This window comes from Frigidibacter sp. MR17.24, assembly GCF_037095655.1.
Classification (GTDB): Bacteria; Pseudomonadota; Alphaproteobacteria; order Rhodobacterales; family Rhodobacteraceae; genus Frigidibacter.
Map to the genome: position 1 here is coordinate 371347 of NZ_JBAWKE010000002.1, position 105336 is coordinate 476682.

The 105336-nt window shown below is 70.3% G+C and carries 126 protein-coding genes and 1 tRNA gene (1 of these 127 only partly in view); 68 read left to right on the forward strand and 59 right to left on the reverse strand.

The features are described 5' to 3' along the window. Positions 1–69 precede the first annotated feature (69 nt). The 5 genes from acpS to V8J39_RS08995 all read left to right on the forward strand — a co-directional run bounded on the left by acpS (position 70) and on the right by V8J39_RS08995 (position 3333). Positions 70–501, forward strand: coding sequence for a holo-ACP synthase (acpS, locus tag V8J39_RS08975; RefSeq protein WP_336460548.1), 432 nt, complete (start codon positions 70–72; stop codon positions 499–501). A 76-nt stretch (positions 502–577) separates the two neighbouring features. Beyond that, positions 578–1369: a signal peptidase I gene (gene lepB / locus V8J39_RS08980; RefSeq protein ID WP_336460549.1), complete on the forward strand. Its 792-nt coding sequence runs from the start codon at positions 578–580 to the stop codon at positions 1367–1369. Further along, positions 1366–2049: a ribonuclease III gene (gene rnc, locus V8J39_RS08985; protein WP_336460550.1), complete on the forward strand. Its 684-nt coding sequence runs from the start codon at positions 1366–1368 to the stop codon at positions 2047–2049. The genes lepB and rnc overlap by 4 nt, the downstream gene beginning before the upstream one ends. Continuing rightward, positions 2049–3002 carry a GTPase Era gene (era, locus tag V8J39_RS08990; protein WP_336460551.1) on the forward strand — a complete coding sequence of 318 codons (954 nt, stop codon included), beginning with the start codon at positions 2049–2051 and terminating at the stop codon, positions 3000–3002. The genes rnc and era overlap by 1 nt, the downstream gene beginning before the upstream one ends. Continuing rightward, on the forward strand, positions 2992–3333 hold the full coding sequence (locus V8J39_RS08995; RefSeq protein WP_336460552.1) for a DUF1491 family protein: 342 nt from the start codon (positions 2992–2994) through the stop codon (positions 3331–3333). The genes era and V8J39_RS08995 overlap by 11 nt, the downstream gene beginning before the upstream one ends. Here V8J39_RS08995 and V8J39_RS09000 read toward each other — a convergent pair. Further along, on the reverse strand, positions 3291–4007 hold the full coding sequence (locus V8J39_RS09000; protein WP_336460553.1) for a Pr6Pr family membrane protein: 717 nt from the start codon (positions 4005–4007) through the stop codon (positions 3291–3293). The two genes, V8J39_RS08995 and V8J39_RS09000, sit on opposite strands and share 43 nt — an antisense overlap. Before the next feature lie 103 nt (positions 4008–4110). On the opposite strand from V8J39_RS09000, the gene recO reads away from it, so the two are divergent. Next, positions 4111–4827 carry a DNA repair protein RecO gene (recO, locus tag V8J39_RS09005; protein WP_336460554.1) on the forward strand — a complete coding sequence of 239 codons (717 nt, stop codon included), beginning with the start codon at positions 4111–4113 and terminating at the stop codon, positions 4825–4827. 266 nt (positions 4828–5093) lie between these two features. Continuing rightward, positions 5094–6314: an MFS transporter gene (locus tag V8J39_RS09010; protein ID WP_336460555.1), complete on the forward strand. Its 1221-nt coding sequence runs from the start codon at positions 5094–5096 to the stop codon at positions 6312–6314. 4 nt (positions 6315–6318) lie between these two features. On the opposite strand, the gene V8J39_RS09015 is transcribed toward V8J39_RS09010, so the two are convergent. Continuing rightward, positions 6319–7983, reverse strand: coding sequence for an acyl-CoA dehydrogenase family protein (locus V8J39_RS09015; RefSeq protein WP_336460556.1), 1665 nt, complete (start codon positions 7981–7983; stop codon positions 6319–6321). 177 nt (positions 7984–8160) lie between these two features. On the opposite strand from V8J39_RS09015, the gene V8J39_RS09020 reads away from it, so the two are divergent. Further along, positions 8161–8928 (forward strand): sulfite exporter TauE/SafE family protein, encoded by a 768-nt coding sequence (locus V8J39_RS09020; protein ID WP_336460557.1) that lies wholly within the window; start codon positions 8161–8163, stop codon positions 8926–8928. A gap of 64 nt (positions 8929–8992) precedes the next feature. Here V8J39_RS09020 and V8J39_RS09025 read toward each other — a convergent pair whose 3' ends face one another. Then, the gene (locus V8J39_RS09025; RefSeq protein WP_336460558.1) at positions 8993–10591 is read right to left on the reverse strand and encodes a phosphoenolpyruvate carboxykinase; all 1599 of its coding nucleotides are present in this window, start codon (positions 10589–10591) and stop codon (positions 8993–8995) included. Positions 10592–10946: 355 nt separating this feature from the next. Here V8J39_RS09025 and V8J39_RS09030 point away from each other — a divergent pair, with 355 nt between their 5' ends. From V8J39_RS09030 to rnhA, 7 genes are all read left to right on the forward strand, one after another. Then, positions 10947–11651 carry a response regulator transcription factor gene (locus V8J39_RS09030; RefSeq protein WP_336460559.1) on the forward strand — a complete coding sequence of 235 codons (705 nt, stop codon included), beginning with the start codon at positions 10947–10949 and terminating at the stop codon, positions 11649–11651. 36 nt (positions 11652–11687) lie between these two features. Then, positions 11688–13406, forward strand: coding sequence for a sensor histidine kinase (locus tag V8J39_RS09035; RefSeq protein ID WP_336460560.1), 1719 nt, complete (start codon positions 11688–11690; stop codon positions 13404–13406). Beyond that, on the forward strand, positions 13403–13837 hold the full coding sequence (locus tag V8J39_RS09040) for an HPr kinase/phosphorylase (protein ID WP_336460561.1): 435 nt from the start codon (positions 13403–13405) through the stop codon (positions 13835–13837). The genes V8J39_RS09035 and V8J39_RS09040 overlap by 4 nt, the downstream gene beginning before the upstream one ends. A 51-nt stretch (positions 13838–13888) precedes the next feature. Next, positions 13889–14791 (forward strand): RNase adapter RapZ, encoded by a 903-nt coding sequence (gene rapZ / locus V8J39_RS09045; protein WP_336460562.1) that lies wholly within the window; start codon positions 13889–13891, stop codon positions 14789–14791. 13 nt (positions 14792–14804) lie between these two features. Continuing rightward, positions 14805–15212, forward strand: coding sequence for a PTS sugar transporter subunit IIA (locus V8J39_RS09050; RefSeq protein ID WP_336460563.1), 408 nt, complete (start codon positions 14805–14807; stop codon positions 15210–15212). 50 nt (positions 15213–15262) lie between these two features. Next, positions 15263–15529: an HPr family phosphocarrier protein gene (locus V8J39_RS09055; protein WP_336460564.1), complete on the forward strand. Its 267-nt coding sequence runs from the start codon at positions 15263–15265 to the stop codon at positions 15527–15529. A 75-nt stretch (positions 15530–15604) separates the two neighbouring features. After that, the gene (gene rnhA, locus V8J39_RS09060) at positions 15605–16069 is read left to right on the forward strand and encodes a ribonuclease HI (RefSeq protein ID WP_336460565.1); all 465 of its coding nucleotides are present in this window, start codon (positions 15605–15607) and stop codon (positions 16067–16069) included. Between the two features lie 29 nt (positions 16070–16098). Here rnhA and V8J39_RS09065 read toward each other — a convergent pair whose 3' ends face one another. From V8J39_RS09065 to def (V8J39_RS09085), 5 genes are all read right to left on the reverse strand, one after another. Continuing rightward, entirely contained in the window at positions 16099–16404 is a 306-nt protein-coding gene (locus V8J39_RS09065; protein ID WP_336460566.1) for a hypothetical protein, read from the reverse strand. A 77-nt stretch (positions 16405–16481) separates the two neighbouring features. Next, positions 16482–17402 (reverse strand): methionyl-tRNA formyltransferase, encoded by a 921-nt coding sequence (gene fmt / locus V8J39_RS09070; protein WP_336460567.1) that lies wholly within the window; start codon positions 17400–17402, stop codon positions 16482–16484. After that, positions 17402–17899 (reverse strand): peptide deformylase, encoded by a 498-nt coding sequence (gene def / locus V8J39_RS09075; RefSeq protein ID WP_336460568.1) that lies wholly within the window; start codon positions 17897–17899, stop codon positions 17402–17404. Before def (V8J39_RS09075) ends, fmt begins: the two co-directional genes overlap by 1 nt. Next, positions 17896–18411 (reverse strand): peptide deformylase, encoded by a 516-nt coding sequence (gene def / locus V8J39_RS09080; RefSeq protein ID WP_336460569.1) that lies wholly within the window; start codon positions 18409–18411, stop codon positions 17896–17898. Before def (V8J39_RS09080) ends, def (V8J39_RS09075) begins: the two co-directional genes overlap by 4 nt. Before the next feature lie 13 nt (positions 18412–18424). Then, entirely contained in the window at positions 18425–18946 is a 522-nt protein-coding gene (def, locus tag V8J39_RS09085) for a peptide deformylase (RefSeq protein ID WP_336461185.1), read from the reverse strand. Positions 18947–19048: 102 nt separating this feature from the next. On the opposite strand from def (V8J39_RS09085), the gene V8J39_RS09090 reads away from it, so the two are divergent. Next, positions 19049–20233, forward strand: coding sequence for a MalY/PatB family protein (locus V8J39_RS09090; protein WP_336460570.1), 1185 nt, complete (start codon positions 19049–19051; stop codon positions 20231–20233). Here the strand turns inward: V8J39_RS09090 and V8J39_RS09095 are convergent. Continuing rightward, positions 20227–20577, reverse strand: coding sequence for a hypothetical protein (locus tag V8J39_RS09095; protein WP_336460571.1), 351 nt, complete (start codon positions 20575–20577; stop codon positions 20227–20229). The genes V8J39_RS09090 and V8J39_RS09095 overlap by 7 nt on opposite strands. Before the next feature lie 220 nt (positions 20578–20797). On the opposite strand from V8J39_RS09095, the gene V8J39_RS09100 reads away from it, so the two are divergent. The 3 genes from V8J39_RS09100 to V8J39_RS09110 all read left to right on the forward strand — a co-directional run bounded on the left by V8J39_RS09100 (position 20798) and on the right by V8J39_RS09110 (position 23629). Continuing rightward, on the forward strand, positions 20798–21781 hold the full coding sequence (locus tag V8J39_RS09100) for a glutathione S-transferase family protein (RefSeq protein WP_336460572.1): 984 nt from the start codon (positions 20798–20800) through the stop codon (positions 21779–21781). Positions 21782–21854: 73 nt separating this feature from the next. Beyond that, positions 21855–23054 (forward strand): lytic murein transglycosylase, encoded by a 1200-nt coding sequence (locus V8J39_RS09105; protein WP_336460573.1) that lies wholly within the window; start codon positions 21855–21857, stop codon positions 23052–23054. Further along, positions 23051–23629 (forward strand): hypothetical protein, encoded by a 579-nt coding sequence (locus V8J39_RS09110; RefSeq protein ID WP_336460574.1) that lies wholly within the window; start codon positions 23051–23053, stop codon positions 23627–23629. Before V8J39_RS09105 ends, V8J39_RS09110 begins: the two co-directional genes overlap by 4 nt. Positions 23630–23682: 53 nt before the next feature. Here V8J39_RS09110 and V8J39_RS09115 read toward each other — a convergent pair whose 3' ends face one another. The 6 genes from V8J39_RS09115 to V8J39_RS09140 form a co-directional block, all read right to left on the reverse strand. Further along, complete coding sequence (locus V8J39_RS09115) at positions 23683–24399, reverse strand: LrgB family protein (protein ID WP_336460575.1); 717 nt, start codon at positions 24397–24399, stop codon at positions 23683–23685. Then, positions 24396–24779, reverse strand: coding sequence for a CidA/LrgA family protein (locus tag V8J39_RS09120; protein WP_336460576.1), 384 nt, complete (start codon positions 24777–24779; stop codon positions 24396–24398). The genes V8J39_RS09115 and V8J39_RS09120 overlap by 4 nt, the downstream gene beginning before the upstream one ends. Before the next feature lie 61 nt (positions 24780–24840). Continuing rightward, positions 24841–25452, reverse strand: a complete 612-nt coding sequence (plsY, locus tag V8J39_RS09125; protein ID WP_336460577.1) for a glycerol-3-phosphate 1-O-acyltransferase PlsY — start codon at positions 25450–25452, stop codon at positions 24841–24843. Further along, on the reverse strand, positions 25452–26741 hold the full coding sequence (pyrC, locus tag V8J39_RS09130) for a dihydroorotase (protein ID WP_336460578.1): 1290 nt from the start codon (positions 26739–26741) through the stop codon (positions 25452–25454). Before pyrC ends, plsY begins: the two co-directional genes overlap by 1 nt. A gap of 8 nt (positions 26742–26749) precedes the next feature. Next, the gene (gene rmuC / locus V8J39_RS09135; protein ID WP_336460579.1) at positions 26750–28288 is read right to left on the reverse strand and encodes a DNA recombination protein RmuC; all 1539 of its coding nucleotides are present in this window, start codon (positions 28286–28288) and stop codon (positions 26750–26752) included. Beyond that, the gene (locus tag V8J39_RS09140; protein WP_336460580.1) at positions 28288–29250 is read right to left on the reverse strand and encodes an aspartate carbamoyltransferase catalytic subunit; all 963 of its coding nucleotides are present in this window, start codon (positions 29248–29250) and stop codon (positions 28288–28290) included. The genes rmuC and V8J39_RS09140 overlap by 1 nt, the downstream gene beginning before the upstream one ends. A gap of 316 nt (positions 29251–29566) precedes the next feature. Here V8J39_RS09140 and ffh point away from each other — a divergent pair, with 316 nt between their 5' ends. The 12 genes from ffh (at position 29567) to V8J39_RS09200 (ending at position 37496) form a co-directional block, all read left to right on the forward strand. Further along, a complete protein-coding gene (gene ffh / locus V8J39_RS09145; protein ID WP_336460581.1) occupies positions 29567–31114 on the forward strand; it encodes a signal recognition particle protein in 1548 nt (515 codons plus the stop codon). Then, the gene (locus tag V8J39_RS09150; protein ID WP_336460582.1) at positions 31111–31653 is read left to right on the forward strand and encodes a GNAT family N-acetyltransferase; all 543 of its coding nucleotides are present in this window, start codon (positions 31111–31113) and stop codon (positions 31651–31653) included. Before ffh ends, V8J39_RS09150 begins: the two co-directional genes overlap by 4 nt. Then, positions 31646–31942, forward strand: a complete 297-nt coding sequence (locus V8J39_RS09155) for a chorismate mutase (protein ID WP_336460583.1) — start codon at positions 31646–31648, stop codon at positions 31940–31942. The genes V8J39_RS09150 and V8J39_RS09155 overlap by 8 nt, the downstream gene beginning before the upstream one ends. A 40-nt stretch (positions 31943–31982) precedes the next feature. Continuing rightward, positions 31983–32336 (forward strand): 30S ribosomal protein S16, encoded by a 354-nt coding sequence (rpsP, locus tag V8J39_RS09160; RefSeq protein WP_336460584.1) that lies wholly within the window; start codon positions 31983–31985, stop codon positions 32334–32336. A gap of 19 nt (positions 32337–32355) precedes the next feature. Next, on the forward strand, positions 32356–32994 hold the full coding sequence (gene bluB / locus V8J39_RS09165; RefSeq protein WP_442902568.1) for a 5,6-dimethylbenzimidazole synthase: 639 nt from the start codon (positions 32356–32358) through the stop codon (positions 32992–32994). Between the two features lie 22 nt (positions 32995–33016). Beyond that, a complete protein-coding gene (rimM, locus tag V8J39_RS09170) occupies positions 33017–33523 on the forward strand; it encodes a ribosome maturation factor RimM (RefSeq protein WP_336460585.1) in 507 nt (168 codons plus the stop codon). Then, positions 33523–34398 carry a tRNA (guanosine(37)-N1)-methyltransferase TrmD gene (gene trmD / locus V8J39_RS09175; protein ID WP_442902569.1) on the forward strand — a complete coding sequence of 292 codons (876 nt, stop codon included), beginning with the start codon at positions 33523–33525 and terminating at the stop codon, positions 34396–34398. The genes rimM and trmD overlap by 1 nt, the downstream gene beginning before the upstream one ends. A gap of 50 nt (positions 34399–34448) precedes the next feature. After that, positions 34449–34823 carry a 50S ribosomal protein L19 gene (gene rplS / locus V8J39_RS09180; RefSeq protein ID WP_336460586.1) on the forward strand — a complete coding sequence of 125 codons (375 nt, stop codon included), beginning with the start codon at positions 34449–34451 and terminating at the stop codon, positions 34821–34823. 11 nt (positions 34824–34834) lie between these two features. After that, entirely contained in the window at positions 34835–35056 is a 222-nt protein-coding gene (rpmE, locus tag V8J39_RS09185; RefSeq protein WP_336460587.1) for a 50S ribosomal protein L31, read from the forward strand. Between the two features lie 120 nt (positions 35057–35176). After that, positions 35177–36247 (forward strand): cation diffusion facilitator family transporter, encoded by a 1071-nt coding sequence (locus V8J39_RS09190; protein ID WP_336460588.1) that lies wholly within the window; start codon positions 35177–35179, stop codon positions 36245–36247. Then, positions 36244–36582: an ArsR/SmtB family transcription factor gene (locus V8J39_RS09195; protein WP_336460589.1), complete on the forward strand. Its 339-nt coding sequence runs from the start codon at positions 36244–36246 to the stop codon at positions 36580–36582. The genes V8J39_RS09190 and V8J39_RS09195 overlap by 4 nt, the downstream gene beginning before the upstream one ends. Positions 36583–36686: 104 nt before the next feature. Beyond that, positions 36687–37496 carry a division plane positioning ATPase MipZ gene (locus tag V8J39_RS09200; protein ID WP_336460590.1) on the forward strand — a complete coding sequence of 270 codons (810 nt, stop codon included), beginning with the start codon at positions 36687–36689 and terminating at the stop codon, positions 37494–37496. Here the strand turns inward: V8J39_RS09200 and V8J39_RS09205 are convergent. The 7 genes from V8J39_RS09205 to V8J39_RS09235 all read right to left on the reverse strand — a co-directional run bounded on the left by V8J39_RS09205 (position 37480) and on the right by V8J39_RS09235 (position 42066). Then, positions 37480–37644 (reverse strand): hypothetical protein, encoded by a 165-nt coding sequence (locus V8J39_RS09205; RefSeq protein ID WP_336460591.1) that lies wholly within the window; start codon positions 37642–37644, stop codon positions 37480–37482. The genes V8J39_RS09200 and V8J39_RS09205 overlap by 17 nt on opposite strands. A gap of 108 nt (positions 37645–37752) precedes the next feature. Continuing rightward, positions 37753–38472 (reverse strand): sulfate/molybdate ABC transporter ATP-binding protein, encoded by a 720-nt coding sequence (locus tag V8J39_RS09210; RefSeq protein WP_336460592.1) that lies wholly within the window; start codon positions 38470–38472, stop codon positions 37753–37755. Positions 38473–38481: 9 nt separating this feature from the next. After that, positions 38482–39345, reverse strand: coding sequence for a sulfate ABC transporter permease subunit CysW (gene cysW, locus V8J39_RS09215; RefSeq protein ID WP_336460593.1), 864 nt, complete (start codon positions 39343–39345; stop codon positions 38482–38484). Next, a complete protein-coding gene (cysT, locus tag V8J39_RS09220; protein WP_336460594.1) occupies positions 39338–40177 on the reverse strand; it encodes a sulfate ABC transporter permease subunit CysT in 840 nt (279 codons plus the stop codon). The genes cysW and cysT overlap by 8 nt, the downstream gene beginning before the upstream one ends. Before the next feature lies 1 nt (position 40178). Then, positions 40179–41171, reverse strand: coding sequence for a sulfate ABC transporter substrate-binding protein (locus V8J39_RS09225; RefSeq protein ID WP_336460595.1), 993 nt, complete (start codon positions 41169–41171; stop codon positions 40179–40181). Positions 41172–41181: 10 nt separating this feature from the next. Further along, positions 41182–41400 (reverse strand): hypothetical protein, encoded by a 219-nt coding sequence (locus tag V8J39_RS09230; RefSeq protein ID WP_336460596.1) that lies wholly within the window; start codon positions 41398–41400, stop codon positions 41182–41184. Positions 41401–41604: 204 nt separating this feature from the next. Continuing rightward, a complete protein-coding gene (locus V8J39_RS09235; RefSeq protein WP_336460597.1) occupies positions 41605–42066 on the reverse strand; it encodes an RrF2 family transcriptional regulator in 462 nt (153 codons plus the stop codon). Positions 42067–42208: 142 nt separating this feature from the next. Between V8J39_RS09235 and V8J39_RS09240 the strand changes: the two genes are divergently transcribed. Continuing rightward, positions 42209–42682 (forward strand): Lrp/AsnC family transcriptional regulator, encoded by a 474-nt coding sequence (locus tag V8J39_RS09240; RefSeq protein ID WP_336460598.1) that lies wholly within the window; start codon positions 42209–42211, stop codon positions 42680–42682. Between the two features lie 17 nt (positions 42683–42699). On the opposite strand, the gene V8J39_RS09245 is transcribed toward V8J39_RS09240, so the two are convergent. The 5 genes from V8J39_RS09245 to V8J39_RS09265 all read right to left on the reverse strand — a co-directional run bounded on the left by V8J39_RS09245 (position 42700) and on the right by V8J39_RS09265 (position 48791). Beyond that, entirely contained in the window at positions 42700–43107 is a 408-nt protein-coding gene (locus tag V8J39_RS09245) for a GFA family protein (RefSeq protein WP_336460599.1), read from the reverse strand. A 64-nt stretch (positions 43108–43171) separates the two neighbouring features. Beyond that, the gene (pheT, locus tag V8J39_RS09250) at positions 43172–45580 is read right to left on the reverse strand and encodes a phenylalanine--tRNA ligase subunit beta (protein ID WP_336460600.1); all 2409 of its coding nucleotides are present in this window, start codon (positions 45578–45580) and stop codon (positions 43172–43174) included. Beyond that, positions 45577–46026: a hypothetical protein gene (locus V8J39_RS09255; RefSeq protein ID WP_336460601.1), complete on the reverse strand. Its 450-nt coding sequence runs from the start codon at positions 46024–46026 to the stop codon at positions 45577–45579. The genes pheT and V8J39_RS09255 overlap by 4 nt, the downstream gene beginning before the upstream one ends. Positions 46027–46220: 194 nt before the next feature. Beyond that, positions 46221–47300 carry a phenylalanine--tRNA ligase subunit alpha gene (pheS, locus tag V8J39_RS09260; RefSeq protein ID WP_336460602.1) on the reverse strand — a complete coding sequence of 360 codons (1080 nt, stop codon included), beginning with the start codon at positions 47298–47300 and terminating at the stop codon, positions 46221–46223. Positions 47301–47378: 78 nt separating this feature from the next. Next, the gene (locus V8J39_RS09265) at positions 47379–48791 is read right to left on the reverse strand and encodes an alanine/glycine:cation symporter family protein (RefSeq protein ID WP_336460603.1); all 1413 of its coding nucleotides are present in this window, start codon (positions 48789–48791) and stop codon (positions 47379–47381) included. Between the two features lie 154 nt (positions 48792–48945). On the opposite strand from V8J39_RS09265, the gene V8J39_RS09270 reads away from it, so the two are divergent. Next, on the forward strand, positions 48946–49401 hold the full coding sequence (locus V8J39_RS09270) for a MarR family winged helix-turn-helix transcriptional regulator (RefSeq protein ID WP_336460604.1): 456 nt from the start codon (positions 48946–48948) through the stop codon (positions 49399–49401). A 3-nt stretch (positions 49402–49404) separates the two neighbouring features. Then, positions 49405–50619: a Bcr/CflA family efflux MFS transporter gene (locus V8J39_RS09275; protein ID WP_336460605.1), complete on the forward strand. Its 1215-nt coding sequence runs from the start codon at positions 49405–49407 to the stop codon at positions 50617–50619. A gap of 103 nt (positions 50620–50722) precedes the next feature. Here the strand turns inward: V8J39_RS09275 and rplT are convergent, their stop codons facing one another. The 4 genes from rplT to pyk form a co-directional block, all read right to left on the reverse strand. Next, on the reverse strand, positions 50723–51094 hold the full coding sequence (rplT, locus tag V8J39_RS09280) for a 50S ribosomal protein L20 (protein WP_336460606.1): 372 nt from the start codon (positions 51092–51094) through the stop codon (positions 50723–50725). A 16-nt stretch (positions 51095–51110) separates the two neighbouring features. Further along, positions 51111–51311: a 50S ribosomal protein L35 gene (rpmI, locus tag V8J39_RS09285; protein WP_336460607.1), complete on the reverse strand. Its 201-nt coding sequence runs from the start codon at positions 51309–51311 to the stop codon at positions 51111–51113. A gap of 168 nt (positions 51312–51479) precedes the next feature. Further along, positions 51480–51704, reverse strand: a complete 225-nt coding sequence (locus V8J39_RS09290; protein ID WP_336460608.1) for a hypothetical protein — start codon at positions 51702–51704, stop codon at positions 51480–51482. A 48-nt stretch (positions 51705–51752) separates the two neighbouring features. After that, positions 51753–53201 carry a pyruvate kinase gene (gene pyk / locus V8J39_RS09295; protein ID WP_336460609.1) on the reverse strand — a complete coding sequence of 483 codons (1449 nt, stop codon included), beginning with the start codon at positions 53199–53201 and terminating at the stop codon, positions 51753–51755. A 131-nt stretch (positions 53202–53332) separates the two neighbouring features. On the opposite strand from pyk, the gene V8J39_RS09300 reads away from it, so the two are divergent. The 3 genes from V8J39_RS09300 (at position 53333) to V8J39_RS09310 (ending at position 55300) form a co-directional block, all read left to right on the forward strand. After that, positions 53333–54118: an N-formylglutamate amidohydrolase gene (locus tag V8J39_RS09300; RefSeq protein WP_336460610.1), complete on the forward strand. Its 786-nt coding sequence runs from the start codon at positions 53333–53335 to the stop codon at positions 54116–54118. A 127-nt stretch (positions 54119–54245) separates the two neighbouring features. After that, a complete protein-coding gene (locus V8J39_RS09305) occupies positions 54246–54566 on the forward strand; it encodes a DUF1244 domain-containing protein (protein WP_336461188.1) in 321 nt (106 codons plus the stop codon). Positions 54567–54748: 182 nt separating this feature from the next. Then, entirely contained in the window at positions 54749–55300 is a 552-nt protein-coding gene (locus V8J39_RS09310) for a hypothetical protein (RefSeq protein ID WP_336460611.1), read from the forward strand. A gap of 55 nt (positions 55301–55355) precedes the next feature. Here V8J39_RS09310 and V8J39_RS09315 read toward each other — a convergent pair whose 3' ends face one another. The 4 genes from V8J39_RS09315 to V8J39_RS09330 all read right to left on the reverse strand — a co-directional run bounded on the left by V8J39_RS09315 (position 55356) and on the right by V8J39_RS09330 (position 58511). Next, on the reverse strand, positions 55356–56216 hold the full coding sequence (locus V8J39_RS09315) for a D-amino-acid transaminase (RefSeq protein ID WP_336460612.1): 861 nt from the start codon (positions 56214–56216) through the stop codon (positions 55356–55358). A gap of 23 nt (positions 56217–56239) precedes the next feature. After that, the gene (gene dgcA / locus V8J39_RS09320; protein ID WP_336460613.1) at positions 56240–57202 is read right to left on the reverse strand and encodes an N-acetyl-D-Glu racemase DgcA; all 963 of its coding nucleotides are present in this window, start codon (positions 57200–57202) and stop codon (positions 56240–56242) included. Positions 57203–57275: 73 nt separating this feature from the next. Beyond that, positions 57276–58331 carry an N-acetyltransferase DgcN gene (gene dgcN / locus V8J39_RS09325; RefSeq protein WP_336461189.1) on the reverse strand — a complete coding sequence of 352 codons (1056 nt, stop codon included), beginning with the start codon at positions 58329–58331 and terminating at the stop codon, positions 57276–57278. A gap of 24 nt (positions 58332–58355) precedes the next feature. Then, the gene (locus tag V8J39_RS09330) at positions 58356–58511 is read right to left on the reverse strand and encodes a hypothetical protein (protein ID WP_336460614.1); all 156 of its coding nucleotides are present in this window, start codon (positions 58509–58511) and stop codon (positions 58356–58358) included. Between the two features lie 60 nt (positions 58512–58571). On the opposite strand from V8J39_RS09330, the gene V8J39_RS09335 reads away from it, so the two are divergent. From V8J39_RS09335 to sugE, 3 genes are all read left to right on the forward strand, one after another. After that, positions 58572–59528, forward strand: coding sequence for an L-malyl-CoA/beta-methylmalyl-CoA lyase (locus V8J39_RS09335; RefSeq protein WP_336460615.1), 957 nt, complete (start codon positions 58572–58574; stop codon positions 59526–59528). Positions 59529–59783: 255 nt separating this feature from the next. After that, a complete protein-coding gene (locus V8J39_RS09340; protein WP_336460616.1) occupies positions 59784–60743 on the forward strand; it encodes an acetyl-CoA carboxylase carboxyltransferase subunit alpha in 960 nt (319 codons plus the stop codon). A 16-nt stretch (positions 60744–60759) separates the two neighbouring features. Then, the gene (gene sugE, locus V8J39_RS09345) at positions 60760–61077 is read left to right on the forward strand and encodes a quaternary ammonium compound efflux SMR transporter SugE (protein WP_336460617.1); all 318 of its coding nucleotides are present in this window, start codon (positions 60760–60762) and stop codon (positions 61075–61077) included. A gap of 38 nt (positions 61078–61115) precedes the next feature. On the opposite strand, the gene V8J39_RS09350 is transcribed toward sugE, so the two are convergent. The 5 genes from V8J39_RS09350 to V8J39_RS09370 all read right to left on the reverse strand — a co-directional run bounded on the left by V8J39_RS09350 (position 61116) and on the right by V8J39_RS09370 (position 64604). After that, positions 61116–61487 (reverse strand): DUF4112 domain-containing protein, encoded by a 372-nt coding sequence (locus tag V8J39_RS09350; protein ID WP_336460618.1) that lies wholly within the window; start codon positions 61485–61487, stop codon positions 61116–61118. Between the two features lie 101 nt (positions 61488–61588). Then, positions 61589–62212: a pyridoxamine 5'-phosphate oxidase family protein gene (locus V8J39_RS09355; RefSeq protein ID WP_336460619.1), complete on the reverse strand. Its 624-nt coding sequence runs from the start codon at positions 62210–62212 to the stop codon at positions 61589–61591. Positions 62213–62312: 100 nt separating this feature from the next. After that, on the reverse strand, positions 62313–63083 hold the full coding sequence (locus tag V8J39_RS09360; protein ID WP_336460620.1) for a lysophospholipid acyltransferase family protein: 771 nt from the start codon (positions 63081–63083) through the stop codon (positions 62313–62315). A gap of 1 nt (position 63084) precedes the next feature. Continuing rightward, positions 63085–63975: a cell division protein FtsX gene (locus tag V8J39_RS09365; RefSeq protein ID WP_336461190.1), complete on the reverse strand. Its 891-nt coding sequence runs from the start codon at positions 63973–63975 to the stop codon at positions 63085–63087. Positions 63976–63989: 14 nt separating this feature from the next. Further along, positions 63990–64604 (reverse strand): cell division ATP-binding protein FtsE, encoded by a 615-nt coding sequence (locus tag V8J39_RS09370; protein WP_442902590.1) that lies wholly within the window; start codon positions 64602–64604, stop codon positions 63990–63992. Between the two features lie 187 nt (positions 64605–64791). Between V8J39_RS09370 and V8J39_RS09375 the strand changes: the two genes are divergently transcribed. Next, positions 64792–66177: a zinc-ribbon domain-containing protein gene (locus V8J39_RS09375; RefSeq protein ID WP_336460622.1), complete on the forward strand. Its 1386-nt coding sequence runs from the start codon at positions 64792–64794 to the stop codon at positions 66175–66177. Between the two features lie 40 nt (positions 66178–66217). Here the strand turns inward: V8J39_RS09375 and V8J39_RS09380 are convergent, their stop codons facing one another. Together V8J39_RS09380 and lysA are read right to left on the reverse strand one after the other, a co-directional pair. Continuing rightward, positions 66218–68869 (reverse strand): TIGR02302 family protein, encoded by a 2652-nt coding sequence (locus V8J39_RS09380; protein ID WP_336460623.1) that lies wholly within the window; start codon positions 68867–68869, stop codon positions 66218–66220. A gap of 149 nt (positions 68870–69018) precedes the next feature. Further along, entirely contained in the window at positions 69019–70284 is a 1266-nt protein-coding gene (gene lysA, locus V8J39_RS09385) for a diaminopimelate decarboxylase (protein WP_336460624.1), read from the reverse strand. Between the two features lie 243 nt (positions 70285–70527). Here lysA and V8J39_RS09390 point away from each other — a divergent pair, with 243 nt between their 5' ends. Continuing rightward, positions 70528–71085 carry a hypothetical protein gene (locus V8J39_RS09390; protein WP_336460625.1) on the forward strand — a complete coding sequence of 186 codons (558 nt, stop codon included), beginning with the start codon at positions 70528–70530 and terminating at the stop codon, positions 71083–71085. A 29-nt stretch (positions 71086–71114) separates the two neighbouring features. Here V8J39_RS09390 and V8J39_RS09395 read toward each other — a convergent pair whose 3' ends face one another. From V8J39_RS09395 to argH, 4 genes are read right to left on the reverse strand one after another with little or no spacing between them, the layout of a single operon-like run. Continuing rightward, positions 71115–71366: a DUF2834 domain-containing protein gene (locus V8J39_RS09395; protein WP_336460626.1), complete on the reverse strand. Its 252-nt coding sequence runs from the start codon at positions 71364–71366 to the stop codon at positions 71115–71117. Positions 71367–71372: 6 nt separating this feature from the next. Further along, the gene (locus V8J39_RS09400; protein WP_336460627.1) at positions 71373–71540 is read right to left on the reverse strand and encodes a hypothetical protein; all 168 of its coding nucleotides are present in this window, start codon (positions 71538–71540) and stop codon (positions 71373–71375) included. Between the two features lie 29 nt (positions 71541–71569). After that, positions 71570–71734 carry a hypothetical protein gene (locus V8J39_RS09405; protein ID WP_336460628.1) on the reverse strand — a complete coding sequence of 55 codons (165 nt, stop codon included), beginning with the start codon at positions 71732–71734 and terminating at the stop codon, positions 71570–71572. After that, on the reverse strand, positions 71731–73122 hold the full coding sequence (argH, locus tag V8J39_RS09410; protein ID WP_336460629.1) for an argininosuccinate lyase: 1392 nt from the start codon (positions 73120–73122) through the stop codon (positions 71731–71733). The genes V8J39_RS09405 and argH overlap by 4 nt, the downstream gene beginning before the upstream one ends. A gap of 23 nt (positions 73123–73145) precedes the next feature. Here argH and V8J39_RS09415 point away from each other — a divergent pair, with 23 nt between their 5' ends. The 13 genes from V8J39_RS09415 (at position 73146) to V8J39_RS09475 (ending at position 82813) form a co-directional block, all read left to right on the forward strand. Further along, entirely contained in the window at positions 73146–73718 is a 573-nt protein-coding gene (locus tag V8J39_RS09415) for a TlpA disulfide reductase family protein (RefSeq protein ID WP_336460630.1), read from the forward strand. Positions 73719–73972: 254 nt separating this feature from the next. Further along, on the forward strand, positions 73973–75265 hold the full coding sequence (locus V8J39_RS09420) for a tyrosine-type recombinase/integrase (protein WP_336460631.1): 1293 nt from the start codon (positions 73973–73975) through the stop codon (positions 75263–75265). Continuing rightward, a complete protein-coding gene (locus V8J39_RS09425) occupies positions 75265–75945 on the forward strand; it encodes a hypothetical protein (RefSeq protein WP_336460632.1) in 681 nt (226 codons plus the stop codon). Before V8J39_RS09420 ends, V8J39_RS09425 begins: the two co-directional genes overlap by 1 nt. 116 nt (positions 75946–76061) lie before the next feature. Beyond that, complete coding sequence (locus tag V8J39_RS09430; protein WP_336460633.1) at positions 76062–76247, forward strand: helix-turn-helix transcriptional regulator; 186 nt, start codon at positions 76062–76064, stop codon at positions 76245–76247. Positions 76248–76355: 108 nt separating this feature from the next. Continuing rightward, positions 76356–76643: a hypothetical protein gene (locus V8J39_RS09435; RefSeq protein ID WP_336460634.1), complete on the forward strand. Its 288-nt coding sequence runs from the start codon at positions 76356–76358 to the stop codon at positions 76641–76643. Positions 76644–76737: 94 nt separating this feature from the next. After that, positions 76738–77340 (forward strand): DUF3102 domain-containing protein, encoded by a 603-nt coding sequence (locus V8J39_RS09440; protein ID WP_336460635.1) that lies wholly within the window; start codon positions 76738–76740, stop codon positions 77338–77340. Beyond that, positions 77337–78224, forward strand: coding sequence for a DUF7146 domain-containing protein (locus V8J39_RS09445; protein WP_336460636.1), 888 nt, complete (start codon positions 77337–77339; stop codon positions 78222–78224). The genes V8J39_RS09440 and V8J39_RS09445 overlap by 4 nt, the downstream gene beginning before the upstream one ends. Then, entirely contained in the window at positions 78221–79720 is a 1500-nt protein-coding gene (locus tag V8J39_RS09450) for a YfjI family protein (RefSeq protein WP_336460637.1), read from the forward strand. The genes V8J39_RS09445 and V8J39_RS09450 overlap by 4 nt, the downstream gene beginning before the upstream one ends. 471 nt (positions 79721–80191) lie before the next feature. Then, positions 80192–80623: a hypothetical protein gene (locus V8J39_RS09455; RefSeq protein ID WP_336460638.1), complete on the forward strand. Its 432-nt coding sequence runs from the start codon at positions 80192–80194 to the stop codon at positions 80621–80623. Next, positions 80620–81546 carry a helix-turn-helix domain-containing protein gene (locus V8J39_RS09460; RefSeq protein WP_336460639.1) on the forward strand — a complete coding sequence of 309 codons (927 nt, stop codon included), beginning with the start codon at positions 80620–80622 and terminating at the stop codon, positions 81544–81546. Before V8J39_RS09455 ends, V8J39_RS09460 begins: the two co-directional genes overlap by 4 nt. Positions 81547–81624: 78 nt before the next feature. Next, positions 81625–81876 (forward strand): hypothetical protein, encoded by a 252-nt coding sequence (locus tag V8J39_RS09465; protein WP_336460640.1) that lies wholly within the window; start codon positions 81625–81627, stop codon positions 81874–81876. Then, entirely contained in the window at positions 81873–82397 is a 525-nt protein-coding gene (locus V8J39_RS09470; RefSeq protein ID WP_336460641.1) for a helix-turn-helix transcriptional regulator, read from the forward strand. Before V8J39_RS09465 ends, V8J39_RS09470 begins: the two co-directional genes overlap by 4 nt. 257 nt (positions 82398–82654) lie before the next feature. Then, positions 82655–82813, forward strand: a complete 159-nt coding sequence (locus V8J39_RS09475) for a hypothetical protein (protein ID WP_336460642.1) — start codon at positions 82655–82657, stop codon at positions 82811–82813. 622 nt (positions 82814–83435) lie between these two features. Here V8J39_RS09475 and V8J39_RS09480 read toward each other — a convergent pair. Then, on the reverse strand, positions 83436–83756 hold the full coding sequence (locus tag V8J39_RS09480; RefSeq protein WP_336460643.1) for a YnfA family protein: 321 nt from the start codon (positions 83754–83756) through the stop codon (positions 83436–83438). Then, positions 83753–83986 carry a hypothetical protein gene (locus tag V8J39_RS09485; RefSeq protein ID WP_336460644.1) on the reverse strand — a complete coding sequence of 78 codons (234 nt, stop codon included), beginning with the start codon at positions 83984–83986 and terminating at the stop codon, positions 83753–83755. The genes V8J39_RS09480 and V8J39_RS09485 overlap by 4 nt, the downstream gene beginning before the upstream one ends. A gap of 102 nt (positions 83987–84088) precedes the next feature. On the opposite strand from V8J39_RS09485, the gene V8J39_RS09490 reads away from it, so the two are divergent. The 3 genes from V8J39_RS09490 to V8J39_RS09500 are packed head-to-tail and all read left to right on the forward strand — an operon-like array spanning position 84089 to position 85036. Then, positions 84089–84403 carry a hypothetical protein gene (locus V8J39_RS09490; protein ID WP_336460645.1) on the forward strand — a complete coding sequence of 105 codons (315 nt, stop codon included), beginning with the start codon at positions 84089–84091 and terminating at the stop codon, positions 84401–84403. A gap of 37 nt (positions 84404–84440) precedes the next feature. Then, positions 84441–84683 (forward strand): hypothetical protein, encoded by a 243-nt coding sequence (locus V8J39_RS09495; RefSeq protein WP_336460646.1) that lies wholly within the window; start codon positions 84441–84443, stop codon positions 84681–84683. After that, positions 84680–85036, forward strand: coding sequence for a hypothetical protein (locus V8J39_RS09500; protein ID WP_336460647.1), 357 nt, complete (start codon positions 84680–84682; stop codon positions 85034–85036). The genes V8J39_RS09495 and V8J39_RS09500 overlap by 4 nt, the downstream gene beginning before the upstream one ends. A gap of 697 nt (positions 85037–85733) precedes the next feature. Here the strand turns inward: V8J39_RS09500 and V8J39_RS09505 are convergent. The 3 genes from V8J39_RS09505 to V8J39_RS09515 all read right to left on the reverse strand — a co-directional run bounded on the left by V8J39_RS09505 (position 85734) and on the right by V8J39_RS09515 (position 87315). Next, positions 85734–85823 (reverse strand) — tRNA-Ser (locus V8J39_RS09505). Between the two features lie 272 nt (positions 85824–86095). Continuing rightward, a complete protein-coding gene (locus V8J39_RS09510; protein ID WP_336460648.1) occupies positions 86096–86818 on the reverse strand; it encodes a Bax inhibitor-1/YccA family protein in 723 nt (240 codons plus the stop codon). A 170-nt stretch (positions 86819–86988) separates the two neighbouring features. Further along, positions 86989–87315 carry a DUF1127 domain-containing protein gene (locus V8J39_RS09515; protein WP_336460649.1) on the reverse strand — a complete coding sequence of 109 codons (327 nt, stop codon included), beginning with the start codon at positions 87313–87315 and terminating at the stop codon, positions 86989–86991. Positions 87316–87329: 14 nt separating this feature from the next. On the opposite strand from V8J39_RS09515, the gene V8J39_RS09520 reads away from it, so the two are divergent. Continuing rightward, positions 87330–88226, forward strand: a complete 897-nt coding sequence (locus tag V8J39_RS09520; protein ID WP_336460650.1) for a LysR family transcriptional regulator — start codon at positions 87330–87332, stop codon at positions 88224–88226. 72 nt (positions 88227–88298) lie between these two features. Here V8J39_RS09520 and V8J39_RS09525 read toward each other — a convergent pair whose 3' ends face one another. Next, positions 88299–89261: an NADPH:quinone oxidoreductase family protein gene (locus tag V8J39_RS09525; protein ID WP_336460651.1), complete on the reverse strand. Its 963-nt coding sequence runs from the start codon at positions 89259–89261 to the stop codon at positions 88299–88301. Positions 89262–89601: 340 nt separating this feature from the next. Here V8J39_RS09525 and V8J39_RS09530 point away from each other — a divergent pair, with 340 nt between their 5' ends. Both V8J39_RS09530 and hisN read left to right on the forward strand, forming a co-directional pair. Further along, positions 89602–89964, forward strand: coding sequence for a helix-turn-helix domain-containing protein (locus V8J39_RS09530; RefSeq protein ID WP_336460652.1), 363 nt, complete (start codon positions 89602–89604; stop codon positions 89962–89964). 196 nt (positions 89965–90160) lie between these two features. Continuing rightward, the gene (gene hisN, locus V8J39_RS09535; RefSeq protein WP_336461191.1) at positions 90161–90979 is read left to right on the forward strand and encodes a histidinol-phosphatase; all 819 of its coding nucleotides are present in this window, start codon (positions 90161–90163) and stop codon (positions 90977–90979) included. A gap of 6 nt (positions 90980–90985) precedes the next feature. On the opposite strand, the gene V8J39_RS09540 is transcribed toward hisN, so the two are convergent. The 4 genes from V8J39_RS09540 to V8J39_RS09555 form a co-directional block, all read right to left on the reverse strand. Then, positions 90986–92707, reverse strand: a complete 1722-nt coding sequence (locus tag V8J39_RS09540; protein ID WP_336460653.1) for a glycosyltransferase family 61 protein — start codon at positions 92705–92707, stop codon at positions 90986–90988. 66 nt (positions 92708–92773) lie between these two features. Continuing rightward, positions 92774–93121 carry a winged helix-turn-helix domain-containing protein gene (locus tag V8J39_RS09545; RefSeq protein ID WP_336460654.1) on the reverse strand — a complete coding sequence of 116 codons (348 nt, stop codon included), beginning with the start codon at positions 93119–93121 and terminating at the stop codon, positions 92774–92776. A 4-nt stretch (positions 93122–93125) separates the two neighbouring features. Next, a complete protein-coding gene (locus tag V8J39_RS09550; RefSeq protein ID WP_336460655.1) occupies positions 93126–94562 on the reverse strand; it encodes an NAD-dependent succinate-semialdehyde dehydrogenase in 1437 nt (478 codons plus the stop codon). 142 nt (positions 94563–94704) lie between these two features. Further along, positions 94705–95217 (reverse strand): DUF2478 domain-containing protein, encoded by a 513-nt coding sequence (locus V8J39_RS09555; RefSeq protein WP_336460656.1) that lies wholly within the window; start codon positions 95215–95217, stop codon positions 94705–94707. Between the two features lie 146 nt (positions 95218–95363). On the opposite strand from V8J39_RS09555, the gene V8J39_RS09560 reads away from it, so the two are divergent. The 5 genes from V8J39_RS09560 to ptsP all read left to right on the forward strand — a co-directional run bounded on the left by V8J39_RS09560 (position 95364) and on the right by ptsP (position 101541). After that, entirely contained in the window at positions 95364–96638 is a 1275-nt protein-coding gene (locus tag V8J39_RS09560) for a 3-deoxy-D-manno-octulosonic acid transferase (protein WP_336460657.1), read from the forward strand. Positions 96639–96794: 156 nt separating this feature from the next. After that, entirely contained in the window at positions 96795–97349 is a 555-nt protein-coding gene (locus V8J39_RS09565) for an NUDIX hydrolase (RefSeq protein ID WP_336460658.1), read from the forward strand. Positions 97350–97404: 55 nt separating this feature from the next. Next, on the forward strand, positions 97405–97830 hold the full coding sequence (locus V8J39_RS09570; RefSeq protein ID WP_336460659.1) for a DUF1178 family protein: 426 nt from the start codon (positions 97405–97407) through the stop codon (positions 97828–97830). Between the two features lie 154 nt (positions 97831–97984). Then, entirely contained in the window at positions 97985–99247 is a 1263-nt protein-coding gene (locus tag V8J39_RS09575; RefSeq protein ID WP_336460660.1) for an aspartate kinase, read from the forward strand. Between the two features lie 14 nt (positions 99248–99261). Continuing rightward, entirely contained in the window at positions 99262–101541 is a 2280-nt protein-coding gene (gene ptsP / locus V8J39_RS09580) for a phosphoenolpyruvate--protein phosphotransferase (RefSeq protein ID WP_442902570.1), read from the forward strand. On the opposite strand, the gene V8J39_RS09585 is transcribed toward ptsP, so the two are convergent. Both V8J39_RS09585 and V8J39_RS09590 read right to left on the reverse strand, forming a co-directional pair. Next, complete coding sequence (locus V8J39_RS09585; RefSeq protein ID WP_336460661.1) at positions 101538–102317, reverse strand: EcsC family protein; 780 nt, start codon at positions 102315–102317, stop codon at positions 101538–101540. The genes ptsP and V8J39_RS09585 overlap by 4 nt on opposite strands. 147 nt (positions 102318–102464) lie before the next feature. Continuing rightward, on the reverse strand, positions 102465–102977 hold the full coding sequence (locus tag V8J39_RS09590; RefSeq protein WP_336460662.1) for a GNAT family N-acetyltransferase: 513 nt from the start codon (positions 102975–102977) through the stop codon (positions 102465–102467). Between the two features lie 145 nt (positions 102978–103122). On the opposite strand from V8J39_RS09590, the gene V8J39_RS09595 reads away from it, so the two are divergent. Beyond that, the gene (locus tag V8J39_RS09595; RefSeq protein ID WP_336460663.1) at positions 103123–103707 is read left to right on the forward strand and encodes a flavin reductase family protein; all 585 of its coding nucleotides are present in this window, start codon (positions 103123–103125) and stop codon (positions 103705–103707) included. A 41-nt stretch (positions 103708–103748) separates the two neighbouring features. Here V8J39_RS09595 and V8J39_RS09600 read toward each other — a convergent pair whose 3' ends face one another. Then, positions 103749–104651 carry a DMT family transporter gene (locus V8J39_RS09600; protein WP_336460664.1) on the reverse strand — a complete coding sequence of 301 codons (903 nt, stop codon included), beginning with the start codon at positions 104649–104651 and terminating at the stop codon, positions 103749–103751. A gap of 124 nt (positions 104652–104775) precedes the next feature. On the opposite strand from V8J39_RS09600, the gene V8J39_RS09605 reads away from it, so the two are divergent. Then, a protein-coding gene (locus V8J39_RS09605; protein ID WP_336460665.1) for an S-methyl-5'-thioadenosine phosphorylase crosses the window boundary here: on the forward strand, positions 104776–105336 show its 5' portion. The gene runs 321 nt beyond the window's last position; only the first 561 of its 882 coding nucleotides appear in the window; the start codon lies at positions 104776–104778; the stop codon falls past the right edge of the window.

The following is a 105336-nucleotide window of genomic DNA, read 5'->3' on the forward strand; positions in this document are numbered from 1 at the left end:
GCTGCCCCCCGGGCCCGTGCCGGGCCTCCCCCCGGGATATTTCCACAAAGTCGAGAGGGGCGCCGCGCCATGATCCTCGGGATCGGGACAGACCTGGCCAATATCGAACGGATCGAGGCGGTGCTGGCGCGGTTCGGCGACCGGTTCCGCAACCGCGTCTTCACCGCGACCGAGCAGGCCAAGGCCGAGGCGCGCGCCGATGTCGCGGGTACCTATGCCAAGCGCTGGGCGGCGAAGGAAGCCTGTTCCAAGGCGCTTGGCACCGGGCTGCGCATGGGCATCTCGTGGCGCGACATGGCCGTGAGCAACCTGCCCACCGGCCAGCCGGTGATGGCGCTGACCGGCTGGGCCGCCGCGCGGCTGGCCGAGATGACGCCGCCCGGCCACGAGGCGATCGTGCATGTCACGCTGACCGACGATCACCCCTGGGCGCAGGCCTTCGTGGTGATCGAGGCGCGCCCGCTGCCGGGCCGGCCGGGGGACCCGATCTCTGCGGCGTGAACGGCTTCGGGGTGGGGAAACTTGACTCGCGCCCCCCCGGGACGCATGAAGCGCCGGTATTCACGCAGAGGCGAGCATGGCGAGCAGGACCAAGGAAAAGCGCGGCGAGGGCATCCTCGAGACGGTGAAGACCGTGGTCTACGCGCTGCTGATCGCGGGCGTCTTCCGCACGCTGCTGTTCCAGCCGTTCTGGATTCCCTCGGGCTCGATGAAGGACACGCTGCTGATCGGCGACTTCCTGTTCGTCAACAAGATGGCCTATGGCTATTCCAGATATTCCTGCCCGTTCTCGATGTGCCCGATCTCGGGGCGGATCCTTGGCCACGACCCCGAGCGCGGCGACGTCGTCGTGTTCCGCCACCCCGCCAACGGCTCGGACTTCATCAAGCGGCTGATCGGCCTGCCCGGCGATACCGTGCAGATGCGCGACGGGCTTCTCTACATCAACGGCCAGCCGGTGAAGGTCGAGGATGCCGGGAACTTCGAGGAGATCAAGGAGCCGCAGGGGCCGCAGGGCATCCGCCCGCGCTGCGCCAACGACCCGGTCGGCGACGGCGCCACCTGCCTCAAGGAGCGCGCGGTCGAGACGCTGCCCAACGGCGTCAGCCACGACATCCTCAACATCGGCACCGGCTGGGCCGACAACACCCCCGTCTTCACCGTGCCCGAGGGCGAATACTTCTTCATGGGCGACAACCGCGACAACAGCCAGGACAGCCGCTTCGCGCAGTCCACCGGCGGCGTCGGCACCGTCCCCGCCGAATACCTGATCGGCCGCGCCGACCGCATCATCTTCTCCTCGGCCGGGCGCAGCCTGTTCTACTTCTGGACCTGGCGCGCCGACCGCTTCTTCAAGGCGATCGAGTGAAGCGCGCCGCCGATCTCTCCGGCTTCGAGCAGAGGCTGGGTCACAGCTTCTCGCGGCCCGAACTTCTGGTTCGGGCCGTCACGCATTCGTCGATCTCCTCGGGCACCCGTCCCTCGAACGAGCGGCTGGAATTCCTGGGCGACCGCGTGCTGGGCCTGACCATCGCCGAGGCGCTGTTCCGTGCCGACCGCGGCGCGGCCGAGGGCCAGCTGGCGCCGCGGTTCAACATGCTGGTGCGCCAGGAAAGCTGCGCCGATGTCGCGCGCGAGATCGGCCTGGGCGACGTGCTGCGGCTCGGGCGGTCCGAGATGATGTCGGGCGGGCGGCGCAAGGAGGCCCTGCTGGGCGACGCGATGGAGGCGGTGATCGCCGCGGTCTATCTCGATGCCGGCTTCGAGGCCGCGCGGGCGCTGGTGCTGCGGCTTTGGGGCGCGCGGATCGAGCATGTGCCGGACGAGGCGCGCGACGCGAAGTCGGCGCTGCAGGAATGGGCGCAGGCCCGCGGCCTCGCGCTGCCGGTCTACAAGGTGACCGGCCGCGCGGGCGCCGACCATGCGCCCGTGTTCACCATCGAGGCCCGCCTCGCCACCGGCGAGACCGCCACGGCCGAGGCCGGATCGAAACGCGCGGGCGAACAGGCCGCGGCTGCCGCGCTCTTGGCGCAACTGGAGACCGAGTGATGTCCGACGACACCCCGCAGCTGCCCGAGGCGACCCCGGCCGATGACGGCCCGACCTTCGCGGGATTCGTCGCGCTGATCGGCGAGCCGAATGCCGGCAAGTCGACGCTGCTGAACCGGATGGTCGGCGCCAAGGTCTCGATCGTCACCCACAAGGTGCAGACCACCCGCGCCCGGATCCGCGGCATCGCGATGCAGGATCGCGCCCAGATCGTCTTCATCGACACGCCCGGCGTGTTCCGGCCGCGCCGCCGGCTTGACCGCGCGATGGTCGCCGCCGCCTGGGGCGGGGCCGCCGACGCCGACGCGATCGTGCTGCTGATCGAGGCGCACCGCGGCCTGACCGACGGCGCGCGCGAGGTGATCGAGGCGCTGAAGGCCCGGCTCGGCACCCGGCCGGCCGCGCTGGCGATCAACAAGATCGACAAGGTGAAGGCCGAGAGCCTGCTGAAGCTGGCCGAGGCCGCCAACGAGCTGATGCCCTTCGACAAGACCTTCATGATCTCGGCCGAGAAGGGCTATGGCGTGCAGGACCTGAAGGAATGGCTGGCGGGCCAGATCCCGCGCGGTCCCTGGTTCTATCCCGAGGACCAGCTGGCCGACCTGCCGCTGCGGATGATCGCGGCCGAGGTCACGCGCGAGAAGCTGACCCTGCGCCTGCACGAGGAGATCCCCTATCAGCTCACCGTCGAGACCGAGAAATGGGAAGAGCGGCAGGACGGCTCGGCCCGGATCGACCAGGTGATCTACGTGATGCGCGACGGCCACAAGGGCATCGTGCTGGGCAAGGGCGGCGAGACGATCAAGGCCGTCGGCGCGCAGGCGCGGGCCGACCTGACCGAGTTCATGGGCCGGCCGGTGCACCTGTTCCTGCAGGTCAAGGTGCGGCCCGACTGGCTCGAGGAGAGCGAGCGCTATTCCGAGATGGGGCTCGATTTCAAGGATGGCAACTGACGCGCGGCTCGCGACCCATGTCTGGGTCGGCGCCTGGCTGACCCGGGCCCGGCTGATGGGCCTGCCGGTCTATGTCGCGGCACATGGCCATGACGAGGCCGGCGCCGTGATCGTGAAATGCGCGACGCTCGACGGCCGCGCCCGCGCCTGGGCCCGCAGCTGGGACCTGATGACCGGCGCCCGGGCCTGGGTGGTCTTCGCCGAGGGCGAGGAACGCGAGGTCGATGCCGCGATGGCGCGCGAGCGGGCCCGCGATCCCGACCTGTGGCTGCTGGAGATCGAGGACCGTCAGGGCCGCTCGCTGCTCGACGAGCCGGGCCTGTCGGACTGAACGAGGCTCGCGGACTGAGCAAGCCTGTCGGACTGGGCGAGCCTGCGCGCGACGGCGACCAGCCCGGCCGCCAGCACGAGGTACAGCGCCGTGATCGCGATCACCGCCAGCGCGACCTCGACCGCGCCGCGCTCGGACAGGTTCAGGAACGGATAGGGCGCACGCTCGCCCGCGCGCTGGCGCAGCACCGACATCGCCAGGTAGGCGACGGGAAAGCCCGCCCACGCGGGGAACATCCGCAGGCTCAGCCCGGCCTTCGGCGCGGCGAGCGCCCACCACAGCAGCACCGCCGCGGGCGTCGCGCCATGCATCGCCTGCGCCACCCACCAGCGCATCCCCTCGGGCGTCCACATCGGCGCCAGCACCAGGTAGTAGACCAGCGCCATGACCACGCAGGCCAGCACCAACCCGGCGGCAGTGCGCGCCGGCACCCGCCACCCCAGCGCGACCGCCAGCAGCAGCGCGAAGGCGAAGGCCACCGTCAGGTTGGTGAAGAACCGCGTCATCCCCCACAGCGCCAGCACCGCGTCGCCCTCGCGCCGCGCGAGGTTGATGTCGTACTGCCCCGCCAGCGCCACCAGCGCGACCAGCGCCCCTAGCGCGGCCAGCCCGCGTCCCCGCAGGTCGGGAGGGGAAAGGGCCGGGGTTTCGGGAACATGCGAGGGAGAGCTCATGCGCCGCATCCTGCCACGCCCCCTCGCGCCCGGCGAGGGGCCGCGACTGGACAGCCCCCCGCCCTCACCCGATAGTGACGGCCCCTGAAGGACGGGTGAACGGATGGACTGGCGCGAAGAGGGCCTGCTGATCGCGGTGCGGCCGCAGGGCGAGACCTCGGTGATCATCGAGGTGTTCACGCGGTCGCGCGGCCGCCACGCGGGCCTCGTGCGCGGCGGCGTCTCGCGCCGGATCGCGCCGCATCTCCAGCCCGGCGGCCAGCTCGATCTCAGCTGGCGCGCGCGGCTCGAGGATCAGCTCGGCACCTTCACGGTCGAGCCGGTGATGTCGCGCGCGGGCCTGCTCGGGGACCGCCTGGGCCTGATGGGCCTCAACGCGGTCTGCGCCATGCTGCGCTTCGCGCTGGCCGACCGCGACCCGCATCCCTGGCTCTACGACCGCACGATCCGGCTGATGGACCGGCTCGCCGCCGCCGAGGACTGGCCGCCCGACTACCTGCTGTGGGAGATGGCGCTGCTCGACGAGCTTGGCCACGGCCTCGACCTCGCGCGCTGCGCGGTCACCGGCGCGCGCGATGACCTCGCCTATGTCAGCCCCCGCACCGGCCGCGCCGTCAGCCGCGGCGCCGCCGGCGACTGGGCCGCGCGCCTGCTGCCGCTGCCCGCCGCGATGATGGGCCAGTCCGGCGCCACCCCGGCCGAGATCGCCGGGGGCCTGCGCACGACCGGCCATTTCCTCGACACCCGCCTCGCCGCCGACCGCGGCCGCCCCCTGCCCGAGGCCCGCAACCGCCTCGTCGACGCGCTCTCGCGCCGCTGATCCGCCCCCCCGCCCCGGCCACCCCGCACCAGCCGCCAGCCGCGGCACAGCGCGCCGTGCAGGTCGCCACGCCCCCCTTTCGCATTGGCTCAAATATCCCGGGGGGCCGCGGCACGCGGCGGGGGCAGCGCCCCCTCCAACTCCGGTATCTGGCGCCGGCATCGGACGCCGGCATCGGACGCCGGGATCGGAAAACCGACGTCCCGAGGTCGCCGCCGGATCAGCATTCCCCGCCGCCGCGGCGCATTGCTGCCGGCGAGGAGACCATGGCCCACAAGCACCTTCCCACCCTGCTGCGTCACGTGCCCCTGCCCGGGGTGCGTGCCTTCGCGACGCTCTACGCGCTCGACAGCGCGGTGCGGGCGATGCTGGTCTCGGTCTGGCCGATCGCGATGTACCGCGCGATCGGCTCGGCGCAGGGCATGAGCCTTGCGTATTTCCTGATCGGCTGCCTGTCGCTGGGCGTCGGGCTGATGGTGCCCTGGGCGGCACGCTTCGTGCCGCGCCGCTGGCTCTATTCGGCGGGCTGCGGGCTCTATCTGCTCGGCCCCGGCCTCGCGGTGGCCGGCCCGGACTGGGCGACGCCGCTGGCGCTGATGCTGACGACGGCGGCCACGGTGACGGCCTTCGTCTGCCTCAACGCCTATGTGATGGACTACATCGCCCGCGCCGACCTGACCCGGGGCGAGAACCTCAAGGTGTTCTATTCCGCCCTGCCCTGGACGCTGGGGCCGATGGCGGGGATCTGGCTGCACGGGATCTGGGCGCCGCTGCCGTTCCTGGTGGCGATGTGCCTGTCGCTGGCGCTGTTTTCGGTCTTCTGGACGCTGCGGCTGGGCAATGGCAGGCAGATCGCCCGCGCACGCGGCCCCGCGCCGAACCCGCTTGCCTACCTTGGCCGGTTCATGCGCCAGCCGCGGCTGGTCGCGGGCTGGCTGTTCGCGGTGATCCGCAGCTGCGGCTGGTGGGTCTATGTCGTCTACCTGCCGGTGTTCTGCATCGAGACGGGCCTGGGCGAGCAGACCGGCGGCATCGCGCTGTCGCTCACCAACCTGATGATGTTCGCGGCGCCGCTGATGCTGCGCTGGGTCAATGCCCGCGGCGTGCGCATCGCCGTGCGCTCGGGCTTTGCCGCCGCGGGCGCGCTGTTCCTGCTTGCCACCTTCGGCGCGGTGGCACCGCCGGTGGCGCTGGTGGCGCTGTTCGCGGCCACCTTCTTCCTGATCTTCCTCGACTGCTGCGGCGGGCTGCCGTTCCTGATGGCGGTGAAGCCCTCGGAGCGGTCCGAGATGGCGGCGGTCTATTCCAGCTTCCGCGACGTCTCGGGCATCCTCACCCCCGGCCTCAGCTGGGCGGTGCTGGCGGTGACGCCGCTCTCGGGGGTGTTCGCCGCCTGCGGGCTTGCCCTGTTCGGCGCCTTCGCCATCGCGGGCCGGCTGCACCCGCGGCTGGGCCGGCCGCGGCGGGGCGCCCCCGCCACGGCCTGAGCCGTCAGTTCGACCCGTCCAGCAGCCGGCGCGCGATCACCTGCGCCTGGATCTCGGCCGCGCCCTCGAAGATGTTGAGGATGCGGGCGTCGCACAGGATCCGGCTGATCGTGTATTCCAGCGCGAAACCGTTGCCGCCATGGATCTGCAGCGCGTTGTCCGCCGCCGCCCAGGCGACCCGTGCGCCCAGAAGCTTGGCCATCCCGGCCTCGAGGTCGCAGCGGCGGTCGTGGTCCTTTTCCCAGGCCGAGTGATAGGTCAGCTGCCGCGCGATCATGATCTCGACCGCCATCATCGCAAGCTTGCCCGAGACGCGCGGGAACTCGATCAGCGCCTTCCCGAACTGCTTGCGGTCTTCGGCATATTTCATGCCGACCTCGAGCGCGGCCTGCGCCACCCCGATCGCCCGCGCGGCGGTCTGGATGCGGGCGCTTTCGAACGTCTGCATCAGCTGCTTGAAGCCCTGCCCCGGCACGCCGCCCAGCAGGTTCTCGGCCTTGACCTTGAAGCCGTCGAAGCCAAGCTCGTATTCCTTCATGCCGCGGTAGCCCAGCACCTCGATCTCGCCGCCGGTCATGCCGGGGGTCGGGAACGGGTCCGCATCGGTGCCGGGGGTCTTCTCGGCCAGGAACATCGACAGGCCGCGCCAGTCGGTGGTGTCGGGCTCGGTGCGCGCCAGCAGCGTCATCACATGGGTGCGCGCGGCATGGGTGATCCAGGTCTTGTTGCCCGTCACCTCCCATCCCTCGTCGGTCTTCACCGCCCGGGTGCGCAAGGACCCGAGATCCGAGCCGGTGTTGGGTTCGGTGAAGACCGCCGTCGGCAGGATCTCCCCGCTCGCCAGCTTCGGCAGCCACTGCGCCTTCTGCTCGGGCGTGCCGCCGCACAGGATCAGCTCGGCCGCGATCTCGGACCGGGTGCCGAGCGAGCCCACGCCGATATAGCCGCGAGACAGCTCCTCGGACACCACGACCATCGAGGCCTTGGTCAGCCCGAGCCCGCCGAACTCCTCGGGGATCGTCAGGCCGAACACGCCCAGCTCGGCCAGTTCGGTGATGATCTCCATCGGGATCAGCTCGTCCTTCAGGTGCCACTCATGGGCATTGGGGACGACGCGATCGTCGGCATAGCGGCGGAACTGGTCGCGGATCATCTCCAGATCCTCGTCCAGCCCGGTGACCCCGAAGGTCGCGCGCCCGTGGTTCTCGCGCATCAGCGCGACCAGCGCCGTGCGCGCGGCCGCGGTGTTGCCGCCGGCGATCAGCGCCGACGCCGCGTATCCGGGCGCCCAGTCGAGCCCGAGGTCGGCCAGCCGCGCGGTCTCGCCCTGGCTCATCGGGATGCCGCCCGCGACCTGCGCGAGGTACTCGCCATAGCCGATCTGCAGGATCAGCCGCTCCATCGCGCCAAGCGTGCCCGCGCCGGCCAGCCGGTCGGCCCAGGCCAGAAGCTGGCGCAGCGCCTCGGTATAGGTCGCCAGCCACGACAGGGCATGGGCCTCGAACTGCCGCGCCTCGAGCCGCGCGCCCGACACCCGCCCCCCGGCCGAGACCTCGGCCGCAAGCGCGACGCGGGCGCGGTCGAACAGTGCCTCGACCTCGGGCAGCGCCGCCCGCGCCAGTTCGAGGGCGTCGATCTCGGCCGTCGGCCGTGCTCCGTCGTGGGCCATGTCATCCTCCCCGGAATCGTGTGCTGCACCTGCATCATGCCATAGGCGGGGCGCTTTCGGCGCGCAAGTAGATTTCGTATGACGCGTCGTTCGTGACGTTTTGTTGCGCCATCAATTCGACATTGGTCGCGGTCGCCGGGCCTGCTAGGCAGGCCGGGCCCTGCACCGGAGCCTGCGATGGACCTTGTGACCGGCGGCCTCTCCCCCGCCGCCTTCTGCCTTGCCCTTGTGATCACGCTGTTTGGCGGGGTGATGAAGGGCCTTGTCGGCTTCGCGCTGCCGCTGATCATGGTGGCGGGTTTCGCGGGCTTCATGCCGCACAAACTGGTGGTGGTGGCGGTGCTGCTGCCGATCCTGGTGACCAACGCGCAGCAGGCGCTGCGCGACGGGCCGGGGCCGTTCCGGGCCGCGGTGACGCAGACCCGCCGGCTGCTGGCGGGCATGGTGCTGCTGCTGCTCGTCTCGACGCAGCTGGTGCAGCTGGTGCCCGAGCGCGCGGCGCTGCTGATCCTCGGGTTGCCGATCGCCGCCTACGCGGGCCTGCAGCTGGCGGGGGTGCCGATGGCGATGCGGCTGGAACACCGCAACCGGGCGCAGTGGATCTCGGGGTCGGTGGCGGGGCTCTACGGCGGGATCGCCGGGGTCTGGGGGCCGCCGATCGTGGTCTACCTGCTGTCGGCCGGGGTCGAGAAGCGCGAGGCGCTGCGCACGCAGGGCATGCTGTTCCTGCTGGGCGGCGCCGTGGCGCTGGCCGGGCACTGGATGGCGGGCGCGGTCACGCCCGCGGCCCTGCTGTTCTCGGCGGTGCTGGTGGTGCCGGCGGTGCTGGGCACGGTGATCGGCGACCGGCTGCTGTCGCGGGTCGACCAGGCGATGTTCCGGCGCTTCAGCCAGCTGCTGCTGGTGGTGGTGGGGCTGAACCTGATCCGCCAGGCGCTGAGCTGACCCGCCCCCGCACGCAAAAGGGGCGCGCCGGCGGCACGCCCCTTCCAGATCCCGTGCGCGCGGCTCAGCCGATGGCGGCGGCGCGGACGTCGTCGTCGATGTGGTCGACGTACTGGGCGAAGTTCTTCGAGAACATCTCGACCAGCTTGGCGGCCTGCGCGTCATAGGCGGCCTTGTCGGCCCAGGTCGAACGCGGGTCCAGCAGGCCCTTGTCGACGCCGGGGACATCCACCGGAACCTCGAAGCCGAAGTTCGGGTCCTTGCGGAACTGCACGCCGTTCAGCGTGCCGTCGAGCGCGGCGGTCAGCAGCGCGCGGGTGGCCTTGATCGGCATCCGCTTGCCGGTGCCGAAGGCGCCGCCGGTCCAGCCGGTGTTGACCAGCCAGCACGAGGCGCCGGTCTCGTTGATCTTGGCCTGCAGCAGCTTGCCGTAGACTTCCGGCCGGCGCGGCATGAACGGCGCGCCGAAGCAGGTCGAGAAGGTCGGGATCGGCTCGACGACGCCGATTTCCGTGCCCGGGGTCTTCGAGGTGAAGCCCGACAGGAAGTGGTACATCGCCTGCGCCGGCGTCAGCCGCGCGATCGGCGGCAGCACGCCGTAGGCGTCGCAGGTCAGCATGATCACGTTCTTCGGCGCGCCGCCGAGGCCGGTTTCCGACGCGTTCGAGATGTAGTCGAGCGGATAGGCGCAGCGCATGTTCTGCGTGATGCTCGCGTCCTCGAAGTCCAGCTCCAGCGTCTCGGGATCGTAGACCATGTTCTCGATCACGGTGCCGAACTTCTTCGTGGTCGCGTAGATCTCGGGCTCGGCCTCGGCCGAGAGCGAGATCGTCTTGGCGTAGCAGCCGCCCTCGAAGTTGAAGGTGCCGGTGCCGGTCCAGCCGTGCTCGTCGTCACCGATCAGCGTGCGCGACGGGTCCGCCGACAGGGTGGTCTTGCCGGTGCCCGACAGGCCGAAGAACACGGCCGAATCCTCGGGCTTGCCGATCGCGTGGTTGGCCGAGCAGTGCATCGGCATCACGCCCTGTTCCGGGAGCAGGTAGTTCAGCAGCGTGAAGACCGATTTCTTGTTTTCGCCGGCATATTGCGTGCCGCCGATCAGGATCACCTTCTTGTCGAGGTTGATCGCGATCACCGTGGCCGAACGGCAGCCGTGCTTGGCCGGGTCGGCCGAGAAGCTGGGGCAGTTGATGATGGTGAACTCGGGCTCGAACCCGTCCAGCTCCGCGCGCTCGGGACGGCGCAGCAGGTGCCGGATGAACAGGTTGTGCCAGGCGAGTTCCGTCACCAGGCGCACGTCGAGCCGGTAGGCCGGGTCGGCGCCGCCGTACAGGTCCTGGACGAAGTAGTCCTTGCCCTTCATGTGGGCCAGCATGTCGGCATAGAGCGCGTCGAAAGCCTCGGGCTGCATCGGCGCGTTGTTTTCCCACCAGATCTTGTCCTCGACCGCCGGGGTGCGGACGACGAACTTGTCCTTGGGCGAGCGGCCGGTATGGGCGCCGGTCGACACGAGGAACGTGCCGCCAAGGCCCAGCTTGCCTTCCTCGCGCTGCACGGCGATCTCGATCAGGGCGGGCTCGAGCAGGTTGTAGTAGACGTTGCCCAGGCCGGTGATGCCCTGATCTTCAAGTCGTTGCGCCGGATTCACGCGTCCGATTGTCATGTGCAAGCTCCCGAAGCCGCGATGCGGCTCTCCAAAATCATCAAGGCGACGCGCGGGCCAGGCACGCCGGACCCCCTCGGAAGAGGGGCGACCTCCCTGCTATATCATGTCGGAACCATGAAGAAACCCGCCGTTTTCAAGGGTTAGCGCAACCAAGCGCGGTTTAGCGCAATCATTCCAGACAGTCAGAGGCGATTGTGCTAACCCGGTGGTGAGACAAATTAGTCGATGCTGGGGAAAATCGTGTGCTGCGCGAACCACGGCCGGCCTGCGATTCGCAGTTAGCCGTTGATTCCCCCGTGTGGACAAGGGACAATGTGTCAAAAAACAGGCAAAGCAGCATCGGGGAATGCCCATGTCACGTATCGCGCTGGTCGATGACGACCGTAACATCCTGACCTCCGTGTCGATGACGCTCGAGGCCGAGGGGTTCGAGGTCGAGACATACAACGACGGCCAGGCGGCGCTCGATGCCTTCAGCAAGCGTTTGCCGGACATGGCCGTGTTCGACATCAAGATGCCGCGGATGGACGGGATGGACCTGCTGCAGCGCGTGCGGCAGAAAACCAACATGCCAGTGATCTTCCTGACCTCGAAGGACGACGAGATCGACGAGGTGCTGGGCCTGCGCATGGGCGCGGACGACTACGTCAAGAAGCCCTTCTCGCAGCGCCTGCTGGTCGAGCGGATCCGCGCGCTGCTGCGCCGGCAGGAGGCCCAGACCGGCGGCGTCGACATCCCGGTGACCGAAGAGAACAAGGTGATGGTCCGCGGCCAGCTGACCATGGACCCGCTGCGCCACTCGGTCAGCTGGAAGGGCCGCGACGTCTCGCTGACGGTGACCGAGTTCCTGCTGCTGCAGGCGCTGGCGCAGCGCCCCGGCTTCGTCAAAAGCCGCGATCAGCTGATGGACGTCGCCTATGACGACCAGGTCTATGTCGACGACCGCACCATCGACAGCCACATCAAGCGGCTGCGCAAGAAGATGCGCACCGTCGACGACGATTTCTCGGCGATCGAGACGCTCTACGGCATCGGCTACCGCTACAACGAGGAATGACGCCCGGAATGACGGCTCAGGATTGACGGCGCGGCCATGACCATCGCCCATCGCCCGAAGGACGCCAGCGCCAAGGCCGGCCGCGACAGCGGTCTGGTTCTGGGCGAGGATTGGGTCGCGCCGGGGCTCGAGACCGAGAGCGAGCTGCGCGAGGGCCGCGCCAAGCGCGGCGTGCTGTCGCTCAACCGCTCGCCGCTCGCGCGCAAGATCATCACCTTCAACCTGATGGCGATGATCGTCATGGTCGCGGGGGTGCTGTTCCTCAACCCGTTCCGCGACAGCCTCGTGGCGCAGCGCGAACGCGACATGATCGGCGAGGCGCGGCTGATCGGCAACGTGTTCGAGGCCCGCCACGGCACCGACACCGCCCCTTGGAGCGCCGAGGCGCTGACCGACACGCTGAGCAACATCGCGCTGCCGCAGGGGGCGACGCTGTTCCTGTTCGACGCGCAGGGCAACCCGCTGATCTCGAGCCGCGAGATCGCCACCCGCCCGCTCGACCCCGTGCCCGGCCTGACCGAGCGCCACCGCTCGACCGCGATCACCGATTTCCTCAGCTCGGTCTGGAACGGCCTGGCCGAGCTTCTGGGCCCGCGCGTCGACACCGAGCGCCGCTTCGACATCGGGCAGCTGTCGGGCGAGCTTGCCAGCCAGGCCCTGACCGGCACCACCCAGGTCCGCAACATCCGCGAGGGTACCGAGGGCACGGTCTTCATCGTGGCCGAGCCGGTGGTGCGCGACGGCCGCATCCTGGGCGCGATCGCCGTCTCCTCGGGCGCCGGCGCGATCGACGCGCTGGTCCGGGCCGAGCGCGAGCAGGTGCTCGAGATGTTCCTGATCGCGATCGCGATCTCGATCGCGCTGTCGCTGGTGCTGGCCTCGACCATCGCCAACCCGCTCGCCGATCTGGCGATCGCCGCCGAGCTTGGCCGCGACCGCAACGCGCGCAAGATGAACCCGGGCCGGGTGCGCATCCCCGACCTGACCGGCCGCCCCGACGAGATCGGGCGCCTGTCGGGCGCGATGCGCGGCATGGTCACCGCGCTTTACGACCGGATCGATGCCAACGAGCAGTTCGCGGCCGACGTCTCGCACGAGATCAAGAACCCGCTGGCCAGCCTGCGCTCGGCCGTGGGCACGATGCGCGTGGCCAAGCGCGACGACCAGCGCGAGAAGCTGCTGGAGGTGATCGAGCATGACGTGCGCCGGCTCGACCGGCTGGTCAGCGACATCTCGAACGCCTCGCGGCTCGACAGCGAGCTGGTGCGCGACGAGGAGGAGGAATTCGACCTTCTGCGCACCATCGGCAACATCAACGAATACCTGTCGCAGCAGGCGGCCGAGCGTGGCGTCGACTACATCACCGACCTGCCCGCCGGCCCGATCACCATCACCGGGCTCGAGGCGCGGCTGGCGCAGGTCTTCGTCAACCTGATCACCAACGCCATCTCGTTCTGCGAGGAAGGCGACGCGGTCCGCGTCTGGGTGCGCCGGCGCGACAACCGCGTGCTGGTCGTGGTCGAGGACACCGGCCCGGGCATCCCCGAGACCGCGCTGACCAAGATCTTCAAGCGCTTCTACTCGGAACGCCCGGTCGGCCAGTTCGGCGAGCATTCGGGCCTTGGCCTCGCGATCTCGAAGCAGATCGTCGAGGCGCATGCCGGCGTGATCTGGGCCGAGAACATCCGCCCGACCGAGGCCGACATCACCTCGGAACCGCTCGGGGCGCGATTCGTGGTCGGCCTGCCGGTGTGACCGGCGCCACGCCCCCCGCCGCCCTGCTGCATGCCACCACCGTCGCGATCGAGGGCAAGGGCCTGCTGATCCTCGGGCCGTCGGGCAGCGGCAAGTCCGCGCTGGGGCTGTGGATGCTGGCGCATGGCGCGCGGCTGGTGGCCGACGACCGCACCGAGATCACCGCGACCGCCGCCGCGCTCGTCGCCCGCTGCCCGCCCGCGATCCTCGGCCGGATCGAGGCGCGCGGCGTCGGCATCCTGCAGGCCCGCACCGCCGGCGCCACCCCGGTCGTGCTGGCCGTCGACCTCGGCCGCCCCGAGCCCGAGCGGCTGCCGCCGCGCCGGATCCTGTCGCTTCTCGGCCATGATATCGCCCTTGTGCACGGGCAGGATGCCCCGCATCTTGGCCCCGCCCTGCTGCAATGGCTGCGTGGCGGCCGCTCCGACTGAGGTCCGGGCGCGACGCCCCCGGCCCCTCCCCGACCCAGGCCCGAAGATCCGATGACCGACCAGCCAGACCCGCAGGAACAGCCCGGCCAGCGCATGGTGCTCGTCACCGGCGCGTCAGGTGCCGGCCGTTCCACCGCCATCCACGTGCTCGAGGATCTCGGCTACGAGCCGATCGACAACCTGCCGCTCAGCCTGGTGCCGCGGCTGCTTGACGGCCCGCCGCTGTCGCGCCCGATCGCGCTCGGGATCGACGTGCGCAACCGCGACTTCTCGGCCGGCGCGCTGATCGAGGCGATCGACCGCATGACCCGCGAGCCGGGGATCGAGCTCGAGGTGCTGTATCTCGACTGCGAGCCCGGCGCGCTGGTGCGCCGCTACAACGAGACCCGCCGCCGCCACCCGCTCTCGCCCGACCCAGGCGAGGGAATCGCCCGCGAGATCGACCTGCTCGCCCCGATCCGGGCCCGCGCCGACATCGTCATCGACACCACCGAGCTGACGGTGCACGAGCTGAAGGCCGAGGTGCAGCGCTGGTTCGACCAGCTGGGCCCGGCACGGATCGGCGTCTCTGTCCAGAGCTTCAGCTACAAGCGCGGCGTGCCGCGCGGGCTCGACATCATGTTCGACTGCCGATTCCTGCGCAATCCGCACTGGGAGCCGGCGCTGCGCCCGCTGGACGGCCGCGATGCCGCCGTTGCCGATTATGTGACGGATGATCCACGGTTTGGTGACTTCTTCACGAAGGTATTGGATCTTGTGGAGCTGGTCCTGCCGGCCCATCTTGAGGAAGGAAAGGCGCATCTGACGATCGGTCTGGGGTGTACCGGAGGGCAACACCGCTCCGTCACACTGACCGAAAAGCTCGCTGCTGCGCTTGCACAGAGCGGATGGCAGGTGTCTAAAAGACACAGGGAACTGGAGCGCCGGGCATCCGCCGGCGCGGGAAACCGTTGAAGGTAGGCAAGGCGTGATCGGTATCGTGATCGTCGCCCATGGTGGTCTGGCACGGGAATATCTCTCGGCCGTGGAACATGTGGTGGGCAAGCAGTCCGGCATTCGTGCGATCTCCATCGAGGAGGATCACGACCGGGCAGGCAAGCAGGCCGAGATCTGCGCCGCGGCGGATGCCGTCGACGAGGGATCGGGCGTGGTCGTCGTGACCGACATGTTCGGGGGGTCGCCCTCGAACCTGAGCCTGATGGCCTGCGCGCCGCGCAACCGCCAGATCGTCTACGGCGCCAACCTGCCGATGCTGATCAAGCTGGCCAAGTCGCGCAACCTGACCGTGGGCGATGCCGTCACCTCGGCGCTGGATGCCGGGCGCAAGTACATCAACTGCTACCAGGCCGGCGAATTCGGCCGGACCGGGACCTGATCGGGCACCTGATCCCCTTCCCTGCCACGCACGACCACCCGGGAGGACAGGTGCGCAAGACCCTCAAGATCGTCAACGAGAAGGGCCTTCACGCCCGCGCCTCGGCCAAGTTCGTCGAGGTGGTCGAACGCCACGACGCCCGCGCCACCGTCAGCCATCAGGGCATGGACGTGTCGGGCGATTCCATCATGGGGCTGCTGATGCTCGCCGCGTCCAAGGGCTGCTCGATCGAGGTCGAGACCTCGGGGTCCGAGGCCGAGAAGCTGGCCGGCGAGCTCGAGGCGCTGGTCGCCGACCGCTTCGGCGAGCCGTTCTGACCCCCGCCGCCCCGGCGCGTTGACCTGACCGGCCCGAGCGCCTAGACCCTCCGGACCATCATCCCCGGAGGCTCCATGGTCCAGCTTTTCGCCTATACCGACGGCGCCTGTTCCGGCAATCCCGGCCCCGGGGGCTGGGGCGCGCTGCTGCTCGCGCGCGAGGACGGCAAGGTGGTGCGCGAGCGCACCCTGTCGGGGGGCGAGCCGGACACCACCAACAACCGCATGGAGCTTCTGGCGGCGATCTCGGCGCTCGAGGCGCTGGCGCGGCCGACCACGATCACCGTGGTGACGGATTCGGCCTATGTGAAGAACGGCGTCACCGGCTGGATCCACGGCTGGAAGCGCAAGGGCTGGCGCACCGCCGACGGCAAGCCGGTGAAGAACGTCGACCTGTGGCAGCGGCTCGACGGCGCGGCGGCCCGCCACAACGTCACCTGGGAATGGATCAAGGGCCATGCCGGCCACCCCGAGAACGAACGCGCCGACGAGCTGGCGCGCGGGGGCATGGCGCCGTTCAAGCCGCAGAAGGCGAAGTAGGGCCGGGCAGGCCATCCCGGCCGGCGCGGTCAGGGGCGCATAGGGGCCGGCTGCATCGCGCGGTCGGGCAAGGTGCGGGCGGGCAACGTGCGGGCGGGCAGGACCTTGGCGGGCCGGACCGGGTCGGCCACGGCCGGCGCGGCGACCTCGGCCAGCACGGGCGCCTCGGGCCCCGGGTCCATCGCCTTGACCGCGACGAGGATGCCCAGCACGACGACGGCCCAGCCGCCGGGGCGCAACAGCAGCCAGACGCCGATCCGGGCGAACTTCATCGCGAAGAACAGCGAGCCGGCGCCGCCGAGGCTCCACAGAAGCTGAGTCAGTCCGAATTGCATGCCGGGCCCATCGAACCCCGGCCGAGTCGGGGCCCGGGCATCATTGCCACGGCCCGCCGCGCCCGCAAGGGTTGCGCTCAGGACAGCCGTTCGGGCAGCGCCAATCCGCGCAGCACCTCTGCCGCCGGCATCGGCCGCTTGCCCTCGCGCTGCGCCTCCAGAACCTCGATCGCGCCCGCGCCGCAGGCAACGACGAAGCCCGGCCCCGTCGCGCCGGGCGCACTCGATCCCGCCGCGCCGGGCGCGCCCGATCCGCCGGCCAGCCGCGAGCGCAGGATCTTCACCCGCTCGCCCGCGATCTCGCACCAGGCGCCGGGGAACGGCGACAGCCCGCGGATCAGCCGGTCGACCTCGGCCGCGGGCCGGGTCCAGTCGATCCGCGCCTCGGCCTTGTCGATCTTGGCGGCATAGGTCACGCCTGCCTCTGGCTGCACCGCGGGCACCAGCCCGGGCAGGCCCGCGAGCGCCTCGAGGATCATCCGCGCGCCAAGCGCCGACAGCCGGTCGTGCAGCCCGCCCGTCGTCTCCTCGGCGCCGATCGCCACCGCCTCGCGCAGCAGCACCGGCCCGGTGTCCAGCCCCGCCTCCATCTGCATGATGCAGATCCCGGTCTCGGCATCGCCCGCCATGATCGCGCGGTGGATCGGCGCGGCGCCGCGCCAGCGCGGCAGCAGCGAGGCGTGGATGTTCACGCAGCCAAGGCGCGGCGCGTCCAGCACCGCCTGCGGCAGGATCAGCCCGTAGGCCACCACCACCGCGATGTCGGCCCCGAGCGCCGCGAACTCGGCCTGCGCCTCGGCCGCCTTCAGCGAGACCGGATGGCGCACGGGCAGGCCCAGCGCCTCGGCCCGCGCCTGCACCGGCGAGGGGCGGTCCTTCTTGCCCCGCCCCGCCGGGCGCGGCGGCTGGCAGTAGACCGCGACGACCTCGTGCGCGGCCGCCAGCGCCTCGAGCACCGGGACCGAGAAGTCCGGCGTGCCCATGAACACGACGCGCATCAGCGGGTCATCTTCTGGCTTTTCGCCACCAGCATCTTGCGACGCAGCGGCGACAGGTGGTCGACATAGACCTTGCCGTTCAGGTGGTCGATCTGGTGCTGGACGCTCGTGGCCCAGAGGCCGACGAAGTCGCGGTCCTCGATCTCGCCCGCCTCGTTGAGGAACCGCACCGTCACCGCCCGCGGCCGCTCGATGATCGCCGAGACGCCGGGCAGGTTCGGGCTCGCCTCCTCGTACTTGCGGAACTGGACCGAGGCGTGCAGCACCTCGGGATTGGCCATCCGCACCGCCTGGCCGCGCTTGTCCGAGGCGTCGACGACGGCGAGCCGCATCATGATCCCGATCTGCGGCGCGGCAAGGCCGACGCCCGGCATCGCGTCCATGGTCTCGACCATGTCGTCCCAGATCATGCGCACGGTCTCGGTGATCGCGGGGACCGGATCGGCGGCGGTGCGCAGGCGCTTGTCGGGATAGGGCACGAAGGCGCGGACGGTCATGCGCTGGCCTCCAGCCGTGCGGGGCCGTCCAGCTGCGCCAGCGCCGCCGCGCGGTCGGCGGGCGCGGCCCGGTCAAGGTGCAGGATGCCGTCGAGATGGTCGCGCTCGTGCTGGATGCAGGTCGCGGCGAAACCGTCGAAGACCTCCTCGCGCCAGTCGCCCGACAGCTCCTGCCAGCGCAGCGTCAGGCGGTCGGGCCGCGTCACCGGCACGGCGAGGCCCGGCACCGACAGGCAGCCCTCGTCGCGGGTGGCCGCGCCGCTCGCGCACAGGATCACCGGGTTCACCATCACCCGCGGATCGGGGGCGCCGTCCTTCCAGCCGCAGTCCATCACGAAGATCCGCACCATCTCGCCGACCTGCGGCCCGGCAAGGCCGCGCCCGGGGGCCGCGTACATCGTGTCGAGCATGTCGCGCGCAAGACCGGCGAGCATCGAGTCGAACTCGGTCACCTCGGCCGCGCGCCGCGCCAGCCGCGGATCGGGCCACATCACCAGGGGCATCACCGCCATGCGAAGGCCCCCCTCACGTCCGCGCCATCTCGCGCTTCAGCTTTTCCATCTTGCGCGTGATCATCTGCCGCTTCAGCGCCCCGAGATAGTCGATGAACAGCTTGCCGTTCAGGTGGTCGATCTCGTGCTGCACGCAGGTCGCCCAAAGCCCTTCGAACCGCTCGGAATGGCGCTTGCCGTCCAGCCCCAGCCAGGCGATCTCGACCTCGGCCGGGCGGGTGACGCTGGCATACTGGTCGGGGATCGACAGGCAGCCTTCCTCGTAGCTGTTCAGCCCCTCCGAGGACCAGGTGATCTCGGGGTTGATCAGCACCATCGGCCGCGGCGTCTCGGCGGCGTCCTTGACGCAGTCCATCACCAGCATCCGCTTGGTCACGCCCACCTGGGGCGCGGCAAGCCCGATCCCGGGCGCGTCGTACATCGTCTCCAGCATGTCGTCGGCCAGCGCCCGCACCGCGTCGTCGACGGCGGTCACGGGATCGCAGACCTTCTTGAGGCGCGGATCGGGGTGGATAAGGATGGCGCGGCGTGTCATGTCCCGGATGTAGGCCAAGCCCGGCCGCTCCGCAACGGCCCAGATCGGGCCGGTCCGGCGGCAGGCGCCTCCCATGCACGACCCCCGGAAAGGACCTCCCGCATGAGCCTAGATGTCACCTTCGACGAGATCATCGACCGCAAGGGCACCCACTGTTCGAAGTGGGACATGATGGAGAAGACCTATGGCGTCTCGCCCGAGGAGGGCATCGCCATGTGGGTGGCCGACATGGACTTCCGCCCCCCGGCGGCGGTGCAGGCGGCGGTCGAGAAGATGGCCGCGCACGGCGTCTACGGCTATTTCGGCGACGACAGCGCCTATCGCGCCGCGATCGCCTGGTGGATGCAGGCCCGCCACGGCTGGTCGATCCAGACCGACTGGATCTTCACCACCCATGGCCTGGTGAACGGCACCGCGATGGCGGTCGACGCCTTCACCGCGCCGGGCGACGCGGTGGTGCTGATGACCCCGGTCTACCACGCCTTCGCCCGCGTCATCAAAGCCGCCGGCCGCACCGTCACCGAATGCCCGCTGTCGCTGGCGGACGGCCGCTACGAGATGGATTTCGACGCCTGGGAGGCGCGCCTGACCGGCCGCGAGAAGATGCTCGTGCTCTGCTCGCCGCACAATCCGGGCGGCCGGGTCTGGTCCGGGGACGAGCTGCGCGCGGTCGCGGCCTTCTGCGCCGCCCATGACATGATCCTCGTGTCGGACGAGATCCACGCCGACCTGGTGATGCCCGGCAGCACCCACACGCCGATGCCGGTGGCCGCGCCCGACTGCCTCGGCCGGCTGGTGATGCTGACCGCCGCCACCAAGACCTTCAACATCGCCGGCGCCCACATCGGCAATGTCATCATCCCCGACCCCGCCCTGCGCGAGACCTTCGCGGGCCGGGTCAACGCGCTTGGCATCTCGCCCAACAGCTTCGGGATGCACATGGTCACCGCCGCCTATTCGCCCGAAGGCGCGGCCTGGGTCGACGCGCTGACCGTCTATCTCGACAACAACCGCCGGATCTTCGACGCGGGCGTGAACGCGATCCCCGGCCTGCGCTCGATGCCGCTCGAGGCGACCTACCTCGCCTGGGTCGACTTCTCGGGCACCGGCATGGCGCCCGAGGACTTCCGCGCGCGCGTCGAGAAGGACGCCAAGATCGCCGTCAACCACGGCGAGACCTTCGGGCTGGGCGGCGAAAGCTTCCTGCGCTTCAACCTCGCCACCCCGCGCCCGGTGATCGAGGACGCGGTGGCGCGGCTGAAGGCGGCCTTCGCCGACCTTCAGTAACGCGGCAGCAGCGCGGCCGGCCCGCCCTCGGGCCGGACGAAATCGACCGGCGGCCGGTCCCCTGCCGGCGTCGCCGACTTGACCGAGCAGATCAGCTCGTCGCCCTCGACGCCCGAGGCGAAGATCAGGCACTGCATCACGTGGCGCGGCCCGTCGTAGAGATCGACGAGGCCGCGCAGATGCGACACCCGCCGGGCATCGAGCGCAAAGCCGTCCTCCCAGCGCCGCAGCACCGGCCAGCTTTCGCGCCCGGTCTCGACCCGCAGCCGCGAGCGGCGCGACTGCGCCTTGCGTTCGGCGGCCAGCAGCTGCTTGCGCAGGTCCTCGGGGAACACTTCGAACATCGCGGGGGCCCTCCTCTTCACGAAGCCGATAGTGGCGTCGGCGTCGGCGAAATCAAGCGCAGCGCTGAAAGAAACGCGTGACCGCCACGCCCGGCGCCCGGCGCCCCGGGCCGGCCGATCCGCCGGGGCTGTGCGTCACCGCGCGGCGGCTGCGCTTCCCCGCAGGTTTTCCGCCGACGCCGCCCGCCCTAGCTCCCAGCGCCAAGGCAAGGAGGCTCCCATGGGTCAGCTCATCGACGGTCGTTGGTCTTCGGAATGGTACGACACAAAGGCGACCGGCGGCGCGTTCGAGCGCAGCACCGCCAAGTTCCGCAACTGGGTCACCGCCGACGGCGCCCCCGGCCCCTCGGGCAAGGGCGGCTTCGCGGCCGAGGCCGGGCGCTATCACCTCTATGTCTCGCTCGCCTGTCCCTGGGCGCACCGCACGCTGATCTTCCGCGCGCTGAAGGGTCTCGAGGGGCTGATCGACGTCTCGGTCGTGCATCCCGAGATGCTCGACGACGGCTGGACCTTCGCCACCGACTTCCCCGGCGCCACCGGTGACCGCCAGTTCGGCCTGCCCTTCCTGCGCGACATCTACACGCGGGCCGAGCCCGGCATCTCGGGGCGCGTCACCGTGCCGATCCTGTGGGACCGCGCGCAGGGCACCATCGTGTCGAACGAAAGCGCCGAGATCATCCGGATGTTCAATTCGGCCTTCGACGGGCTGACCGGCAACACCGCCGACCTCTGGCCCGAGGCGCTGCGCCCCGAGATCGAGACGGTGAACGCGCGCATCTACGACACCGTCAACAACGGCGTCTACAAGGCGGGCTTCGCCACCCGTCAGGCCCCCTACGATGCGGCGGTGCACGCGCTGTTCGACAGCCTCGACTGGCTGGAGGACCGGCTGTCGGGCCGGCGCTGGCTGGTCGGCGGGCAGATGACCGAGGCCGACATCCGGCTGTTCACCACCCTCGTGCGGTTCGATCCGGTCTATCACCTGCACTTCAAGTGCAACCGGCGCCGGATCATCGACTACCCCGCGCTCTGGGCCTATACCCGCGACATCTTCCAGACCCCGGGCGTGGCGGCCACGGTCGATCTGGCCCATATCGTGCGCCACTACCACTACAGCCACGACACGATCAATCCGAACCGGATCATCCCGATCAACCCGGTGCTGGACTTCGACGCGCCCCACGACCGCGCCGCGCTGGGCTGAGCGCCGCATTTCGGCGCCGGGGCGGCGATCGGCGATTGTCCGCGCGCGGACCCGGCGCTAGCGTCGCGCCATCATGCGCCGCACCGCCCTCGCCCTCGCCCCCTTGCTGGCCTGCCTGCTCTCGCCCCCGCCCGCGGCGGCGGCGCCCTGCGGCGGGCCCTGGGGTGCCTTCGTCCAGGGGCTGCAGGACGAGGCCGCGGCCGAGGGCGCGACGCCCGCGCAGCTGGGCGCCTTCTTCCGCGGCAGCCGCGACGACGCGCGGGTGCTGCGCGCCGACCGCGCGCAGGGCGTGTTCCAGAAAAGCTTCATCGATTTCGCCCGGGCCGTGATCAGCCGCGACCGCGTCACCCGCGGCACCCGGATGTCCGAGACGCATGCCGCGCTGTTCGACCGGATCGAGCGCGAGACCGGCGTGCCGCGCGGGGTCCTGCTGGCGTTCTGGGCGCTCGAGACCGACTACGGCCAGGTGCAGGGCGATTTCAACACCCGCGACGCGCTGATGACGCTGGCGCATGACTGCCGCCGCCCGGCGCTGTTCCGGCCGCAGGTGCTGGCGGCGATCGCGCTGTACCGCCGCGGCGATTTCGATCCCCAGGCCACCACCGGCGCCTGGGCGGGCGAGATCGGGCAGGTGCAGATGCTGCCCGCCGACATCCTCGCTCATGGCCGCGACGGCGACGGCGACGGGCATGTCCGGCTCAAGACCTCGTCGGCCGATGCGCTGGTCTCGGCGGCGGCCAAGCTGGCCGACATCGGCTGGCGGCCGGGCGAACCCTGGCTGCAGGAGGTCGTGCTGCCCGACGACCCGGAGTTCGACTGGTCGCAGACCGGGCTCGACACCGCGCTGCCGGTCGAGGAGTGGCGCGACCGCGGCGTCACCCTGCGCGCCGCCGCATCGACCGCCGCGCACGAGCTGCCGGCCTCGCTGCTGCTGCCGATGGGCCGCGACGGGCCGGCCTTCCTCGCCTATCCGAACTTCCGCGTGCTGTTCCACTGGAACCAGAGCTTCGTCTACGTCACCACCGCCGCCTATTTCGCGACCCGTCTCGAAGGCGCCGGGGTCTTCGACGCGCGCCGCCCCGCCCCCGGGCTCGACGCCGCCGCGATGCGCCGCCTGCAGGAACGGCTGGCCGCGCGCGGCCATGACGTCGGCGAGATCGACGGCATCCTCGGCGCCCGCACCCGCGCCGCCGTCCAGGCCGAGCAGCTGCGCCTTGGCCTGCCCGCCGATGCCTGGCCCACCCCTGCCCTTCTCTCGGAACTCAGCCCATGACCGATCCCGCGACCGATCCCGTGACGCGCGAGGCGCTTGACGCCGCGCTGCCCCATGTCCTTGCCGCGCCGAAGGACGCCGCCCGGATCGAGCGGATCTGCTTCCGCCCCGCCTACAACCAGCGCCGGTTCCCCGACAGCCTGCGCCTGACGCCGGAGCGCGGCGTGCTCTCGCCCGAGGGCGAGACCGAACGCTGGCTGGCCGCGCCCTGGATGACGCTTGCCGACGGCAGCCCCGACCCGCGGATCCAGGTCTCGATCCTGCCGCGGCGGGTGATGGACCTGGTCTGGCGCGACCGCGAGGGCACGCCGCATCCCGGCGACACCTTCATCGCCGATCTCGACATGTCCGAGGCCAACCTGCCCGAGGGCACGCTGCTGCAGGCCGGCAGCGCGGTGCTGAGGGTGTCGTCGGTGTTCAACGACGGCTGCGTGAAGTGGAAGGTGCGCTATGGCCAGGCCGCCAAGGACTGGATCGTCGCGCCCGGCCATCCCGCGCTGCGGCTGCGCGGCGTGCTGTGCGAGATCGTGACCGAGGGCGAGATCCGCAACGGCGACCCGCTGCGCAAGCTGTGACCGATCGGTTGCGGTGATCGGAAGGGCCGAACCGATCGGCCCCTTCGATCGATCTACTGGAACAGGTGCAGCACCAGCGGCGCGAGGATGCCGGTCAGCACCGCGTTCAGGGCCATGCCGATGCCGGCGAAGGCGCCCGCCGTCTCGTTGACCTGCAGCGCGCGGGCGGTGCCGACGCCATGGGCCGCGACCCCGGTCGCGAAGCCGCGCGCGCGCCAGTCGGTCAGGCCCAGCGCGTTCAGCATCGGCGTCACCGCGATCGCGCCGATGATCCCGGTCAGCAGCACCAGCGCCGCCGTCAGCGTGGGCTCGCCCCCCAGCTGCTGCGAGATCCCGATCGCGACCGGCGCGGTGGCGGACTTCGGGGCAAGCGAGGCCAGCACCCCGCCGCGCACTCCCATCGCCCAGGCGATCGCCAGCGCCGAGACCACCGCCGTGGCCGACCCCGCGAGCAGCGCGGCGATCATCGGCAGCGCCGCGCGGCGCACGTGCCCGAGGTTGAGGTAGAGCGGCAGCGCGAGGCAGACGGTGGCCGGCCCCAGCAGGAAATGGACGAACTGCGCGCCCTCGAAATAGGTCGTGTAGGGCGTGCCGGTTCCCAGCAGCAGCGCGCCGATGATCAGGATGGCCAGCATCACCGGGTTCGCCCAGGGCGCACGCCCGGTGCGGCGGAAGCACCAGTCGCCGGCGACGAAGGCCAGGATCGTCGCCGTCAGCCAGATCAGCGAGCCTTGGGTCAGGTAGGACCAGATCAGGGCGGCATCGATCATTTGCGCCGCTCCGCGCCCTCGGGGGGCGGGTTGCCGGTGGCCCGGGCCACCAGTTCGAACACCACCGCGCCGACGGCGATGGCCAGAAGCGTCGAGACGACCAGCGCGAGGATCAGCGCCACGCCCTGCTGGCGGATCACGTCGATCTGGCTGACGATGCCGACGCCTGCCGGCACGAACAGCAGCGACAGGTGCCCCAGCAGCGTCTGCGCCACCGGACGCACCAGCGCCAGCAGCCGCGGGCTGAGCACGAAGCCCGCGGCCATCGCGACCATGCCGATCACGGGCCCCGGGATCGGCAGGTGGGCAAAGCGCGTCAGCACTTCGCCGCCGAGCTGGAAGAGGAAGATGGTGAGGATCGCGGCCAGCAACGGCGGCATGTGCGCACTCCGGTCAGATGCCCGACCCGGGCGCCCCTCCCCCGGCGCCGCGGTCGGACGGTCAGGGTTTCTTCTTGCCGATCCGCGGCTCCGTCCCCGCGAGCAGGCGCTTGATGTTGGGCAGGTGGCGGATCCAGACCAGCGCGGCCAGCGCGAGGATCAGCACCACCATCTCGCCCCGTCCGAGCGCCGCCGCGACCGGCGCGGCCAGCACCGAGGCGATCAGCGCCGAGAGCGAGGAGATGCGGAACGCGAGCGCCGCCGCCAGCCACAGCGCGCAGGCCGCGAGCCCGACGGGCCAGCCAAGCGCCAGCATCGTGCCGAGGAAGGTCGCGACGCCCTTGCCGCCCTTGAACCGCAGCCAGACCGGGAAGCAATGCCCGAGGAAGGCCGCGAAGCCGGCAAGCTGGGCCGCGTCCTCGCCCACCAGCGCGCGCGCCACCAGCACCGCGATCGCGCCCTTGCCGCTGTCGAGCAGCAGCGTCAGCAGCGCCGCGGGCTTGTTGCCGGTGCGCAGCACGTTGGTCGCGCCGATGTTGCCCGAGCCGATGGCGCGCAGGTCGCCCAGCCCGAAGGCGCGGGTGATCACGAGGCCGAAGGCGACCGATCCCAGCGCATAGGCGAGGATCGCGGTCAGGATCAGCGACAGGGGGTCCGAGGTGATCACGGGCATCAGGCGGCCTCTTGCGCGAAGGCGCCCGCGCCGAAGACCTGCCGGCCGGCGACGAAGGTCGCAAGCACCTTCCCCTCCATCCGCTCGCCGTCGAAGGGGGTGTTCTTGGATTTCGAGCGCAGCGTGAAGCGGTCGAGCACGAAGGGCGCGTCGAGGTCGAACAGCACCAGATCGGCGGGCGCGCCGGCGGCGAGCCGCCCCTGCGGCAGGCCCAGCCGGCGCGCCGGGTTCAGCGCCATCGCCCGGAACAGCCGCGGCAGGTCGATCAGACCGGCGTGGCACAGGCGCATCGCCGCGGGCAGGAAGGTCTCCAGCGCCACGGCGCCGCTCGCGGCCTCTTCATAGGGCAGGCGCTTCGATTCCTCGTCCTGCGGCGTGTGCATCGAGCTGATGATGTCGATCAGCCCGGTGGCCACCGCCTCGACCACCGCGATCCGGTCGTCCTCGCCGCGCAGGGGCGGCTTGACCTTGAAGAAGGTGCGGTAGTCGCCGACGTCGAGTTCGTTCAGCGTCAGGTGGTGGATCGACACGCCCGCGGTGACGTCGAGCCCGTTCTTCTTCGCCCGCTCGAGCGCCGGCAGCGTGCGCGCGCAGGTGATCTGGTCGGCGTGGTAGCGCACGCCCGTCATCTCGACCAGCGCCATGTCGCGGTCGAAGGCCATGCGCTCGGCCATCGGCGAGACGCCCGGCAGACCGCGCAGCGACGCGAACTTGCCGCTGGTCACCGCCGCGCCGGCCGACAGGCCCGGGTCCTGCGGATGGGCCATCACCAGCGCGCCCAGCGACCTGGCATAGGTGAAGGCGCGGCTGAGCACCTTGGTGTTCTCGACCACGTGGTCGCAGTCGGTGAAGGCCACCGCGCCCGCGTCGAGCAGGAAGCCGATCTCGGTCATCTCGCGGCCTTCGCGGCCCTTGGTCAGCGCCGCCATGTGGCGGATGCGCACCGGTGAGGCCTCGGCCGCGCGGCGGGTGACGAATTCCAGCATCTCGGGGCTGTCGAGCGCGGGCGTGGTGTCGGGGCGCACGATCATCGTGGTCACCCCCCCCGCCGCGGCCGAGAGGCCGGCCGAGCGGAAGCTTTCCTTGTGGCGCTCGCCCGGCTCGCCGATCTTGACGCCCAGATCGACGATCCCGGGCGCGAGGCATTTGCCGCGGGCGTCGATCACCTGCGCGTCCGCGGGCGCGGGGGCGTCGATCGCGACGATCAGGCCGTCTTGCAGCGTCACCGAGCCGTCGCGGATGCTCAGGGCCTCGGGGTCGATCAGGCGGGCGTTTTCGATGTGGATCATCCGGGGCCTCACTCGGCGGGGCGGTCGTTGGCGGCAGGCAGGCTGTCGAGCCCCGGCGGGGTCTCGTCGGTCAGCACGGCATCGTCTTCGGGTTCGAACTCGGTCTTCAGCTGCTTCGAGGCGCGGGCCCCGAGACGCTTGAGCATGTCGACCTGCGCCAGCACGTTGCCGTTGCCGCGGCTGAGCCGGTCAAGCGCGGTGCCATAGGCGGACTGGGCGCTGGTCAGCGCGCCGCCGACCTTCTCCATCGCCTCGGTGAAGCCCGCGACCTTGTCGTAAAGCAGGCCCGCGCGCTTGGCGATCTCTTCGGCGTTGCGGTTGCGCCGGTCGATGGTCCAGAAGCTGGCGACGGTGCGCAGCGCCATCATCAGCGTCGTCGGCGTGGCGATGGTGACGTTGCGGTCCATCGCGTACTGGGTCAGGTCGCCCGCCTCGCGCAGGGCTTCCGACAGCGCGCCCTCGATCGGGACGAACATCACCACGTAGTCGACGGTGACGCCGGCGTAGTGCTGGTAGTTCTTCGACCCCAGCGTGTCGATGTGGCGGCGCAGCGCGACGACGTGGCGGCGGCGGGCGGCCAGCGCGTCCTCGTCGGTCTCGGCATTCACCGCGGCCTCGTAGTCGATCAGCGAGACCTTGCTGTCCACGACCAGCGCCGAGCCGTTGGGCATGTTGACGATCACGTCCGAGCGCAGGCGGCCGCCGTCCTCGGTGCCGTGGCTGGTCTGGGTGACGTATTCCTCGCCGTTGCGCAGGCCCGAGCGTTCGAGCAGCGTCTCGAGGATCATCTCGCCCCAGGCGCCCTGGCGCTGCTTGTCGCCCTTGAGCGCGCGGGTGAGCGCGGTCGCTTCCTTCGAGACCTCTTCCGAGCGCTTCGTCAGCGCCTCGATCTCGGATTTCAGCGCCTGGCGGTCGCGCAGGGCCCCCTCGTGCACGGCGCGGAGTTCCGTCTGGAACAGGGTCACGTGTTCCTTGAGCGGGTTCAGCGCCTGCTCCAGCCGCTCGCGGCTGGCCTTGGTCAGCTCCTCGTTCGTGGCCTTGAGCGAGGCGTCGGCCAGCTCCTTGAAGCTGCGGGCCATGTCGTCGCGCATCCGGCTGACCAGCGCGATCTTCTCCTCGGCGGCGCGGCGTTCCTCGCCGGTCTGGGCGATCAGCGCGGCCAGCTTGCGTTCCGAGCCGGCATAGCGGTCGGCGGCGTCGTTCAGCCGCTTCTCCTGCTCGCGCCGCAGCGTGTCGGTCAGCTGGCGCGCCTCGGCCAACGCGGCCTCGCCGGCGGCGATGCGGCGGCGCGCCTCGTCGAGATCGGCGTCGCGACGGGCATCGAGGCCCGCACGCTCCACCGCCTCGGCCTGGGCGCGGGCGTCGCGCTCGGACAGCAGCACGGCCAGGCGCCGCGCCTCGGTCGTGGCCGCGGCGAGCGCGGCGCCGCGGCGCCAGAGCAGGAGAGCGAGCGCCACCAGCGCGAGCGCGCCAAGCGCGACCCAGGGCGCCCAGAGCGGGGCGCCCGCGTCGAGCGGCGCGAAGGTGGCGGCAAGCCAGTCGGCCATCAGACCATGACCCCGGCCGCGGCGCGGCCGCGCTCGGTGCGCAGATTGCGCGCAAGCAGGTCCATGCAGGCCATGCGCACCGCGACGCCCATCTCGACCTGTTCCTGGATCACCGAGCGGTTGATGTCGTCGGCGATGGTGCCGTCGATCTCGACCCCGCGGTTCATCGGGCCGGGGTGCATGACGATCGCATCTTCCTTCGCATACGAAAGCTTTTCGGCATCGAGCCCGTAGCGGTGGAAATACTCGCGCTCGGACGGGATGAAGCCGCCGTCCATCCGCTCTTTCTGCAGGCGCAGCATCATCACCACGTCGGCGCCCTTCAGCCCCTCGGTCATGTCGTCATAGACCTCGCAGCCGAACTCGGCCACGCCCGCGGGCATGAGCGTCGGCGGACCGACGAGACGCACGCGGTTCTCCATCTTGCCCAGCAGAAGCAGGTTCGAGCGCGCGACCCGGGAATGCGAGATGTCGCCGCAGATCGCGACGGTCAGGCGCTGGATCCGGCCCTTGGCGCGGCGGATCGTCAGCGCGTCGAGCAGCGCCTGGGTCGGGTGTTCGTGCTTGCCGTCGCCCGCGTTCAGCACCGCGCAGTTGACCTTGGACGCCAGCAGGTTGACCGCGCCCGACGAGCCGTGGCGCACCACCAGCAGGTCGGGATGCATCGCGTTCAGCGTCAGCGCCGTGTCGATCAGCGTCTCGCCCTTCTTCACCGACGACGAGGCCATCGACATGTTCATGACATCTGCGCCCAGCCGCTTGCCCGCCAGCTCGAAGCTGGACTGGGTGCGGGTCGAATTCTCGAAGAACATGTTGATCTGGGTCATGCCGGCCAGCACGTCGGTGCGCTTGACCGTGCGGCGGTTCAGCTCGACATACTGGTCCGCAAGGTCGAGGACCGTGACGATCTCGTCTGGGGCCAGGTGCTCGATGCCAAGAAGGTGGCGCGCGCGAAAGGACATGGGCTCTCCCCTGACGTCTGTCCGCCGGACGGCGGTTGCCGCGCTTATCGCAAAGCTGTCCCGCAGGAGCAAGGCTGGGGGAGGCCGGCGCAAGACTTGACTCCCCTCCCCGCCCCGGCTATGCCCCGCGCCAATTCCCCGGAAGTGTCACGCTTCCGGTCCCATCCCGTATCCGGGGGGATCGCCGTCCGTCAGCGCGTTGCGCCCACGGGCGCCGCTTCGCTTTGATCGTTTCCGCAAGGAAGGGCTGGGGATTTCCTCACCGTCGCCTTACATCGGCGGCACGTCGCAACGCATCGGGCCAAGGAGCGCCGCCATGTTCGAGAACCTTTCCGACCGGCTCTCCGGTGTCTTCGACCGGCTGACCAAGCAGGGTGCGCTGTCGGCCGAAGACGTCGAGGTCGCGCTGCGCGAGGTGCGCGTCGCGCTGCTGGAAGCCGACGTGTCGCTGCCGGTCGCGCGGTCCTTCGTCAAGGCCGTGACCGCCAAGGCGACCGGCGCCGCCGTCACCAAGTCGATCACCCCCGGCCAGCAGGTCGTGAAGATCGTCCATGACGAGCTGATCCGCGTGCTGAAGGGCGATGCCGACCCGGGCGTGCTGAAGATCGACAACCCGCCCGCGCCGATCCTGATGGTCGGCCTGCAGGGCTCGGGCAAGACCACCACCACCGCCAAGATCGCGCTGCGGCTGAAGAACCGCGACAAGAAGCGGGTGCTGATGGCGTCGCTGGACACCAACCGCCCGGCGGCGATGGAGCAGCTGGCGATCCTGGGCACCCAGATCGGCGTCGACACCCTGCCGATCGTCAAGGGCGAGAACGCCGTCCAGATCGCCAAGCGCGCCAAGCAGCAGGCGACGCTTGGCGGCTACGACGTCTACATGCTGGATACCGCCGGCCGGCTGCACATCGACGAAGTGCTGATGGACGAGGTCCAGGCGGTCCGCGACGTCGCCGCGCCGCGCGAGACGCTGCTGGTCGTCGACGGCCTCACGGGGCAGGACGCGGTGAACGTCGCGACCGAATTCGACGGCAAGGTCGGGATCTCGGGCGTGGTGCTGACCCGGATGGACGGCGACGGCCGCGGTGGTGCGGCACTGTCGATGCGCGCGATCACCGGCAAGCCGATCCGCTTCGTCGGCCTCGGCGAGAAGATGGACGCGCTCGAGACCTTCGAGGCCGAGCGGGTCGCGGGCCGGATCCTGGGCATGGGCGACATCGTCGCCCTCGTGGAAAAGGCGCAGGCGACCTTCGAGGCCGAGCAGGCCGAGCGGATGATGAAGCGGTTCCAGAAGGGCCTCTTCAACATGAACGACCTCAAGGGCCAGCTCGAGCAGATGCTCAAGATGGGCGGCATGCAGGGCGTCATGGGCATGATGCCGGGCATGGGCAAGATGGCCAAGCAGGCCGAGGCCGCCGGCATGAACGACAAGGCGATCCACCGCCAGATCGCGCTGATCAACTCGATGACCAAGAAGGAGCGGGCGAACCCCGACCTTCTGCAGGCCAGCCGCAAGAAGCGCATCGCCGCCGGCGCGGGCCTTGACGTGGCCGAGCTGAACCGGCTGCTGAAGCAGCAAAAGCAGATGGCCGACGCGATGAAGAAGCTTGGCAAGATGGGCAAGGGCGGGATGCTCAAGCAGGCCATGCAGATGTTCGGCGGCAAGATGCCGGGCGGCCTGCCCAAGGACCTGTCGAAGATGAACCCGGCCGAGATGGAAGAGGCCGCCAAGGCGCTGCAGGGCCAGATGGGCGAGCGGATGGCCGGCGGCGGCCCCGACCTGTCGAAGGCGCCGCTGCCGCCGGGCCTGTCGGGCCTGGGCGGCGGGCTGTCGGGCTTCGGGGGCTTCGGCAAGAAGAAATGACCGTCGCGCTGTCCCCCACCCCGGTCCTCGAGACCGAGCGCCTCGTGCTGCGGGCGCCGCAGGGCGGCGACTGGCCGTTCTGGGCCGAGTTCGTCACCACCGAGCGCGCGCGCTTCATCGGCGGGCCGCAGGACCGGGCACAGGCGTTCCGCGCCTTCGGCCATGTCATCGGCATGTGGGCGATGCGCGGCTTCGGCAGCTTCGTCTTCACCGAGAAGGGGTCGGACCGGCCGCTCGGCATGGCCGGCGCCTGGTATCCCGAGGGCTGGCCCGAGCGCGAGCTGGGCTGGAACCTGTGGTCGCCCGCCGCCGAGGGCCGCGGCTTTGCCGCCGAGGCCGCCCGCGCCGCGCGCGACCACGCCTTCGGCGCGCTCGGCTGGGACACGGCCGTGAGCTACATCGATCCGGCCAACGACCGCTCGATCGCCCTTGCCCGCCGGCTTGGCGCGGTCGAGGACCCGAACGCCGCCCACCCGGGCGACAAGCCCTGCCTGGTGTTCAGACATCCGGCCCCTGCCCCGGAGACCCGCCATGACTGACGCCGTCGCCCGCGCCGCCCAGCTGCTGCAAGGCCACCGCGAGTCGATCGACCGGCTGGACGCGATCCTCGTCTACACGCTGGCCGAACGCTTCAAGCACACCCAGGGCGTGGGCCGGCTGAAGGCCGAGCACGACCTGCCGCCCTCGGACCCCTCGCGCGAGGCGGTGCAGATCGCCCGGCTGGAGAAGCTGTCGGAAGAGGCCGACCTCGACCCCGAGTTCGCCAAGAAATTCCTGAACTTCATCATTTCCGAAGTCATCAGGCATCACGAGAAACTGCAGAAATAACGGGCCTGTCGCCCGCCAACCCGATCAAAGGAGAAACCCCATGTCCATGAAGATCCGTCTCGCCCGCGGTGGTTCCAAGAAGCGCCCGCACTACGCCATCGTCGCCACCGACTCGCGCATGCCGCGCGACGGCCGCTTCCTCGAGAAGCTCGGCACCTACAACCCGCTGCTGGCCAAGGACGACGAGCGCCGCGTGCAGATGAACATGGAGCGCGTGCAGTACTGGCTGTCGCAGGGCGCCCAGCCGACCGACCGCATCGCGCGCTTCCTCGAGGTTGCCGGCGTGCGCGAGAAGGCCACCCGCAACAACCCCAAGGCCGCCGTCCCCGGCAAGAAGGCCACCGCCCGCGCCGCCGAGAAGGCGAAGAAGGCCGAGGCCGCCGCGGCCGAGTGATCGGCTTCGGAGCAGGGACTTGAGCGGTCCCGCCCCCTTCGCGCCCGCCTTCGTGGAAGAGCTGCACCGGCTTTTCCACTGGCGGCGCGACGTGCGGCGGTTCCGCCCCGACCCGGTCCCCGAGGCGGCGCTTGCGCAGGGCCTGCGGGCCTTTGCCGGCGCGCCCTCGGTCGGGCTGTCGGAGCCCTGGCGGATCATCCGCGTGGACAGCGCCGGGGCGAAAGCCGCGGCGCTTGCCAATTTCGAGCAGGCCAATGCCGCGGCGCTGGCCCGGCAGGCGCCCGATGCCGCCGACCTTTACGCCCGGCTGAAGCTGGCGGGGCTGCGCGAGGCGCCGGTGCAGCTGGCGGTCTGGTGCGACGAGGGCACGGCCAAGGGCCGCGGGCTTGGCGCCGGGACGATGCCCGAGACCCGGGCCTATTCGGTCGTCTGCGCGATCACCTGCCTGTGGCTCGCGCTCAGGGCCGAGGGGCTGGGGCTGGGCTGGGTGTCGATCCTCGACCCCGCGCGGCTGGCGGCCGACCTGAAAGTGCCTGACGGCTGGCGCTTCATCGGCTATCTCTGCATCGGCTTCCCCGAGGCCGAGGACGACCGCCCCGAGCTGGAGAAGCTCGGCTGGGAAACCCGCCGGGGACTGCCGGCGATCGAGACGCGCTGAACCAAGGCGGGCGAGGAACGACATGGCGAAACAGGACCGGGTCTGCGTGGGGGCCATCGCCGGCGCCTTCGGCGTCAACGGCGAGGTGCGGCTGAAAAGCTTCTGCGCCGACCCCGAGGCGATCATCGACTACGCGCCGCTCTATTCCGAGGATGGCGGCAAGGTCTTTTCGGTCAAGCTCACGCGGCCGGTGACCGGCGGTCTGGGCGCCCGGCTGGGCGGCGTCGCGACCAAGGAGCAGGCCGACGCGCTGAAGGGCGTGACGCTCTGGGCCGACCGCGAGAAGCTGCCCTCGCTGCCCGATGATGAATTCTACCATGCCGACCTGATCGGCCTGCCGGTGCTGGACGTCGGCGGCGTGGCCCTGGGGACGGTGCGGGCGGTGCACAACCACGGCGCGGGCGATTTCCTCGAGGTCTTCGGCCCCGGCCGGCGCCAGCCGCTGCTGATCCCGTTCACGCGCGAGGCGGTGCCGACGGTCGACCTGACCGCCGGCCGGATCATCGCCGATCTTCCCGAAGAGATCTGATGACCGACGACATCCCCACCCCGCCGGCCCCGCCCACCCCGCCCGCGCCCAAGGCGCTGCGCTCGCATGGCCGGGTCTCGATCACGGCCTCGGCGCAGCCGCGCTCGCTCATGGACGGGCCGCCGCGGGTCAAGGACAGCTGGACCGCGAAGGTGATCACGCTGGTGCCGGGCGCCTTCCCGGGCATCCTGGGCGAATCCCTGACCGGCAAGGCGCTGGAGATGGGGCTGTGGCGGCTTGAGACCATCGACCTGCGCCCCTACGGCGAGGGCCGGCACCGCAATGTCGACGACACGCCCGCGGGCGGTGGCGCCGGCATGGTGCTGCGCGCCGACGTGGTGGGCCGGGCGCTGGCGGACGCGCAGGAGGGCACGCCGCGCGACCGCACCGACTGGCCGGTGATCTACCTGTCGCCGCGCGGCCGCAGGCTGGACCAGGCCACGGCGCAGCGGCTGTCGCGCGCCGAGGGCGTCACGCTGCTGTGCGGCCGGTTCGAAGGCGTGGACGAGCGCGTGCTGGAGGCCTTCGGGGTCGAGGAGATCAGCCTTGGCGACTTCGTCCTGACCGGGGGCGAGATCGCGGCACAGGCCTTGATCGACGCGACGGTCCGGCTTATACCGCGCGTGCTTGGGAATCAGGCGTCGACCGAGGAGGAATCCTTTTCGGACGGCCTGCTCGAACATCCCCAGTACACAAGACCCACCGTCTGGAATGGCCGCGCGATCCCGGAAGTTCTTCAATCCGGTCACCATGCGCGAATTGCCGACTGGCGGCGGGACATGGCCAAACGGCTGACGAAAGAACGCCGTCCTGATCTCTGGCGGGCGTGGTGTGCACGGCACGGCACGGACCCGGATGAAGACCGAGAGCTCTGAGGACGCCTCACCTTCGCGGACAACACCGCGAGCAAACAAGGAGACTGGCGATGAACCTTATCGCCCAGATCGAGGCCGAGCAGATCGCCGCCCTCGGCAAGACCATCCCGGATTTCAAGGCCGGCGACACGATCCGCGTCGGCTACAAGGTGACCGAAGGCACCCGCTCGCGCGTGCAGGCCTACGAGGGCGTGTGCATCGCCCGCAAGGGCGGCGCGACGATCTCGGCCTCGTTCACCGTGCGCAAGATCTCGTTCGGCGAAGGCGTCGAGCGCGTGTTCCCGCTGTACTCGACCAACATCGACTCGATCGAAGTGGTCCGTCGCGGCCGCGTGCGTCGTGCCAAGCTGTACTACCTGCGGTCGCGCCGCGGCAAGTCGGCCCGTATCGCCGAAGACACCAACTACAAGCCCAAGGCCGAGTGAGGAGCTGACCCATGCGTGACGGCATCCACCCCGACTATCACTTCATCAACGTGAAGATGACCGACGGCAGCGTCTATCAGGTCCGCTCGACCTGGGGCAAAGAGAACGACACCATGTCGCTCGACATCGACCCGCTGGCCCACCCCGCCTGGACCGGCGGCTCGGCACGCCTGATGGACACCGGCGGCCGCGTGTCGAAGTTCAAGAACAAGTACGCCGGCCTCGGCTTCTGAGCCGCCGCCGCAGCGAACAGGAAAGGCGCGCCCCCGGGCGCGCCTTTTTCGTTCTCCCCCCTCTCCCACATCGGGGCGCGCCGGCGGTTGCACATCGGCGCAATGCATGAACAGATGTTCATGCATCAACCCCGCAGCGAGACCATGCCCCACGACCACGCGCCACGGCACCGCGCCCATGCCCATGACGACGGCCACCGCCACGACCACCGGTGCGGCCACGGGCAGGCCGACCATGACCATGACCATGACCATGACCATGGCGGCCACGATCACGGGCACCACCATGGCCCGGGCCACAGCCATGCCCCGACGCTGACCGACAGCAACGAGCGCGTGGTGCTGGCGGCCGCGCTGGTCACCGCGGGCTTCATGCTGGCCGAGGTGGTCGGCGGGCTGATGTCGGGCTCGCTCGCGCTGATCGCCGATGCCGGGCACATGCTGACCGACGCCGCCGCGCTGGCGCTGGCCTGGGCCGCGTTCCGCTTCGGCCGACGCGGACGGACCAGCCGCAAGACCTATGGCTATCACCGGCTCGAGGTGCTGGCGGGCTTCGTCAACGCGCTGGTGCTGATCGCCCTGACCGCCTGGATCGCCTGGGAGGCGGTGAACCGGATGCTGGTGCCGCAGCCGGTGCTGTCGGGGCCGATGTTCTGGGTCGCGGTGGCCGGGCTCGGGGTGAACGTCGGGGTGTTCTGGATCCTGTCGCGCGGGCAGCGCGACCACGTCAACATCCGCGGCGCGATGGTCCATGTGATGGGCGACCTGCTGGGGTCGGTCGCGGCGATCGCGGCGGCGATCGGGATCTGGCTGACGGGCTGGACGGTGCTGGACCCGGTGCTGTCGCTGGTGCTGTCGGTGCTGGTGCTGCGGTCGGGCTGGGCGCTTCTGGGCGCCTCGATGAACATCCTGATGGAGGGGACGCCCGAAGGCGTCGACACCGAGGCGATGCGCGGCCACCTTGCCGCCCTTGGCGGCGTCGCCTTCGTCGAGCACGTGCATGTCTGGTCGATCACCTCGGGCAAGTCGGCGGCGACGCTGCATCTGGGCGTGGCCGAGGGGGCCGATCCCTTCACCGTCAAGGCGAGCGTGCGCGAGGCGTTGCAGGCGCGGTTCGACATCGGCCACAGCACGATCGAGATCGACGAGCAGCCCGGCGTCGCCTGCCGGATCGGAAAGCGCGCCTCGTGACCGGCGCGGCGGCAGAGGACGAGATCCCGCTCATGGCCGAGATGTTCCGGCTGCTGGGCGACCCGACGCGGCTGCGGATCCTGATCGCCTGCCTCGACGGGCCGATCCCCGTCGGCGCCATCGCCGCGGCGACCGGGGCAAGCCAGACGCTGGTCAGCCACCACCTGCGCCTGCTGCGCGCGGCGCGGCTGGTGCGCGGGGAAAAGCGGGCGCGCCACGTGCTTTATGCGCTGACCGACGCCCATGTGAGCCAGATGCTGCGCGACATGATCGACCACGCGCGCGAAGATCCGCGCAGCGGCTGGGGCGCGGCACGGATGTCGCAGGCCGGATGAAACCCCGACTTGCCCACAGGCTTCGGCTTTCCTTTCAAGAAGCCCCCACATATAGTCTGCCCCCAGGGTGAGGGACACACGGGACAGATATCGGGGGATTCGGTTTGGCGCATATCATCGTCACCGGAAACGAAAAGGGCGGCTCGGGTAAATCCACCACCAGCATGCATGTGGCCACCGCGCTGGCGCGGATGGGCTGGAGCGTGGGGGCACTGGATCTGGACGTCCGGCAGAAAAGTTTCGGGCGCTATCTCGAGAACCGCCGCGCCTTCATGGCGCGCGAGGGGCTGGAGCTGCCGACGCCGGACTATCGCGACCTGCCCGAGATCGACCCGGCCACGGTCGGCCCGAACGAGAACATCTTCGACCTGCGGCTGTCGGCGGCGGTGGCGGGGCTGGACGAGACCTGCGACTTCATCCTGATCGACTGCCCCGGCTCGCACACGCGGCTGAGCCAGGTGGCGCATTCGCTGGCCGACACGCTGATCACGCCGCTGAACGACAGCTTCATCGACTTCGACCTGCTGGCGCGCACCGATCCCGACTCGGGCAAGGTGCTGGGCCCGTCGATCTATTCCGAGATGGTTTGGAACGCCCGACAGCTGCGGGCCCGGGCCGGGCTGAAGCCGATCGACTGGATCGTCCTGCGCAACCGTCTGGGCGCGCAGCACATGCACAACAAGAAGAAGGTGGGCGAGGCGCTCGCCTCGCTGTCGCGGCGCATCGGCTTCCGCGTCGCCCCCGGCTTCTCGGAGCGGGTGATCTTCCGCGAGCTGTTCCCGCGCGGGCTGACGCTGCTGGACCTCAAGGACATCGGCGTCGAGAACCTGAACATCTCGAACGTCGCCGCACGGCAGGAACTTCGCGACCTGATGAAGGAGCTGAAGCTTCCCGAGGTCACGCCGGACTTCTGAACGGGCTTGGCCAGCGCCGGGCGCGCATCGCCTGCCGCCGCGGATGCTGGCCCGTCACCAGCCGGCTGAGCCGGTCCCCGAAGGCATCGTCCTGCGGCGCCGGGTGGTGGCGGTGAAGGACGGCGAGAAGACGGGCGAACAGGGACACGGGAAATCCTCCTTGACGTGTGATGCCGACCCTCGGAAACCGTGGTGGCGGGATTGTGGCGCCGCCCCGGCGGAAACGGGCCGGCTGCGCGAATGTCGCGCGACCCGCTCAGGCTGACAGGAATTCCCGAACGAAGTCTGTCGCCGGGCGGGCGCGCAGGTCCTGCGGCCGGCCGACCTGTTCGATCCGGCCCATCGACATCACCACCACGACATCCGCAAGCGCCATCGCCTCGTCCTGGTCGTGGGTGACGAAGACGGTGGTCAGGCCGGTCTCGTCATGGATCCTGCGCAGGCCCGCGCGCAGCTCCTTGCGCACCCGGGCGTCGAGGGCGCCGAAGGGTTCGTCCAGCAGGAGCATCCGCGGCTCGATCGCCAGCGCGCGGGCCAGCGCGACGCGCTGCCGCTGGCCCCCCGACAGCTGCGACGGGTAGCGCCCGCCGATGTCGGGCAGCTGGATCAGGTCGAGAAGCCGCCCGACCCGGCGCGCGATCTCGGCCGGGGCCGGCCGGTCGCGGCGCGGGCGCGCGCGCAGGCCATAGGCGATGTTGTCGAAGACCGTCATGTGCCGGAACAGCGCGTAGGACTGGAAGACGAAGCCCGCGCGCCGGTCCTGCACCGCAAGGCCGGTCGCGTCGCGGCCATCGAACAGCACCCGCCCCGCATCGGGAAAGTCGAGCCCGGCCAGCAGCCGCAGAAGCGTGGTCTTGCCCGAGCCCGAGGGCCCGAGCAGCGCCACCAGCGCCCCCGAGGGGATCGCGAGGCGGACGGGGTGCAGCGCGACGGCGGCGCCGTAGCTGCGGGTGATGTCGTCGATCTCGATATGCATGGGGCGGCCTCAGCGGCGGAGGGTTGCGGCAAGCTGGTCGGCGAAGCGCCATTCCAGCAGGGTCTTCACGGCCAGCGTCACCAGCGCGAGCAGCGCCAGCACCGCGGCCAGCGCGAAGGCGGCGGTCGAGAGGTATTCGTTGTAGAGCATCTCGATCGCGATCGGCAGCGTCGCGGTCTCGCCCCGGATCCGGCCCGAGACGACGGCGACGGCGCCGAATTCGCCCATCGCGCGGGCGTTGCACAGCAGCACGCCATAGAGCAGCGCCCAGCGGATGTTGGGCAGCGTCACGGTGCGCAACACCCGCCAGCCGCCGGCGCCCAGCGTCAGCGCGGCCTCTTCCTCGGCCCGGCCCTGCTCGGTCATCACCGGGATCAGTTCGCGCGCGACGAAGGGGAAGGTCACGAAGAGCGTCGCCAGCACGATCCCCGGCAGCGCGAAGACGATCGGCACGCCCTGCGCGACCGCCCAGTGCCCGAGCGCGCCATGGCTGCCGTACAGCAGCACGAGGCAGAGCCCCGCCACCACCGGCGAGACCGAGAACGGCAGGTCGATCAGCGTGATCAGCACCGCCTTGCCGCGAAAGTCGAACTTGGTGATCGCCCAGGCGGCGGCAAGCCCGAAGACCGCGTTCAGCGGCAGGCTGATCGCCGCGACCCAGAGCGTCAGCCGGATCGCCGCCCGGGCGTCTGGCTCGGCCAGGGCGGCGCGAAGCCCGGACAGCCCCTCGGCAAGGGCGCCGGCGAAGACGGTGGCGAGCGGCGCGAACAGCAGGAGCGCGAGCAGCCCGACGGTCAGGATGATCAGCGTAAGGCGCGCCGGCCGCGGCTCGTCGGTGGCGCTGTGGCGGCGGGTGGGGGCGGTGTCATGCATGTCCGATCCTCCGGCGGCTCCAGACCTGGGTGGCGTTGATCGCCAGCAGCAGGGCGAAGGCGATCACCAGCATCGCGATCCCGATCGCGGCGGCGGCGCCATAGTCGAATTCCTCGAGCCGGATCACGATCAGCAGCGGCGCGATCTCGGTCCGCATCGGGATGTTGCCGGCGATGAAGATGACCGAGCCGTATTCCCCGACGCCGCGCGCCAGCGCCAGCGCGAAGCCGGTGAGCGCGGCCGGGGCGATCGCGGGCAGCACGACGTGGCGCAGCGTGTGCAGCCGCCCGGCGCCAAGCGTGGCCGAGGCCTCTTCGACCTCGCGGTCGAGATCCTCGATCACCGGCTGGACGGTGCGGGTGACGAAGGGCAGGCCCACGAAGACGAGCGCGAGGAAGATCCCGCCCTGGGTATAGGCGATGCGCAGGCCCAGGTCGGCGGCCAGCGCCCCGAAGGCGCCGTTCGGGGCATAAAGCGCGGTGAGCGCGATGCCGGCGACGGCGGTCGGCAGAGCGAAGGGCAGGTCGACGGCGGCGTCGATCAGCCGCCGGCCGGGGAAGCGATAGCGTACCAGCACCCAGGCCAGCGCGACGCCGAACACCAGGTTGAACCCGGCCGCGAGCAGCGCCAGCCGGAACGACAGCGCCAGCGCCGCGGCGACGCGCTCGGTCGCGACCGCGGCCCAGAGCTGCGCCGGGCCCATCGCGAACCCGCGCGCGACCAGCGCCGCGATCGGCAGCAGCACCACCAGCGACAGCGCCGTCAGCGTGATCCCGGCCGACAGCCCGAGCCCGGGCATCGGCGAGCGGGCGACAAGGCGAACGCCCTGCATGTCATTTCCCCGCATAGATCTGGTCGAAGATGCCGCCGTCGCCGAAATGCTCGGGCTGCAGCTTGGCCCAGCCGCCGAGGTCGTCGATGCTGACCAGGTCCAGCGCCGGGAAGCGGGCGACATCCGCCGGTTCGGCCTGCGAGCTGTCCCAGGCGCGGAAGAAGTTGCGAAAGGCCAGCGCCTGCGCCTCGGGCGAATAGAGATAGGCGAGGTAATCCTCGGCCAGCGCGCGCTGGTCGTCCGAGGCGATGTTGCCCTCGACCAGCGCCACCGGCGGCTCTGCCCGGATCGAGACCGAGGGCACGACGATGTCGAACTTGTCCTCGCCCAGTTCCTGCAGCGCGAGGAAGGCCTCGTTCTCCCAGGCCAGCAGCACGTCGCCGAGGCCGCGCTGGGCGAAAGTCGTCGTCGCGCCGCGCGCCCCGGTGTCCAGCACCGGCACATGGGCGAACAGGTCGTGCAGGTAGGCCTTGGGATCGCGGCCGTCCCGTTCTGCCCAGGCCCAGGCGGCAAGGTAGTTCCAGCGCGCCCCGCCCGAGGTCTTGGGATTGGGCGTGATCACCTCGACCCCGTCCTGCACCAGATCGCCCCAGTCGCGGATGCCCTTGGGATTGCCCTCGCGCACGAGGAAGACGATGGTCGAGGTGTAGGGCGCGGAATTGTGCGGCAGCCGGCCCTGCCAGTCGGCGGGCAGCTTGCCGGCGGCGGCGATGCGGTCGATGTCCGAGGCCAGCGCCAGCGTCACCACCTGCGCGTCGAGCCCGTCGATCACCGCCCGCGCCTGCGCGCCCGATCCGCCGTGCGAGGCGCGGACCTGCGCCGCCGCGTGGCCCTCGGCGGCCCAGTGGTCCGCGAACAGGGCGTTGTAGGCGCGGTAGAACTCACGCGTCGGGTCGTAGCTGACGTTGAGCAGCTGCTGGGCCTGTGCCGGCAGCGAGAGCGTCGGCAGCGAGAGCGTGACCAGCGCGAGCGCGGTCAGGGAAAATCGTTTCATCGGGATCTCCTCAGCGGATGCGGGTCTGCAGCGGCTCGACCCGCGGCTGCCAGTGCCGGCGGTCGCGGCCCTCGAGCAGCTCGGCCACCGCGAGCGCCGGGTCGCGGCTGAACAGCGTGAGGGCGCGACCGTTCACCCGGTGCGTGCGCCCCGTGCGCCGGTCGACAAGCTGGATCGCGTAGATCGGCGCGGCGGCGCCCGTCGCGTGCCCTGTGGTCTGGATCGTCATCGCCTTGCCTCCATGCTGGTCCGGCAGGGTGCCGGGCATGGGGTAATTACGACCGATCAGATCGTGTTTCTCAAGCGAATATACACGTCAAAGTTTGTCGTGATTGCAGGGGGAAATTTCTCCCGGCGTGGTCCGCAGGGGAATATCCTGCCCTCGCGCGCGGGCCGGTACGTGTCAAATCATTGATATAGCGTATTTTTCCGCCTATTCGGCGGCGGGCGCCTGCAGGACGGTCTCGGCGACGCCCGGCTGGGCGACCAGATCGGCCAGCGTCAGCGACTCGATCAGAACGAGGTAGGACCAGAACACCTCGGCGAACAGGCGCCGGATCCGGCAGCTGTTTTCGTCTGAGCAATCCTCGCAGCGCTGGTAGGCGCGGCGCGACAGGCAGGGCAGCGGCGCGATCGGCCCGTCGATCAGGCGCAGCATCTCGGACAGCTGTACGCTGGCGGCGGGCTTGATCAGCTCGTACCCCCCTGCCCGGCCCCGGGTCGAGGCGATGATCCCGGCATTGCGGATCTCGAGCAGGATGTGTTCGAGAAACCGCTTCGGCGCCCCCGACCGCTTGGCGATCTCTTCGATGCGCAACGCGGACCCGTCGCCTGCCTTCTCGTCGGCAAGCACCATCAGCGCCTTGAGCGCATATTTGGCCTTCTGGGTGATCATCTATCACCCGTAGCCCGGATGCGGTGCGGAATCAACGTGCTCGGCGGCGGACCGCCGCGCCCGGCACAAATCACTACCAACTCAGTCGACATTTAAAAAATTTCTGGCATGCTCCCGACTCGTGCCCTGCCGGAGGAGCGTGATGACCGACCTGGACCTGATCGACCGCAAGATCCTGTCAGAGCTGATGGCCGATGCGACGCTGCCGATCGCGCAGATCGCCGACCGGGTCGGGCTGTCGCAGACCCCGTGCTGGAAGCGGATCCAGAAGCTGGAGGCCGCGGGGGTGATCACGCGGCGCGTCGCAGTGGTCGACCCGGCCCGGATCGGGCTGGGCCTGACCGTCTTCGTCGGCATCGAGGCCGCCGATCACACGCCCGACTGGCGCGACGCCTTCGGTCGCGCCATCGCCCGGCTGCCGGAGGTGATGCAGGCCTGGCGGCTGGCGGGAGAGATGGACTATCTGCTGCGGGTCACCGTGGCGGGGATGGCCGAGTACGACCGGTTCTACAAGGCGCTGACCGACGCGGTGCCGGTCAAGAACCTGACCTCGCATTTCGCGATGGAGGGCCTGAAGTCGAGCACGGTCTACCCGCTCGACACCGTCAACCGCTGAGGGGGCGGCCGGGCCTTTCACGCGCCGGGCGGGCCGGCCGGCGGGCGGGTGTCTTCGGGCCGGTCGCGGTCGAACCTGCGGCAACCCGGCAGGTCGGGCAGCCAGCTTTCGCGGCGACGGCACCACAGCTCGTAGCTTGGGGCGAAGAGGTCGGGCGCGTCGAGCGTGCCAAGCGTCACCTCGACCTCGTCGCCCGTGCGGCCGAAGACCGAGCCGCCGCAGGTCGGGCAGAAATGCCGCCCCTGCCAGTCGCGGGTCTCGCCGGTGACGGTCACGGCTGAGACCGGAAACACCGCCCCCGCGTAGAAGGGCGCGCCCGAGTGCTTGCGGCAGTCGAGGCAATGGCACAGGCCGACCCGGTCGGGCCGGCCCCGCGCCTCGATCCGTACCGCGCCGCAGAGGCAGCCGCCCGTCACCCTGTCCATCCGCCCTCTCCCGCATGACCTGCGGGAGAGGCTAGGCCGGTCGGACCGGCGGGCAAGCCCGCCGTCAGCCGCGCAGGGTGCCGCCGGTGGCCTTGGTCACCTTCTCGACGATCTTGGCGGAGACGGCCGCGATGTCGTCCTCGGTCAGGGTCTTGCCGGCGGGCTGCAGCCGCACGGTCAGCGCAAGGCTCTTCTTGCCCGCGCCCATCTGCGCCTCGGCCGAGGCGCCGGTGAACTGGTCGAAGACGCGCACGCTTTCGATCAGGGCCTTGTCGGCGCCGGTGGCGGCATTGACCGCCGTCAGCGCCTCGACATGGGCATCGAGCACGAAGGCGAAGTCGCGCTCCACCGCCTGAAGATCCGACAGCTTCAGCGCCGGGCGGGTGGCCGACTTCACCTTCGGGAACGGCACCGCCTCGGGCAGGACGGTGAAGGCCACCGCCGGGCCCTTGACGCCCATCTCGCGCAGCACCTTCGGATGCACCTCGCCGAAGACCGCAATCGCGTTCGGCCCCAGCGCGATCACGCCCGAGCGGCCCGGGTGGAACCAGCCCGGCACCTTGCGGGTGACCTGCACGCGGGCAGGCGCGCCGATGGCCGACAGAACAGCCTCGGCATCGGCCTTGGCGTCATAGAGGTCGACGGGACGGCGCGAACCGAAGGTGTCGCGCTGGGCCGAGGCGCCGACCAGCAGGCCCGCGGCCGCCAGCTTCTGCTCGCCCGGCTCGCCGCCCGAGAAGACCGGGCCGATCTCGAACAGCGCGAGGTCCGCGAAGCCGCGCGCCTGGTTGCGGGCCGCCGCCGCCAGCAGCCCCGGCAGCAGGTCGGGGCGCAGGTGCGTCATCTCCGAGGAAATCGGGTTCTCGATCCGCACGGCCTCGGAGCCACCACCGAAGAGCGCCGCGGAAGCCCCGTCGATGAAGCTGTAGGTGACGCACTCGTTGTAGCCCAGCGCCGCCAGCGCCCGCCGCGCGGCCTTCTCGCGCATCTGCATCGGCGTCAGGATCGGCTGCGGCACGCCGGCGGTTTCCCGCGCCATCGGCTTGCCTTCCAGCCTGGTCAGGGACGCGATGCGCGCGACCTCTTCGACCAGGTCGGCCTCGCCCAGCACGTCGGGGCGCCACGAGGGCGGCGTCGCCATATCGCCGTCAAGCGTGAAGCCCAAGGCTTCCAGCGTCTTGCGCTGCGTCTCGGGCGCGATCTCCATCCCCACGAGGCTGATCACCCGCGCGGTGTCCAGGCGGTAGGCCCGCGTCGTGTCGGGCGCGGCACCGGCGGTCACGACCTCGGAGGCCTCGCCGCCGCAGAGATCGAGGATCATCCGCGTCGCCAGTTCGATGCCCTCGGCGGTGAACTGCGGATCGATCCCGCGCTCGAAGCGATAGCGCGCGTCCGAATTGATCCGCAGCGCGCGGCCCGTTGTGGCGGTGCGGATCGGGTCGAAATAGGCGGCCTCGAGGAAGACCTCGGTGGTCTCGTCCGAACAGCCGGTCTCTTCGCCGCCCATCACCGCGCCGAGGCTTTCGACCTTGTCGCCCACCGCGATCACCGTCATGCCGGGCTTCAGCGCATAGGTCTTGCCGTCGAGCGCCAAGAGGCTCTCGCCCTCGCGCGCCGAGCGCACGGTGAGCCCGCCCGCGACCTTGCCGGCGTCGAAGACGTGCAGCGGGCGGTTCAGGTCGAAGGTGAAGAGGTTCGTGATGTCGACGAGCGTCGAGATCGGGCGCAGGCCGATCGCGGTGAGGCGCTGTTGCAGCGAGGCCGGCGAGGGCCCGTTCTTCACGCCGCGGATCACCCGGCCGAGGAAATGCGGACAGGCCTTTTCGGCGACCTCGGGGGCCAGCGTCACCGGCACCGGGCACGGGAACGCGCCCGCGACCGGCTCGACCGTCAGAGGCTTCAGCGTGCCAAGGCCCCGCGCCGCGAGGTCGCGCGCGACGCCGCGCACGCCCAGCGCATCGGGGCGGTTCGGGGTGATCTTGATGTAGATCATCGGATCGACCGCGGCGGGGCGGTTCGCGGCCAGCCAGTCGACGAACTTCTGGCCGACCTCGCCCGAGGGCAGCTCGATGATGCCGTTGTGCTCGTCGCTGAGTTCAAGCTCGCGTTCCGAGGCCATCATGCCGTGGCTCTCGACGCCGCGGATCTTTCCGACGCCGAGCGTGGTGTCGATGCCGGGGACGTAGTCGCCGGGCTTGCACAGCACGACGGTGATGCCAGCGCGGGCGTTCGGGGCGCCGCAGACGATCTGCTTTTCACCCTCGTCGGTCATCACGCGGCAGACCCGCAGCCGGTCGGCATCGGGGTGCTGCTCGGCATGAACGACCTTCGCCAGCGTGAAGGTGTCCAGCTTGGCGGCGGGGTTCGTGACCTCCTCGACCTCGAGCCCGAGGTCGGTCAGCGCATAGAGGATCTCGTCGAGGCTCGCCTCGGTCTCGAGATGGTCCTTCAGCCAGGAGAGGGTGAATTTCATTGCAAGCGCACCTTGAGGTTAAGCCCGTCCCGCAGGTCTGAAACGTATTCCGCAAGCAGATCATTGGGGCTTTGATTTACGTCTAGAGATAGTGCCATCGATTGAATGCCGGCCAGCATCTCATCGACGCGGTCGTAGACCCTCTCCGGCGACGTCTTGAGAGACCTGAGCATTGCACAGTCAGAGACCAGCAAAGAGATCAGGCCATCGAGCTGTTCTGCCACTGCAGATATGTAGACAATGCCTTTCGGAGCGCCATCGATGGCCGCCAATATCCGCGCCTGAGCATCCATAGCAATCAGTTGGTTCTTCAGATTACGAGCTACTGAAAGTTTGTCTTCCAGCGCAGGGATGACCACGCCATAAGGGTCGCCGGCGAGCGCCTCGATAACCCTGTATGAGTCTAGCGATCTAAAGTCCGCAATATGTCGAATGTCTCTGCTCATACTTAGAACGGCAGCAAGCTGCTCTGCGCACTTCTCTCGCACATAAATGAGCCCCTGCTGACGCCTCCAGTCCGTGAACTGACGATAAGCAACGACGACACCAACTAGGGCAAGACCTAGCCCGGCCCAATCGGCGACTGCGCTAAAGACCGCGGCCACGTCGGAAGTGGTTACGTCTGAGCCTACGCCAGAACTCACCCACCAACCCCACCAAACACCGTCGGCACATCAAGCGGCGTGAAGCCGTAGTGCTTCAACCACCGCAAATCACTCTCGAAGAAGGCGCGCAGGTCGGGGATGCCGTATTTCAGCATCGCCATCCGGTCGATGCCCATGCCGAAGGCAAAGCCCTGCCACTCGGCCAGGTCGACATTCGCCGCCGCCAGCACCTTCGGGTGCACCATGCCCGAGCCCAGAACCTCCATCCAGCCGTCGCCCTCGCCGATGCGCAGCTGGCCGTCGACCCAGGAACACTGGATGTCGACCTCGGCCGAGGGCTCGGTGAAGGGGAAGTGCGAGGCGCGGAAGCGGGTCTTCACCTTCACGCCGAAATAGGCGGTGAAGAATTCCTCGAGCACCCATTTCAGGTTCGCCATCGAGATGTCGCGGCCGATCGCAAGGCCCTCGATCTGGTGGAACATCGGCGTGTGGGTCTGGTCCATGTCCATGCGGTAGACGCGGCCCGGGGCGATGACGCGGATCGGCGCGCCCTGTTCGGTCATCGCGCGGATCTGTACCGGCGAGGTATGGGTGCGCAGCACGTGCGGCGGGCGGTTGTCGCCCTCGGCCCGCGCCATGAAGAAGGTGTCATGCTCCTGCCGGGCGGGATGCTCGGGCGGGATGTTGAGCGCGTCGAAGTTGTACCAGTCGCTTTCGACCTGCGGGCCTTCGGCGACGGCAAACCCCATGTCGGCGAAGATGGCGGTGACCTCGTCCATCACCCGGCTGACGGGGTGGATGGTGCCCATGCGGCGGGGGCGGCCCGGCAGCGTCACGTCGAGCCACTCGGCCTTCAGCCGTTCATCCAGCGCGGCATCGGCCAGCGCCGCCTTCTTGGCGCGCAGCGCCGCGTCGATCTCGTCCTTCAGGCGGTTCAGCGCGGCACCGGTGGTCTGGCGCTCTTCGGGGCTCATCCTGCCCAGCTCGCGCATCTTCAGGCTGATCTCGCCCTTCTTGCCCAGCGCCGCCAGCCGCAGCTCCTCGAGCGCCGCCTCGTCACCCGCGCCCGAGACGCCTTCCAGATATTTGGCCTTCAGCGCGTCGAGCCCGTCCATGATCCGCGTCCTCAAAGAATTGCGCGCCCCTGCTAGCAAGCGGGGCGCGCGAAGTCAAAGCGGGCCGTGGCCGCGGCGTCACTTCCAGATCGTCGGGTCCACGCCCTTCATCAGCCCGGGGTGGTCCGACAGGTGGAAGCGCGGCTGCTTGCCGATCAGGCGCTGGTTCAGATAGCTCTTGGTCACCGCCGCCACCGTGCCCGAGAGGGCGACGATGGCGATCAGGTTGATCGTGGCCATCAGCCCCATCGAGGCGTCGGCGAAGTTGAAGACGGTCGCGACCGCCTGCACCGCGCCCCAGACCACCATGGCCAGCGCGGCGATGCGCAGCACCAGCAGCCCGCCGCGGTTGCCAAAGCCCAGGAACTCCATCGCGTTCTCGGCATAGGCGTAGTTGCCGATGATCGAGGTGAAGGCGAAGAAGAAGATCGCCACCGCGACGAAGACGGCGCCGAAGCTGCCGAAGTGATGCTCGAGCGCGAGCTGGGTCAGCGCGGTGCCGGTGACGCCCGAGCCCGGCTCGACCACGCCGGCGAGCAGGATCATCACGGCGGTGGCGGTGCAGACCAGGATCGTGTCGATGAAGACGCCCAGCGCCTGCACGAAGCCCTGGCTCGAGGGGTGGTGCGGGTCGGGGGTGGCGACGGCGGCGATGTTGGGGGCCGAGCCCATGCCGGCCTCGTTCGAGAACAGGCCGCGCTTGATCCCGTTCAGCGCCGCGGCGGCGATCCCGCCCGCGATGCCGCCCGCGGCCTGGCCGACGCCGAAGGCGCCGCCGACGATCTGGCCGATCGCGCCCGGCACCGCGGTGATGTTCATCGCCAGCACGATGATCGCGAGCAGCAGGTAGATCCCGGCCATGAACGGCACCACGATCTCGGCCACCTTGGCGATCTGCGGGATGCCGCCGAAGATGATGATCGCGGTCAGCACGGCGATCACCAGGCCGACGGCGATCTTGGGCACGCCGAAGGCGCCCTCGAAGGCCTCGGCGATCGAATTGGCCTGGACGGCGTTGAACACGAGGCCGAAGGCGATGATCAGGCAGATCGAGAACACCGCGCCCAGCCAGGGCATACCGAGGCCGCGGGCAATGTAGAAGGCCGGGCCACCGCGGTACATGCCGCCGGTGCCATGGGTCTTGTAAAGCTGGGCGAGCGTGCTTTCGCTATAGGCCGTGGCCATGCCCACCAGCGCCACCATCCACATCCAGAACACGGCGCCCGGGCCCCCGAGGTAGATCGCGACCGCGACGCCGGCGATGTTGCCCGTCCCCACGCGCGAGGCGAGGCTGACGGTCAGCGCCTGCAGGGGCGAGATGCCGCTCTTGTCGCTCTCGTCCGAGCCCATGACGCAGCGGATCATCTCGGGGAAGTGGCGGAACTGGATGAAGCCAAGCCGGATCGTGAAGAACAGCCCGACCGCGAGCAGGCCGTAGATCAGCACGTATCCCCAGAAGATCGTGTTCAGGAAATCGATGATCGCGTCCATTCCGGCCCCTCTTGGCATTGTTGCAGTCTCAGCAACCGTGACGAATGTTGTGTAAAATTCAAACATATTCCGACAGAGCCGATTTTCGCCACGCCCGTTGCGCTGCAGAAAGGTAAAGCCTAATATTGTTGCACTACAAACCAACGGGAGCCCGATGCCGACTCCGCAAGAACGACTGGGCCGCCGGCTCCAGCATTCCGCCCGCGCCTGGCGGCGCGCCGTCAACGCGCGCCTCGCGCCGCTCGACCTGACCGAGGCCACCTGGCTTCCGCTTCTGTACCTGCACCGCGCCGACCGGCCGGTCCGGCAGGTCGACCTGGCGGAATTCCTGTCGCTCGACCGCTCGTCGGTGGTGCGGCTGGTGGACACGCTGGAACAGGCGGGGCTGGTGAAACGCTCCGAGGATCCGGGGGACCGTCGCGCCAAGCGCCTGACGCTGCTGCCCGCGGCCGAGCCGATCGTCGGCATGGCCGAGAACGCCGCGAACGAGGTGCGCAGCCAGGTCCTAGAAGGGATCACCGCCGAGGACATCGAGGTGGTGAACCGGGTGCTCGAGCGCATTCTCGACCGGCTTCCGGGCATCACCGACGACCCGATGGACAGGATCTGACGGATGGCGACGCGGACCGCTGACAGCGCTGATGCGATGACCAGCCCGCCGCGTCGCCTGCCGCTCTGGACGCTTGTCCTGATCAGCTTCTCGGGCACGCTCGGGATGCATGTCTTCGTGCCGGCCCTGCCCCAGGCGGGGGCCGAGCTGGGCGCGGGCCCGGGCGCGATGCAGCTGACGATCTCGCTCTACATCATGGGGCTGGCGGTGGGGCAACTGCTCTATGGCCCGCTGTCGGACCGCTATGGCCGCCGCCCGCCGCTGCTGGCGGGGCTGGCGCTTTACGCCGCGGCCGGGATCGTCGCGGCCTCGGCCCAGGGCGTGGCCGCGCTGGTCGCGGCGCGGCTGCTGCAGGCGCTTGGCGGTTGCGCGGGGCTGGTGCTGGCGCGGGCCATGGTGCGCGACATCTCGCCCCCGCGCGAGGCGGCGGGGCAGCTTGCGACGCTGAACATGATCGTCACCATCGGCCCTGCGGTGGCACCGCTGGCGGGCGGGTTCCTTGCCGCCTGGCTGGGATGGCGGTCGATCTTCGGCGGACTCGCGACGCTCGGGGTCTGCTGCCTTGCCGTCGCGCTCTGGGTGATCCCCGAGACGCATCGCGGCGGGCGCGCCGCCTCGGGCGCGATCAACAGCCAGGCGGTGCTGCTGCGCGACCCGGCCTTCCGGCTTTTGGTGCTGGGCGGCTCCTGCGCGACGACCTCGCTTTATTCCATCGTCACCACCGCGCCCTATGTTCTGACGCACCAGATGGGCCTTGCGCCCGAGATGCTGGGGCTGGGGCTCGGCATCATCATCCTGGGTGTGGTCGCCGGCAATTTCGCGGCGCGCAACCTGCTGCGGGTGATGCCGATCGCGCGGGTGGTGATCCTGGCCTCGAGCCTGGCCTGCGCCGCCGCCGCCACGGCGCTGACGGTCGCGCTGTTCACCGAGATGACGATGGTCACCTACCTGGCGCCGCTCTTCACCTTCACCTTCTGCTCGGGGATGGCCGGCCCACTCGCCGCCGCGGCGGCGATGAGCGTCCGGCCGCAATATGCCGGGGCGGCCTCGGGGCTGTACGGCTTCGCGCAGATGACCTTCGGCGCGGTGGTCACCATGCTGGCCGGCCTCGGCCCGGCGCCCGCGGTTTCGGCGGCGGTGCTGCTGTGCGTCTCGGCGCTGACGGCGCGGCTGGCCTTCGCCCGGGCGATCCGCACAGGCCACGTGCCCGAGACCTGAGCCGCCCCCGCCCCACGCCCTGCAAGGCGAAGGGGACCCGCAAAGCGAAAGGGCCCCGCGCCTGCGCGCGGGGCCCTTCGGATGTCTCGGTCGCGTGTCGCGATCAGGCGGCGGCCGGAACGGCGGCGCGGGCCTTCTCGACGATGCCGGCGAAGACCGCGGGCTCATGCACCGCGAGATCGGCCAGCACCTTGCGGTCCACCTCGATCCCCGCGACGGCGAGGGCGTTGATGAAGCGCGAATAGGTCATCGACGCATCGACCTCGCGGACGGCGGCGTTGATCCGCTGGATCCACAGGGCGCGGAAGTTGCGCTTGCGGGCCTTGCGGTCGCGGGTCGCGTACTGCTGGGCCTTGTCGACCGCCTGCGTGGCGGTACGGAAGTTGCGGCTGCGAGCGCTGTAATAGCCCTTCGCTGCCTTGATCACCTTGCGGTGACGGGCGTGGGTCACCTTGCCGGACTTGACGCGTGCCATGGTTCAGCTCTCCCGTTCAGCGGTTGTAGGGCATGTATTTCTTGACGATCTTCGCGTCCGACTCGGACAGGATCATCGTCCCCGTCACGTCGCGGATGAATTTCGTCGAGCGCTTGATCATGCCGTGCCGCTTGCCGGCCGGGCCCGCCTTGACCTTGCCGGTCGCGGTGAACGAGAACCGCTTCTTCGCAGCGGACTTCGTCTTCATCTTGGGCATTTCCATCTCCTCTTGCGAGTTGTCAGACGCGCGACTCGGCAATGCCACATCGGCCGGCCGCGCGGGGTGTTCGAGCCGCGGGCTATAGACGCCCTCGGCGGGCGGCGCAAGCCCCCGGGCCCAACGATTTCAGGGAAACGGGATTCCAGGGAGAATCGTGCATCCGCGTCAGTGCAGCATGCCGCCGATCGTGCCGTAGAACACATGCGGCAGCTCGGACAGGCGGTAGCCGTCGGGCGAGGTGTACCAGGCCAGGCCGATCAGCCCCGCCCCGGTCAGGAAGGCCAGGCCCGCCACCCAGGGGTGGCGCTCGTCGGTCCAGGCGCTGACCAGCGCGGGGATGCCCATCACGAAGATCACCGCGCCGAACACGAGGAGGCGGTCAGGATCCATGCGTCCCTCCCGCCCCCGCCGGCCCGGCCATGGTCGCACGACCCGCGATCACTCGGGATCGGTGCGGTAGATCAGCCGCTCGTCGCAGGGCGCGACGCGCAGGATGTTGGTGGTGCCCTGCACGTTGAAGGGCACGCCCGCGATCAGCACGATCGACTCGTCCTCGGTGGCGAAGCCCTCGGCCACGGCGGTGCGCACCGCGCCCACGACCGCGCCCTTGAACCGGTCGGCCGCCTCGCAATAGGCGACGTGCACGCCCCAGGTCAGGCACAGCTTGCGCAGCACCGGCGTGAACGGCGTCAGCGCCAGGATCGGCACCCGCGGCCGCTCGCGCGAGACGAGGTTCACGGTCTTGCCGGTCTCGGTATAGCAGCAGATCGCCCGGATCTGGCCCGTGGTCTCGGCCAGCTCGCGCGCGGCACCGACGATGCCCTCGGCCACCGTGCGCCGCTCGAACTGGCGGCTGGCCTCGATCACCTGGCGGTAGGTCGCGTCCTCCTCGACCGAGCGCGCGACGCTGTCCATCGTGCGCACGGCCTCGATCGGATAGCGGCCGGCGGCGCTTTCGGCAGACAGCATGACGGCGTCCGCGCCCTCGTACATCGCGCCCGCGACGTCCGACACCTCGGCCCGGGTGGGCATCGGGCTCTCGATCATCGATTCGAGCATCTGGGTCGCGACGATCACCGGCTTGCCGACGGCCCGGCACTTGCGCACCAGCCGCTTCTGGATCGGCGGCACCGAATAGACCGGCATCTCGACCCCGAGATCGCCCCGCGCGACCATGATCCCGTCCGAAACCTCGAGGATCCGGTCGAAGGTGTTCAGCGCGGCCGGCTTCTCGATCTTGGCAAGGATCGCGGCCCGGCCCTTGGCCAGTTCGCGCGCCTCGAGCACGTCCTCGGGGCGCTGCACGAAGCTCAGCGCCAGCCAGTCGACGCCCAGCTCGCAGGCGAATTCCAGGTCCGAGCGGTCCTTTTCGGACAGCGCCGCCAGCGGCAGCACCACGTCGGGCACGTTCACGCCCTTGCGGTTCGAGATCGTGCCCGGGATCGTGACCACGCAATCGGCGAAGTCGGGGCCGCAGGCCTCGACCCGCATGCGGATCTTGCCGTCGTTGATCAGCAGGGTCGAGCCGGGCTTGAGCGCCTCGAAGATCTCGGGATGCGGCAGGCAGCAGCGCGTCGCGTCGCCCGGCTTCTGGTCGAGATCGAAGCGGAAGGCCTGCCCCTCCTCGAGGTCCTCGGACCCGTGGGTGAAGGTGCCGGTGCGCAGTTTCGGCCCCTGAAGGTCGGCCAGCACCGCGATCGGGCGCCCGGTCTCCTTCTCGGCGCGGCGGATGTTGTCGAACCGCGCGCGCTGTTCGGCCTGGGTGCCATGGCTCATGTTCAGCCGGAACACGTCGGCCCCGGCCCGGAACAGGGCCAGGATCATTTCATAGTCGCTGGAAGCCGGACCCAGTGTGGCCACGATCTTCACATTCCGAAGGCGTCTCATCCCTGCCTCGCTCGTTCTTACGTGTCGTCGTTCTCGGTGGGCCACGGACTTGATGGACGAATTTCCGCACACCCGCAACTGGCCCCCGGCCATGGAACGCCCTAAACAGTTGGTGAGACGGAAATGCGACGATGACCCAGCCCGAAACCACGCCCCCCGGCCCCGAGAGCCTGCCCCAGGACGGCCCCGCCTTCGAGATCCTCGGGGCCGACCGTCCCTCGCGCTGGCTGATGACCTGCGACCACGCCACCAACATCGTGCCACCCTCGGTCGGTCACGGCTCGCTCGGGATCGCGCCCGAGGACATGGCCCGCCACATCGCCTTCGACCCGGGCGCGGCGGGGGTGACGCGGGCGCTGGCCGACCTGCTGGACGCGCCCGCGATCCTGTCGCGCTTCTCGCGCCTCGTGATCGACCCGAACCGGGGCGAGGACGACCCGACACTGGTGATGAAGCTGTACGACGGCACGATCATCCCGGCGAACCGCGCCGTGGGCCCGGCCGAGACCGAGCGCCGGCTTGCCGCCTTCCACCGCCCCTATCACGCCGCCTACGCGGCCCTTGCCGCGCGCCACCCCGCCCGGGCGATCTGCGCGCTGCACAGCTTCACCCCCCGCCTCAAGGGCCGGCCCGACCGCCCTTGGCAGATCGGCATCCTGCATTCGCACCGCGACAGCCGGCTGGCGCTGCCGCTGATCGCGGCCCTGGCCGACACCGGGCTTTGCGTCGGCGACAACGAGCCCTATTCCGGGCATCTCGACGGCGACGCGATCGACCGCCACGCGCTGTCGCAGGGCCGCCCGAACGTCCTGATCGAGATCCGCAACGACCTGATCGCGACCGAGGCCGACCAGCAGGCCTGGGCCGCGCGCCTCGCCCCCGTGCTGCAGGCGGTCCTTGCCGCGAGCGGCCTCTGACGCGGGCGGCCCCGGCCCGGATGTCCCGGGCACGCGGGCCGCAGCCCCCTCCCCCTCCGGCGCGCCGCGCCCCATATTGGCCGAGAGACACAAGCAAAGGCCCGATCCGATGACCCAGACCCCGCCCCTGGACGACGCCACCCGCACCGAGCTTGAGGCCGCGGCCTTCCGTGCGCTGCGCGACCACCTGATGGTCCAGCGCCCCGACGTGCAGAACATCGACCTGATGACCCTCGCGGGTTTCTGCCGCAATTGCCTGTCGCGCTGGTACCAGGAAGCCGCGGCCGACCGTGGCATCGACATGGACAAGGACACCGCGCGCGAGATCTTCTACGGCATGCCCTACGACGACTGGCGGGCGCGGAACCAGACCGAGGCGGATGCGGCCAAGCAGGCGGCCTTCGCGCAGGCGTTTCGCGAAAATGTCGGGGAAGAGCCTCCGCGCTGACACCCGGCCGGCGACGTTTCGCCGAATTCGCGTCAACGATCCGGGTTTTGCGCCCCGCATTGTCGCGCAACCCTGAATTGCGCTGCGGTGACTTCGTCTTTTTGCCCAGATCCTGCCACGATTGCACCCGAAGCTTGCCGAAGTCGGGCCCGGAGAATCCGGGGCAGTCGTGGAGACAGGCCATGAAGCGCGCGTTCACCCAAGCCACCCCTTCGCGGGGGCGGACCGAACTTGAACAGGACCTCGGCCAGGACCTCGGACCTTTCGTGCCGGTCCTGCGCGGAACCGAACCGATCGAGCTGGCCGAGGCGGGCCCCGAGCCGGCGCTGCCGCCGCTTGCGCCGATCAGCGAGCGGGACGAGGACCATGCCTGGCACGAGGCCCTGCGCCGTGCGGCCGAGGAGGCCGCCCTGGACGCGGACTGGCGCGCCGCGGGCGTGGCCGAGACCCTGCGCCTCGAGGCCGAGGCCGCGATCGCCGCGGCGGCGCGCCTGCCGAACCACGGCTACGACTCCGCGGTGACGGTGATCAGCAGCTATGTCCCCGGCCGCGCCCCGGTCGAGATCACCATCTTCGCGCCGATTCCCGATGCCGAGGTCGATGTCGACCTGCAACCGGCCAGCCGCGGCCTGGGGACCGAGGTGCTGATCGGCGGCCGGTTGCGCGCGGTGCTGACCGGCGTGCTGCCCTACGACGTCGACCCGACCGACCTGATGATCGAATTCGCCGGCTGAACGCGAACGGGCGCCCCGTGGGGCGCCCGTCGCAGCGGTCCGGCCGGGCCTGCGATCAGATCGCGGACTTGCGCATCTCGTCGATGTAGATCTCGCGCAGGCGCGTGGCCACCGGGCCGGGGGTACCGGCGCCGATCGTGGCCGCGTCGATCTTCACGATCGGCATCACGAAGGACGAGGCCGAGGTGCAGAACGCCTCGTCGGCGCCATAGGCCTCCTCGGGGGTGAAGCTGCGCTCGACCACCTCCATCTGCGCCTCGCGGGCGAAGCGCAGGACGGCGGCGCGGGTGATGCCGTGCAGGATGTCGTTCGACAGCGCGCGGGTGATGATCTGGCCGTTCTTCACGATGTAGGCGTTGTTGGAATAGCCCTCGGTCACGAGGCCGTCCTCGACGAACCAGGCGTCCGAGACGCCGGCCTTCTTCGCCATCATCTTCGCCATCGACGGGTACAGCAGCTGCACCGTCTTGATGTCGCGCCGGCCCCAGCGGATGTCGGGCACGGTGATGACCTCGATCCCGGTCTTGGACAGCGGGCTGTCGGCGAAGCCGGGCTTGGCGGTGGTGAACATCACCAGCGTCGGCTTCACCGGCGGCTCGGGCCAGGCGAAGTCGCGGTCGCCCGGGTTGCCGCGGGTCACCTGCAGGTAGACGGTGCCGTCGGTGATCGCGTTCTTCTCGATCAGCGCGCGGTGGATCGCCAGCAGCTCGTCCATGGTGCAGGGCGCATCCATCTCGAGCTCCTTGAGGCTGCGCTCGAGCCGCTTGGCGTGACCGTCGAAATCGACGAGCTTGCCGCCCAGCACGGTGGTCACCTCGTAGACGCCATCGGCCATCAGGAAGCCGCGGTCGAAGATCGAGATCCTGGCCTCTTCCTCGGGCAGGTAGTCGCCGTTCACATAGACGGTGCGGCTCATCGGTCGGGTCCTTTCAGTGATGCTCAGCCCCACAGGGCCGCGGCCGGGGGATGCACCCCTTCGGCGTCATAGGTCAGCGGATTGGCGCGGTCTTCGGCCAGAAGCAGGGGGCCGTCAAGATCGGTGAAGCCCGCGCCCTGCGCCAGCAGCACCGCCGGCGCCATCGCGAGGCTCGAGCCGACCATGCAGCCGACCATGATGCCGTAACCCTCGGCCTTCGCCGCGTCGCGCAGCGCCAGCCCCTCGGTCAGCCCGCCGGTCTTGTCGAGCTTGATGTTGACGTAGTCGTACTTGCCCGCGATCTCCGCGAGCGAGTGGCGGTCGTGGCAGCTTTCGTCGGCGCAGACCGGCAGCGGGCGCGCGATCTCGGCCAGCATCTCGTCGGCACCGGCGGGCAGCGGCTGCTCGACCAGCTTCACGCCCATGCGGATCAGGTGCGGGGCAAGATCGGTGTAGATCTCGGGCGTCCATCCCTCGTTCGCATCGACGATGATCGGCGTGTCGGGGGCGCCGGCGCGCACCGCGGCCAGCCGCGCCATGTCGTTGGGGGTGCCGAGCTTGATCTTCAGCAGCGGGCGGTGCGCATTCTTCGCCGCCTGCGCGCGCATCTTCTCGGGCTCGTCGAGCGAGAGTGTGTAGGCGGTGATCATCGGCCCCGGCTTCGGCAGCCCGGCGAGATCCCAGGCGCGCTTGCCCGCGGCCTTCGCCTCGAGATCCCACAGAGCGCAGTCGACGGCGTTGCGCGCGGCGCCCGAGGGCAGCGCGGATTGCAGCGCCGCGCGGGTGATGTCGGCGGGCAGGCCCGCGATCTGGTCCGCGACACTGTCGAGGCTTTCGCCGTAGCGGGCATAGGGCACGCATTCGCCCTGCCCCTCGATGCCGTCGCGCACGATGCGCACGCGGATCACGTGCGCCTCGGTCCGGCTGCCGCGAGAGATGGTGAAGACCTGCGCGAGGCGGAAGGTGTCGCGGTGGATCTCGATCATGGGCGGCGCTCCTTTGGCATGCGGCCCCGGCGCCGCGCGGGCGCCGGGGATCAGCGGTGGTTGAGAGGGGAGATCAGGCGTCGGGCTCGATGCCCGGCGCGGCCGGGGCGCTGTCGCCCTCCCAGCCCTCGATGCCTTCCAGCGCATCCACCAGCACGCCGGCGCCGAAGCGGAACGGGTCGGTCGCGGGCACGCCCATGCGCGCCTCGACCTCGGCCAGATAGGCCCGGGCCTCGGCTTCCGCCATGTGCTGGGTGTTGACCGACACGCCGGTCACGACGCAGGCCGGGTTGCCGACGCGGGCGAGCGTCAGCGCGGTGTCGCGCACCTGCTCGAGGCTCGGCAGCTTGTAGCCCGGCAGGCCGCGCATGTGCGGCCGCGTGGGTTCGTGGCAGATCACCAGCGCGTCGGGCTGGCCGCCATGCACCAGCGCCAGCGTCACGCCCGAATAGCTGACGTGATAGAGCGAGCCCTGCCCCTCGATCAGGTCCCAGTGGTCGGCCTCGGCGTCGGGGGTCAGGTACTCGATCGAGCCCGCCATGAAGTCGGCGATCACTGCGTCCAGCGGCACGCCGTCGCCGGTGATCAGGATCCCGGTCTGGCCGGTGGCGCGGAAGTCGGCCTTGATGCCGCGGGCGCGCATCTCCTTTTCCACGCAGAGCGCGGTGTACATCTTGCCGACCGAGCAGTCGGTGCCGACGGCAAGCATGCGCTTGCCGCGGCGCTTCTTGCCGTTGGCGATCGGGTAGGCGACGGTCGGGATGCGCACGTCATGCAGCTGGCGGCCGTTCTTCTCGGCCGCCGCGACCAGCGCCGGTTCGTCGCGCAGCAGGTTGTGCAGCCCCGAGGCCAGGTCGAAGCCCAGCTCCAGCGCCTCGACCAGCACCTTCTTCCAGGCGTCCGAGATGATGCCGCCGCGGTTCGCGACCCCCACCACCAGCGTCTTCGCCCCGGCGGCCTTCGCCTCGGCCAGCGACATGTCGGTCAGGCCGAGGTCGGCCTTGCAGCCGTCCATGCGGAACTGGCCGACGGCGAATTCGGGACGCCAGTCCTTGATCCCCTGCGCGACCTTCGCGGCCAGCGCGTCCGGCGCATCGCCGAGGAACAGAAGATAGGGGGTCTCGATCATCGCCATGGCGGGCTCCTTCAGTTGTCACGCGAACAATACGCGGCACATCAGAAAAGTCTTGGTCGTTTCGCCGCCCTGCAGCAGGATTTGCGCAAGGCCGTCGCGCAAGGTGCGGGGATCGTGCAAGATTCGTGCGGCCAGATGTGACGCCGCGTTGCGACGAAAACACTTGAAATTCATCGCGCAACTTTATATCCCGCCAGGCGACAATTTGGAAACATCCTTACCGACAGGTCTTGCATGAGCTTCCGTATCCAGCCCAGCCCGCCCGCCCGCCCCAACCGTTGCCAGCTGTTCGGCCCCGGCTCGCGCCCGGCGATCTTCGAGAAGATGGCAGGCTCGGCCGCCGATGTCATCAACCTCGACCTCGAGGATTCGGTGGCGCCCGACGACAAGGCCCAGGCGCGGCGCAACATCATCGAGGCGATCAACGACATCGACTGGGGCCGCAAGCACCTGAGCGTGCGGATCAACGGGCTCGATACGCCCTACTGGTACCGCGACGTGGTCGAGGTGCTGGAAGAGGCGGGACCGCGCATCGACCAGATCATGATCCCCAAGGTCGGCTGCGCGGCCGATGTCTACGCGGTCGACGCGCTGGTCACCGCGGTCGAGCGGGCGAAGGGGCGCAGCAAGCCCATCGCGCTTGAGGTGATCATCGAGACCGCCGCCGGCATCGCCCATGTCGAGGAGATCGCCGCCGCCTCGCCGCGGCTGCAGGCGATGAGCCTCGGCGCCGCCGATTTCGCGGCCTCGATGGGGATGGCGACCACCGGCATCGGCGGCACCCAGGAAAACTACTACATGATCCGCGAGGGGCAGAAGTACTGGGCCGACCCCTGGCACTGGGCACAGACCGCGATCGTGGCGGCCTGCCGCACCCACGGCATCCTGCCGGTCGACGGGCCCTTCGGCGACTTCTCGGACGACGAGGGCTTCCGCGCGCAGGCGCTGCGCTCGGCCACGCTGGGCATGGTCGGCAAATGGGCGATCCATCCCAAGCAGGTTGCGCTTGCAAACGAGATCTTCACGCCGTCTGATGCGGCGATCGCCGAAGCGCGCGAGATCCTCGCCGCGATGGAGACCGCCAAGGCCGAGGGCGCCGGGGCCACGGTCTACAAGGGTCGCCTCGTCGATCTCGCCTCGATCCGCCAGGCCGAGGTGATCGTGCGCCAGTCCGAAATGATCGGCGCCTGAGGAACACCGCCTGCGCAGCCGGGGAGGGCCGCCAGGTCGGGCGATGCCGGAGGAGAGGCCGGCATCGCCCTTTTTCATCGCCCCCCGGGCCTCGGCCGGCGGCGCGAGGGCGGGGGCGCTGCCCCCGCACCCCCGGGATATTTGGCCAAGGCGAAACCAGGCTGCGACATCCGGTGGGGGCGCCGCCCGGGGTCGGCGCGATTGCATTCGCCCCGCCCCCGCGCCATATAGGCCCGGACCCTGACGGAGAGAGCGATGAACTATCTCGAGTTCGAAAAGCCGCTGGCCGAGATCGAAGGCAAGGCCGAGGAACTGCGCGCGCTGGCACGCAAGAACGAGGAGATGGACGTCGAGAAGGAAGCCGCCGCGCTGGACCGCAAGGCCGAGCAGCTGCTGAAGGACATCTACAAGGACCTCGCCGCCTGGCGCAAATGCCAGGTCGCGCGCCATCCCGACCGTCCGCATTGCAAGGACTACATCGAGCGGCTGTTCACCGAGTACACGCCGCTGGCCGGCGACCGCGGCTTTGCCGACGACCATGCCGTGATGGGCGGGCTGGCGCGGTTCAACGACCAGCCGGTGGTCGTGATCGGCCACGAGAAGGGCCACGACACCAAGTCGCGCATCGAACGCAACTTCGGCATGGCCCGACCGGAAGGCTATCGCAAGGCGATCCGGCTGATGGATCTGGCGCACCGCTTCGGCCTGCCGGTGATCACCCTCGTCGACACGCCCGGCGCCTACCCCGGCAAGGGCGCCGAGGAACGCGGCCAGTCCGAGGCGATCGCCCGCGCGACCGAGAAGTGCCTGCAGATCGGCGTGCCGCTGATCGCGGTGGTGATCGGCGAGGGCGGCTCGGGCGGCGCGGTGGCCTTCGCGACCGCGAACCGGATCGCGATGCTCGAACACTCGATCTACTCGGTGATCTCGCCCGAGGGCTGCGCCTCGATCCTGTGGAAGGATGCCGAGAAGATGAAGGAGGCCGCCGAGGCGCTGCGCCTGACGGCGCAGGACCTGCTGAAGCTTGGCATCATCGACCGGATCGTGAAGGAGCCCGTCGGCGGCGCCCAGCGCGGCCGCGACGAGGCGATCGATGCCGTCGGCAAGGCGATCGAGACCATGCTGAAGGAACTGTCGGGCAAGAAGCCCGACGCGCTGGTGCGCGAGCGCCGGCACAAGTTCCTCGACATGGGCAGCAAGGGTCTCGCCGCCTGAGGGCGGCGCCACGCCGATGAACCCCTGGCTGCTGGTCCTGCTCGCGGGTGTGCTGGAAGTCGCCTGGGCGATCGGGCTGAAGGCGTCGGACGGCTTCACGCGGCTGATGCCCTCGGTCCTTACCCTGGTCGCGGCGGCGGCAAGTTTCGTGCTGCTTGCGCAGGCGATGAAGAGCCTGCCGGTCGGCACGGCCTATGCGGTCTGGACCGGGATCGGCGCGCTGGGGGCGGCGATGCTGGGCATCATGATCTTCGGCGAGGCGGCGACGCCGCTGCGCCTCGCCGGCATCGGGCTGATCGTCGCCGGGATCATCGCGCTGAAGCTGGCCGCCTGATAACTGCTGCCTGATCGCGGCCGCCCGGTCATGACGGCCTAGCCGTCGGCCGGGCGCGCCTGGGCCCCGAATTCCCGCTGCAGCAGGGCCAGGTTGCGCCGGTGGCTCTTGAAGGCGATGTCGAAGATGTCGCCCAGCACCGGCACCGAGCCCAGCGCCCAGTCCACCGCCGCGTTGCCCACCATCCGCGCCAGCGTGCCGCGGCCCGCGCCCAGGCGATGCGCTTCGAGGATCATCCAGCCCGACACCGCAAGCCCGATGCTGTCGCCGACGCCCGGGATCAGGCCGATGATCCCGTCCCAGCCCAGCCGGAAGCCGCCCGGCAGCACGAAGCGGGTGTCCATCGCCCGCGCGACGCGGGCTATGCGCTCAAGGCTGCGCTGGCGCGCGGCAAGATCGGGCGATGTCATCATGCCCTCCGAACCCGTGACCGGGCCCGGCGGTTCCCGCCGCGCCACCAGAGCATCGCTCGGGCGCGCAAAGGCACCATAGGGTCGCGCGGACTCGAAGGCTACCAGAGCGTCGCGCGGGCGCGCTCGGGCCAGCTGCGGTCGTAATCGGCGCCGCCGACCTCGCCCGCGGTCATCGCGGCCAGCATCTGGCCCGCGGTGGGCAGCCCGCCGCTTTCATCCCCGGCGGTCCACAGCCGCGACCGCATCAGCGCCCGGGCGCACTGGAAATAGATCTCGGCGACGCGGATCACGGCGACGGTGCGGGGGGTCTTGCCGCCACGCGCGAAGCCGTCCAGCAGCGCGGGATCGGCGCTCAGCACGGCACGGCCGTTCACCCGCACGACATTGGTCGAACCGGGGATCATGAACATCAGGCTGACGCGGCCGTCGCGCACGATGTTGCGCAGCGAGTCGATCCGGTCGTTGCCGCGCCAGTCGGGCAGCGCGAGGTGACCCGCATCGAGGATGCGCACCACCGGGCCGTCATCGCCGCGGGGGCTGCCGTCGGTGCCCTCGGGGCCGACGGTGACCAGCACCGCGAAGCGCGACCGCTCGATCCAGGCGCCGTATTCGGGCGTGACATGGTCCGCGACCTTGCGTGTCGCGGCCGCGACCGGCGTGCCGTACAGCGCCTCGAGCGCCTCGAGGCTGTCGATCGTGGCAAAGGCGGGCTGATCGGGCATGGCGGTTCCTTTCACGGGGGCGTCCCCTGCGCGGGCCCCGCCCGGTCGACGGGGCCCATCCGGCTCGCGGGAGCCATACAGTCTCCCGGGCCCGGCCTGTTCACAGGGCCTGGTGACCGGCCGGCGCCGGCAGCGGGAAGCCGGCCTCGGCCATGAGCGCGTTCGACGACGTCTCGATGACGGTCTCGATGCGGGCCATCATCTCGGACATGCGCACGCCGGGCGGGATCTCGGGCAGGAACTCGACCACCGCGACGCCGGGGCGGCGCAGCAGCCCGCGCTTGGGCCAGAACACGCCCACGTTGGTCGCCGCCGGAACGCAGGCCCAGCCGGTCTCGCGGTAGATCGCGGCGGTGCCGGTCTTGTAGGGCAGCTCGGCCCCCGGCGCGACGCGGGTGCCCTGCGGATAGATCACCAGCTGGCCCGGGGCCGAGCGGCCCTCGGCGATGTCCGCCAGCATCTGCGCCACGGCCTTGCCGCGCTTGCCGCGATCGACCGCGACGCAGCCCAGCCGCTTGGCGTACCAGCCGATGAACGGCGCCATCAGCAGTTCCTTCTTCATCACGAACTTCGGTTGCGGCAGCACCGAGAAGATCACGAGGATGTCGAAGAAGCTCTGGTGCTTGGCCGCGACCAGCACCTCGCCCTGCGGGATCGGGCCGCGGATCTCGGACGTCAGCCCCACCATCCAGGCGGCGGTCCAGCGGACATAAAGCGCATAGGCCCGGCAGGCCGCCACCGCGGCCTCGCGGCGCGCGATCGCGATCGGCAGGAACAGCAGCCCCAGCACCGCCATCGCGACATACATTTGCACGACGAACAGGACCGAGGCCGGGTATTGCAGCCAGGCGGGGCGGGACATCGGCGGCATGTCAGGTCAGCTCCTTCAGCGCCCGCAGCGCGGCGGCGCGGGTCGCGACATAGGCCACGCCCGCGGCCATCGCCGGGATCAGCAGCGGCCACAGCCACTCCAGCCCCTCGAACCCGACCGAGGTCAGGAAGCCTGTCTCGTCGGTCGAGGGGATCAGCGCGACCCCGGCAAGCCCGACGACCGCCCCGGCCGCGGCGCCGATCGCCGCCCGTACGGTGAAACGGCGGGTGAAGGCCTTGGCGATGTAGGCGTCGTTCGCCCCCACCAGCCGCAGCACCCGGATCACCTGGCCGTTCGCCGCCAGCGCCGCCTGCGCGGCCAGCGTGATCATCCCGGCCGTGGCGCCGCCGATCAGCAAGAGCGCAAGCACCGCGATCCATTCCAGCCGGCCTGCCGCGGCGACCAGCGGCGTGCGCCAACGGGTGTGGTCATCCAGAACCGCGCCGGGCGCCTCGGCCGTCAGCCGCAGCCGCAGCCCCTCGGGGTCGAAGCCCGCGCCGCTTTCGGTCACGTCGATCAGCGTCGGGATCGGCAGCGTCTCGACCGGAAGGTCCGGCCCGAACCAGGGCGCGAGCAGCGCCCGCGTCTCCTCGGGCGACAGGATGCGCGAGGCGTCGACCCCGGGCGTGGTCTGCAGCACCGCCATCACCGCCGAGACCTGGCGGTCGATCTGGTCGGGCGCGGCCGAGACCCGGATCGTGGCCGAGCGCGCCAGCGCCTCGGACCAGCGGTCCGACAGCCGGTCGGCGGCGAAGGACAGCGCCATGGCGAAGACCGCAAGGAAGGCCATCGCCGCCGCCGCCGCGACCGTCAGCCGCGCGGTGAAGCCCGAGGGCGGCACGACGCGGTCGGCCTCGGTGTCGAGCACGCGTGCGACCAGCGGCTCCAGCATGTCGAGATACTGCTTCACAGGTCCGCTCCCGCCAGGTGCAGCCGCCGGCTCTTGATCCGCAGGACCCGCGCCGAGACATGGGATTTCGCCTGCCGGATCAGGTTCATGTCATGGGTCGCGATCACGACGGTCTTGCCCATCCGGTTGAGTTCCACCAGCAGCTGCAGCAGCCGCAGCGACATTTCCCAGTCGACGTTGCCGGTGGGCTCGTCGGCAAGGATCACGTCCGGGCCCGAGATCACCGCGCGCGCGAGCGCGGCGCGCTGGCGCTCGCCGCCCGACAGCTGCGGCGGCAACGCGTCCATCTGCGGCTTGAGGCCGACCCAGGCCAGCAGCTCGACCAGCTCCTCGACATCGATCGAGCGGCCGGCGACCGTCAGCGGCATCGCGACGTTCTCGGCCAGGCTCAGGTGATCGAGGAACTGGCAGTCCTGATGCACGACGCCGACCTTGCGGCGCAGCGCCGCCACGTCGTCGCGGTCCATCGACCGCACCGACCGGCCGAAGCAGGTCACGCTGCCATGGGTCGGCAGAAGCTCGGCATAGAGCAGTTTCAGGAAGGTCGTCTTGCCCGCCCCCGAGGGGCCGGTCAGGAAGTGGAACGAGCCGGGGGCGAGCTTCAGCGACATCTCGGTCAGGATCTCGCCGCCGCCGTATCCGTAGCTCGCATTCTCGAGTTCGATCACTCAGGTCCTCCGCTGGCCCTTGGTGGTGCCACTAATGCTTGGATGCCGCCGATTTGCTTGCTACAACATAGCGAATGCAAAGACCAGAATGGCCGCGCGTGCGCGGGGCCGATACGGGGCTTCGAGACGGATGCGGCTGACCTGCCCGAACTGCGCGGCTCAATACGAAGTCGACGCGCAGATGATCCCCGACACGGGGCGTGACGTCCAGTGCTCGAACTGCGGGCAGATGTGGTTCCAGCCGCCCGAGGGCGTCGATCCGGCCAGTTTTGCCGCGCCCGTGGCCGACGACTGGGCCGAGGACGACCCTTCACCGGAAGACCGCGCACCGGAGGAGGACGCCGGGGCCGACACCGAGCCGGACGCGACGGCGGAACCAGCCTATGCGACCGTCCACGCGGACGCCCCGGACGACTGGCCCGGGCACGCAGGTCGTGGCGACCGCGACGTCGTCGCGCACGAAGAGGTGAACGCCACCCCATCCGAAGACGCACCGGATGACGATGTGTCAGACGACGGTGAGTTCGACGAGAGCACCTCGGACGACCACGGGCCGGATGACGACGCGCCCGATGATGACCTGCCCGAGAACGACGACCCGCTGGCCGCGCAGCTTGCCGCCATCGACCGCGCGCATGACGCCGAACCCGAAGCGCCCGCGGGTTGGTCCGAGCCCGCCTCCGACGATGAAGACGACAAGGCCCCGGTGCCATTCGAGATCGCCGCCCGGCCCGGGATCAGCCCCTCGGAGGACGAGGGCTATGACGAGGAGCTGGGCGGAAGCCCGATGGCGCCGGTGCACCCGGCGGCGGCCGTGACCGGCCCGCTCGCCGCCCGGGCCGGCGCGGCCACGGCGCAGCCCCCCCGGCGCAATCTCAACGCCGCGGTGCTCTCGGTGCTGCGCGAGGAGGCCGAGCGCGAGGCCCGCGCCCGCCGCGCCTCGGCCAGCGCGACCTTCGAGCGCCAGTCGGAACTGCCGCTTGACGAGGACGACGCGCCGACGCCGCTGCTGCGCGCGGTGACCGAAGAGCCCACCGCCGCGCCACGCCGCGCAGCTGCGCCCGCGGCGCCGAAGGCAGACGCGCCGAACGCCGAGCCGGTCCGGCCGAAGCCGTCGCGGACCGCGCCCGAGTCCGGACGCGAGTTGGGGCCCGAGTTCGGGCCTGACTCCGGGTCGGATCCGTCGGAAGACCCCGCCGAGACCGAGCGCGCCGTGCACCGGCGCGACCTGCTGCCCGATATCGAAGAGATCAACTCGACGCTGCGGGCGACGTCGGAACGCGGCGACGACGGCGCCTCGATCGACGCGCCCGAGACGCTGCGCCGGCAGCGCAGCGGCTTCCGCCTCGGCTTTGGCGCGATGCTGGGGCTGGCGGTCCTGATCCTTGCCTTCTACCGCTTCGCGCCCGCGCTCGCCGACGCGGTGCCCGCGCTGGCGCCGCCGATCTCGGGCATCGTGGCCGCGATCGACGCGGCGCGGATCTGGCTCGACGGGCTGCTGCGCGCGATCATCTGACCAATGCGCCGCCGCGCCGGACTGGCGCGGCGGCGCGACCTCAGAACCGCTCGAGCAGCCGGCGCAGGTAATCCAGCTCTTCGGTCGAGCGTTCCTGCTCTCCCGCGCGGCGGCGGATCTCGTCCAGAAGGTCGCGGGCGCGGCGATAGACATCCTCGCCCTGCAGCATGTTGCGGTCGGTGCCGGCACGTCCGGATTCGCCGATGACCCGGCCCAGCGGGTCGCGCTGGCCGCCGGGGCCGCCCTGCGCCTGCTGCTGGTCGCCGCCGCCCTGGCCGCCGGGCTGCTGGCCCTGACCGGGCTGCTGCCCGTTTTCCTCGGCCATCGCCTGCCCCAGCTGGCGCATGCCCTCGCGCAATTCCTCGATCGCCTGCGCCTGACGGTCCAGCGCGGTGGTGTTGTCCCCCTCGCGCAGCGCCTGCTCGGCGCCGTCCATGGCCCGGCCGGCGCGGTCGAGCGCGTCGCGCGCCGCCCGCCCCGCCTCGGAGCCCTGCCCCGGCAGCTGGCCGCGCTGGCGCTCAAGCTCGCGGCGCAGCGCCTGCTGCCGATCGGCGAGGCTGCCGGGGTCGTTCTGGCCCTGCCCCTGACCTTGACCCTGCCCCTGACCCTGGCCCTGACCCTGGCCGGACCCCTGACCCTGCTGGCCCCCCTGGCCCTGCTGGCCGTCCTGCCCCTGCTGTCCCTGCTGGCCCTGCCCCTGCTGGCCCTGCTGGCCCTGCATGCCGCGGAAGCTTTCGTCGGACAGGCGCTGCTGGTCACGCAGGGTCTCGGCCAGGTCCTGCATCGCCTGACCGCCGGGCTGGTCGCCCTGGCCGCCTTGGCCCTGGGTCACGCGCAGGTTCTCCATCATCCGGTTCAGCTGCTCCAGCAGCTGCTGCGCCTCGGCCATGCGGCCCTCCTGCATCAGGCGCTGGATCTCGTCCATCATCTGCTGCAGCTGGTCGCCGGTGATCTGCTGCCCCTGCTGGCCGTTCTGCGCCTGCTGCTGCTCCTGCTGGCTCATGCCGCGCTCGGCCAGCTGGCGGATGTAGTCATCCGTCGCCTCGCGCAGCTCGTTCATCAGGTCCTCGATCTCCTCGGGGGTGGCACCGTTGCGGATCGCCTCGGACAGGCGTTCCTGCGCGCGCTGCATCCGTTCCAGCGCATCCGACAGCCCGCCATCCTCGACCAGCACCGCGATCTGCCACAGCGCCTCGGCGGTCTCGTCGCGCAGCTCCGGCGACATCGGCCCCTGCGCCAGCGCGGCCTCGAGCCTGCGCATCGCCACACGCAGCATCAGAAAGGCGCGTTCGTTGCGGAACAGCCCTTCGGGGCGGTTGGTGATCGCGCGCAGGATCTCGAGCGTGTCGGCGCCGTTGTCGCGGGTCCACAGCAGGTCGCGACGCATCTCGATCAGCGCCGCCGCCAGCGGCTCGAAGAACCGCCGGCCGGGCAGCGGCATCGTCAGCTCGGGCGCCGAGCCGGTCTGGCCGATCCCGTCCTCGACCGTCAGACGGATCTTCACCGGCAGGTTGGCCCAGGGGTGCTTCGAGGCGTTTTCGACCAGCGCCTCGGTGAACTCGGCCCGGTTGCCGGTGATCGGCATCGGCAGGTCGAGGACATAGGGCTCGCGCGGCTCGGGCTCGCGCTCAAGGCCGAAGCGGCGGTCGACCGCCGCCAGGTCCAGCGTGATCTCGGCGCGGCCGGCGGTCACGGCGAAATCGTCGCGCGCGGCGAAGGGCAGCGTCATCGTGCCATCGGCCTCGCGGCGCATCTCGCCGGTGGTCGTGACCGCGGGCGGCGCATCGGGGCGGACCGCGATCTCGATCACGCGACCGCCGGGGCCGTCGATGCTGACCGAGCCGCTGCGGACCGCGGCGAACTGCTGCGCCTGCGGCCCGGCGGGCGCGGTCCTGGCCGGCGCTGTCGGCGCGGCGGCGGGTGCCGCGGGATCCGACACGGTCTCGGTCAGGCGGATCGCGTCGGGCGCGCCGTAGAAGCGGAACGAGAAGCGGCTGCCCTGCGGCAGCTCCAGCCGGTCCTGCTCGACGGCGTTGAGGTAGAGCGAGGGGCGCCCGGTATAGGGCGGCGGCTCGACCCAGCCTTCCCAGCTGGGGCCGGCGGCCGCCTCGGCGGCGGTGCCGCCCGGGCCGAGGCTGCCGACCTCGGTCATCCGCGCGGGCACGCCGAAGATCATCGCGACGACGAAGGCGGTCAGCGCCATGTACCGCAGCCCATAGCGGTCACGCGCGGCCAGCCGCAGGTCGGGCCGCGCCCAGCGCGCGCCGCGGGTCCGCTCGGCCATGCGCGCGAGATGCGCCTGCCAGACCGCGACCGAGGCCGGGTCGGTCCCGCCCAGCGCCTGCGCGTCGGTCAGCGCGGCGATCGGGCGGCCGGGCAGCGTGGAATCAAGACGGTCGCGCGCCTCGTGCTCGTCGGGCCAGCGGAACCGGCGCAGACCGGTGACAAGCGCCGCCACCGCACCGAGGACCACCACCACGGCAAGCCCCCAGACCGCCTCGAGCGGCAGCAGGTCCTGCAGGCCGAAGGCCAGCGCCGCCGCACCCAGAAGCAGGATCGACCACAGCGGCCAGAACGCACGCGCCAGCCGTTCGGCGACAAGGCCGGCACGGGTCGCCTGTACGGCCCGCGCAAGGCGGGCCAGCGCCGAGGCGGCGGAGGTCTCGGGACGCTGCGGGCGGCCTGCGGTCATCCGCGCCGCGTCCCGCCGGCCATGTCCGCCCGGTTCAGAAGGGGCCGGGTCAGAAGAGTCTGGGTCGGCGGCGTCTCGGTCTGGGGGGTCTCGGCCAGTCGCGGCACTCGGCACCTCCGGGCTCGGGTGGGGGCCGCAGGCGCGTCAGCCTACAGCCATACCGGGATGCTATCGCGGTTCAGCATCTCGTCAAACGTCGGACGCGCGCGAATGACGGCGAAGTGATCCCCCTTCACCAGCACCTCGGGCACCAACGGCCGCGAATTGTACTCCGAAGACATGACCGCTCCGTAAGCGCCGGCAGAGCGGAAGGCGACAAGGTCACCCGCCGCCATCGCGGGCAGCGGCCGGCCCTTGGCGAAGGTGTCGCCGGTCTCGCAGACCGGGCCGACGACGTCGTAGGGCTGCGCCGCCGCGCCCGGCGCGGGCTCGACCACCGGGACGATGTCGTGGTGCGCGCCGTACATCGACGGCCGCACGAGGTCGTTCATCGCGGCGTCAAGGATCAGGAAGTCGCGCCCCTCGCCCTGCTTGACATAGATCGTCTCCGAGACGAGCACGCCCGCGTTCCCCGAGATCAGGCGGCCCGGCTCGATCTCGATCTCGCAGCCCAGATGGCCGAGCGTGCGCTGGATCAGCGCGCCGTAGTCCGACGGCAGCGGCGGCACCTCGTTCGAGCGGGTGTAGGGGATGCCCAGGCCGCCCCCAAGATCGAGCCGGCGGATGTCATGGCCATCCGCGCGCAGCTGGCCGGTCAGCTCGGCCACCTTCAGGTAGGCTTCCTCGAACGGGGCGAGGTCGGTCAGCTGGCTGCCGATGTGCACGTCGATGCCCACGACCTCGATCCCCGGCAGCGCGGCCGCAAGACCGTAGACCGCCCGCGCCTTCGAGATCGGGATGCCGAACTTGTTCTCGGACTTGCCGGTGGCGATCTTCTCGTGGGTCTTGGCGTCGACGTCGGGGTTCACCCGGATCGCGACCGGGGCGACGACGCCAAGCTCGGCGGCAATGGCCGAAATCACCTCGAGCTCGGGTTCGCTCTCGACATTGTACTGGCGGATGCCGCCCTCGAGCGTGGCGCGGATCTCGGCGCGGGTCTTGCCCACGCCCGAGAAGACGATGCGCTCGCCCGGGACGCCGGCCGCGCGGGCCCGCAGGTATTCCCCGAGGCTGACCACGTCCATTCCGGCGCCGAGGTCGCCCAGCAGCTTCAGCACCGCGAGGTTGGAGTTCGACTTGACCGCGAAGCACACCAGATGCGGCATCGGCGACAGCGCCTCGGTGAACAGGCGATAGTGCCGCTCCAGCGTGGCGACGGAATAGACATAGACCGGGGTGCCGACGGTGCGGGCGATGTCGGCCAGCGGCACCTCCTCGGCATGAAGCTGTCCGTCGGTATAGATGAAATGGTCCATGCGGGGGTCTCCGGCCGATCTGACCGGGGTCATAACAGGTTGCCGCAGGGATGCAATTTCGCTGTCGATTCGCCGCCGCCCCGGCGGATTGCGGGCATTGCGGCCATCGAACCGCCGCCGGCCGCCGGACTGTTTCACGCCGGGCGCGATTTGGGCGGAATTGTGGCGCCAATTTGATCCCGGCGGGGCGCTTCTGCAGAGTCTCGGTCAGGGGAAGCCGCGCGACCGGGAGGTCTTCGGATCATGTCCATGCTGAAAAAACTCGCCGCCGCGGGGCTGGCCGCGCTGTGCCTGTCGCAGGCCGCCGAGGCAGCCGCGACGGGCGATGCCGCCCGCGACCTGCGGCCGCGTTTCGTGCCGCAGGCGGCGATGCTGCTCGAGCCGCCGGGGGCGCCGCCCTCGGTGCCCGGCACCCCGGATCCCGCGCCCGCAAGCCTCGCACGGGGCGTCACCGTCCCCTCGCCCGGGGGGCCCCGTCCCGCGCGCGCGGCCGGCGGCGGCAGTGCCGGGACCGGCGGCTGGATCCTCATGTCCGGCGGCAGCGGCGGAGGCGCGCGGACGGCGACGGTTCCGCCCGTGTCACCCCCGGGACCGATCCTGTCACTGGACGCCCTGCTTGCCGGACAGGGTCCGCTGCGGGCGCTGCCCCTGGCCGGCGGGCCGCAGGGGGCCCCCCTGCCCGATCCGCTGGGCGGCGCGGTGGTTCCCACCGTGGCCCCGATCCCGGTTCCGGCGGGCTTCGTGCTCGGGCTGAGCGGCCTCGCCGCGCTCGCCGGCCTGCGGCGCCGGCGGCGGGGCTGACCGCGACGGCGCAACCGTCAGCGCAACCGTCAGCGTACGGGGCGGGTGCGCAGGAAGAGATAAAGCGGCAGGCCCACCACAAGGCCCAGTGCCCAGCCCGCGACGATCGCCGCAAGCGCGGGCCAGTTCCGGCGGACCCAGGTCTCGGCCGCGGACCAGAGCGTGAAGGCCGCAAGCGCCACGGCACCCTCGGCCGAAGGCCAGCCCGGCAGGCCCGTGCGCGACACGATCACCAGCCCGGCAAGCGTCAGGGCAAGATAGCACAGGCGCAGCGCGGACATCGACGGTCAGCCTCCCGAGGTCACGCCCATCTCGACCGTGCCGCTGACCGAGACGCCGGGCGCCGGCGCCGGCGCCGGCTGGGCCCGCGGGGGCGGCGGCACCGGCGGGCCATCGACGCCGCAGGCAGAGAGGCAGAGCGCGCCCAGCAGCGCAACGACCAGGGATTTCGGCATGCTCGGTCCTTTCTGGATCACGGCGGCGGTCATGGGCTGACGCGGATGCCGATGCCGGCAAGGCTGCCCGAGACCGAGGGATTCACCCGCACGCCCGCGGGCGTGACATGGACATTGGCCTGCGGCCGCGGCGGCCCGGCGCAGGCGGCAAGCGCCGCCAGCACCACCACCATCCCGGCCGCGCGCCCGCTCACGCCAGCCGGTCCGTCCAGGCCGCGATCTGCGCGCGCACCTGGGCCGGGGCGGTGCCGCCGAAGCTCATCCGGCTGGCGACCGAATTGTGCACGCCCAGCACCGAATAGACCGACTGGTTGATCGCCGGGTGGACGCCCGTCATCTCGGTCATCGACAGGTCCGGCAAGTCGCAGCCCTTCTTCTCGGCCAGCGCGACCAGCGTGCCGGTGACGTGGTGGGCATCGCGGAACGGCAGCCCCGCCTCGCGCACCAGCCAGTCCGCGAGGTCGGTCGCGGTCGAAAAGCCGCTCGCCGCCGCCTTTTCCAGCACCTCGGTGCGCGCGGTCATGTCCGCCACCATCCCGGTCATCGCCGCAAGCGACAGCATCAGGCTGTCGGCGGCATCGAAGACCTGTTCCTTGTCTTCCTGCATGTCCTTGGAATAGGCGAGCGGCAGCCCCTTCATGATCGTGAACAGCGCCATGGTCGAGCCGAGGATCCGCCCGATCTTGGCGCGGATCAGCTCGGCCGCGTCGGGGTTCTTCTTCTGCGGCATGATCGACGAGCCGGTCGAGAACCGGTCGCTGAGCGCCACGAAGCGGAACTGGGCCGAGGACCAGATCACCAGCTCTTCGGCGAAGCGCGACAGGTGCATCGCGCAGATCGAGGCCGCGGCCATGTATTCCAGCGCGAAATCGCGATCCGACACCGCGTCGAGGCTGTTGGCCATCGGCCGGTCGAAGCCGAGTTCGGCCGCGGTCATGTGGCGATCGATGTCGAAGCCGGTGCCGGCCAGCGCCGCGGCGCCTAGCGGGCTTTCGTTCATCCGCGCCCGGGCGTCGGCAAAGCGCGACATGTCGCGGCCGAACATCTCGACATAGGCCATCATGTGATGGCCCCAGGTCACCGGCTGCGCGGTCTGCAGGTGGGTGAAGCCGGGCATCACCCAGTCGGCGCCGGCCTCGGCCTGTTTCAGCAGCGCCCGGATCAGCGCGGTCAGCGCCTCGGTCGCCTGGTCGCACTGGTCGCGGACCCACAGGCGGAAGTCGACGGCGACCTGGTCGTTCCGCGACCGTGCGGTGTGCAGCCGGCCCGCGGGTTCGCCGATGATCTCCTTCAGCCGCGCCTCCACGTTCATGTGGATGTCTTCCAGCTCGGTCCGGAACGGGAAGTCACCGGCCTCGATCTCTGACAAGACCGTGAGAAGGCCTTCCCGGATGGCTTCCGCGTCTTTATCGGTCAGGATGCCTTGTGCGGCGAGCATCGCGGCATGGGCCCGGCTGCCCCGGATGTCCTGGGCGTAGAGCCGTCGGTCGAAGCCGATCGAGGCGTTGATCGCCTCCATGATCGCGTCCGGTCCGGCGGCGAAGCGCCCGCCCCACATCTGGTTCGAGGTCTTGTCGGTCATTCCTTGTCCCTTCGGGAGGCTCCATGGCCCGCATCCGTTCCGTCGTCCTCTACACGGGCCTCGCCCTTGGCGCCAGCCTCTGGGGCGCCGCGCAGGCCTTCGCCGCCGATCCGTCCGCCGATCTGGCGCCGCTGCTGCAGGGGGACATGCGCAAGCTGGTGACGACCGGGACCGGTGCCGCGCTCGACGCGACGCTTTACGGCACCGACGAGAGCGAGCACCCGCTGGCGGACTGGCGCGGCAAGGTGGTGCTGGTGAACTTCTGGGCCACCTGGTGCGCGCCCTGCCGCAAGGAGATGCCCTCGCTCGACCGGCTGCAGGCCGAGCTTGGCGGCGAGGATTTCGCGGTGCTGACGGTGGCCACGGGGCGCAACCCCGTCCCCGCGATCGACCGCTTCTTCGCCGAAGAGGGCATCGAGCAACTGCCGAAGCTGCGCGACCCCAAGCAGGCCTTCGCGCGCGAGGTGGGGGTCCTGGGCCTGCCGGTCTCGCTGCTTCTCGACCGCGAGGGCCGCGAGGTGGCGCGGCTGACCGGCGACGCGGCCTGGGACGGCCCCGAGGCGCGCGCGGTGATCGACACGCTGATCGCGCGCTAGGGCCCGCAAGGCGGCCCCGCGACCGGCTCGCGTCACGGGTCTGTCCGGGGAAATCTGCCGGGGGGCATCTGAACGGGGAAAGTGGCGGAGACGAAGCCCGCCTGAGTTAGGATGCGACCTTTCGCAACCCGTCGCATATCGGCCTTACCTGTCAGGAAGATGCGCGGAATAGTTGGCATTCCGCACCCGCCATCCATTGCAATCTGTCGCACCCCAGCGCATCTTCCTTTGGCGGGTATAATGCCGGAGGGGAAATGCCGAAAGTGGCCAAGGAGCTTTCCGCGCTCGACGTGAAGCGGCTGAAGCATCCCGGCATCGGTGCGAATGCCACGTTCGCGGTCGGCGGCGTCTCGGGCCTGCTGATGCAGGTGACGCCGAAGGATGGCCGCACCTGGCTGCTGCGCGTCAGCGTCGGGGGCAAGCGCCGGGAAATCGGTCTGGGTGGCTATCCCGATGTGACGCTGGCCATGGCTCGCGACCGGGCACGCGAAACCAAGGACCAGATCCGGCGGGGCATAGATCCGATCGAGGAACGCAAGGCTGCGCGCGCCCAGCTCGCCGCTGCCCAGAGCCGGGGCCTGACCTTCGCGGATGCCGTGGACAAATACCTCGCCGCGAAGCTGGACGCCTTCAAGAACGCCAAGCACCGCCAGCAATGGCAGAACACGCTGGACAACTACGCCCTGCCGGTTCTGGGCCGGATGCTGGTGCAGGACATCACCGTGCAGGACGTGCTGCGGGTGGTCGAACCGATCTGGCAGAGCAAGACCGAAACAGCCTCACGCCTGCGGGGCCGCATCGAGGCGGTGCTGTCCTGGGCGACGGTCGCCGGGCACCGCTCGGGCGATAACCCCGCGCGCTGGGCCGGGAACCTGAAGGAGCTTCTGCCCGCCCCGTCTCGGGTGGCGAAAGTGGACAACCATCCCGCCTTGCAGATCGATGATGCGCCCCGCTGGCTGGCCGCGCTGCGCCTCCGGCAGGGCATGGGCAACCGGGCTCTTGAGTTCGCGGCCCTGACCGCCACCCGTTCGCAGGAGGTGCGTGGCGCGCGCTGGGATGAAATTGATCTGGACGCGGCGCTGTGGGTCATCCCGGCGGTGCGAATGAAGATGGAGCGTGAGCACCGGGTGCCGCTGTCGCCCGAGGCGGTGGCGATGCTGGAAGCCCTGCCGCGCTTCAAGGACAATCCGCTGGTGTTCCCGGCCCCGCGAGGTGGCGAGCTTTCAGACATGACCCTGAGCGCCGCCATGAAGCGGCTGCACGAGGCCGACATCGCCGCCGATGGCCCCGGCTTCACGGACAGGGTGAACAAGCGCCCGGCGGTGCCGCACGGGCTGCGCTCGACCTTCCGGGACTGGGTGGCCGAGCGCACGACCTATCCGGGCGAGATGGCTGAGGTGGCCTTGGCGCACCGGGTCGGGAACGCGGTGGAAGCGGCCTATCGGCGCGGCGACATGGTGGAGAAGCGCAGGAAGATGATGACGGCTTGGGTGGGGCACCTGACCGGCGCGAAAGCGACCGGCGGTAAGGTAGTGAGGATCGGATAGTGCTATTCGTTAAGGGCTGGGTCCCTTTGGCCGATTTTACGCGGATCGTGTTTGACCATTTCAGAGACAAGTCGCGGCAGCCGCCTCCGCATCCGGGGCGCGATGCATCAGAGGACAAGCTGAACGCCTATCGTGACGAATGCATGCGGACTGCCTTCGAGGCAGAGATCGAAGCGCGCTTTGCCGTCTGGCACTGCATCCACGCCGCGCCGAGGATAGGGGTGTTGTGCGCTTCAGGCAGGGTGGTGGATGCGGGGGCTTCGCTGATGGAGTCCGTCGATTACGAAATGGAAGGGGCTCACGTTCACATATGGACTGGGACAGTGGGAAGCGCATCCTGGATGGATGACTCGGGGCACGTGTCGAACAACGAAGACAAAAAGCTTTACTACGGCCCCTTCTTGTACTGCCCGGTTCTGCTTCCTGAGCAGCACGCGCGCGACTTCTTTGCAGAACTATCCGCAGATTCATCTTCGCCCCCGAGGCCGCCAGAGCATCTTGCAGACCAAATTGTCGCTGCGTTTGACCTCGACCCAACGGTCAGGAAGTCGGACTTGCGGCGCCAACTTGCGGCGCATGAAAAGCAGATATCATTTGAGGTTGCATACCAAGAAGCGGCCAGGAAGCGCCCTGAGCTCAACAAGCGCGGCCCGAAGCGGCGAATTGATGGCCCCAATTAAATTAGGCTGCGTTTGAAGCACTAAATATTGTGCCTCACGTTGCATTCCATCGCAATTGAGTGATGGGATGCGCTACACTTAGCGGCCCGTCGCTCCCCCCAGATGGAGGGCTCCGAATGGCCGAAGTTTACCTGTCCGACATCCAGCTCGCCGCCCGGTTTTCCGTGCATCGCGGCACCCCGTGGCGCTGGACCAAGACCCGCCCCGATTTCCCGAAACCCGTCACGCTGACGCCCGGCTGCACCCGCTGGAAGCTGTCGCAGATCGAAGCGTGGGAAGCGTCCAAGATGGACGCCGCCTAATCACCGCCACCCGAACGATCGGGGCGGCGGTGACGGCTACCAGATTTCGCGGCTGAACACTGTGAAAGGTAGCCCCTCGCGCCCTGGCGTTCAACGCCAGAGGTTCACATGGCACACGATTTGACCTTCAGCAGCCCGACGCAGATTGCGTGGGCCTGCCGCGCCCTGCTCACCGGGCGCACCATCGGCCACAACGACGAAATCGCGGAAGTGGACGGGCACCGGCTCGCCGCCATCGTCCACCGCCTGAAGTCGAAATACGGCTGGCCGATCGACACCACCTACACCGGCCGGGAGAACGCGGCGCAATACAAGCTGCGGCCCGGCTGTGACCGCGCGGCCCTGCGCTTCCCGCCCAGCGCCAAGCATCTCGGCACGCCGGGGGCTGCCGAATGATGGCCCTCCGCATTGCCCGGCTCTGCCGCCTTCACGGGCTGCACCCGGCCACCGCCGCCTGCCTCTCCGCCCTCGCCTATGGGGAGGGCAGCGAATGATTGGCCACAACGCGCTGGCGGGGATGGCCGCCGAGATTGCCATGCTTCACCGCGACATCGAGGGGCACCACAAGCAGGCGGCAAAGGCCGCGCTGGCCGCAGGCGAAAAGCTGGCGGCAGCCAAGGCTCAGGTGGGGCACGGCAACTGGGCCGCTTGGCTGTCCGAGACCGGCCTGGGCGAGCGCACCGCCCAGCGATACATGAAGCTCCACCGCCACGCCCTCAATTCCGACACCGTGACGGATTTGGGGGGCATCGCCGCCGCGCTGAGCTGGCTTGCCCCGGCAAAGCTGCCCAGCGCCGGCAGCCTCCTGCTGCTCTCCGCTGATGGCTTCGAGCCGGATGGCGAGGATCTGATCGGCTTCGTCTGGCCGCACGGGCGAGGCCATCACGTCGCGATGCTCGACCTTCGCCCCGAATGGCCGCGCTGTGTGATGACCAAGGCGGCGATGCTGGACGAACGCGCGGTCTGGCTGACGCTCTGGGTGTCCTGCGACTGGCGCTGTTCCGAGCTGAGCTTCGAGACCGTCAGCGACAAGGCGCACACCGCCACGTTCACGGCGATGGTCGAGAACCTGAGGGCGGAGATGCAGGCATGACCGATGCCAAGACTCTCACGGCGGCGCTGGGCGGCAAGTGGTATCGCCGCTACGGCCTCGCCCGCTGCCCGGCCCATGGCGACCGCAGCCCCAGCCTGACGCTGGCCGACGCCGCCAACGGCAAGCTGCTGCTGCACTGCAAGACCGGCTGCGACTTCCGCGAAGTTCTGGACGCCCTGCGCGGCCTCGGGCTGGTGGAAGGCTCGGGCAGCGGCCCCGGTCTGGACCCGGCAGAGGTGGCCCGGCGCATCGAGGCCGAGAAGGCGGAAGCCATGCGCAAGGCGCTGCAAGCCTCGGCCGTCTGGAAGGAAGCCGGCCCGATCTGTGGCAGCCTGGGCGAAACCTACCTGCGCGGCCGGGGCATCACAGCGCCCCTGCCGGATGTGCTGCGCTTCCACCGCGACTGCTGGCACCCGAGCGCCAAGCGCTTCCCGGCGCTGGTGGCGGTGGTGGAAGGGGCCGAGCGCTTCGCGGCGCATCGCACTTACTTGCGCGCCGATGGCGGCGGCAAGGCCGAGGTCGAGCCCGCGAAGGCGATGCTGGGCAGCGTCAGCGGCGGCGCTGTGCGGCTCTCCGAGGACGCCGGGCCCTTGGTGGTGTGCGAGGGCATCGAGACGGGCCTTGCCCTGCTTTCGGGCCTCCTGCGCGCCCCTGCGACCGTCTGGGCGGCGCTCTCCACCTCCGGAATGCGCAATCTCACCCTGCCGAGCAGGCCGGGGCGGCTGACCATCGCCACGGACAGCGACGACAGCGGCGCGGGCAAGGCGGCAGGCGATGCTCTCGCCATGCGCGCCGATGCCCTCGGCTGGCAGGTTTCCCTACTCCCCGCGCCCCAGGGGCGCGACTGGGCCGATGTTCTTGCACTGAAAGGGGCCGCCACATGAATGCGCCCGAACCGATCCCCTTCCGCTCCGAAGGCCCGCAACCGCTTCTGCGCGAAATCCCGGCGGGTGAGCCATATCCCGTCGCCGCTCTCGGCCCGCTCAGGGCGGCCGTGGAGGCCGTGCAGGACATCACGCAGGCCCCGGTGGGCATCGCCGCGCAATCGGCGCTGTCCGTGGCATCTCTGGCCGTGCAGGGCTTTGGCGACGTGGAGGCACTGGGGGGCAGCAACGTGCCCTGCTCGCTGTTCTGCCTGACCATTGCCGAGAGTGGCGAACGCAAATCGAGCTGCGACCGGCTGCTGATGCGCGGGGTGCGCAGCTTCGAGGCCGCCCAGGCCGCCGACTATCGCGAGGCCTTCGCTGACTTCGAGGTGGCCCGCGAAATCTGGACCGGGAAGCGCAAGCGCCTAATGGCTGAAGCCGCTGCCTCGGACAAGATGAAGGCCACCTCGGCCGAGGCGGATCTGCGCGCCCTCGGCCCTGAGCCTCGCCCCCCGATTCTGCCGAATGTCACCGCGCAGGAACCGACCTTCGAGGGGCTGCTGAAACTCTATCAGTCAGGCCGCCCGGCGCTGGGCCTATTCTCCGACGAGGCCGGCGGCTTCATCGGCGGGCACGCCATGAACAGCGACAACAAGCTGAAGACAATTGCGGGGCTGTCGCAGCTCTGGAACGGCGACACGGTGAACCGCACCCGCTCGGGCGATGGCGTCAGCAACTTCCCCGGTCGGCGGCTTGCCATGCACCTTATGGCCCAACCGATCGCGGCGCGGCCCCTGATGGCCGACCCTCAGGCCTCGGGACAGGGCTTCCTGGCGCGCTTCCTGATCTGCGAACCGCCCAGCGCCATCGGCACCCGCTTGCGCCGGGGACACGACCCGGCCAGCGACATAGCGGTTTCCGCCTTCACGGCCCGGCTCTCCGGCATCCTCGAAACCCCGATGCCGACCGGCGAGCATCCGCAGGAACTGGCCCCGCCACGCCTTCCGCTCTCTGGTGGGGCGCGGGATCTGCTGTGGCGCTTCTACGAGGCCGTGGAGACGGCGCAGGGCCAGCGGCAGGCGATGGAGCATGTCCGGTCGTATGCCAGCAAGAGCGCCGAGCAAGCAGTGCGTATCGCGGGCGTGCTGACCCTCTGGTCGGATTTGGACGCGCCTGAGGTGACGGCCGAGACGATGAAGCAGGGTATTGCCCTAGCAAGCTTCTACCTCAAGGAAGCCAGGCGGCTGGCTGAGGCTGGGCTTGTGTCAGAGGACACCGCGAAGGCCGAAACCTTGCGCAGGTGGCTGCTGGAAAGCTGGCAGCATGACGATGTTACCCCGCGCGAAATCGTCACCTACGGCCCCAACGCCCTTCGCGAACGAGCGAAGCTCTCCGGCCCGCTGTCGGCGCTGACAAAGGGCGGATGGCTGGTGCTGCTGCCCGAGGGTGAGGTGGTGCGCGGTGCTGCCCGCAAGGAAGCTTATCGGATCGTGAGGCTGAGCGATGCTGTTTGACCTTGATGCGGCCCTGGCCGAAATCCTGAACGACACTCCACCCGTCGCTGCACCCGCTGCATCCGCTGCAAACAGGCCCCGTGCAGCAAGTGCAGCGGGTGCAGCAGCAGCAGCTAGCCAAATTCATCGGCGCGCTGGTGGGGTTGATGGTGGGCGCAATCGGCTACCCGACGCCCGGCCAGAACCCGACAAAAGCCCCTTCTGTCCGGTTTTGTCGGGGTGTCGGGTAGAGAAATCGCCTTCCGAATTCACCGCCCAACCCGATCCGCGCCCGCCCAGCGCCCCCGCGCATTCGCGGCAGGATGCTGAGCCCTTCCCCTATGGCACTGCGCAGGGCGACCGACCGCGCACCTGGACGGGCCGCGTCGTCAGCTTGGACGAGTGGCGCAGGCTCTCTGACTGGGAGCGCCACGGCTCGACCGGCCAGCACTTCAACGCGCTCTCGGGCCGCTGGGAAGAAGGGGACGCGCGATGATGAAGACCCGTGCTCAGCGCCGCGCCATGAAGCGCAAGGCCGATACCGTCGCCGGCATCCTCGCGAGCAGCTGCTATGACTTCCACGGCGGCGGCACGGTGGCCGTGACCCATCCTGTCGCCATCGCCGCCCTGCGCCGGGCCTTCGCCCTGGTGCTGCGCTCTGGCGGCAAGCCCGTGGCCGTCCCGCTGTCCGAGGCCGAGGCAGAGGCCTTCCCCCGCTATCGCGCTGACCGGGTGCCCGGCGGCGTCACATGGCTGGCGGCCGGCCTCGATCCCGAGGAGCGCGCCACTTACGCCCTGCAATCCGCAGGCTCGACCGATCGGGCCGAGGCGCACGAGGTGGCCCGGATGCTCGCGCTCGCCCGGCTCGCCTTCACGGCCGCCACGCCCGGCTTCCCCATCACCGAAACACGAGGCACCGCATGAGCGCCCGCATGTCCACCTTGGACACCGACAAGCTAAGGAAGGTCCGCGCCCTCATGGACGGCGGCAAGACGGCCGGTGAACGCCTCGCCGCGAAGACCAAGGCCGAGGGCATCGCCGCCCGCGCCGGGATGACGCTGCAAGCCGCCCTGTCCACCTTGGACAGCAAGCCGACCGCGCAAGCGCCCAACATCTTCGCGGGCTTCGATGACTGGATGGAAGCGAAGGAACCCGGCTGGAAGGCAAAGCAGGCTCGACAGCGTGCCAAGCGCGAGGCGGCAAGGCTGGCCCGGTGCCGGGATCTGCTGAAGATCTATGGCAGCGAAGACGCGGTGTTTGCCGAGACGGACCATGAGCGCGCCGTGCGCGAGGCGCTGGCCCCCTTGGCCGAGCCTGGCACTATGTGGGGCTATCGGGACTATCGGGGCCGGCAGCCGACGCCGGCCATGCTGTCGGCGCTGGGCGGGGCTGTCAGCGCCCCGGCGACCGTTCCCGAGGCGTGGGCGGCCTATCAGGCCCACGAAGCCCTCACGGACGCCCGGATCGCCTTCTGCCCGGACTACACCCCAGAGCATCCCTCCGACGCCTGGCGCGGCCTCCTGCGGCACCTGCTGGACACGCTACCGACCCCGACCGTTGAGGGCGTCAGGGCACGGCTCGACTGGCTGTCTCACCTCGCGAATGAGGACTGCGCGCGGGACGTGGAATGCGACCGCGTGGCGCTGGCCGCGCTGCGGGCCGATTTCGAGGCGCTGGCGGCCCCTGTGGCCTCTGGGCAGGGCAAGGGTGCCCCGGATCGTTTCGAGGCTCTGGCGGCGCTCCTGCGGGCCTCTCCGGGCCTGTCGGATCGGGAGATGGCGCGTCGGGTCGGATGCAGCCCTCAGACGGTGGGCAACTGGCGGCGCAGAATGAGGGGAAAGCCATGACCCCGTTACAATCCCGCGCCCGTTTTTCACCAGCACCTTGGCCCGGCTGTGGCGCCCAGATCTGGAAAGGATACACCCATGCCCGGTCCTGACCCCGGCGGCGTCGAGCCCAGCGACAACTGGCCGCGCGGCGTTCACGTCTACCACTTCTTCTGCGGCAACATCCGGCACCGAAACGCGCGCGCGAAGCGCATCCTTCAGAATGCCCGATGGGGCGAATGGCTCTGCCTGCACTGCGGCGACCCGGTGCCGATGTGGCGCAGGGCCGATGCCGTCTATTGCTCGACCGGGTGCCGGAAGCGGGCCAAGCGCGCGAGGGCGAAGGCATGACCGGGGCCGAACTCGCCGCCATCCGCAAGGCCGCCGGACTGTCGCAGACCGAGCTCGGCAAGCGGGTGGGCATCGGCCGCCATGCTGTCAGCTATTGGGAGACCAAGGACCGGGTGGACCCCTACGCTTGGGCGGTGCGCCGCATGGAGGAGGTGTTGGACCTTCCCGAGAAGCCCGCGCCGCTGCGCGTGCCATCCTATCCGTCCTTCGCCGAGCGCATGGCCGAACTCGACCGGCAGGCCGAAGCCAAGTTCATGGAACGAGTCGCGAGAGCGCAGGCCCGCGTGGATGCCCAAGCCGCCAAGCGCCGGGTGCGATGCGGGGCGAAGACCCGAAAGGGCACGCCCTGCCGTGCAAAGTCAGAGCCCGGCAAGCGCCGCTGCAAGTTCCATGGCGGCAAGAGCACCGGGGCGCGGACGCCGGAAGGCCGCCAGCGGCTGCGCGAGGCTGCGCTGCGGCGCTGGGCGCGATGGAGAGCCGCGAAGGCAGAGGCCTGCCGGGACGAACCTCAGAAAACCTGACAGGGCCGCCCAGCGCCTCGGCATGAGGTGCCACAGGGCGTCAGGGACAGGTCTGCCGGGAAGCGGTATGGAAAAGTTGACATGGCGCGGAACCGCGCTCGGGATGGGGTATTATTCGGGCGTCGATCGATGAAATCGGGCCTCTTGGCCCACACGGAGTCAACGAAACCTAGTCAGCGGAGACAGTCATGCCCCCGCCCGCAAGGCCTGAAAGCCTAACGCACCTCATTGCCGAGGTTCGCGCCCGAAGAGAGGAATTGGCCGCGACCGCGCAGTCATACCGGCTGCTTTCGGATCAGGCCCAAGCCACGCTGCTTCGCGCCCGGCTGGTCATCTATGGCGCGTCCGTGACGGCGCAGCCTTCGCCCGACGCGCGCTTGAAAAACAATCAACGGAAATCAAACCGCATGGGGTGACAGGCCCAGCGCCCGGCAATCAAAGCCGCCTGGATGGGCGCGAGAGGCCTCGGGGCACATAGCCCGGCCGCCGGATCGTGGGCCAATACGCGCGCATGACGGGGTGGGCTGTCAGGGCGATGGGCTGTCCCTGCCGCATTCTTCCGCACCGGATGCGGGCGGGGCCTGAGGTTCCATGCTGATCTGCCGGATACACCCCGGATCGAACGCGCGCGCAGGGGGTGAGGTGGCAGGGCTGTTGTCAGATCGAAGCACGATACGCGCGCGCAACGGGATGGGGTGCTGCCAAGGCCCGCCGTCACTGCGGTCGCGAGACGTTCCGCGAACGATTGGTTAATGGCGGGGCGAACGGATGCGGAACTGCCGGATCGCCGTCCGATACGCACGCGTGGCGGGATGGGCTGTCACCGCGCTTGGGGCCGCTGCCGCATTTCGCCACCCATGGGCGCGGGCGTGCGCGCGGGTGGGGTGGCAGAGGCCCAGCGCCGAAATCGTTCAGAGATACGCGCCCGCGCGATGACTGGCATCGGCTGCCGGGTTGGACCCTAAGATTACCCTAACATCGAGGGGGCGCAGGCTGGGCGCTCATGGGGTGACAGGACAGGGGAACGCTGCCCTGTCTTCACGACCTCGGCCCGAAGAGGACTATGGCCGCACCCACGAGGCATACAGCGCCGCCGATGACATCCCACCTGTCAGGCCGCACGCCTTCCGCCAGCCAGAGCCATCCGATGGACGTGGCGATGTAGACCCCGCCGTAGGCGGCATAGGCGCGGCCGGCTGCCTCGGCATCCACGCGGGTCAGCAAGAACGCGAACAGCGCTAAGGACGCCACCCCCGGCACAAGCCATAGCGGCGACCGATCGAGCCGGAGCCACGCCCAGAATGCGAAGCATCCCGCAATCTCGGCCAAGGCCGCGCCGAGGTAGAAAGCCAGCGTCATTCCCCAGCCGGCCTTAGCGCCACGCCCGGCCCCGCCGCCACCTGGTCGGCCTCGAGGAACTGGATGCCCTTGGCTTCGAGAGCGAGGCGCACATGCTGAATGGTCGAGTCCTTCCCTTCGCCCTTGTCGAGCTTGTTCAGGGTGTTTCGATGCAGCCCCAGTATCTCGGCCAGATCCGGGTTGCTTAGGCCGAGAGCCGCTTTAGCCATTTTGAACTGTTCAGGGGTCATCAGTCGCTCCAAAGATGTGCTGTCAGCATAATTTAGGTGTTGACAGCATATGCTATCAGCCCCATAAATATGCTATTAGCACGTCAGGACTGGGGCAACAACATGACCTACGACCGCGCCGCCATCATGAAAGCCGCCTGGGTCATCGTCCGGCGCTTTCTCGGCCGCACCCGTGAGACGCTGACTCAGCTTCTGAGCCGTGCGCTCAAGATGGCTTGGTGGCAAGCGAAGGAAGAGATGGCTGTGAAGGCTGCGGTAGCCGCCGAGTTTGCCCAGCGGCGCGCCCCTCGCGCCATTGAAGCCATCCAGCGCGAACTGCTGTCGTTCGAGTGCAAGGATAGCCTTCGCGGCTCTGACTGGCTGCACCTCGACGCCCTACGCGCCGAGCTTCACGCTGCCCAACGCCCGGCCGCCTGACCGACCACCACCGCCGACCAACAGAGAGGAAGACCCGATGCCGAACAACGTTCCGACAGCCGCCCCCGGCTTGCCCGGCACCAGCCACAAGGCCCAGCGCCATCGGATGCGCGGCCTCCTGACCGAGAAAGAGCATGGTGAGTTGCTTGACGCATTGACGCTCTCGGCCGACATCATCGAAGCGGGCGACATCGACCGCATGGCGCTGATGCATCTGGTCCGTCACCTTCGCGTGTCCCTGCGCATCGCACACAAGCACTGGCAGGGAGGTGCGGCATGAACCGGCGACAGCTTCTCGCCGCTGGCGCGCTGGCGGCATCCCCGCTCCCTCTGAGTGCTAAGGGCCTCCACAGCACGGACACCCCCATCCAGACCGAGTTCCGCGCATGGTACGCGCTCTGGATCGGCGCTGACGACGCGAGCCGCACCGACGAGGAGAACGCGGCCTATGCGGATCGGCTGTTGGAGATCGAAGACCGGATCGGGGATTTGCCAGCAAAGACGCCGCAGGACGTCATCGCGAAGATGGTGGCGATGACCGGTTTCGGATACGGCGGCTTGCCGGATGAGCGGCAGTGCCCCGCGCTCTGGGCCGAGGCCATGGCTCACGTTCGTCTCGCGCCCATCATTTGACCAACTGGCCCGCCCAGTGCGAACTGTGCGGGCTAATTTTCTGCTGAGGTGTCCGCAACTGCCCTCCGGCAAGCGGAACACAGACCTTTCAGTTCGGAAGGTCTACCCGCGCCACGCAGTTTGGCTACCGTGATTGAGCGCCCGACTCGGCCCTCCTTCGCCTCGGCTTGCGGGCGCAACCCTCCCCAAGAAGGCCTCCTCCGCGCTCGATTGCGGGGGAGGCCTCATTCGTGCCGACCGGGGGGGGTATGTCAGAGCCGATAGCTTGGCTCCCGGGACCGGCGCGGGTCCTCAGATTTTCACGCGGGCGAAACCAAGACAGTTTTCTGACCAGCACCGACGGGGCTTCCCTTTCGATCGGGCGCGGCTCACGCTGACACCATGACCAGCGCCCGACCACCCGAAGACGAGGACGAGATTGACGAGGAGGCCCCGCGCCCGCCTCGGCCGGCGATTGCTGCCAGGGTGGTGATGCTTGCGGTCGCGCTGCTCTGTTTGGCCTTCGGCATCGGCCACTGGCTGAACGAGTAGCCGAGCCAGCCAGCCTATTCCTTGTGCGTGGCGAGCCGGCTGCGCACGGTCATTGGCAATGCTGCACCTGTCGCATCGCATCGCCCCCAAGCGCAAACAGGATGGCGGGCGCAATGGCGGGTGGGGCCCGCTGAACGCGGTTTTATCCAACAATATCAAGGGTAGATGGCGGAGACGAAGGGATTCGAACCCTCGAGACGGTTTCCCGCCTGCACCCTTAGCAGGGGTGTGCCTTCGACCACTCGGCCACGTCTCCGCTGGCGGGTGTATCACCCTAAGCCACGAGGAAACAACCCTGAATCCGCTTGGCGGCGCGATCTGGCACCGAAACGACCAAGCCCATGAAAAGTCTCGGAAAGGCGCGGCGCGGACTGCTGCCGGCCCCGGCCCGCCCTGCCCCGCGCGTCGATTCCCGCACCCCTGCCCCGCGCGCCTCCGGATCACCCGAAGGGCCTGCGGTCAGGCACGAAAAAGCCGCCAAACCGAAGGCTTGGCGGCTTTGGTATCCGACACGTCCCGGGCGGGGCGTTATTCGCGGTTCCCGAGGAACTGCAGCAGGAACATGAACATGTTCAGGAAGTCGAGGTACAGCTGCAGCGCGCCCATGATGGCGGCCTTGCCCAGCCACTCGCTGTCGCCGTACTGCGCGTGCTGCAGGTAGGTGACCTTGATGTTCTGCGTGTCGAAGGCGGTCAGGCCCGCGAACAGCAGCACGCCGATCACCGAGATCGCGAAGGCGACCGCCGACGAGGCGAGGAAGATGTTCACGACCGAGGCCACGATCAGGCCGATCAGGCCCATCACCAGGAAGGTGCCGAAGCCCGACAGGTCACGCTTGGTGGTGTAGCCGTAAAGCGACAGGCCCGCGAAGGCGATCGCGGTCACGAGGAAGGTCTGGGCGATCGACACGCCGGTGTAGGCGGCGAAGATGAAGCTGATCGACAGGCCCATCAGCGCGGCATAGGCGTAGAACACCAGCTGCGCGGTGGCGGCCGACATCTTGCTGATCATCGCCGAGAAGGCGAAGACCACGATCAGCGGCGCGAACATCACGACCCACTTCAGCGGCGTGGCGAAGATCGCCTGCAGCATCGCCTCGTTGGTGCCGACGGCCCAAGCGACAAGGGCCGTGATCAGCATGCCCACGGACATGGTGCCGTAGACCTTGTTCATGTGCGCCTTGAGACCTGCGTCGATGCGCAGCGTACCGGCCCCAAGCCGGCCGGCGCGCATCGTGTTGTAGTCAGCCATTGGATGCCTCCGTTGCGTAAATCCGTCGCGGGTCTGCCCGAAGGCTATACCCGCCCGAGAAGGAATATCGGTAACCGATGCTTTCCGTTCAAGAACTCAACGACGGGAAATCGCGGCAAAATCGCCGCGGCGGCTCACCTTTCGGCGACGGCCGCCGCGAACGGCCGTGATCACTGCCGCCAGTGCGGGGGCACGTCCCAGGCGCGGCGGGTCGCCTCGGCCCGGGCCTCGGAGGCGCCGAGGCCGATGTCGGCGAGAAGGTGACGGTCGAGCCGGGCCAACGCCCGGCGCTGCCGGCGCAGGGCGCGCGCCCGGCCAAGCGACCGGATCACGCCGACAAACAGGCCTGCACGCGGGGCGGGACGGCGGCGGGCAAGATCGAGCATCCACATGACATTCTCCTTTCCGTGATGGATCAGGGTCGTTCGATCATTTCTGTTGATGAACATGCCCGCCCGTGCTTCATTATGGAAATGAATGATCGTTCGATCGAACATCACGGGGATTGATGATGCCGCGTAACCTCGACCTCTCCGCCCTGCGCAGCTTCGCCACCGTGGCCGAGCTGGGCGGGGTGACGCGCGCCGCGGGACTGCTGAACCTCACGCAATCGGCGGTGTCGATGCAGATCAAGCGGCTGGAGGAGAGCCTGGCGGTCGAGCTGTTCAACCGGGTCCAGCGGCGGCTGTCGCTGACGCCCGAGGGCGAGCAGCTTCTGGGCTATGCCCGCCGGATGCTGGCCCTGAACGACGAGGTGCTGGGCCGGCTCAGCTGCGACGGGTTCGAGGGCGAGATCCGGCTGGGGGTGCCGCATGACATCGTCTACCCGCTGGTGCCCGCGGTGCTGAAGCGGCTGGCGCAGGAGTTTCCGCGGGTGCGGGTCTCGCTGGTGTCGTCCTTCACGGTCAGGATGAAGGAGCAGTTCGCCCGCGGCGAGCTGGACCTGATGCTGACCACCGAGGAGCTGCCGGGCGAAGGCGCCGAGGTGCTGGCGCGCCGCACGATGGTCTGGATCGGCGCGGTCGAGGGCACCGCCTGGCAGCGCCGTCCGCTGCGGCTGGCCTTCGAGGAGGCCTGCATGTTCCGCCCCCGCGCGATGCAGGCGCTCGACGATGCCGGCATCCCGTGGGAGATGGCCTTCTCCGGCCAGTCCGAGCACGTGATGGAGGCCACGACCGCCGCCGACCTGGCGATCACGGTACGGATGCAGGGCGCGATGCCGACGGGCTGCGCGGCGATCGAGAGCGGCAACGCGCTGCCGCCGCTCGGCGAGACCAAGATCTGCCTTTACGACGCGGGTGCACTGCAGGGCCGCGCGGTCGAGCGGCTGAAGGAACTGGTGCGCACCGGCTATGCCGCCGGCCAGGGCGGGGCCGATGCCGCGATCGACGTCGCGCTGGCGAGCTGACGCCTGGCCGGCACGCCGGCGCTCGGGCGCCCGCCCTTGGGCCCGCGCCCGGGCCGTCGCGCGCGCCCCCGCTCAGGCCGTAGCGATCACGATCTTGCCGGTCGCCTGACGGCTTCGCAGCATCTCGAGCCCCTCGGCCGCGCGCTCGAGGGGCAGAACCGCGCCGACATGCGGCCGCAGCCGGCCCGCGCCGTGCCAGGCGAACAGCTCGGCCATCGAGGCGCGCAGCACCTCGGGCGCGAAGGCGCGATAGCCGCCCCAGTAGAAGCCGATCACGCTGATGTTCTTGACCAGCAGGTGGTTGGGTTTCACCGCCGGCACCTGCCCGCCCGCGAAACCGATCGCCAGCATCCGCCCCTCGGGGCGCAGCGCGCGCAGCAGGCTCTCGAAGCTGTCGCCGCCCACGGTCTCGTAGACCACGTCGGCACCGCCGAGCGCCTTGACCGCGGCGCGAAGGTCGGTGCCCTCGGCCTCGATCGTCTCGGCGGCCCCGGCCTCGCGGGCCAGCGCCAGTTTCGCCGCACCGCGCGCGACCGCGATCACCCGCGCGCCAAGCTGCGCGCCGATCTCGACCGCCGTCAGCCCCACCCCGCCCGCGGCGCCGGTCACCACCAGCGTCTCGCCCGGCGCCAGCCGCGCGGCCCGCGTCAGCGCGAGGTGCGAGGTGCCGTAGGCGATCTGGAACCCGGCCGCGGTCTCGAAGCTCATGCCCTCGGGCAGCGGCACGGCCAGGGCGGCCGGGAAATTGCCCGCCTCGGCCAGCCCGCCATGACCTGCGCAAATTGCAACACGGGTGCCGACGGCGGGCCCGTCGACACCGGGGCCCAGCGCCTCGACCGTGCCTGCAAGCTCCATCCCCAGCGTCGCGGGCAGCGGCGGCATGTCCTGATAACTGCCGCGGATCATCAGCGTGTCGGCGAAGTTCAGGCCGCAGGCCGCTATGCGGACACGGATTTCCCCCGGCCCCGGATCAGGCAGGTCGATCTCCTGCACCTGAGGTTGCGCGCCGGCCCCGGCCAGCCTGAATGCCCGCAAAGGGTGTCCTCCCCGAATCGGTTTCCCGCCCGTCGGCCCCCGCACATCCCCTTGTGCACGGTTAACGGTGCCTTGCGCGAGCAAGCTCCATTGCAAATTGCAATGGCTGCTGTGCAAAACCCCCATCCGAAAGGCGTTTTAGCGAATTTCATTTCGCTCGTGTTATCGCGATGGGCAATGTGCGTGCAAACGAGTGGTCGGAACTGCGCGGAAATTCATCCGATGACGTTGCGGAACCGATGACCCGGTGCGGCTGCGCCGGGCGTATCCAGTCGGGTGGCTACGGGGGCGTACCGTGCCGGGCGAGAGGCCCGCACGACTTTAGGCGGAGAAGGACGAGATGAAGCATCCGGTGGACGTGCATGTCGGCAGGCGTATCCGGCATCGCCGTTGGATGATCGGCATGACGCAGCAGCAGCTGGCCGAGAAGGTCGGGATCCGCTTCCAGCAGATCCAGAAGTACGAGACCGGGATGAACCGCGTCTCGGCCTCGCGGCTGTGGGATATCGCCGAAGTGACGGGCGTGCCTATCGCCTTCTTCTTCGAGGGGCTCGAGTCGACCAACGACATCCCCGAGACGGTCGAGGGGGACATCCTGTCGGACAAGGAAGCGCTGCAGCTGGTGCGCTCCTACTATTCGATCCCCGAGAACCAGCGCCGCCGCCTGTTCGAGCTGGCGCGCGTTCTCTCCGACGTCGCCTGAGCGCGACGCCTCTCTCCGCAACGGCCACCGCCGCCGCATCTCCGATGCGGCGGCGGTCGCGTTTCGGCGCCGGTGCGGCCACCCCCGGGGGATGACCGCTTGACGCTGCGCCGCAGGGGGCGCTAGGCCGCTAGGGCACAGCCGCGGGGGAGCGCCAGCAGTGAGCCAGACCAACCACACCACCGCCGCCGATCCGATGTCGGACCCGCTGCGCAGCGCGCTGATCGAGACGGCGCATGCCGCCGCCGATGCCGCGCGGATCGAGACGCTGAAGCATTTCCGCTCGCCGGCGCTGGGAGCCGAGTCGAAGGAGACGCAGCGCTTCGACCCGGTGACCATCGCCGACCGCGCCGCCGAGACCGCGATGCGCGAGGTCCTGCGCGAGAGGCGGCCCGACGACGCGATCCTGGGCGAGGAGCACGGCCGCAGCGAGGGCCGCTCGGGGCTGACCTGGGTGCTGGACCCGATCGATGGCACCCGCGGCTATCTCTCGGGCACGCCGACATGGGGGGTGCTGATCTCGGTCGCCGATGCCACCGGCAAGCCGGTCTTCGGCATCATCGACCAGCCCTACATCGGCGAACGCTTCGTCGGCGGGCTCGGCATCGCCGAGCTGACCGGCCCGATGGGCAAGCGCGCGCTGGCGACCCGTGCGGCGCGGCCGCTGTCCGAGGCGATCCTGTTCTCGACCTATCCCGAGGTCGGCACCCCCGAGGAGCGGGCAGGGTTCACCGCGGTGGCGAAGAAGGCGCGGCTGACGCGCTACGGGTCGGACTGCTATGCCTACGCGCTGCTGGCCGCGGGCCAGATCGACCTCGTGATCGAGGCCGGGCTGCAGGCCTATGACGTGCAGGCGCCGATCGCGGTGGTCGAGGCGGCGGGCGGCATCGTCACCGACTGGACCGGGCGCCCGGCGCAGGACGGCGGCCGGGTCATCGCCGCCGCCAATCCCCAGATCCATGCCGAGGCGCTGGCTCTGCTGTCGCGCCAGATGCTGTTGGCCTACGGCGGCTGACCCGGCCTAGCCGCCGTCGTCCTCCGCGCCCCCGAAGGGCACGGCGTCCCAGCCCTTTGCGGCGAACAGCGCCGCGGCCTTGGCGGGCGCGTGCAGGAAATGCAGCCCTGCCACCTCTGCGAAGGCGGCGGCATCGCCCCGGCGCGCGGCCAGCCGCAGCGCCCTGTCGGCCAGCTGGTCGCGCCCCGGCGCCAGCCGCAGCGCGGCCTGCAGGTGGCACAGCGCCGCCGCCCCGTCCTGCCGGACCGTGGCGCAGTTCGCCGCCCAGACCTCGGCATCGGGTTCGTGCAGCAGCCGCGGGCGCGCCGCGGCCAGCGCGGGGCCAAGCCGGTCGAAGTCCTGCGCCGCGTTCAGCGCCGACAGCTCCGCCAGCAGCGCGGCATGGGCATCGGGCGCGAGATGCGCGGTCAGGACCGAGCGCAGGAGCGCGATCTGCCCCGGTGCCAGCCGCTGGCCGACATGGCCGTCGGTGCTGATCCGCGGCACGTGATCGGGGTCGGGCCAGTCGTGGTCGACGAAGACGTGCAGGTGGCGCACGCCCGCGGTCATCGCGAGCGCGTTGAAATCGCCGAACCGCGCCTGCGCGGTCTGCAGCGTCGACAGCTCGACCACGAGGCAACCCTCGCGCGCGAACAGCATGTTGGTCAGCCCCGCGCCATGCGGCGCGACCAGCACCTCGGCCTCCGACACGATCTGCGCCTGCGCGGTGACGTCGTGATCCTCGAAGCACAGCGTCTCGAAGCCCAGACCGTCCAGCATCGCGATCAGGTCCGCCTCGCCGACCACGGCGCGGTCGCGCCGGCCCGGGCGGCGGCGAACATAGATCCGGCGGCGCCGCGCCGGCGGCGGCGCCAGCCGCGCCAGCATCCGCGCGCGCAGCTCGGGCAGCGTGTCCTCGGTCGCGTTCTGCAGCAGCGTGCGCACGCCGCGTTCGACCAGCCGGCGCGGCGGCCACAGCCAGCCGCGCCGCGCCATGCCGTCGATCGCGGCCGAGCCCGCGTGCTCGCCAAGATAATAGAGCCACGTGGTGTCGAGCGGCATCAGCGCCCCCTCGGCCCGGAACGGCCCGAAGGCGAAGCGCAGGCGCGGCGCAAGCTCGGGGAAGAGGCTGTCGACCTGGTCGCGGACGAAGCCCGCCACCTCGCGGCTGGGGCTGGGAATGACGATGTCGCCGGTCAGGCCGTGACGCGCCACGAGCGCGAGCTGCGGCAGGGTCTCGCGCGTGAAGTGGTAGAAGTTGAACAGGTTGCGGGTCGGGATCACCAGGTCGCGGCGCAGGTCCGCGTCACTGGCGGGCGGCAGCCGCAACGGGTTGTCCGCGCGCCGCTCGGCCAGCGCGTCGGCCAGCCGCGCGAGCCGCTGGTCCTCGTCCGCGCCCGGGCCCCGCCCCAGCCGCGCCAGCAGCCGCAATCCCGCCGCGCCCGAGAACAGGTAGCGCCCGCCGATCGTCACCAGCGACCGGTCCAGCCCGAGGTCGTCGACCGCGACCAGCAGCGTCGGGAAGCACAGCCCCGTCGCGAAGCGGCGGTGGCGCAGGAAGCGCAGCAGGATGCGCCGGGTCTCGAGCCGGTGCGCCGCGCTCGACGCCGCCGAGAGCACGGCCAGGTCGAGGGGCGGGATGGCCCGCGGCGTGGCGTCGAACGCGCCCACGAGGCGCAGGCCGGTGTCGAGCCCCGGGAAGAACACGTCTTCGGCCGTCAGCGCCTTCAGCGGGGGGCGGTCGCGCAAGGTGCCTGTCACTCTTCCCCGCCCCCCGGGCGCAGCTGTCGACGCGACGGGCCCGCGCGGCCCGCCTTAGGGTTTCAGCCGCGCCTCGATCGCCGCGATCTCGGCGCCGCCGGCGCTGCGGACCTGCGCCTCGAGCCGGCCGTAGGCGGCGAGGATCTCGCGCCCGGTCCCGGTCAGCCGCGCGCCCCCGCCCCGCGGCCCGCCGCGGGTGCTGTCGACCAGCGGCTCGGCGAAGTCGGCGTTCATCTGCTCGACCAGGCTCCAGGCGCGCTTGTAGCTCATGCCCATGCCGCGCCCGGCCGCCGAGATCGACCCCTCGGCCTCGATCAGCGCCAGAAGCCGCGCCTTGCCGGGCCCGAACTGCCGGCCCGCGCCGAAGTACAGGCGCAGCAGAAAGCGCGGCTCCTCGGCCATCGGCTCAGCGGGCGCGGGTGACGAAGCGGGTGTCGAGATAGGCCTCGATCGCCTCCGAGCCGCCCTCGGTGCCGTAGCCCGAGTCCTTGATGCCGCCGAAGGGCACCTCGGGCAGCGCGAGGCCGAGGTGGTTGATCGTGGTCATCCCCGCCTCGACCTCGTAGGCCATGCGGTCGGCGGCCTCGGCCGAGCCGGTCCAGCCGTAGGCCGCGAGGCCGAAGGGCAGACGGTTCGCCTCGGCGATCGCCTCGTCGAGCGAGGTGAAGCGGTTGATGACCGCGACCGGGCCGAAGGGCTCGTCGTTCATGATCTTCGCCTTGACCGGCACGTCGGCCAGCACCGTCGGCTCGAAGAACCAGCCCTTGTTGCCGATGCGCTTGCCGCCGGTGGTCAGGCGCGCGCCGTGATCGACGGCGTCGTTGATCAGCCCTTCCAGCGCCGGGATGCGGCGGTCGTTGGCCAGCGGCCCCATCATCGAGTCCGCGTCCATGCCCGGGCCGACCTTGATCGCCTTCGCGGCCTCGGTGAAGCCGTCGATGAAGCGGTCGGCGACCGCATCCTCGATCAGGAAGCGGGTGGGCGAGACGCAGACCTGGCCCGCGTTGCGGAACTTGTGCGTGGCCATGGTGGCGATCGCCGCGTCGATGTCGGCATCCGCGGTCACGATCACCGGGGCGTGGCCGCCCAGTTCCATCGTCGCGCGCTTCATGTGCTGCCCGGCCATCGAGGCCAGCAGCTTGCCGACCGGGGTCGAGCCGGTGAAGGTCACCTTGCGGATCACCGGATGCTTGATGAGATATTCCGAGATCTCGGCCGGCACGCCGTAGACAAGGCCGATCACCCCCGCGGGCACGCCCGCGTCGACGAAGCAGCGGATCATCTCGGCCGGCGAGGCCGGGGTCTCTTCCGGGGCCTTGACGATGATCGAGCAGCCGGCGGCCAGCGCCGCCGAGAGCTTGCGCACCACCTGGTTGATCGGGAAGTTCCACGGCGTGAAGGCCGCGACCGGGCCCACCGGCAGCTTGACCGTCATCTGGGTCACGCCGGGCGCGCGGGCCGGGATGATCTGGCCATAGGTGCGGCGCGCCTCTTCGGCGAACCAGTCGATCGTGTCGGCGGCGCCCATGACCTCGACCTTCGACTGCGCGACGGGCTTGCCCTGCTCGCGCGTCATCATCACCGCGATGTCGTCGGCGCGCGCGCGCAACAGGTCGGCGGCCTTGCGCATCATCTTCGAACGCTCGAAGGCCGAGACCGCGGCCCAGGTCCTGAAGCCGCGATCGGCGGCGGCGAGCGCCGCGTCGAGATCCTCGGTCCCGGCCCAGGCGACGGTGCCGATCTGCTCTTCGGTCGCGGGGTCGAGCACCGGGATCGTGCGTCCGCCTTTCGCAGGTCCCCAGGTGCCGTCGATCAGAAGCTGGGTGTCGGGATAGCTGGGCATCGGCCTACTCCTCGATGGCGGCGGGCGGTCCCGGCGCGCGGTAAAGAAATTCGCGCGTCACCCTAGCCATCAGGGCGCCAAGGGCCAGCGCTAAAATGCCGCGGGCGGGTCGCCTGCGCCCGGGCTGGGAGCGTAGGCGGCGTCAGGCGGCCTCGGCGCGCGCGGCGGCCCACCACGCGGCCAGCGCGCCGGCATCGGGCGGCAGATCCCGGGCAAGCCCGGCGGCGAAGTCCGCGAAGGCGGGCTCCAGCTTCGGCGTCAGCCCGCACAGCACCGGCACCCCGGCCTCGAGCGCGCGGGCGATGAGCGCGGCAAACCCCCTGCGCTCGGCCTCGAGCTTGCCGAAGCGGTTCACGATCAACAGGTCCGCCCCCGCCGCCGCGAAGGCGGCCTCGAGCCCCGCGACCGCGCCCTCGAGCGCACCCGCGTCCAGCCGGCAGCCATCGGCGCCGGGGCCGAGATCCTGCGAGATGCACAGCTCCCGCCCCTCGGGCAGGATCCGGATCCTCATCTCGTCGGCGCAGCTGCCCGCGCCGTCGCGGCTCTGCACCGCGCCGATGACCCGCGCCCCGTCCGCGGCAAGCCCCGCGGCCAGGCGCGCGAGCGCCGCATCCGCCGCGCCCGCGCCGTCGGTCCTGATCACCCCAAGATGCATCCGCGCCTCCGCCTGTCGCCGCCATAGCCGCCGGAACGCGGCGCGGTGTCAATCCCGCGCCGGCCCGTCCCGCCGCCACTGCCGGGCGCGCGCCCGGGGCGGATTTGCCGTTGCAACCCGCGCGGGGCTTGCCGATACCGCTGGGCATGGTCGCCTATCGTCTCCTTCTCTGCCTGCTGATGCCCGTGCTGCTGGCGCGGCTGGGCTGGCGCTGCCTGCGCGGGCGCGAGTCCGCGGCCGACCTGGCCGAGCGCCTGGGGCGGGTGCCCCGCCCCAGGCCGGGCCCGGTGATCTGGCTGCACGGCGCCTCGAACGGGGAACTTGCCTCGGCCCGCGCCCTGGCCGAGGCGCTGCTCGGGGCGCGGCCCGACCTGCAGCTGATCGTGACCGCGAACACCGCGACGGGCCGGGCGCTGGCGCGGGGCTGGGGCCTGCCGCGCAGCCTCGCCGCGCTCGCCCCGCTGGACCTGCGGGTCGTGCTGCGCCGGTTCATGGCGCGCGCCCGGCCCGCCGTGCTGGTCATGGTCGAGAACGAATTCTGGCCGAACCGGCTGGCGACAGCGCAGGCGCGCGGCGTCGCGGTGGTGGTCGCGGGCGGGCGGATGTCGGCCGGCACCGCGCGCGGCTGGGCCCGGTTCCCCCGGCTGGCCGCCCGGCTGGTCGGCGCGATCGCGCTGCTGTCGCCGCAGGATCGCGCCTCGGCCGAACGCTTCGTCGCGCTGGGCCTGCCCGCCGGACGCATCGGTCCGGTGCTGAACCTGAAGGCCGCGGTCGCGCCCGAAGTGCCGCAACCCGAATGCGCGCGCCTTGCCGCAACGCTGCCGCGCGCCCGGGTGCTGCTTGCCGCCTCGACCCACGAGGGCGAGGAGGAGATCGTGCTCGACGCCTTCGCGGCGCTTCTGGCCGAGGACCCGGACTGGCGCCTGATCCTTGCCCCGCGCCACCCCCGGCGCGCCGACCAGATCGCGGCCCTGATCGCGGCGCGCGGGCTGGGCCAGCGCCGGCGCAGCGCCGATGCGGCCGCCCCCGATGCCGCGCACCCGGTCCTGCTGGCCGACACGATGGGCGAGATGGGGCTGTGGTACGCGCTTGCGGGGCTGTGCTTCGTCGGCGGCTCGCTGGTGGCCAAGGGCGGGCACACGCCGTTCGAGCCCGCGGCGCTCGGCTCGGCGATCCTGACCGGGCCGCATGTCGAGAACGCGGCCGAAGCCTATGGCGCGCTGGTCGGGGCCGGCGGTGCGGTCGTGGTCGCGGACGCCCCGGCGCTGGCAGCCGCGGTGCGCGACCGGGCAGCCCCCGCGGCCCAGGCGGCGCAGGCGGCCATCGCGCGCGCGACGCTGGCCGCGACCACGGGCGCGGCGGCGCGGGCGGCGCTTTTGGCCGACATTCTTGCCCTCCTGCCCCCGGCCGCGCAGGACTGACCCCAGTTTCGCCCCAATTTTCGGCATTCATGGCTTGCGGGCATCGGTGCGGCGACCGCAGACTTTGCGCCGACAGGCACCGGACTATCTTCAGGAGAACAGCGCCCGGGGCCAACCCGCGGCACCGGCCCGCAGGCGGGCCAGATCGGGGCAGGCATGACGACCCTCACGACGATCACAGGCAGCACCCCGTCGCGGCGGCGCGACGCCGAGGCGGCCGATGACGGTGGCACCGAGATGCTTCGCCAGATCGGCGCGCTGTGCTTTCGGGTGCACCGGGGCAAGCTGCAGATCCTGCTGATCACCAGCCGCGACACCGGGCGCTGGGTGATCCCGAAGGGCGGGCTGATCGCGGGTCTCGGCCCCGCGGACTCGGCCGCCGAGGAAGCGTGGGAGGAAGCGGGCGCCGTCGGATCGGTGCAGCACCTCGCCATCGGCAGCTTCGCCTATGCCAAGCGCCTGCGGGCGCGGCCGGCACGCCCCTGCCTGGTCGAGGTCTTCCCGCTGAAGGTCGAGCGCATGGCCGAACGGTTCCCCGAGCGCGGCCAGCGCCGCCGCAAGTGGTTCAGCCCCGCCAAGGCCGCGGCCAAGGTGCACGAGCCCGAGCTTGCCCGGATGCTTGCCGACTTCCTTCCCCCCGGCGCCGCCAGCCGGGATGCAGGCCGTGAACTTGGCCGTGATCCTGGCCGCAGCAGCGGCGCGGACGCTTGAATTCCGACGCGAAACCGTTACGTGGAGGCGATCGTTCGCCACCGGTCCCACCCAGATGATCCGCTACAGCCTGACCTGCGACAAGGGCCATGACTTCGACAGCTGGTTCGCCTCGGCCGAGGCGTTCGACCGGCTCGCGGCCGCTGGCCACCTGGCCTGCGCTGTCTGCGGCGGAAGCGGCGTGACCAAGGCGCTGATGGCCCCCAAGATCGCCAAGGGCGACACCGCCACGCCGGCGCGGCCACTGCGCGCGCCGGCCTCCGAGGCCGAGGCCGCGATGGCGGCGCTGCGCCGCCGGATCGAGGAGACGTCGGACTACGTCGGCATGAACTTCGCCGCCGAGGCCCGCGCGATCCACGACGGCGATGCGCCCGAGCGCGCGATCTACGGCGAGGCGAAACCCGACGAGGCGCGCAAGCTGATCGAGGACGGCATCCCCGTCGCCCCCCTGCCCTTCCTGCCGCCGCGCAAGACCAACTGACCGCCCGCCATCGCCCGGGCGACCGGCCCCGGGCGCCGGCCCCCGCCGGTGCCGCGCAAGGCCCTTGCATGAACGCCCCCCCGCCGCTAGGAAGCCCACGGTTTTTCAGGCGGAACCGCGACAGCGGACGCCCGGGCGATGGGGGGCGCGGAAGATGCCGCTTCTGGTGATGAAATTCGGCGGCACCTCGGTCGCCGATCTGGCGCGGATCAAGAACGCGGCCGCCAAGGTCAAGCGCGAGGTCGAGCGCGGCTATGACGTGATCGTCATCGTCTCGGCCATGTCGGGCAAGACCAACGAGCTGGTCGGCTGGGTCGAGCAGACCTCGCCGCTGTTCGACGCGCGCGAATACGATGCCGTCGTCGCCTCGGGCGAGAACGTGACCGCCGGCCTGATGGCGCTGACGCTGCAGGAGATGGACGTGCCCGCCCGCAGCTGGCAGGGCTGGCAGGTGCCGATCAACACGACCTCGGCCCATTCGGCCGCGCGCTTCGTGTCGATCCCGCGCGACAACATCGACGCCAAGTTCGCCGAAGGCATGAAGGTCGCGGTGGTCGCGGGCTTCCAGGGCGTCAGCCCCGAGGGCCGGATCACCACGCTGGGCCGCGGCGGCTCGGACACGACCGCTGTGGCCTTCGCCGCCGCCTTCGATGCCGAGCGGTGCGACATCTACACCGATGTCGACGGCATCTACACCACCGACCCGCGGATCTCGTCCAAGGCCCGCAAGCTCGAGAAGATCGCGTTCGAGGAGATGCTCGAATTGGCCTCGCTCGGCGCCAAGGTGCTGCAGACGCGCTCCGTGGAACTGGCGATGCGCTACAATGTCCGCCTCAGGGTTCTGTCGAGCTTCGAGGATACCGACGAAAATTCCGGCACGCTGGTCTGCGCCGAGGAGGATATCATGGAATCGAAAGTCGTCTCGGGCGTCGCCTATTCGCGTGACGAAGCGAAGATCACCCTCTTCACCATCGAGGACCGCCCCGGCATCGCCAGCGCGATCTTCGGCACGCTGGCCGAGGCCGGCGTCAACGTCGACATGATCGTGCAGAACATCTCGGAAAAGGACTATGACGAGGCCTATCCGGGGTCGGTGACCGACATGACCTTCTCGCTGCCGACGAATCAGGTCGGCCGCGCGAAGAAGGCGATCGACGACGCCTATGCCAAGGGCCTGCTGAAGTACGAAGAGCTGATCATCGACGAGGATGTCGCCAAGGTGTCGGTCGTCGGCATCGGCATGCGCAGCCACGCCGGTGTCGCCGCGCGCATGTTCGCGGCACTTTCGAAGGAAGGCATCAACATCAAGGTCATCGCGACGTCCGAGATCAAGATTTCGGTGCTGATCGACCGGAAATACATGGAACTTGCCGTGCAGGCGCTCCATGATGCCTTCGAACTCGAGAAGGCGGCCTGACCAGCCGGAGGGGCATGGAAGCAGCGAGGGAACAGATCCCCGCGGTGATCGCGGATCGCGAGGACAGGGAGAGCCGCAAGCTCCTCAGCCGTCTTCGCGACACGCTCGCGACGCCGGCCAAGGGGCAGGAGCGGCTGGACCGAATCACGCACCTCATCGCCGATTCGATGGGGACCGAGGTCTGTTCGATCTATCTGTTCCGCGACCCCACCACGCTTGAGCTTTGCGCGACCGAGGGCCTGAAGTCCGAGGCCGTGCACCAGACCCGCATGAAGCTTGGCGAGGGCCTCGTGGGCCGGGTCGCCAAGGCCTCGCAGCCGATCAACACCGGCGACGCGCCCTCGGAAAAGGGCTTCCGCTACATGCCCGAGACCGGGGAGGAGATCTTCTCGTCCTTCCTCGGCGTGCCGATCCAGCGGCTGGGCGAGAAGCTGGGCGTGCTGGTGGTGCAGTCGAAGGCCAAGCGCCAGTTCTCGGATGACGAGGTCTACGCGCTGGAAGTCGTGGCGATGGTGCTGGCCGAGATGACCGAGCTTGGCGCCTTCACCGGCGACGACGAGGCCTTCGCGGCGCTGCACAAGCACCCGGTGCTGTTCCGCGGCCTGATGGGACAGGAGGGCGCGGCCGAGGGCCATGTCTGGCTGCACGAGCCGCGGGTGGTCGTGGCCAATCCGGTCGGCGACGATCCCGACACCGAAAAGGCGCGCCTCGCCGCCGCGGTCGAAGAGCTGCGCGGCTCGGTCGACGCGATGCTGGCGGGGGGCGACTTCACCGACAAGGCCCAGCAGGAAGTGCTGGAAGCCTACCGGATGTTCGCCAATTCCCGCGGCTGGCAGAAGCGGATGGAAGAGGACATCGACCGCGGCCTGTCGGCCGAGGCGGCGGTCGAAAAGGAACAGTCCGCCACCCGCGCCCGGATGGAGCAGGTGCCCGACCCCTACCTGCGCGAGCGGCTGCAGGATCTCGACGACCTGTCGAACCGGCTTCTGCGGATCCTGACCGGTCAGGGCGCCGATACCGGGGCCGAGATGCCCGAAAACCCGGTGCTGGTCGCGCGCAACATCGGGCCCGGCGACCTTCTGGACTACGGCCGCAAGCTGAAGGGCGTGGTGCTGGAAGAGGGATCGGTCGGCAGCCATGCCGCCGTCGTCGCCCGGGCGCTGGCGATCCCGCTGGTGATCCAGGCCAGCCGCATCACCACCGAGGCGCTGAACGGCGACACGATCCTGGTCGACGGCGACCAGGGCGTGGTGCACCTGCGCCCCGACGACACCGTCTCGGCCGCGTTCCGCGACAAGATCGCGATGGCCGCGGCGGCGCAGACCCGCTACGCGTCCTTGCGCGAACTGCCGGCGGTCGCGACCTGCGGCACCCGGATCGGGCTGCACATGAACGCGGGGCTGATGGCCGACCTGCCCTCGCTGCAAGGTTCCGGCGCCGAGGGCGTGGGCCTGTTCCGCACCGAGCTGCAGTTCCTCGTGCGCAACCGCGTGCCCCAGCGGGGCGAGCTTGCGCAGCTTTATGCCCGCGTGCTGCAGGCCGCCGACGGCCGGCGCGTGGTGTTCCGCACCCTCGACATCGGGTCGGACAAGGTGCTGCCCTACATGAAGCCGCAGGACGAGCCGAACCCGGCGATGGGCTGGCGCGCGATCCGCGTCGGGCTCGACAAGCCCGGCGTGATGCGGATGCAGCTGCAGGCGCTGCTGCGCGCCGCGGCCGGCCGGCCGCTGACGGTGATGTTCCCCTTCGTCGCGCAGGCCTCCGAATTCTTCGAGGCCCGCGCCGCCCTGCTGGCCGAGGTCGAACGCGAGCGCAGGCTGGGCCATGCCCTGCCCTTCAAGCTCGAGATCGGCGCGATGCTGGAAACCCCCAGCCTCGCCTTCGCGCCCCGCGCCTTCTTCGAGGCGGCGGATTTCATCTCGATCGGCGGCAACGACCTCAAGCAGTTCTTCTTCGCCGCCGACCGCGAGAACGAGCGCGTGCGCCGCCGCTACGACACGCTGGATGTCAGCTTCCTGGGCTTCCTCGGCATGATCGTCGAGCGCTGCCGCGAGACGCACACGCCGCTGAGCTTCTGCGGCGAGGATGCCGGCCGCCCGGTCGAGGCCCTGTGCTTCGCCGCGATGGGCCTGCGCACGCTGTCGATGCGGCCGGCCTCGATCGGGCCGGTGAAGCACCTGATCCGCAAGGTCAGCCTGCGAGAGCTGCGCGCGGTCATCGACACGGCCACCGCCTCGGGCGCGCAGTCGGTGCGCCCGGCGGTGATGGACTGGCTGGCGCGCCAGCCGGTCTAGGCCTTCTGCAGCCTCGTCCGCAGCGCCTCGGTCAGCGCCTCGCGCGGCAGGCCCGAATCCTCGGCCAGCCGGCGCAGCCCGAACTGCACCCGCGCCATCTCCTGGTAATAGCTGGTGAAGGCGTAGTTCACCGCCGCCCCCGCCACGGCGCCCAGCACCGGCACCGCCTGCGCGGCCAGCTTCTGGCCCAGCACCAGCGACAGCTGCGGCGCGACGCGCGCGATCAGCGCGTGCAGGCTGGTGCCGGTGATCGTCACCCGCGCCGCGAGAAAGCCAAGGTCGGTGCCGTCATCCTTCGCCATCGGCCCGGCCGAGGCGAAGACCCGGATGCAGTCGAAGCGCGTGGCCTCGTCCGTCGGGTCAAAGCCGTGCTCGGCCGCGATGCCCTGGATCGCGCGCAGCAGCACCGTCGTCGTCACCGGGATCTCGGCCAGCGAGGTCGCAAGCCCGCCGGACCCGCCCGCCGCGCCCATCGCCGTCGCGATCACGGTGTTCAGCCAGTCCTTGCGGTCCGTCACCACGCCGCGGCTGCGCGAGGCCGCGTTGAACGCGGTCTCCAGCGCCAGCTTCGTCGCGCCCTCCAGCCGGTCCTTGACCCGGTCGGGGAGCCGTTCCAGCAGGTTCTCGGCGCTGCCGCCGACGGTGCCCATCAGCTGCATCCCCATCCCGTTCGCGGCCCGGTGCCGCCGGGCCAGCGCGTCGAGCGCGGCGATGACGACGGGATCGGTCACGTCCGCGGGGGCGGGAACCAGCGTGTCGGCGGGGATCTGCGGCATGGGCGGGCCTCGTGTCGGGGTCATCTTCCCGAGATATGGGGCCCGCGCGCCAGAGTGCCAGAGCAGCCGGAGGCGAGATCAGCCGGGCGCCACAGCAGCCGGGCTCAAGAGGACCAAGGCGCCAGCGGACCCCGGCGCCAGCGGCGTTCAGCGCGGGTCGCGGGTCCTTGCCGGCGGGACGAACTTGGTCACCTCGCCGCGCACCCCCTCCCAGGTGCCCGGCTCCAGCTCCCGCCCCAGCACCCGCTCGGGGTTGGTCGGCGGCGGCATGATCACGCCCTCGAGCTTGGTGAAGCCGAAGCGGCGGTAATAGGGCTCGTCGCCCACCAGCAGCACCCGCTCCCAGCCCAGGCGGTGCGCCTCGGCCAGGCTTTCGTTGATCAGGATGCCGCCGAAGCCCTCGCCCTGGTGGGTCGGGTGCACCGCGACCGGGCCCAGCAGCAGCACCCGCGCGCCGCCGACCAGCACCGGCCAGTAGCGGATCACCGCCGCCAGCGCATTCGCCTCGCCGCGCAGCACGAGGCACAGCGGCGCCACCTTGGGCACGCCGTCGCGCAGCCGGTACGAGGACAGCGCCGTGCGGCCGGGCGCGAAGCACAGGTCGTAGAGCGCCTCGACCTCCCACCAGTCCGCCTCGGTCTCGACCTCGAGCTGATACATCGCGCCTCCGGTCCGGCAGCGCCCGCGACAGACTCGCGGGACGGCGTTTTCGCTGGACCCGCGCCTAACACGGGCTAGGCTGCGGTTCAAACAGATCGGCCCCGCCCCTGCCCCCGCAAGGCCCGGCCCGCGAAGGAAAATCACGATGTTCTATCGCCCCGAGGAAGGCCACGGCCTGCCCCACAACCCGTTCAACGCCATCGTCACGCCCCGCCCGATCGGCTGGATCTCGACCCGCGGATCGGCCGGCGACAACCTCGCGCCCTACTCGTTCTTCAACGCCGTCGCCTATGTGCCGCCGCAGGTGATGTTTTCCTCGACCAGCGCGAAGGACAGCCTCGCCAACCTGCGCGAAACCGGGGTCTTCGCGGTCAACGTCGTGCCCGAGGCCCTGATCCACGAGATGAACGCAAGCTCTGCCGCCCTGCCGCGCGACACCGACGAATTCGGCGTCACCGGCACGCTGAAGGCCGAATGCGAGACGATCGACTGCCCGCGGGTGGCCGAGGCGCCCGCGGTGCTGGAATGCCGCGTGACCGAGATCCACCGCCTGCTCGGCCGCGACAACCACCTGATCCTGGGCGAGGTCGTGGGCGTGCACCTGCGCGACGACTGCCTGGTCGACGGGCGGTTCGACGTGACCACGTTCCGCCCGGTCTCGCGGCTGGGCTACAAGGACTACGCGGTGGTGCGCGAGGTCTTCGAACTCGCCCGTCCCGGCCAGGACTGACCCCGCGCGGGGCTGCCCGCCCGCAGGACCGGCGCCGGGCGTCAGCCGCGGGCGCGCACCGCGACCGGCTGGCCGGCGCGGCGCGTGCGCAGCAGCGTGTAGACCCCGGCCGCAAGGATCAGCGCCGCGCCCGCCAGCGTCAGCGCATCGGGCCGCTCGGCCAGAAGGCTTGCCCCGAGGATCATCGCGAAGATCAGCCGGGTGTAGCGGAACGGCGTGACGACCGAGACCTCGCCCACCCGCATCGCCGTGGTCAGCGCGGAATAGGCGCCGATCCCGACGCAGCAGGCCGCGCAGACGCTCGCCAGGGCGAGGCCGGTCGACAGGTGGCTGCCGTCACCCTCGGCGCCAAGGCCCAGCGCCCAGATCACGGCGCCGGTCGGCACCAGCACTGAAAACCCGGTCAGGCCCAGCTGGGCATTGCCCAGCCCCCTCGGCGCGGCCCGGGTCGCAAGGTCGCGCGCCGCGAAGCCGACGGTCGAGACCACGGCCCAGAGCGCGCCGGCGGTGAAGCCCTCGAGCCCCGGGCGCAGGATCATCACCACGCCCGCGAAGCCGACTGCGATCGCGCTCCAGCGCCGCCAGCCCACGGTTTCGCCGAAGACCAGTGCCGCGCCCGCGACCACCACCAACGGCGTCGCCTGCATGATCGCCGAGGCCGTCGACAGCGCCGTCGTCGCCAGCGCCAGCGTGTAGCCCATGCGCCCCGTGACCTCGGCCAGCGCCTTCAGCGCCATCACCGGCTGCAGCATCAGCGGCGAGACCAGCGGCTGCCCCGCCCGGCGGGCCAGTGCCGCAAATCCGGCGCAACCGCCCAGGCCGAACAGCATCAGCACCAGCCCCGCCGGCAGGCCCCGGGTGGCAAGCTTGATCAGCAGGTCCTCGACCGCGAAGCCGGCCATCGCCAGCACCATGAACAGCGCGCCGCGGGCATTGTCCTGCATCGGGGTCTCCGGGCCTTGATGGCGGTCAGGCGCCCTGCATAGCGCCGCGCGCCAGGGGACGAAAGCGGCTTCCCGCGTCGCCGCACCGCGGCTAGCCTGCCGTCACAGCAGGGAAGGGAACGGCATGGCGCGCAGGCTCGGGGTGATCGGCGGATCGGGAGTGTCGCAGGTGGCGGGGCTCGAGGGCGCGGCCGAGGTGACGGTCGACACGCCCTGGGGCGCGCCCTCGGGCCCGGTGATCACCGGCCGGATCGCCGGCACCGAGGTGGCCTTCCTGCAACGCCACGGCCCCGGCCATCCGCACAGCCCGACCTCGGTGCCCTACCGCGCCAACATCGACGCGCTCAAGCGGCTCGGCTGCACCGAGGTGCTGTCGCTCTCGGCCTGCGGCTCCTTCCGCGAAGAGATGGCGCCGGGCGATTTCGTCATCGTCGACCAGTACATCGACCGCAGCTTCGCGCGCGAGAAGTCGTTCTTCGGCCCGGGCTGCGTGGCGCATGTGGGGCTCGCGCATCCGACCTGCGCCCGGCTCTCGGCGCTGGCCGCCACCGCGGCCGAGGCGGCGGGCGTGCGCGTGCACCGCGGCGGCACCTACCTGGTGATGGAGGGGCCGCAGTTCTCGACCCTGGCCGAAAGCCGGCTCTATCGCGAGGTCTGGGGCTGCGACGTGATCGGCATGACCAAC

What these genes read in the sequence shown, in the direction of transcription:
- acpS (WP_336460548.1), top strand. Translation starts at nt 70, where the DNA reads ATGATCCTCGGGATCGGGACAGACCTGGCCAATATCGAACGGATCGAG.
- lepB (WP_336460549.1), top strand. Translation starts at nt 578, where the DNA reads ATGGCGAGCAGGACCAAGGAAAAGCGCGGCGAGGGCATCCTCGAGACG.
- era (WP_336460551.1), top strand. Translation starts at nt 2,049, where the DNA reads ATGTCCGACGACACCCCGCAGCTGCCCGAGGCGACCCCGGCCGATGAC.
- V8J39_RS08995 (WP_336460552.1), top strand. Translation starts at nt 2,992, where the DNA reads ATGGCAACTGACGCGCGGCTCGCGACCCATGTCTGGGTCGGCGCCTGG.
- V8J39_RS09000 (WP_336460553.1), bottom strand. Translation starts at nt 4,007, where the DNA reads ATGAGCTCTCCCTCGCATGTTCCCGAAACCCCGGCCCTTTCCCCTCCC.
- recO (WP_336460554.1), top strand. Translation starts at nt 4,111, where the DNA reads ATGGACTGGCGCGAAGAGGGCCTGCTGATCGCGGTGCGGCCGCAGGGC.
- V8J39_RS09010 (WP_336460555.1), top strand. Translation starts at nt 5,094, where the DNA reads ATGGCCCACAAGCACCTTCCCACCCTGCTGCGTCACGTGCCCCTGCCC.
- V8J39_RS09015 (WP_336460556.1), bottom strand. Translation starts at nt 7,983, where the DNA reads ATGGCCCACGACGGAGCACGGCCGACGGCCGAGATCGACGCCCTCGAA.
- V8J39_RS09020 (WP_336460557.1), top strand. Translation starts at nt 8,161, where the DNA reads ATGGACCTTGTGACCGGCGGCCTCTCCCCCGCCGCCTTCTGCCTTGCC.
- V8J39_RS09025 (WP_336460558.1), bottom strand. Translation starts at nt 10,591, where the DNA reads ATGACAATCGGACGCGTGAATCCGGCGCAACGACTTGAAGATCAGGGC.
- V8J39_RS09030 (WP_336460559.1), top strand. Translation starts at nt 10,947, where the DNA reads ATGTCACGTATCGCGCTGGTCGATGACGACCGTAACATCCTGACCTCC.
- V8J39_RS09035 (WP_336460560.1), top strand. Translation starts at nt 11,688, where the DNA reads ATGACCATCGCCCATCGCCCGAAGGACGCCAGCGCCAAGGCCGGCCGC.
- rapZ (WP_336460562.1), top strand. Translation starts at nt 13,889, where the DNA reads ATGACCGACCAGCCAGACCCGCAGGAACAGCCCGGCCAGCGCATGGTG.
- rnhA (WP_336460565.1), top strand. Translation starts at nt 15,605, where the DNA reads ATGGTCCAGCTTTTCGCCTATACCGACGGCGCCTGTTCCGGCAATCCC.
- V8J39_RS09065 (WP_336460566.1), bottom strand. Translation starts at nt 16,404, where the DNA reads ATGCAATTCGGACTGACTCAGCTTCTGTGGAGCCTCGGCGGCGCCGGC.
- fmt (WP_336460567.1), bottom strand. Translation starts at nt 17,402, where the DNA reads ATGCGCGTCGTGTTCATGGGCACGCCGGACTTCTCGGTCCCGGTGCTC.
- def (WP_336460568.1), bottom strand. Translation starts at nt 17,899, where the DNA reads ATGACCGTCCGCGCCTTCGTGCCCTATCCCGACAAGCGCCTGCGCACC.
- def (WP_336460569.1), bottom strand. Translation starts at nt 18,411, where the DNA reads ATGGCGGTGATGCCCCTGGTGATGTGGCCCGATCCGCGGCTGGCGCGG.
- def (WP_336461185.1), bottom strand. Translation starts at nt 18,946, where the DNA reads ATGACACGCCGCGCCATCCTTATCCACCCCGATCCGCGCCTCAAGAAG.
- V8J39_RS09090 (WP_336460570.1), top strand. Translation starts at nt 19,049, where the DNA reads ATGAGCCTAGATGTCACCTTCGACGAGATCATCGACCGCAAGGGCACC.
- V8J39_RS09095 (WP_336460571.1), bottom strand. Translation starts at nt 20,577, where the DNA reads ATGTTCGAAGTGTTCCCCGAGGACCTGCGCAAGCAGCTGCTGGCCGCC.
- V8J39_RS09100 (WP_336460572.1), top strand. Translation starts at nt 20,798, where the DNA reads ATGGGTCAGCTCATCGACGGTCGTTGGTCTTCGGAATGGTACGACACA.
- V8J39_RS09105 (WP_336460573.1), top strand. Translation starts at nt 21,855, where the DNA reads ATGCGCCGCACCGCCCTCGCCCTCGCCCCCTTGCTGGCCTGCCTGCTC.
- V8J39_RS09110 (WP_336460574.1), top strand. Translation starts at nt 23,051, where the DNA reads ATGACCGATCCCGCGACCGATCCCGTGACGCGCGAGGCGCTTGACGCC.
- V8J39_RS09115 (WP_336460575.1), bottom strand. Translation starts at nt 24,399, where the DNA reads ATGATCGATGCCGCCCTGATCTGGTCCTACCTGACCCAAGGCTCGCTG.
- V8J39_RS09120 (WP_336460576.1), bottom strand. Translation starts at nt 24,779, where the DNA reads ATGCCGCCGTTGCTGGCCGCGATCCTCACCATCTTCCTCTTCCAGCTC.
- plsY (WP_336460577.1), bottom strand. Translation starts at nt 25,452, where the DNA reads ATGCCCGTGATCACCTCGGACCCCCTGTCGCTGATCCTGACCGCGATC.
- pyrC (WP_336460578.1), bottom strand. Translation starts at nt 26,741, where the DNA reads ATGATCCACATCGAAAACGCCCGCCTGATCGACCCCGAGGCCCTGAGC.
- rmuC (WP_336460579.1), bottom strand. Translation starts at nt 28,288, where the DNA reads ATGGCCGACTGGCTTGCCGCCACCTTCGCGCCGCTCGACGCGGGCGCC.
- V8J39_RS09140 (WP_336460580.1), bottom strand. Translation starts at nt 29,250, where the DNA reads ATGTCCTTTCGCGCGCGCCACCTTCTTGGCATCGAGCACCTGGCCCCA.
- ffh (WP_336460581.1), top strand. Translation starts at nt 29,567, where the DNA reads ATGTTCGAGAACCTTTCCGACCGGCTCTCCGGTGTCTTCGACCGGCTG.
- V8J39_RS09150 (WP_336460582.1), top strand. Translation starts at nt 31,111, where the DNA reads ATGACCGTCGCGCTGTCCCCCACCCCGGTCCTCGAGACCGAGCGCCTC.
- V8J39_RS09155 (WP_336460583.1), top strand. Translation starts at nt 31,646, where the DNA reads ATGACTGACGCCGTCGCCCGCGCCGCCCAGCTGCTGCAAGGCCACCGC.
- rpsP (WP_336460584.1), top strand. Translation starts at nt 31,983, where the DNA reads ATGTCCATGAAGATCCGTCTCGCCCGCGGTGGTTCCAAGAAGCGCCCG.
- rimM (WP_336460585.1), top strand. Translation starts at nt 33,017, where the DNA reads ATGGCGAAACAGGACCGGGTCTGCGTGGGGGCCATCGCCGGCGCCTTC.
- trmD (WP_442902569.1), top strand. Translation starts at nt 33,523, where the DNA reads ATGACCGACGACATCCCCACCCCGCCGGCCCCGCCCACCCCGCCCGCG.
- rplS (WP_336460586.1), top strand. Translation starts at nt 34,449, where the DNA reads ATGAACCTTATCGCCCAGATCGAGGCCGAGCAGATCGCCGCCCTCGGC.
- rpmE (WP_336460587.1), top strand. Translation starts at nt 34,835, where the DNA reads ATGCGTGACGGCATCCACCCCGACTATCACTTCATCAACGTGAAGATG.
- V8J39_RS09190 (WP_336460588.1), top strand. Translation starts at nt 35,177, where the DNA reads ATGCATCAACCCCGCAGCGAGACCATGCCCCACGACCACGCGCCACGG.
- V8J39_RS09210 (WP_336460592.1), bottom strand. Translation starts at nt 38,472, where the DNA reads ATGCATATCGAGATCGACGACATCACCCGCAGCTACGGCGCCGCCGTC.
- cysW (WP_336460593.1), bottom strand. Translation starts at nt 39,345, where the DNA reads ATGCATGACACCGCCCCCACCCGCCGCCACAGCGCCACCGACGAGCCG.
- cysT (WP_336460594.1), bottom strand. Translation starts at nt 40,177, where the DNA reads ATGCAGGGCGTTCGCCTTGTCGCCCGCTCGCCGATGCCCGGGCTCGGG.
- V8J39_RS09225 (WP_336460595.1), bottom strand. Translation starts at nt 41,171, where the DNA reads ATGAAACGATTTTCCCTGACCGCGCTCGCGCTGGTCACGCTCTCGCTG.
- V8J39_RS09230 (WP_336460596.1), bottom strand. Translation starts at nt 41,400, where the DNA reads ATGACGATCCAGACCACAGGGCACGCGACGGGCGCCGCCGCGCCGATC.
- V8J39_RS09235 (WP_336460597.1), bottom strand. Translation starts at nt 42,066, where the DNA reads ATGATCACCCAGAAGGCCAAATATGCGCTCAAGGCGCTGATGGTGCTT.
- V8J39_RS09240 (WP_336460598.1), top strand. Translation starts at nt 42,209, where the DNA reads ATGACCGACCTGGACCTGATCGACCGCAAGATCCTGTCAGAGCTGATG.
- V8J39_RS09245 (WP_336460599.1), bottom strand. Translation starts at nt 43,107, where the DNA reads ATGGACAGGGTGACGGGCGGCTGCCTCTGCGGCGCGGTACGGATCGAG.
- pheT (WP_336460600.1), bottom strand. Translation starts at nt 45,580, where the DNA reads ATGAAATTCACCCTCTCCTGGCTGAAGGACCATCTCGAGACCGAGGCG.
- V8J39_RS09255 (WP_336460601.1), bottom strand. Translation starts at nt 46,026, where the DNA reads ATGAGCAGAGACATTCGACATATTGCGGACTTTAGATCGCTAGACTCA.
- pheS (WP_336460602.1), bottom strand. Translation starts at nt 47,300, where the DNA reads ATGGACGGGCTCGACGCGCTGAAGGCCAAATATCTGGAAGGCGTCTCG.
- V8J39_RS09265 (WP_336460603.1), bottom strand. Translation starts at nt 48,791, where the DNA reads ATGGACGCGATCATCGATTTCCTGAACACGATCTTCTGGGGATACGTG.
- V8J39_RS09270 (WP_336460604.1), top strand. Translation starts at nt 48,946, where the DNA reads ATGCCGACTCCGCAAGAACGACTGGGCCGCCGGCTCCAGCATTCCGCC.
- V8J39_RS09275 (WP_336460605.1), top strand. Translation starts at nt 49,405, where the DNA reads ATGGCGACGCGGACCGCTGACAGCGCTGATGCGATGACCAGCCCGCCG.
- rplT (WP_336460606.1), bottom strand. Translation starts at nt 51,094, where the DNA reads ATGGCACGCGTCAAGTCCGGCAAGGTGACCCACGCCCGTCACCGCAAG.
- rpmI (WP_336460607.1), bottom strand. Translation starts at nt 51,311, where the DNA reads ATGCCCAAGATGAAGACGAAGTCCGCTGCGAAGAAGCGGTTCTCGTTC.
- V8J39_RS09290 (WP_336460608.1), bottom strand. Translation starts at nt 51,704, where the DNA reads ATGGATCCTGACCGCCTCCTCGTGTTCGGCGCGGTGATCTTCGTGATG.
- pyk (WP_336460609.1), bottom strand. Translation starts at nt 53,201, where the DNA reads ATGAGACGCCTTCGGAATGTGAAGATCGTGGCCACACTGGGTCCGGCT.
- V8J39_RS09300 (WP_336460610.1), top strand. Translation starts at nt 53,333, where the DNA reads ATGACCCAGCCCGAAACCACGCCCCCCGGCCCCGAGAGCCTGCCCCAG.
- V8J39_RS09310 (WP_336460611.1), top strand. Translation starts at nt 54,749, where the DNA reads ATGAAGCGCGCGTTCACCCAAGCCACCCCTTCGCGGGGGCGGACCGAA.
- V8J39_RS09315 (WP_336460612.1), bottom strand. Translation starts at nt 56,216, where the DNA reads ATGAGCCGCACCGTCTATGTGAACGGCGACTACCTGCCCGAGGAAGAG.
- dgcA (WP_336460613.1), bottom strand. Translation starts at nt 57,202, where the DNA reads ATGATCGAGATCCACCGCGACACCTTCCGCCTCGCGCAGGTCTTCACC.
- dgcN (WP_336461189.1), bottom strand. Translation starts at nt 58,331, where the DNA reads ATGATCGAGACCCCCTATCTTCTGTTCCTCGGCGATGCGCCGGACGCG.
- V8J39_RS09330 (WP_336460614.1), bottom strand. Translation starts at nt 58,511, where the DNA reads ATGAATTTCAAGTGTTTTCGTCGCAACGCGGCGTCACATCTGGCCGCA.
- V8J39_RS09335 (WP_336460615.1), top strand. Translation starts at nt 58,572, where the DNA reads ATGAGCTTCCGTATCCAGCCCAGCCCGCCCGCCCGCCCCAACCGTTGC.
- V8J39_RS09340 (WP_336460616.1), top strand. Translation starts at nt 59,784, where the DNA reads ATGAACTATCTCGAGTTCGAAAAGCCGCTGGCCGAGATCGAAGGCAAG.
- sugE (WP_336460617.1), top strand. Translation starts at nt 60,760, where the DNA reads ATGAACCCCTGGCTGCTGGTCCTGCTCGCGGGTGTGCTGGAAGTCGCC.
- V8J39_RS09350 (WP_336460618.1), bottom strand. Translation starts at nt 61,487, where the DNA reads ATGACATCGCCCGATCTTGCCGCGCGCCAGCGCAGCCTTGAGCGCATA.
- V8J39_RS09355 (WP_336460619.1), bottom strand. Translation starts at nt 62,212, where the DNA reads ATGCCCGATCAGCCCGCCTTTGCCACGATCGACAGCCTCGAGGCGCTC.
- V8J39_RS09360 (WP_336460620.1), bottom strand. Translation starts at nt 63,083, where the DNA reads ATGCCGCCGATGTCCCGCCCCGCCTGGCTGCAATACCCGGCCTCGGTC.
- V8J39_RS09365 (WP_336461190.1), bottom strand. Translation starts at nt 63,975, where the DNA reads ATGCTGGAGCCGCTGGTCGCACGCGTGCTCGACACCGAGGCCGACCGC.
- V8J39_RS09370 (WP_442902590.1), bottom strand. Translation starts at nt 64,604, where the DNA reads ATGTCGCTGAAGCTCGCCCCCGGCTCGTTCCACTTCCTGACCGGCCCC.
- V8J39_RS09375 (WP_336460622.1), top strand. Translation starts at nt 64,792, where the DNA reads ATGCGGCTGACCTGCCCGAACTGCGCGGCTCAATACGAAGTCGACGCG.
- V8J39_RS09380 (WP_336460623.1), bottom strand. Translation starts at nt 68,869, where the DNA reads ATGACCGCAGGCCGCCCGCAGCGTCCCGAGACCTCCGCCGCCTCGGCG.
- lysA (WP_336460624.1), bottom strand. Translation starts at nt 70,284, where the DNA reads ATGGACCATTTCATCTATACCGACGGACAGCTTCATGCCGAGGAGGTG.
- V8J39_RS09390 (WP_336460625.1), top strand. Translation starts at nt 70,528, where the DNA reads ATGTCCATGCTGAAAAAACTCGCCGCCGCGGGGCTGGCCGCGCTGTGC.
- V8J39_RS09395 (WP_336460626.1), bottom strand. Translation starts at nt 71,366, where the DNA reads ATGTCCGCGCTGCGCCTGTGCTATCTTGCCCTGACGCTTGCCGGGCTG.
- V8J39_RS09400 (WP_336460627.1), bottom strand. Translation starts at nt 71,540, where the DNA reads ATGCCGAAATCCCTGGTCGTTGCGCTGCTGGGCGCGCTCTGCCTCTCT.
- argH (WP_336460629.1), bottom strand. Translation starts at nt 73,122, where the DNA reads ATGACCGACAAGACCTCGAACCAGATGTGGGGCGGGCGCTTCGCCGCC.
- V8J39_RS09415 (WP_336460630.1), top strand. Translation starts at nt 73,146, where the DNA reads ATGGCCCGCATCCGTTCCGTCGTCCTCTACACGGGCCTCGCCCTTGGC.
- V8J39_RS09420 (WP_336460631.1), top strand. Translation starts at nt 73,973, where the DNA reads ATGCCGAAAGTGGCCAAGGAGCTTTCCGCGCTCGACGTGAAGCGGCTG.
- V8J39_RS09430 (WP_336460633.1), top strand. Translation starts at nt 76,062, where the DNA reads ATGGCCGAAGTTTACCTGTCCGACATCCAGCTCGCCGCCCGGTTTTCC.
- V8J39_RS09435 (WP_336460634.1), top strand. Translation starts at nt 76,356, where the DNA reads ATGGCACACGATTTGACCTTCAGCAGCCCGACGCAGATTGCGTGGGCC.
- V8J39_RS09440 (WP_336460635.1), top strand. Translation starts at nt 76,738, where the DNA reads ATGATTGGCCACAACGCGCTGGCGGGGATGGCCGCCGAGATTGCCATG.
- V8J39_RS09445 (WP_336460636.1), top strand. Translation starts at nt 77,337, where the DNA reads ATGACCGATGCCAAGACTCTCACGGCGGCGCTGGGCGGCAAGTGGTAT.
- V8J39_RS09450 (WP_336460637.1), top strand. Translation starts at nt 78,221, where the DNA reads ATGAATGCGCCCGAACCGATCCCCTTCCGCTCCGAAGGCCCGCAACCG.
- V8J39_RS09455 (WP_336460638.1), top strand. Translation starts at nt 80,192, where the DNA reads ATGATGAAGACCCGTGCTCAGCGCCGCGCCATGAAGCGCAAGGCCGAT.
- V8J39_RS09460 (WP_336460639.1), top strand. Translation starts at nt 80,620, where the DNA reads ATGAGCGCCCGCATGTCCACCTTGGACACCGACAAGCTAAGGAAGGTC.
- V8J39_RS09465 (WP_336460640.1), top strand. Translation starts at nt 81,625, where the DNA reads ATGCCCGGTCCTGACCCCGGCGGCGTCGAGCCCAGCGACAACTGGCCG.
- V8J39_RS09470 (WP_336460641.1), top strand. Translation starts at nt 81,873, where the DNA reads ATGACCGGGGCCGAACTCGCCGCCATCCGCAAGGCCGCCGGACTGTCG.
- V8J39_RS09480 (WP_336460643.1), bottom strand. Translation starts at nt 83,756, where the DNA reads ATGACGCTGGCTTTCTACCTCGGCGCGGCCTTGGCCGAGATTGCGGGA.
- V8J39_RS09485 (WP_336460644.1), bottom strand. Translation starts at nt 83,986, where the DNA reads ATGACCCCTGAACAGTTCAAAATGGCTAAAGCGGCTCTCGGCCTAAGC.
- V8J39_RS09490 (WP_336460645.1), top strand. Translation starts at nt 84,089, where the DNA reads ATGACCTACGACCGCGCCGCCATCATGAAAGCCGCCTGGGTCATCGTC.
- V8J39_RS09495 (WP_336460646.1), top strand. Translation starts at nt 84,441, where the DNA reads ATGCCGAACAACGTTCCGACAGCCGCCCCCGGCTTGCCCGGCACCAGC.
- V8J39_RS09500 (WP_336460647.1), top strand. Translation starts at nt 84,680, where the DNA reads ATGAACCGGCGACAGCTTCTCGCCGCTGGCGCGCTGGCGGCATCCCCG.
- V8J39_RS09510 (WP_336460648.1), bottom strand. Translation starts at nt 86,818, where the DNA reads ATGGCTGACTACAACACGATGCGCGCCGGCCGGCTTGGGGCCGGTACG.
- V8J39_RS09515 (WP_336460649.1), bottom strand. Translation starts at nt 87,315, where the DNA reads ATGTTCGATCGAACGATCATTCATTTCCATAATGAAGCACGGGCGGGC.
- V8J39_RS09520 (WP_336460650.1), top strand. Translation starts at nt 87,330, where the DNA reads ATGCCGCGTAACCTCGACCTCTCCGCCCTGCGCAGCTTCGCCACCGTG.
- V8J39_RS09530 (WP_336460652.1), top strand. Translation starts at nt 89,602, where the DNA reads ATGAAGCATCCGGTGGACGTGCATGTCGGCAGGCGTATCCGGCATCGC.
- hisN (WP_336461191.1), top strand. Translation starts at nt 90,161, where the DNA reads ATGTCGGACCCGCTGCGCAGCGCGCTGATCGAGACGGCGCATGCCGCC.
- V8J39_RS09545 (WP_336460654.1), bottom strand. Translation starts at nt 93,121, where the DNA reads ATGGCCGAGGAGCCGCGCTTTCTGCTGCGCCTGTACTTCGGCGCGGGC.
- V8J39_RS09550 (WP_336460655.1), bottom strand. Translation starts at nt 94,562, where the DNA reads ATGCCCAGCTATCCCGACACCCAGCTTCTGATCGACGGCACCTGGGGA.
- V8J39_RS09555 (WP_336460656.1), bottom strand. Translation starts at nt 95,217, where the DNA reads ATGCATCTTGGGGTGATCAGGACCGACGGCGCGGGCGCGGCGGATGCG.
- V8J39_RS09560 (WP_336460657.1), top strand. Translation starts at nt 95,364, where the DNA reads ATGGTCGCCTATCGTCTCCTTCTCTGCCTGCTGATGCCCGTGCTGCTG.
- V8J39_RS09565 (WP_336460658.1), top strand. Translation starts at nt 96,795, where the DNA reads ATGACGACCCTCACGACGATCACAGGCAGCACCCCGTCGCGGCGGCGC.
- V8J39_RS09570 (WP_336460659.1), top strand. Translation starts at nt 97,405, where the DNA reads ATGATCCGCTACAGCCTGACCTGCGACAAGGGCCATGACTTCGACAGC.
- V8J39_RS09575 (WP_336460660.1), top strand. Translation starts at nt 97,985, where the DNA reads ATGCCGCTTCTGGTGATGAAATTCGGCGGCACCTCGGTCGCCGATCTG.
- ptsP (WP_442902570.1), top strand. Translation starts at nt 99,262, where the DNA reads ATGGAAGCAGCGAGGGAACAGATCCCCGCGGTGATCGCGGATCGCGAG.
- V8J39_RS09585 (WP_336460661.1), bottom strand. Translation starts at nt 102,317, where the DNA reads ATGCCGCAGATCCCCGCCGACACGCTGGTTCCCGCCCCCGCGGACGTG.
- V8J39_RS09590 (WP_336460662.1), bottom strand. Translation starts at nt 102,977, where the DNA reads ATGTATCAGCTCGAGGTCGAGACCGAGGCGGACTGGTGGGAGGTCGAG.
- V8J39_RS09595 (WP_336460663.1), top strand. Translation starts at nt 103,123, where the DNA reads ATGTTCTATCGCCCCGAGGAAGGCCACGGCCTGCCCCACAACCCGTTC.
- V8J39_RS09600 (WP_336460664.1), bottom strand. Translation starts at nt 104,651, where the DNA reads ATGCAGGACAATGCCCGCGGCGCGCTGTTCATGGTGCTGGCGATGGCC.